Annotated in this window: 106 protein-coding genes, 5 pseudogenes and 2 other annotated features (2 of these 113 running past the window's edge); of the genes and pseudogenes, 21 read left to right on the forward strand and 90 right to left on the reverse strand. The window is 35.5% G+C overall.

Annotated elements, in window-relative coordinates; genetic code table 11:
- Positions 1 to 613 carry the end of an MATE family efflux transporter gene (locus AC4BC3_RS09955; RefSeq protein WP_206907213.1) on the forward strand. 737 nt of this gene lie to the left of the window's left edge, so the window shows 613 of its 1,350 coding nt (coding positions 738–1,350); its start codon lies off the left edge, out of view; it ends in the stop codon at positions 611 to 613.
- A gap of 603 nt (positions 614 to 1,216) precedes the next feature.
- On the opposite strand, the gene AC4BC3_RS09960 is transcribed toward AC4BC3_RS09955, so the two are convergent.
- From AC4BC3_RS09960 to AC4BC3_RS09975, 4 genes are all read right to left on the reverse strand, one after another.
- Complete coding sequence (locus AC4BC3_RS09960) at positions 1,217 to 2,527, reverse strand: C39 family peptidase (RefSeq protein ID WP_490466402.1); 1,311 nt, start codon at positions 2,525 to 2,527, stop codon at positions 1,217 to 1,219.
- A 228-nt stretch (positions 2,528 to 2,755) separates the two neighbouring features.
- Complete coding sequence (locus AC4BC3_RS09965) at positions 2,756 to 3,568, reverse strand: transporter substrate-binding domain-containing protein (protein WP_490466403.1); 813 nt, start codon at positions 3,566 to 3,568, stop codon at positions 2,756 to 2,758.
- Between the two features lie 20 nt (positions 3,569 to 3,588).
- On the reverse strand, positions 3,589 to 4,224 hold the full coding sequence (locus AC4BC3_RS09970) for an amino acid ABC transporter ATP-binding protein (protein WP_206907217.1): 636 nt from the start codon (positions 4,222 to 4,224) through the stop codon (positions 3,589 to 3,591).
- An 11-nt stretch (positions 4,225 to 4,235) separates the two neighbouring features.
- On the reverse strand, positions 4,236 to 4,877 hold the full coding sequence (locus tag AC4BC3_RS09975; protein ID WP_206907220.1) for an amino acid ABC transporter permease: 642 nt from the start codon (positions 4,875 to 4,877) through the stop codon (positions 4,236 to 4,238).
- A 156-nt stretch (positions 4,878 to 5,033) separates the two neighbouring features.
- Positions 5,034 to 5,267: a binding site (T-box leader), on the reverse strand.
- Between the two features lie 93 nt (positions 5,268 to 5,360).
- Here AC4BC3_RS09975 and AC4BC3_RS09980 point away from each other — a divergent pair.
- Complete coding sequence (locus AC4BC3_RS09980) at positions 5,361 to 5,846, forward strand: prolyl-tRNA synthetase associated domain-containing protein (protein WP_206907223.1); 486 nt, start codon at positions 5,361 to 5,363, stop codon at positions 5,844 to 5,846.
- A 340-nt stretch (positions 5,847 to 6,186) separates the two neighbouring features.
- Here AC4BC3_RS09980 and AC4BC3_RS09985 read toward each other — a convergent pair whose 3' ends face one another.
- The 3 genes from AC4BC3_RS09985 to AC4BC3_RS09995 all read right to left on the reverse strand — a co-directional run bounded on the left by AC4BC3_RS09985 (position 6,187) and on the right by AC4BC3_RS09995 (position 9,280).
- Complete coding sequence (locus AC4BC3_RS09985; protein ID WP_490466404.1) at positions 6,187 to 8,259, reverse strand: DNA topoisomerase III; 2,073 nt, start codon at positions 8,257 to 8,259, stop codon at positions 6,187 to 6,189.
- On the reverse strand, positions 8,192 to 8,569 hold the full coding sequence (locus AC4BC3_RS09990) for a DUF1033 family protein (protein ID WP_067482663.1): 378 nt from the start codon (positions 8,567 to 8,569) through the stop codon (positions 8,192 to 8,194). Before AC4BC3_RS09990 ends, AC4BC3_RS09985 begins: the two co-directional genes overlap by 68 nt.
- A gap of 129 nt (positions 8,570 to 8,698) precedes the next feature.
- On the reverse strand, positions 8,699 to 9,280 hold the full coding sequence (locus AC4BC3_RS09995) for a TetR/AcrR family transcriptional regulator (protein ID WP_071868838.1): 582 nt from the start codon (positions 9,278 to 9,280) through the stop codon (positions 8,699 to 8,701).
- A gap of 151 nt (positions 9,281 to 9,431) precedes the next feature.
- On the opposite strand from AC4BC3_RS09995, the gene AC4BC3_RS10000 reads away from it, so the two are divergent.
- A complete protein-coding gene (locus AC4BC3_RS10000; protein WP_490466405.1) occupies positions 9,432 to 10,730 on the forward strand; it encodes a multidrug efflux MFS transporter in 1,299 nt (432 codons plus the stop codon).
- 216 nt (positions 10,731 to 10,946) lie between these two features.
- Here the strand turns inward: AC4BC3_RS10000 and mnmA are convergent, their stop codons facing one another.
- The gene (gene mnmA, locus AC4BC3_RS10005; protein ID WP_067482668.1) at positions 10,947 to 12,068 is read right to left on the reverse strand and encodes a tRNA 2-thiouridine(34) synthase MnmA; all 1,122 of its coding nucleotides are present in this window, start codon (positions 12,066 to 12,068) and stop codon (positions 10,947 to 10,949) included.
- Between the two features lie 185 nt (positions 12,069 to 12,253).
- On the reverse strand, positions 12,254 to 12,865 hold the full coding sequence (locus tag AC4BC3_RS10010; protein ID WP_490466406.1) for a metallophosphoesterase family protein: 612 nt from the start codon (positions 12,863 to 12,865) through the stop codon (positions 12,254 to 12,256).
- Between the two features lie 157 nt (positions 12,866 to 13,022).
- Here AC4BC3_RS10010 and AC4BC3_RS10015 point away from each other — a divergent pair, with 157 nt between their 5' ends.
- Complete coding sequence (locus AC4BC3_RS10015) at positions 13,023 to 13,793, forward strand: hypothetical protein (protein ID WP_490467312.1); 771 nt, start codon at positions 13,023 to 13,025, stop codon at positions 13,791 to 13,793.
- A gap of 219 nt (positions 13,794 to 14,012) precedes the next feature.
- Here AC4BC3_RS10015 and AC4BC3_RS10020 read toward each other — a convergent pair whose 3' ends face one another.
- The 14 genes from AC4BC3_RS10020 to AC4BC3_RS10085 all read right to left on the reverse strand — a co-directional run bounded on the left by AC4BC3_RS10020 (position 14,013) and on the right by AC4BC3_RS10085 (position 28,086).
- The gene (locus tag AC4BC3_RS10020) at positions 14,013 to 15,020 is read right to left on the reverse strand and encodes a sugar kinase (RefSeq protein WP_206907368.1); all 1,008 of its coding nucleotides are present in this window, start codon (positions 15,018 to 15,020) and stop codon (positions 14,013 to 14,015) included.
- A gap of 10 nt (positions 15,021 to 15,030) precedes the next feature.
- On the reverse strand, positions 15,031 to 15,771 hold the full coding sequence (dagF, locus tag AC4BC3_RS10025) for a 2-dehydro-3-deoxy-phosphogluconate aldolase (protein ID WP_490466407.1): 741 nt from the start codon (positions 15,769 to 15,771) through the stop codon (positions 15,031 to 15,033).
- Positions 15,772 to 15,796: 25 nt separating this feature from the next.
- A complete protein-coding gene (locus tag AC4BC3_RS10030; RefSeq protein ID WP_206907235.1) occupies positions 15,797 to 16,891 on the reverse strand; it encodes a DgaE family pyridoxal phosphate-dependent ammonia lyase in 1,095 nt (364 codons plus the stop codon).
- Entirely contained in the window at positions 16,875 to 17,987 is a 1,113-nt protein-coding gene (locus AC4BC3_RS10035) for an amidohydrolase/deacetylase family metallohydrolase (protein ID WP_490466408.1), read from the reverse strand. The genes AC4BC3_RS10030 and AC4BC3_RS10035 overlap by 17 nt, the downstream gene beginning before the upstream one ends.
- A gap of 9 nt (positions 17,988 to 17,996) precedes the next feature.
- Positions 17,997 to 19,085 (reverse strand): DUF871 domain-containing protein, encoded by a 1,089-nt coding sequence (locus AC4BC3_RS10040; RefSeq protein ID WP_490466409.1) that lies wholly within the window; start codon positions 19,083 to 19,085, stop codon positions 17,997 to 17,999.
- A complete protein-coding gene (locus tag AC4BC3_RS10045; protein ID WP_206907241.1) occupies positions 19,082 to 19,345 on the reverse strand; it encodes a hypothetical protein in 264 nt (87 codons plus the stop codon). Before AC4BC3_RS10045 ends, AC4BC3_RS10040 begins: the two co-directional genes overlap by 4 nt.
- A 70-nt stretch (positions 19,346 to 19,415) precedes the next feature.
- Positions 19,416 to 20,759 carry a PTS sugar transporter subunit IIC gene (locus AC4BC3_RS10050; RefSeq protein WP_206907244.1) on the reverse strand — a complete coding sequence of 448 codons (1,344 nt, stop codon included), beginning with the start codon at positions 20,757 to 20,759 and terminating at the stop codon, positions 19,416 to 19,418.
- Between the two features lie 181 nt (positions 20,760 to 20,940).
- The gene (locus tag AC4BC3_RS10055; protein WP_206907245.1) at positions 20,941 to 21,642 is read right to left on the reverse strand and encodes a GntR family transcriptional regulator; all 702 of its coding nucleotides are present in this window, start codon (positions 21,640 to 21,642) and stop codon (positions 20,941 to 20,943) included.
- Between the two features lie 201 nt (positions 21,643 to 21,843).
- On the reverse strand, positions 21,844 to 23,286 hold the full coding sequence (locus AC4BC3_RS10060; protein WP_490467313.1) for a glycoside hydrolase family 1 protein: 1,443 nt from the start codon (positions 23,284 to 23,286) through the stop codon (positions 21,844 to 21,846).
- A gap of 22 nt (positions 23,287 to 23,308) precedes the next feature.
- Entirely contained in the window at positions 23,309 to 25,168 is a 1,860-nt protein-coding gene (locus AC4BC3_RS10065) for a beta-glucoside-specific PTS transporter subunit IIABC (protein ID WP_490466410.1), read from the reverse strand.
- Positions 25,169 to 25,293: 125 nt separating this feature from the next.
- A complete protein-coding gene (gene licT, locus AC4BC3_RS10070) occupies positions 25,294 to 26,142 on the reverse strand; it encodes a BglG family transcription antiterminator LicT (protein ID WP_490466411.1) in 849 nt (282 codons plus the stop codon).
- A 280-nt stretch (positions 26,143 to 26,422) separates the two neighbouring features.
- Positions 26,423 to 27,169, reverse strand: a complete 747-nt coding sequence (locus AC4BC3_RS10075) for a class A sortase (RefSeq protein ID WP_490466412.1) — start codon at positions 27,167 to 27,169, stop codon at positions 26,423 to 26,425.
- Positions 27,170 to 27,264: 95 nt separating this feature from the next.
- Positions 27,265 to 27,591, reverse strand: a complete 327-nt coding sequence (locus tag AC4BC3_RS10080; protein WP_490466413.1) for a nucleotide pyrophosphohydrolase — start codon at positions 27,589 to 27,591, stop codon at positions 27,265 to 27,267.
- Between the two features lie 36 nt (positions 27,592 to 27,627).
- Positions 27,628 to 28,086 (reverse strand): MerR family transcriptional regulator, encoded by a 459-nt coding sequence (locus AC4BC3_RS10085; protein WP_206907255.1) that lies wholly within the window; start codon positions 28,084 to 28,086, stop codon positions 27,628 to 27,630.
- Positions 28,087 to 28,160: 74 nt separating this feature from the next.
- On the opposite strand from AC4BC3_RS10085, the gene AC4BC3_RS10090 reads away from it, so the two are divergent.
- Positions 28,161 to 28,892 (forward strand): SDR family oxidoreductase, encoded by a 732-nt coding sequence (locus AC4BC3_RS10090; protein ID WP_490466414.1) that lies wholly within the window; start codon positions 28,161 to 28,163, stop codon positions 28,890 to 28,892.
- Positions 28,893 to 29,740: 848 nt separating this feature from the next.
- On the opposite strand, the gene AC4BC3_RS10095 is transcribed toward AC4BC3_RS10090, so the two are convergent.
- The 3 genes from AC4BC3_RS10095 to AC4BC3_RS10105 all read right to left on the reverse strand — a co-directional run bounded on the left by AC4BC3_RS10095 (position 29,741) and on the right by AC4BC3_RS10105 (position 31,280).
- Positions 29,741 to 30,478, reverse strand: coding sequence for an SDR family oxidoreductase (locus AC4BC3_RS10095; RefSeq protein ID WP_490466415.1), 738 nt, complete (start codon positions 30,476 to 30,478; stop codon positions 29,741 to 29,743).
- A gap of 66 nt (positions 30,479 to 30,544) precedes the next feature.
- Positions 30,545 to 31,114: a DapH/DapD/GlmU-related protein gene (locus AC4BC3_RS10100; RefSeq protein ID WP_206907261.1), complete on the reverse strand. Its 570-nt coding sequence runs from the start codon at positions 31,112 to 31,114 to the stop codon at positions 30,545 to 30,547.
- Positions 31,115 to 31,139: 25 nt separating this feature from the next.
- Positions 31,140 to 31,280 carry a hypothetical protein gene (locus AC4BC3_RS10105; RefSeq protein ID WP_490466416.1) on the reverse strand — a complete coding sequence of 47 codons (141 nt, stop codon included), beginning with the start codon at positions 31,278 to 31,280 and terminating at the stop codon, positions 31,140 to 31,142.
- 142 nt (positions 31,281 to 31,422) lie between these two features.
- Here AC4BC3_RS10105 and AC4BC3_RS10110 point away from each other — a divergent pair, with 142 nt between their 5' ends.
- Both AC4BC3_RS10110 and AC4BC3_RS10115 read left to right on the forward strand, forming a co-directional pair.
- A complete protein-coding gene (locus AC4BC3_RS10110) occupies positions 31,423 to 31,869 on the forward strand; it encodes a MerR family transcriptional regulator (protein ID WP_490466417.1) in 447 nt (148 codons plus the stop codon).
- 111 nt (positions 31,870 to 31,980) lie between these two features.
- A pseudogene (locus AC4BC3_RS10115) lies at positions 31,981 to 32,325 on the forward strand (helix-turn-helix domain-containing protein); the annotation flags it as partial.
- 71 nt (positions 32,326 to 32,396) lie between these two features.
- Here the strand turns inward: AC4BC3_RS10115 and AC4BC3_RS10120 are convergent.
- Positions 32,397 to 32,867: a hypothetical protein gene (locus tag AC4BC3_RS10120; RefSeq protein WP_242589832.1), complete on the reverse strand. Its 471-nt coding sequence runs from the start codon at positions 32,865 to 32,867 to the stop codon at positions 32,397 to 32,399.
- 15 nt (positions 32,868 to 32,882) lie between these two features.
- A complete protein-coding gene (locus AC4BC3_RS10125; protein ID WP_490466418.1) occupies positions 32,883 to 33,497 on the reverse strand; it encodes a hypothetical protein in 615 nt (204 codons plus the stop codon).
- A 382-nt stretch (positions 33,498 to 33,879) separates the two neighbouring features.
- Here AC4BC3_RS10125 and AC4BC3_RS10130 point away from each other — a divergent pair, with 382 nt between their 5' ends.
- From AC4BC3_RS10130 to AC4BC3_RS10140, 3 genes are all read left to right on the forward strand, one after another.
- Complete coding sequence (locus AC4BC3_RS10130; protein ID WP_206907268.1) at positions 33,880 to 33,975, forward strand: type I toxin-antitoxin system Fst family toxin; 96 nt, start codon at positions 33,880 to 33,882, stop codon at positions 33,973 to 33,975.
- A gap of 971 nt (positions 33,976 to 34,946) precedes the next feature.
- On the forward strand, positions 34,947 to 35,921 hold the full coding sequence (gene bsh, locus AC4BC3_RS10135) for a choloylglycine hydrolase (RefSeq protein WP_206907270.1): 975 nt from the start codon (positions 34,947 to 34,949) through the stop codon (positions 35,919 to 35,921).
- A gap of 199 nt (positions 35,922 to 36,120) precedes the next feature.
- The gene (locus AC4BC3_RS10140) at positions 36,121 to 37,182 is read left to right on the forward strand and encodes an FUSC family protein (RefSeq protein ID WP_490466419.1); all 1,062 of its coding nucleotides are present in this window, start codon (positions 36,121 to 36,123) and stop codon (positions 37,180 to 37,182) included.
- 549 nt (positions 37,183 to 37,731) lie between these two features.
- Here the strand turns inward: AC4BC3_RS10140 and AC4BC3_RS10145 are convergent.
- From AC4BC3_RS10145 to AC4BC3_RS10165, 5 genes are all read right to left on the reverse strand, one after another.
- On the reverse strand, positions 37,732 to 38,214 hold the full coding sequence (locus AC4BC3_RS10145) for an acyltransferase family protein (protein ID WP_490466420.1): 483 nt from the start codon (positions 38,212 to 38,214) through the stop codon (positions 37,732 to 37,734).
- Positions 38,214 to 38,690 (reverse strand): acyltransferase family protein, encoded by a 477-nt coding sequence (locus AC4BC3_RS10150; protein ID WP_490466421.1) that lies wholly within the window; start codon positions 38,688 to 38,690, stop codon positions 38,214 to 38,216. Before AC4BC3_RS10150 ends, AC4BC3_RS10145 begins: the two co-directional genes overlap by 1 nt.
- Positions 38,691 to 39,043: 353 nt before the next feature.
- Complete coding sequence (locus AC4BC3_RS10155; protein WP_206907275.1) at positions 39,044 to 40,441, reverse strand: glycosyltransferase family 39 protein; 1,398 nt, start codon at positions 40,439 to 40,441, stop codon at positions 39,044 to 39,046.
- A gap of 1,219 nt (positions 40,442 to 41,660) precedes the next feature.
- Positions 41,661 to 41,855 carry a hypothetical protein gene (locus AC4BC3_RS10160; protein ID WP_206907277.1) on the reverse strand — a complete coding sequence of 65 codons (195 nt, stop codon included), beginning with the start codon at positions 41,853 to 41,855 and terminating at the stop codon, positions 41,661 to 41,663.
- Positions 41,856 to 41,885: 30 nt separating this feature from the next.
- Positions 41,886 to 42,437 (reverse strand): hypothetical protein, encoded by a 552-nt coding sequence (locus tag AC4BC3_RS10165; RefSeq protein WP_490466422.1) that lies wholly within the window; start codon positions 42,435 to 42,437, stop codon positions 41,886 to 41,888.
- Between the two features lie 142 nt (positions 42,438 to 42,579).
- Here AC4BC3_RS10165 and AC4BC3_RS10170 point away from each other — a divergent pair.
- Positions 42,580 to 42,939: pseudogene (locus AC4BC3_RS10170) on the forward strand (hypothetical protein); the annotation flags it as partial.
- Here AC4BC3_RS10170 and AC4BC3_RS10175 read toward each other — a convergent pair.
- Positions 42,871 to 43,199 (reverse strand): annotated as a pseudogene (locus AC4BC3_RS10175) (nucleotidyl transferase AbiEii/AbiGii toxin family protein); the annotation flags it as partial. The pseudogenes AC4BC3_RS10170 and AC4BC3_RS10175 sit on opposite strands and share 69 nt — an antisense overlap.
- A 433-nt stretch (positions 43,200 to 43,632) precedes the next feature.
- Between AC4BC3_RS10175 and AC4BC3_RS10180 the strand changes: the two are divergent.
- The gene (locus tag AC4BC3_RS10180; protein ID WP_490466423.1) at positions 43,633 to 44,874 is read left to right on the forward strand and encodes an MFS transporter; all 1,242 of its coding nucleotides are present in this window, start codon (positions 43,633 to 43,635) and stop codon (positions 44,872 to 44,874) included.
- 343 nt (positions 44,875 to 45,217) lie between these two features.
- On the opposite strand, the gene AC4BC3_RS10185 is transcribed toward AC4BC3_RS10180, so the two are convergent.
- From AC4BC3_RS10185 to AC4BC3_RS10205, 5 genes are read right to left on the reverse strand one after another with little or no spacing between them, the layout of a single operon-like run.
- Positions 45,218 to 45,976, reverse strand: coding sequence for a hypothetical protein (locus AC4BC3_RS10185; RefSeq protein WP_490466424.1), 759 nt, complete (start codon positions 45,974 to 45,976; stop codon positions 45,218 to 45,220).
- A complete protein-coding gene (locus AC4BC3_RS10190) occupies positions 45,963 to 48,428 on the reverse strand; it encodes a hypothetical protein (protein WP_490466425.1) in 2,466 nt (821 codons plus the stop codon). The genes AC4BC3_RS10185 and AC4BC3_RS10190 overlap by 14 nt, the downstream gene beginning before the upstream one ends.
- A 5-nt stretch (positions 48,429 to 48,433) precedes the next feature.
- A complete protein-coding gene (locus AC4BC3_RS10195) occupies positions 48,434 to 48,691 on the reverse strand; it encodes a DUF2087 domain-containing protein (RefSeq protein ID WP_490466426.1) in 258 nt (85 codons plus the stop codon).
- Between the two features lie 2 nt (positions 48,692 to 48,693).
- Entirely contained in the window at positions 48,694 to 49,872 is a 1,179-nt protein-coding gene (locus AC4BC3_RS10200) for an MFS transporter (RefSeq protein WP_490466427.1), read from the reverse strand.
- Positions 49,873 to 49,891: 19 nt separating this feature from the next.
- A complete protein-coding gene (locus AC4BC3_RS10205) occupies positions 49,892 to 51,625 on the reverse strand; it encodes a YcaO-like family protein (RefSeq protein WP_490466428.1) in 1,734 nt (577 codons plus the stop codon).
- A 541-nt stretch (positions 51,626 to 52,166) separates the two neighbouring features.
- On the opposite strand from AC4BC3_RS10205, the pseudogene AC4BC3_RS10210 reads away from it, so the two are divergent.
- Positions 52,167 to 52,331, forward strand: a pseudogene (locus AC4BC3_RS10210) (PTS sugar transporter subunit IIB); the annotation flags it as partial.
- An 85-nt stretch (positions 52,332 to 52,416) separates the two neighbouring features.
- On the opposite strand, the gene AC4BC3_RS10215 reads toward AC4BC3_RS10210, so the two are convergent.
- From AC4BC3_RS10215 to gnd, 10 genes are all read right to left on the reverse strand, one after another.
- Entirely contained in the window at positions 52,417 to 53,136 is a 720-nt protein-coding gene (locus AC4BC3_RS10215; RefSeq protein ID WP_490466429.1) for an HAD family hydrolase, read from the reverse strand.
- Between the two features lie 216 nt (positions 53,137 to 53,352).
- Entirely contained in the window at positions 53,353 to 54,012 is a 660-nt protein-coding gene (locus AC4BC3_RS10220) for a bifunctional 4-hydroxy-2-oxoglutarate aldolase/2-dehydro-3-deoxy-phosphogluconate aldolase (protein ID WP_206907290.1), read from the reverse strand.
- A gap of 30 nt (positions 54,013 to 54,042) precedes the next feature.
- Positions 54,043 to 55,107, reverse strand: a complete 1,065-nt coding sequence (gene uxuA / locus AC4BC3_RS10225; RefSeq protein WP_490466430.1) for a mannonate dehydratase — start codon at positions 55,105 to 55,107, stop codon at positions 54,043 to 54,045.
- Between the two features lie 17 nt (positions 55,108 to 55,124).
- Positions 55,125 to 55,568, reverse strand: coding sequence for a PTS sugar transporter subunit IIA (locus AC4BC3_RS10230; RefSeq protein ID WP_490466431.1), 444 nt, complete (start codon positions 55,566 to 55,568; stop codon positions 55,125 to 55,127).
- Complete coding sequence (locus AC4BC3_RS10235; protein WP_490466432.1) at positions 55,562 to 56,488, reverse strand: hypothetical protein; 927 nt, start codon at positions 56,486 to 56,488, stop codon at positions 55,562 to 55,564. The genes AC4BC3_RS10230 and AC4BC3_RS10235 overlap by 7 nt, the downstream gene beginning before the upstream one ends.
- 85 nt (positions 56,489 to 56,573) lie before the next feature.
- Complete coding sequence (locus AC4BC3_RS10240) at positions 56,574 to 57,080, reverse strand: PTS sugar transporter subunit IIB (protein WP_490466433.1); 507 nt, start codon at positions 57,078 to 57,080, stop codon at positions 56,574 to 56,576.
- 21 nt (positions 57,081 to 57,101) lie between these two features.
- Positions 57,102 to 57,968 carry a PTS system mannose/fructose/sorbose family transporter subunit IID gene (locus AC4BC3_RS10245; protein WP_206907298.1) on the reverse strand — a complete coding sequence of 289 codons (867 nt, stop codon included), beginning with the start codon at positions 57,966 to 57,968 and terminating at the stop codon, positions 57,102 to 57,104.
- Between the two features lie 21 nt (positions 57,969 to 57,989).
- Positions 57,990 to 58,832 (reverse strand): PTS mannose/fructose/sorbose/N-acetylgalactosamine transporter subunit IIC, encoded by an 843-nt coding sequence (locus AC4BC3_RS10250; protein ID WP_490466434.1) that lies wholly within the window; start codon positions 58,830 to 58,832, stop codon positions 57,990 to 57,992.
- A 77-nt stretch (positions 58,833 to 58,909) separates the two neighbouring features.
- A complete protein-coding gene (locus AC4BC3_RS10255) occupies positions 58,910 to 59,908 on the reverse strand; it encodes a D-isomer specific 2-hydroxyacid dehydrogenase family protein (RefSeq protein WP_206907302.1) in 999 nt (332 codons plus the stop codon).
- Between the two features lie 13 nt (positions 59,909 to 59,921).
- Entirely contained in the window at positions 59,922 to 60,833 is a 912-nt protein-coding gene (gene gnd, locus AC4BC3_RS10260; protein ID WP_490466435.1) for a phosphogluconate dehydrogenase (NAD(+)-dependent, decarboxylating), read from the reverse strand.
- 135 nt (positions 60,834 to 60,968) lie between these two features.
- On the opposite strand from gnd, the gene AC4BC3_RS10265 reads away from it, so the two are divergent.
- Positions 60,969 to 61,817 carry a MurR/RpiR family transcriptional regulator gene (locus AC4BC3_RS10265; protein WP_206907313.1) on the forward strand — a complete coding sequence of 283 codons (849 nt, stop codon included), beginning with the start codon at positions 60,969 to 60,971 and terminating at the stop codon, positions 61,815 to 61,817.
- Positions 61,818 to 62,025: 208 nt separating this feature from the next.
- Here the strand turns inward: AC4BC3_RS10265 and AC4BC3_RS10270 are convergent, their stop codons facing one another.
- From AC4BC3_RS10270 to AC4BC3_RS10335, 14 genes are all read right to left on the reverse strand, one after another.
- Positions 62,026 to 62,253: a hypothetical protein gene (locus AC4BC3_RS10270; protein ID WP_206907315.1), complete on the reverse strand. Its 228-nt coding sequence runs from the start codon at positions 62,251 to 62,253 to the stop codon at positions 62,026 to 62,028.
- 221 nt (positions 62,254 to 62,474) lie between these two features.
- Positions 62,475 to 63,311 (reverse strand): MBL fold metallo-hydrolase, encoded by an 837-nt coding sequence (locus AC4BC3_RS10275; protein ID WP_490466436.1) that lies wholly within the window; start codon positions 63,309 to 63,311, stop codon positions 62,475 to 62,477.
- A gap of 11 nt (positions 63,312 to 63,322) precedes the next feature.
- Complete coding sequence (locus tag AC4BC3_RS10280) at positions 63,323 to 64,450, reverse strand: glycoside hydrolase family 88 protein (RefSeq protein WP_490466437.1); 1,128 nt, start codon at positions 64,448 to 64,450, stop codon at positions 63,323 to 63,325.
- A gap of 13 nt (positions 64,451 to 64,463) precedes the next feature.
- The gene (locus AC4BC3_RS10285; RefSeq protein ID WP_490466438.1) at positions 64,464 to 66,419 is read right to left on the reverse strand and encodes an alginate lyase family protein; all 1,956 of its coding nucleotides are present in this window, start codon (positions 66,417 to 66,419) and stop codon (positions 64,464 to 64,466) included.
- An 11-nt stretch (positions 66,420 to 66,430) separates the two neighbouring features.
- The gene (locus AC4BC3_RS10290) at positions 66,431 to 68,197 is read right to left on the reverse strand and encodes a glycoside hydrolase family 35 protein (RefSeq protein WP_490466439.1); all 1,767 of its coding nucleotides are present in this window, start codon (positions 68,195 to 68,197) and stop codon (positions 66,431 to 66,433) included.
- Positions 68,198 to 68,219: 22 nt separating this feature from the next.
- Entirely contained in the window at positions 68,220 to 69,044 is an 825-nt protein-coding gene (locus tag AC4BC3_RS10295) for a carbohydrate ABC transporter permease (protein WP_206907324.1), read from the reverse strand.
- Positions 69,034 to 69,924 (reverse strand): carbohydrate ABC transporter permease, encoded by an 891-nt coding sequence (locus AC4BC3_RS10300; protein WP_206907327.1) that lies wholly within the window; start codon positions 69,922 to 69,924, stop codon positions 69,034 to 69,036. The genes AC4BC3_RS10295 and AC4BC3_RS10300 overlap by 11 nt, the downstream gene beginning before the upstream one ends.
- A gap of 75 nt (positions 69,925 to 69,999) precedes the next feature.
- Positions 70,000 to 71,340, reverse strand: coding sequence for an ABC transporter substrate-binding protein (locus AC4BC3_RS10305; RefSeq protein ID WP_206907329.1), 1,341 nt, complete (start codon positions 71,338 to 71,340; stop codon positions 70,000 to 70,002).
- A gap of 221 nt (positions 71,341 to 71,561) precedes the next feature.
- The gene (locus tag AC4BC3_RS10310; protein WP_206907330.1) at positions 71,562 to 72,563 is read right to left on the reverse strand and encodes a LacI family DNA-binding transcriptional regulator; all 1,002 of its coding nucleotides are present in this window, start codon (positions 72,561 to 72,563) and stop codon (positions 71,562 to 71,564) included.
- Between the two features lie 9 nt (positions 72,564 to 72,572).
- Positions 72,573 to 73,190, reverse strand: coding sequence for a YitT family protein (locus tag AC4BC3_RS10315; protein WP_490466440.1), 618 nt, complete (start codon positions 73,188 to 73,190; stop codon positions 72,573 to 72,575).
- A 410-nt stretch (positions 73,191 to 73,600) separates the two neighbouring features.
- Positions 73,601 to 76,624, reverse strand: a complete 3,024-nt coding sequence (gene hylB / locus AC4BC3_RS10320; RefSeq protein ID WP_490466441.1) for a hyaluronate lyase HylB — start codon at positions 76,622 to 76,624, stop codon at positions 73,601 to 73,603.
- Between the two features lie 264 nt (positions 76,625 to 76,888).
- Complete coding sequence (locus AC4BC3_RS10325; RefSeq protein WP_206907336.1) at positions 76,889 to 77,341, reverse strand: MarR family winged helix-turn-helix transcriptional regulator; 453 nt, start codon at positions 77,339 to 77,341, stop codon at positions 76,889 to 76,891.
- 3 nt (positions 77,342 to 77,344) lie between these two features.
- Positions 77,345 to 77,818, reverse strand: a complete 474-nt coding sequence (locus tag AC4BC3_RS10330; protein WP_206907338.1) for a YbaK/EbsC family protein — start codon at positions 77,816 to 77,818, stop codon at positions 77,345 to 77,347.
- Positions 77,819 to 78,019: 201 nt separating this feature from the next.
- Entirely contained in the window at positions 78,020 to 78,697 is a 678-nt protein-coding gene (locus AC4BC3_RS10335; RefSeq protein WP_490466442.1) for a DUF4767 domain-containing protein, read from the reverse strand.
- Positions 78,698 to 78,978: 281 nt separating this feature from the next.
- Here AC4BC3_RS10335 and AC4BC3_RS10340 point away from each other — a divergent pair, with 281 nt between their 5' ends.
- The 3 genes from AC4BC3_RS10340 to AC4BC3_RS10350 all read left to right on the forward strand — a co-directional run bounded on the left by AC4BC3_RS10340 (position 78,979) and on the right by AC4BC3_RS10350 (position 80,438).
- Positions 78,979 to 79,185, forward strand: a complete 207-nt coding sequence (locus tag AC4BC3_RS10340; RefSeq protein WP_490466443.1) for a hypothetical protein — start codon at positions 78,979 to 78,981, stop codon at positions 79,183 to 79,185.
- A 33-nt stretch (positions 79,186 to 79,218) separates the two neighbouring features.
- The gene (locus AC4BC3_RS10345; protein ID WP_206907341.1) at positions 79,219 to 79,383 is read left to right on the forward strand and encodes a hypothetical protein; all 165 of its coding nucleotides are present in this window, start codon (positions 79,219 to 79,221) and stop codon (positions 79,381 to 79,383) included.
- Positions 79,384 to 79,457: 74 nt separating this feature from the next.
- Positions 79,458 to 80,438, forward strand: a complete 981-nt coding sequence (locus AC4BC3_RS10350) for a S41 family peptidase (RefSeq protein WP_490466444.1) — start codon at positions 79,458 to 79,460, stop codon at positions 80,436 to 80,438.
- 1,629 nt (positions 80,439 to 82,067) lie between these two features.
- Here AC4BC3_RS10350 and AC4BC3_RS10355 read toward each other — a convergent pair.
- From AC4BC3_RS10355 to AC4BC3_RS10425, 15 genes are all read right to left on the reverse strand, one after another.
- Positions 82,068 to 82,529: a DUF5085 family protein gene (locus tag AC4BC3_RS10355; protein WP_490466445.1), complete on the reverse strand. Its 462-nt coding sequence runs from the start codon at positions 82,527 to 82,529 to the stop codon at positions 82,068 to 82,070.
- A gap of 9 nt (positions 82,530 to 82,538) precedes the next feature.
- Positions 82,539 to 82,967: a hypothetical protein gene (locus tag AC4BC3_RS10360; protein WP_490466446.1), complete on the reverse strand. Its 429-nt coding sequence runs from the start codon at positions 82,965 to 82,967 to the stop codon at positions 82,539 to 82,541.
- Positions 82,964 to 83,674 (reverse strand): hypothetical protein, encoded by a 711-nt coding sequence (locus tag AC4BC3_RS10365; RefSeq protein ID WP_490466447.1) that lies wholly within the window; start codon positions 83,672 to 83,674, stop codon positions 82,964 to 82,966. The genes AC4BC3_RS10360 and AC4BC3_RS10365 overlap by 4 nt, the downstream gene beginning before the upstream one ends.
- On the reverse strand, positions 83,671 to 85,206 hold the full coding sequence (locus tag AC4BC3_RS10370; protein WP_490466448.1) for a T7SS effector LXG polymorphic toxin: 1,536 nt from the start codon (positions 85,204 to 85,206) through the stop codon (positions 83,671 to 83,673). The genes AC4BC3_RS10365 and AC4BC3_RS10370 overlap by 4 nt, the downstream gene beginning before the upstream one ends.
- Positions 85,193 to 85,879 carry a DUF4176 domain-containing protein gene (locus AC4BC3_RS10375; RefSeq protein WP_490466449.1) on the reverse strand — a complete coding sequence of 229 codons (687 nt, stop codon included), beginning with the start codon at positions 85,877 to 85,879 and terminating at the stop codon, positions 85,193 to 85,195. The genes AC4BC3_RS10370 and AC4BC3_RS10375 overlap by 14 nt, the downstream gene beginning before the upstream one ends.
- A 7-nt stretch (positions 85,880 to 85,886) precedes the next feature.
- Positions 85,887 to 86,165, reverse strand: a complete 279-nt coding sequence (locus tag AC4BC3_RS10380) for a TIGR04197 family type VII secretion effector (protein ID WP_490466450.1) — start codon at positions 86,163 to 86,165, stop codon at positions 85,887 to 85,889.
- A 15-nt stretch (positions 86,166 to 86,180) separates the two neighbouring features.
- Positions 86,181 to 86,624: a YwqH-like family protein gene (locus tag AC4BC3_RS10385; RefSeq protein WP_490466451.1), complete on the reverse strand. Its 444-nt coding sequence runs from the start codon at positions 86,622 to 86,624 to the stop codon at positions 86,181 to 86,183.
- A gap of 22 nt (positions 86,625 to 86,646) precedes the next feature.
- Positions 86,647 to 87,531, reverse strand: a complete 885-nt coding sequence (locus tag AC4BC3_RS10390; RefSeq protein WP_490466452.1) for a hypothetical protein — start codon at positions 87,529 to 87,531, stop codon at positions 86,647 to 86,649.
- Positions 87,532 to 87,559: 28 nt separating this feature from the next.
- On the reverse strand, positions 87,560 to 92,017 hold the full coding sequence (essC, locus tag AC4BC3_RS10395) for a type VII secretion protein EssC (RefSeq protein WP_490466453.1): 4,458 nt from the start codon (positions 92,015 to 92,017) through the stop codon (positions 87,560 to 87,562).
- Positions 91,998 to 93,167: a type VII secretion protein EssB gene (gene essB, locus AC4BC3_RS10400; protein ID WP_490466454.1), complete on the reverse strand. Its 1,170-nt coding sequence runs from the start codon at positions 93,165 to 93,167 to the stop codon at positions 91,998 to 92,000. The genes essC and essB overlap by 20 nt, the downstream gene beginning before the upstream one ends.
- Positions 93,167 to 93,427, reverse strand: coding sequence for an EsaB/YukD family protein (locus AC4BC3_RS10405; RefSeq protein ID WP_490466455.1), 261 nt, complete (start codon positions 93,425 to 93,427; stop codon positions 93,167 to 93,169). The genes essB and AC4BC3_RS10405 overlap by 1 nt, the downstream gene beginning before the upstream one ends.
- 11 nt (positions 93,428 to 93,438) lie before the next feature.
- Entirely contained in the window at positions 93,439 to 93,921 is a 483-nt protein-coding gene (gene essA / locus AC4BC3_RS10410; protein WP_490466456.1) for a type VII secretion protein EssA, read from the reverse strand.
- Positions 93,914 to 97,288, reverse strand: coding sequence for a type VII secretion protein EsaA (esaA, locus tag AC4BC3_RS10415; protein WP_490466457.1), 3,375 nt, complete (start codon positions 97,286 to 97,288; stop codon positions 93,914 to 93,916). Before esaA ends, essA begins: the two co-directional genes overlap by 8 nt.
- Positions 97,289 to 97,346: 58 nt before the next feature.
- Positions 97,347 to 97,643 carry a WXG100 family type VII secretion target gene (locus AC4BC3_RS10420; protein WP_490466458.1) on the reverse strand — a complete coding sequence of 99 codons (297 nt, stop codon included), beginning with the start codon at positions 97,641 to 97,643 and terminating at the stop codon, positions 97,347 to 97,349.
- Positions 97,644 to 98,012: 369 nt separating this feature from the next.
- Positions 98,013 to 98,897, reverse strand: coding sequence for an Rgg family transcriptional regulator (locus tag AC4BC3_RS10425; RefSeq protein WP_490466459.1), 885 nt, complete (start codon positions 98,895 to 98,897; stop codon positions 98,013 to 98,015).
- 833 nt (positions 98,898 to 99,730) lie between these two features.
- On the opposite strand from AC4BC3_RS10425, the gene AC4BC3_RS10430 reads away from it, so the two are divergent.
- Both AC4BC3_RS10430 and AC4BC3_RS10435 read left to right on the forward strand, forming a co-directional pair.
- Entirely contained in the window at positions 99,731 to 100,195 is a 465-nt protein-coding gene (locus AC4BC3_RS10430; RefSeq protein ID WP_490466460.1) for a hypothetical protein, read from the forward strand.
- A 209-nt stretch (positions 100,196 to 100,404) separates the two neighbouring features.
- Positions 100,405 to 101,553: pseudogene (locus AC4BC3_RS10435) on the forward strand (site-specific integrase).
- A 91-nt stretch (positions 101,554 to 101,644) separates the two neighbouring features.
- Here AC4BC3_RS10435 and sufB read toward each other — a convergent pair.
- The 12 genes from sufB to AC4BC3_RS10495 form a co-directional block, all read right to left on the reverse strand.
- On the reverse strand, positions 101,645 to 103,036 hold the full coding sequence (gene sufB / locus AC4BC3_RS10440) for a Fe-S cluster assembly protein SufB (RefSeq protein WP_206897550.1): 1,392 nt from the start codon (positions 103,034 to 103,036) through the stop codon (positions 101,645 to 101,647).
- Positions 103,037 to 103,040: 4 nt separating this feature from the next.
- On the reverse strand, positions 103,041 to 103,511 hold the full coding sequence (gene sufU, locus AC4BC3_RS10445; protein ID WP_490466461.1) for a Fe-S cluster assembly sulfur transfer protein SufU: 471 nt from the start codon (positions 103,509 to 103,511) through the stop codon (positions 103,041 to 103,043).
- A complete protein-coding gene (locus AC4BC3_RS10450) occupies positions 103,498 to 104,730 on the reverse strand; it encodes a cysteine desulfurase (RefSeq protein ID WP_490466462.1) in 1,233 nt (410 codons plus the stop codon). The genes sufU and AC4BC3_RS10450 overlap by 14 nt, the downstream gene beginning before the upstream one ends.
- A complete protein-coding gene (gene sufD / locus AC4BC3_RS10455; RefSeq protein ID WP_490466463.1) occupies positions 104,727 to 106,016 on the reverse strand; it encodes a Fe-S cluster assembly protein SufD in 1,290 nt (429 codons plus the stop codon). Before sufD ends, AC4BC3_RS10450 begins: the two co-directional genes overlap by 4 nt.
- Before the next feature lie 12 nt (positions 106,017 to 106,028).
- A complete protein-coding gene (sufC, locus tag AC4BC3_RS10460) occupies positions 106,029 to 106,802 on the reverse strand; it encodes a Fe-S cluster assembly ATPase SufC (protein ID WP_206897554.1) in 774 nt (257 codons plus the stop codon).
- A gap of 348 nt (positions 106,803 to 107,150) precedes the next feature.
- A complete protein-coding gene (locus AC4BC3_RS10465) occupies positions 107,151 to 107,996 on the reverse strand; it encodes a MetQ/NlpA family ABC transporter substrate-binding protein (protein WP_206907348.1) in 846 nt (281 codons plus the stop codon).
- Between the two features lie 25 nt (positions 107,997 to 108,021).
- Complete coding sequence (locus AC4BC3_RS10470; protein ID WP_206897556.1) at positions 108,022 to 108,708, reverse strand: methionine ABC transporter permease; 687 nt, start codon at positions 108,706 to 108,708, stop codon at positions 108,022 to 108,024.
- Positions 108,701 to 109,735, reverse strand: a complete 1,035-nt coding sequence (locus AC4BC3_RS10475; protein ID WP_206907349.1) for a methionine ABC transporter ATP-binding protein — start codon at positions 109,733 to 109,735, stop codon at positions 108,701 to 108,703. The genes AC4BC3_RS10470 and AC4BC3_RS10475 overlap by 8 nt, the downstream gene beginning before the upstream one ends.
- 71 nt (positions 109,736 to 109,806) lie before the next feature.
- Positions 109,807 to 110,059, reverse strand: a binding site (T-box leader).
- Positions 110,060 to 110,137: 78 nt separating this feature from the next.
- Positions 110,138 to 110,476: a glycine cleavage system H family protein gene (locus AC4BC3_RS10480; protein ID WP_206907350.1), complete on the reverse strand. Its 339-nt coding sequence runs from the start codon at positions 110,474 to 110,476 to the stop codon at positions 110,138 to 110,140.
- A 1-nt stretch (position 110,477) separates the two neighbouring features.
- On the reverse strand, positions 110,478 to 110,834 hold the full coding sequence (locus AC4BC3_RS10485; RefSeq protein ID WP_490466464.1) for an arsenate reductase family protein: 357 nt from the start codon (positions 110,832 to 110,834) through the stop codon (positions 110,478 to 110,480).
- A gap of 4 nt (positions 110,835 to 110,838) precedes the next feature.
- Positions 110,839 to 112,026 carry an FtsW/RodA/SpoVE family cell cycle protein gene (locus AC4BC3_RS10490; protein WP_490466465.1) on the reverse strand — a complete coding sequence of 396 codons (1,188 nt, stop codon included), beginning with the start codon at positions 112,024 to 112,026 and terminating at the stop codon, positions 110,839 to 110,841.
- A 140-nt stretch (positions 112,027 to 112,166) separates the two neighbouring features.
- Positions 112,167 to 112,988 carry a LysR substrate-binding domain-containing protein gene (locus tag AC4BC3_RS10495; protein ID WP_490466466.1) on the reverse strand — a complete coding sequence of 274 codons (822 nt, stop codon included), beginning with the start codon at positions 112,986 to 112,988 and terminating at the stop codon, positions 112,167 to 112,169.
- Between the two features lie 305 nt (positions 112,989 to 113,293).
- Between AC4BC3_RS10495 and AC4BC3_RS10500 the strand changes: the two genes are divergently transcribed.
- A complete protein-coding gene (locus tag AC4BC3_RS10500; RefSeq protein ID WP_490466467.1) occupies positions 113,294 to 114,259 on the forward strand; it encodes a TDT family transporter in 966 nt (321 codons plus the stop codon).
- Between the two features lie 178 nt (positions 114,260 to 114,437).
- Positions 114,438 to 115,343, forward strand: partial view of a YeiH family protein gene (locus AC4BC3_RS10505; RefSeq protein ID WP_490466468.1) — the 5' portion only. Its footprint extends 138 nt past the window's final position; 906 of the gene's 1,044 nt are visible here — the first part of the coding sequence; it begins with the start codon at positions 114,438 to 114,440; its stop codon lies off the right edge, out of view.

Genomic DNA, 115,343 nt, shown 5'->3' on the forward strand with positions numbered 1-115,343 from the left:
AATCGGAGTTTCTGAATTAATGAATTCTGGTTTTATGATTATTTCAACATTATTATTAAATGTGTATGCTGTCCATTATGGTGATGATATTGTGGCTGGCTTTGGAATTGCGACGCGCTTAGTTCAAGTTCCACAATTTTTGGTAATGGGGATTTTCTTTGGAGTGATTCCTTTATTTGCTTACAACTATTCAAGTAAAAACAAAAAACGTTTAAATGCTAGTTTCAAAACAGCTTGTGCGTTTATTGCCTTGATTGTCTTCGTATTTGTATCCTTGACTTATCTTCTCCGTTATCCGATTTTGGGATTGTTCACGGACAGTCCAAGTCTAATCAAAGTAGGAGAATATATTTTGATAGCATCACTTGTAACCACAGTTTTTAATGGATTTACAGGATTGATTTTAGGTTTGTTCCAAGGTACTGGTAAAGGTCTACCTACAATTATTATTTCCATCATCCAAAGTTTATTGATTATTCCAATCATCCTTTATATGAATGCCAACTTTGGTTTGCATGGGCTTGTTTGGGCTTCTACAGTAACTGAATTCATCGCTTTTTGCATTGGTATTGGCTGTTACTTCTATTATCGCAAAGACTTTCACGCTGCTTGAATAGACTCAACTCAGTGGAGGGACTTATTGATTAGCTACTCAAAAAGTTTTAGAATGCTCTTCAACGTATCCTAAAGTAGGAGTCTGCTAGTCATCATTAACTATACGAAAAAACCTCTAAAGTGTTCTCTTTAGAGGTCATCTATATATATTATTACTTTTGACAGCAAAGGGTGGTCTATCTAATTGAAATTTAAGTAGTGATTATGCTCGCACTTCTGAAATCTGATGAAAGATAATACCATTTATCCATGTACGCGATAATTCAAACTCTTCTCATTTTTAGTATGTTTTCCCTTGCTTTGATTTATCTGATTGTGAATATTCTTAAAAAGAAATACGCGTCTACTTTAAGAAGAAATTTTCACAGCAGTCGTTTCGATACTTCCAATTTATCGTCGTCTTTAACGATATGTCTAAGAGGACATAGTGACACTTTCCTCTTTTCATCTTCATTAGGACACGTTGTTTGACAATCAGAAGGGAAGTTCATCAAATTTATATCCATTTGCCACATAAACTCCGCGAACTATTTTTAGTTGGAATCTACTCCTGAATGAATTTGTTCTCAAAGTCCAGAAAAAACTAATCTTTTCTGGACTTTTATCTTACAACTACCGCGTATTTTCTTGCATTGTAAATATTCTCAAATGTTGTTCGGTTTAACCAATATGAACCACTGATTGGATCAGAAACATGAACTTGATTACTGCCTTTATTGTATCCGTCGAGAGTTACTGCATGATTATTATTGGCAGCTAGACCAAAGTTCCAATTTCCCCAGCGAATTGGTTGAAAATTGATTGTTACCCAAGCAACTACTGGGTTACCGATTTTCACTTCATTTAAAAGAGTATTCATCGAACTTCCAGAAATATTTTGTACATTACCATACTTTTGTCCCCAAGTTGTTAATGGTGCAGGATAGATTGCGGAATAGGTCCAAGAATTTTCCACAAAGGGGCTACCAACAAAACCTGTATTTGGATTTCCATTTGTGGATTTAGGAATCGTATTTAAAAATTGAGTTAACCCCCAGTTAGTGATTTTCCCTTTGTATTGTAAAGCTTGCAGTAGTGAAGCACCTTCACAACCACTGGGTGCGCCTAAAGCATATTGGTTGTAATTTTTTACACCAAGAAGCTTATAGTCATCATTCGTTGGTTGGCCATTTCCTACCGCGTACCAGCCTACACCTTCATATGCCCAACCTTGTTTGCTAATCACATTTTTCTCATTTTCGTCTAGCGTGTAGTGATGCCAATTGACTCGTTTACTATACAGACGACTAACAGGAATCCCATTTGCACCTGTGTAAGAATACCAGCCAATGCCTTCATATTTCCAACCATACTTCGTGATATTATCGCGTTCTTTTGCATTTAACGTGTAAAAATGTTCCCCGTTGTAACGGTTATACAAACGATAGACAGGTGCACCCGTTGTTGGCGCTTGCCAACCAATTCCTTCATAATTCCAACCAATTTTTCTCAGTTTATCACGCTCACCAGTATCTCTTGTGTAGAAATGCTCACCACTATAGGGATTGAACAAACGATACATTGGAAATGTTTTAACTGAACTACGTGCATAAAGACTTGGTCCACCTTCTTGCAGCTCTTCTTTGGGTGCCTCCGTTTTCTCCGCCTCAGATTGACCTTCTTTGACTGGTGGTTCAACAGTTACTTGTTCTCCATTGACAATGGTTGTCTGCAATTCTTCATCCAGTGGGTCATTCTCTGTAACTGTACTACTTGTCGCCTGTTCCTCCACATAAGTAGACATTACCGTCTGCTCATCTGTTCCTGTATTCATTGTCGTATCAATTGTTTCTTCAGCAAAAACACTTGTCGTTGCTAGCATCATTGTCGACAATAATGTCACACATGCGAAATACCCTACACTCTTTTTCATTAAACCGTTCCTCCGTAAAAGATATGTTTCATTTATGATAACATTCTTTTTTATATTTATAAAAAAAGACATAAGTGACTCAAACAGGCATGTATCTATCACATCTTCCTAGGTGAATATATTCTAGTCACTTTATATAGTGAAAACTTGTCTTTCTTTTATTTACTTAAATATAAAAATAGCTTAAGAAACCCACCTTCCTGATTTCTTAAGCTATCCTTCATTTAGTCATTTTGGCGTCACATCTTCCCCAAACCATCGCTTCGACAGTTTTTGAAATTCACCTGACGCTTCCAACTGGTCAAAAGCCTGATTTATTTTGGTCACTAATGTCCGATCTGCCTTTCTTGCACCTACAGCAAAGTCCTCACTTGCATAATTCCCAGTTAAAATGTGATAGTCTTGCAATTGATTTTTTTGTTTCAAATAATAATTTGCATACACGCGATCCATCAATAGCCCATCAATTCGACCGCTTCTTAAATCAATCAATGCTTCATTAAAGCTATCATATAGCACAGCTTCCTGGTCTTTTACATAATCTTTTAAAACTTCTGGTTGTTTCGTAAAGACATCATAACCTGATGAACCATTCTGAGCACCTAAGATTTTCCCCTTCATATCTGCAAAGCTTGCGATTTCAAAACTTTTAGGGGTTATCAAGACTTGCGTATTTTCCATGTATGGCTGCGTGAACTGCACTTTTTTTTCACGTGCTGGGGTTTTCGAATAGCCATTCCAAATCAGATCAATCGTTCCATTGGTCAACTCAAATTCCTTCATTGACCAGTCAATCGGCTGAAAGTTGACTTTGATGCCATATTCTTTGAATACAGCTTTAGCTAACTCAATATCAAAACCAGTTAACTTACCCTCTTTATCACGAAACCCCATAGGGACAAACGTATCATCTAAACCGATTGTGATTTCTTTTTCTCGATCAATCGTTGTCCAACTATCTTCTGTTGGCTTTCTTCCACAACCAGAAAGTCCGAGTAAAATAAAAAGAACTAAAAATAATGCCCGAGTAATTTTTTTCATCTATTTTTTCTCCCTTTCTTTTACTGGTTTGGTGTTACCTTTAATAACTGATCACTCACATTTTCTGCAAAAACTAAATCATGGGTCACGATAATTTGAGTCACGCCTTCTTCTTTCAAAGATACAATCAGTTTTTCAACTTGTTGACGCAACTCGGGATCAAGTGCACTAGTTGGTTCATCGTAAGCCAAAACTCTTGGATTCATAGCTAACGCACGGGCAATTGCCACACGTTGTTTTTGTCCACCTGATAATTGGAAAGGATAACTATCTAATAAATCACTGATACCTAAAGATTTTGCCAGCTCTTTTGCCTTTTTGGTATACACTTCTTTCGACTGCTTTAATACATTCTTAGGTGCTAAAGTGATGTTATCAAAAATACTTAAGTGTGGAAATAATTGAAAGTCTTGAAACACCACCCCCACTACTTGCTCTCGATTTTTTAGTTCTGCTGGGTTAAATGGTTCGTGATCTAAATAAAACTCACCACTATCTGCTTTTTCAAGACCAGCTAATACGCGAAGAAGCGTTGTCTTCCCACCACCTGAAGGACCAACGATAGCGAGTGTCTTACCATCAGGAATGACTAAATCTAACTCTTTGATTACTTGCTTTTTACCAAATGTTTTACTTACTTTTTTTAACTCGATCATCTTTTTTCCTCCTAGCGATAATAGTTCAACTTCTCTTCCACTTGTTTCATCACCAAAGTCAAGATTCCAGTTAGCGCAAGATAAATTCCTGCTACACCAAGTAATGGGAATAAACTAGCATCACGTTCCATAGCAATCTTCCCTGCACGCATAACGTCTCCCAAACCTAGAATATAAACTAACGAAGAATCTTTCACCAAGTTGATAATTTCATTTCCTACTGAAGGAAGAACAATTTTTATTACCTGTGGAATAACGATTTTCGTTACTGTTTGAAAAGGACTAAACTGTAAAACTTGTGCTGCTTCATACTGGCCTTGCGGAATAGATTGGATCCCACCGCGAAAGATTTCGGCAAAGTACGCCGCGTAATTCAATACGAAAGCGAGTAAAGCTGCCTCAAAACGATCAAAAACAATTCCAATCGTCGGTAATCCATAAAATACAAAAATCAATTGTAAAAGTAAAGGTGTTCCTCGCATAACCCAGACATAAGTTTGAAGAAGATAACGAACTGGCTTAAAGTTGAGTGATAACCCTAACGCTAAAATCAATCCGAGTGGTAGCGAACCGACCAATGTTAAACAAAATAATTTCAAGGTTGTCAGTGCGCCCACTAATAATTGCGGCATAACTTCAATTAAATCTTTCATTGTTTTTCCTCCTTTAAATAAAAAAGTCCTCTTGGCTTAATGCCAAGAGGACGTTCACACGTGATTCCACCTCTGTTTGCTTTTTCCTTGCAGAAAAAACCTCCAGCGGTCATGTTCGCAGAAAATAGTGAAAAAAAAAGCCTTTGGTCATTATGACCAAAGGACGAATAATCGTGGTTCCACCTTTTTTTGTCAGCGCTTCACAGTCAGCCAACCTCATCTGGTCATCAAACAATGACCGCAGCTATAACGGGCTACCCGGGTTTTCCTACTTCTCGATTTCAGAAAACCGACTCCAAGATGTGTTTCACAATTAGTCGCTATCTCTTCGCACCAACCAGAGACTCTCTAAAAACTGCTAATGGCTACTCTTCTTTTCGATGTCATTTCATTTACTTACGTGTAATTTACAGGATTTATTTTCATTTGTCAAATTTTTTTTACCTGTTAAAATAAAAAGAAATGAAGGAGGTCGAATAAACCATGCCCCAAGCAACTGAACAAGAAGCATATGATTTACTTTCTCATCTCGAAATTTCTTATCAAAAAGTTGACCATCCAGCAATTACCTCTGTCAAAAATTTAACATTTGATTTGCCTGGTCCTCAAGTCAAGAATCTATTACTGAAATCAAAAAAAGGCAAGCAAATTTATCTTGTTATCTTGCCTGATGAAAAACAGGCTGATTTAAAAAAATTAGCCGAGGAATTATCTGAAAAACGACTTTCTTTTTTATCGGAAGAACAAATGAATCAATTATTAGGGGTTCCTGCCGGCACACTCACTCCTTTAGCGCTCATGCATGATACCGAAAATCAGATTCAAGTAGTGATTGATGCAGAAATCGACCAAAAAAACACCGTTGGTTTTCATCCAAATGTGAACACAACGACACTAATCATTGACTTTGTGGATTTCCAGAAAATTTTGAAGTATTTAAATCATCCGCCAATTTTTGAAAATTTATAGAAATTTGAAATTAAGTAAATAGTCTGATTTAACTTTTCTGTCTCGATCCTAAATAACCTGCTATCACATGACAGAAACTTCCATAAAAAAAGCCACGCAATCTCTCGTGCAGAAAATTGCGTGGCTTTTTCGTTTTTTTTGTTCTTCAGTTGTTTAAATGATTTTTTAGAAAAAGCATTCTTACTTGTTCGAAGCTAACCTTTTGCACTACAACCTTTTTCCTCGGTGTTCAAGAAGTAACTCCTTCAAAATAAAACTAAATTACTCAAAAATTTGGGAAGCAATTTCTGGGAATTCATTCTTGTTTATTGGCGCTAAGCACTTCTCGCACACCCTTTTACTACTCTTTCATCGCAGCTCTTAAAGCAGCTGCTAATGGACTTTCTTCTGGCTCTTCCGCCTGCGAATATTTCTTCATCAGACGACGTTCCTCGTGCTTTGTCATCTTTTTCTTTTGCTCTTTTTTTCCTAACATTTTTTCTGTCGTTCCATCATATTTACAACGGAAATAAGCACCATTTTTTCCTTCAATGATTTCCATTTTCCGATGACATTGTGGACAGCGATGGTTAGACACCTTAGGATCTTTTCGTCGACGGTAACTACAGTCCACATTCGTGCATACATAGATTTTACCATCACGTGTATTTTTTTCTCGTAAATTTGATCCACATTCAGGGCATTTCTTTTGCGTAATTGAAAAATCTTGATAAGATTGCTTGCTTGTTTTGATTTCTTGCACTAAACGTTTCGTTTCTTTTTCAATTCCTTGAAGAAATTGATTGGACTGTTTTTTTCCAGCAGCAATGGCTTCTAAATCTTTTTCCCAACTTTCAGTCAATTCCGGTGTAACTAATGAAGGATTGACTAATTCAAGTAATTGCTTGCCTTTTGGCGAAACTTGTAATCCCACTGGTGTACGTTCCATCAATTCTGATTTGATCAATTTCTCAATAATTTCTGCGCGAGTCGCTGGTGTACCCAAGCTGTATTTCTCCATAAATCCAAGTAAACTTGCTTCAGTCAATGGTTTTGGTGGTGCTGACAGTTCTTTTTTAACTGTAAAGTTTGGTGCAATGCGCTGTCCTTTTTTCCACTCAACTTCGTTCACTGCTTCTTCAGTTGATTGTTTCCAACCAGCTTGAACTACTCGATTTTGACGAAAAACAAAGATTTCTGTTCCAAAACTTACGATAATTTTTGTCTGGCTCACTTTATATGGTTCCGCAAATAACATTAGAAAACGTGTGACGATCATTTGATAAATTTTCTGTTCTTCGTTACTCAATTTTTCATAACGTGGACGGTTTTCCGTTGGTAACAACGCATGGTGATCTGTTACTTTGTTATCTTGAAATACTTTTGTTTGTTTCACTACTGCGCCATTTTTCAAGTAAAGTTTTACTTCTGGTGCAAAATCACTAACAGCTTGTAAACGTTCTTTCATCGTACTTTTCATATCATTTGTCAAATACTTACTATCTGTACGTGGATAAGTCACGATTTTGTGTGTTTCATACAAACTTTGAACTAAACTTAATGTTTTTTTTGCTGAATAACCATATCGTTGGTTGGCTTCACGTTGGATTTCTGTCAAATCATAAGGAAGCGGGGCAGGCTCGGTTTTTAACTTCTCTTGAATCTCTGTTACCGTTCCATTCGACTGACTTAATGTTTTCACCAGTGCTTGTGCTTCTTCTATTTTTTTCAATGCAAATTGATTCTTTTGAACCATTTTCGCTTGTTCGTTGGCCACAGCTAAATGAATCGTAAAATAAGTTTGTGGTCGAAATTGTTCGATTTTCTTTTCTTGATCACGTACTAAAGCTAAAGTTGGTGTCTGCACCCGACCCGCAGATAAATTATCTTGATATTTAACTGTCAATGCACGTGTCACATTTAATCCAACTAACCAGTCTGCTTTTGCTCTTGCCAAAGCAGAAGCATAGAGTGCATCGTATTCTTTGGCTGGCTTGAGGTGTTTAAACCCATCTTTGATTGCTTTGTCTGTTTGAGAAGAAATCCATAAACGTTTCACTGGTTTATTAAAATGTACATATTCTAAAATCCAGCGAGCAACTAACTCGCCTTCTCTTCCAGCATCGGTCGCAATGACAACTTCCCCCACATCTTTTCGGGTTGCTAATTGCTTAATTGCCTTTAATTGATGCCCAGTTTTTGGTAGGGGTTTGATTCCTAGATTTTTAGGAATCATTGGCAATGTTTCCATCTGCCAACTCTGCCATTCTTTGTTTAAGTCTTCTGGCATTTTCAAACTCAATAAATGACCAAGGGCCCAAGTCACGATCACCTTGGGTCCTTCGTAGTAGTTTTTATGTTTTTGATTAGCTCCAAGCACCTTGCTTAGGTCTTTGGCAACGCTTGGTTTTTCCGCTAGAATTAGTTGTTTCATAAAATTCCTTTCCACTTTCTACGCTGAGTGGTTGATTCTCTTTTAATAAAGCTAACCCTTTATATTGTTGGAGATCATCATCACATTCTTCACACCAGCGCTCTTCTCCTTCATTCCAAAAGGCACTTAGAAAGTTGCTCTTCGCATTGATATATTCATATTTTTGATGGATTGCGATCCATTGTTTTTCATACTCAGCTTTGGCTTCTTCAAAAGAATCGAAGATCTTCTCATCTTGAATATCTTCTTCCCAATTTTCGAAAAACCACCATGGCTCATTATCACCAAACATGGTTATTACTTGATACATATTTGCGTTACCTCTCTTCAACTTAAATGTAAGCATTTTGTTCTGCTCGTTTCACAATAGCTACATCTTAGTCACTTTTCAAGAAAGTTGCAAGAAATCACTCTTACGAAAATCTAGCTAATTTTATTTTCATTTATCCAAACCTTTTTTAGATGACAATGTCGCAATAAAATCTTCAATCATCCAGCGGTAGCTTTCTTCTGGATCCACTTGTGGTTCACGCGTAAAATAGCCTAAAAAACGTAAAGATAAATAACCATGGATCAGACTTCTTAGCTCACGGCTGCGATGAACTTTTTCTTCATTTGTTAATTCGAACACTTCAAAAATCTGCAAGATAATTTGATTCGTTTCATGAATTCCATCAAGTAAAATTTCTTCATTTGTGTGAGGAATACTAATCAATAATTCATAGACTGCACGATTGGCAAAAGCAAATTCTTGATACGTTTTTGCATATATTCGGAGTGCTTCAGCACCACTTTTTCCAACTAAAGCTCGTAATAATTGGTCATTTAGTTCACGTAATAGCTGCGCCGTCAACGCCGTTTTCACCTCACGAATATTTTTAAAATAATTATAGAGTGAGGGCGATTTGATGTCTAAACGTTTTGCTAAATGTTGAAAAGTAAGTTGTTGCACATCCATTTCTTCTGCTAACTCACGAAAACAGTCGATGATTTTTTCTTGAGACAGATTTCTCTTTTTCATTTCTTTAATCTCCTCATAAGTAAAAAAATCCTTAACATTCATAGTTTAACATGAAAATCTAGGATAAAAAAGGGAGTTTTGTTGATAAACTACAGTCTGTAGTTTATAATAATCGACTGTAGATGAAAATTTTCAGAAAGAAGGATTTTGTTTGACTACACAAATAAAAAGAAAATTATTTAGAAAAAGAGAAGTTTGGGAACGTAATCTACTTGTTTTATGGTTTGGTACTTTTATGGCTGGTATTGGGTTTAGTCTGGTCATGCCATTTATGTCACTTTACATAGACACGTTAGGTCATTACAGTACCGCTCAGTTGAATTTTTGGAGTGGCTTGACCTTTTCTTCTACTTTTTTGGTAACGACAATCATCTCCCCATGGTGGGGAAAACTTGCCGATCAAAAAGGACGAAAATTGATGCTGCTACGTGCTTCTCTTGGCATGGCGGTCGTGATTGCACTGATGGGTTGTGTCAGCAATGTTTATCAACTTGTCGGCTTACGTCTCTTACAAGGTATTTTTTCAGGCTATATCAGTAACGCCACAGCGCTCGTTGCGACAGGGACGCCTAAAGAAAAAAGTGGTCAAGTTCTCGGAACACTGGCAACTGGATCAGTTACTGGAACATTGCTTGGTCCACTGTTAGGTGGGATTTCTGCTTCAACATTTGGTTATCGCCCAACATTTTTTATTACTGGAATCATTTTATTTTTAGTTTTTCTACTTAGTTTATTTTTTGTTCATGAAGAATTTGTGCCTGTTAAAAAAGAAAACATGGTCTCTGCCAAACAAATCTTTCGAGAGCTTAAGTATCCTCAGGTTGTTTTAGGAATGTTCATCACAACGATGATCATCCAAGCATCTAATAATTCAATTAGCCCAATCATTAGTTTATATATCCGCCAGTTATTGAATGGACACGGAAATGTGACCTTAGTTAGTGGAATCATCGCATCCATTCCTGGGGTAGCAACTTTGATTGCTGCACCCCGATTTGGAAGGCTTGGTGATCGAATCGGTAGTGAACGAATTTTAGCAATTGGTTTAGGTTTTGCTGTTTTAGTTTATATCCCAATGGCATTTGTCACCAATGTTTGGCAGCTTGCTGGTTTACGTTTTTTAGTTGGGATCTCAGATGCGTGTCTTCTTCCGGCAGTTCAAGCATTGATTACTAAATATTCACCACATCATGCTGCAGGTAGAATTTTTAGTTACAATCAATCCTTTCAAGCAACAGGGAATGTGATTGGTCCAATGATTGGTTCAAGCGTTTCGAGTGCTTTTGGTTATCGAGGTGTATTCCTCTCAACTTCATTACTGGTCATGGTTAATTTTGTGTTAGTCCGTCATAATACACAAGCTATCCACGAAACAGTTACCGAAAAAGCAACATCTTTAGATGATTCAGCATTAACAGACCATTCTTTGAAAGAAAAACAGTTGCATTAAATAAAAAAATGAAAAGATTCATTGATAGTGATATCAATGAATCTTTTCTCACATCTATCTTCTTTTCTGTTAGTGGACAACAAAAATAGCTACTCCTAAGTTAGGAGTAGCTATTTTTTCTTTTTTATGACCTAGCGTACTCATGATTGCTTGCTCAAAACGATGTATACTGTTCTTCCTTATCGTCTCGGAGCTGGACGATTTGCGCCGCAACCTTTAGATATATTGCAACACTTTCGCTTCTTGGAAAGCATTATCAATTAAACCGCCACCCAAACATTCCATTCCATCATAAAAGACAACTGCTTGCCCCGGCGTGATTGCACGCACTGGTTCATCAAAAATGACTTCAGCACGATTTCCAGGAAGTAAACGAACCGTTACAGGGACATCTTGTTGACGATAACGGAATTTCGCTGTGCATTTGAATTCTTTTGGCATTTCATTGTTGGTTGTGAAATGAATTTCACTTGCTTCAAGGCTTGTTGCATACAATGCTGGATGATTAAATCCTTGTCCAACATATAACGTATTTGTTGTTAGATCTTTTCCTACAACAAACCATGGTTCTTGTGTCTTTCCACCGCCACCAATTCCTAATCCTTGGCGTTGACCGATTGTATAATACATTAAACCAGCATGTTGTCCCATGACTTCACCATCAAGAGTTACCATATTTCCTTTTTTCGCTGGTAAGTAGTTGCTCAAAAATTGTTTGAAATTCTTTTCTCCAATAAAACAGATTCCTGTTGAATCTTTTTTCTTTGCTGTCGCTAAGCCAGCACGTTCAGCAATAGCACGTACTTCTGACTTTTCCATGCCACCTAGTGGGAACATTGTTTTTGCTAATTGTTCTTGTGACAATTGGCTCAAGAAATAGGTTTGATCCTTGTTGTTGTCCACGCCACGAAGCATGTGAACGACACCATTTTCATCACGAGATACCTGTGCATAATGTCCAGTTGCTACATATTCTGCCCCTAAATCCATTGCATAATCTAAAAATGCTTTAAACTTGATTTCTTTATTACACATTACATCTGGATTCGGTGTTCGCCCTGCACGATATTCTGCTAAGAAATATTCAAATACTCGATCCCAATATTCTTTTTCAAAATTTACAGAGTAATAAGGAATCCCGATTTGCGCCGCAACTTTTGCAACATCTTTGTAGTCTTCCGTTGCCGTACATACGCCGTTTTCGTCTGTATCATCCCAATTTTTCATGAAGATACCGACTACATCATACCCTTGTTCCTTTAGTAAAAGTGCTGTTACTGATGAATCGACTCCGCCGCTCATCCCTACGACAACGCGTGTTTTGCTGTTGTCTGTCATACTATCACCATCATTTCAATTAGATTTTCTGAAACATCTACGAGTTGAAGGTCGCAACTTTTCAGTGCTTTCCATTATACGTCATTTTTTTGAAAATTTCATCTCTTTGTTCTTAAGATTTCACCAAAAATAATTTCAATAACTTGTAATCAAAAAATCATCGTTTTATATAAAATAAGTTTTTCTTATACTCGGTTGATTTTTGCTAGTTCTTCTTGTTTTGCTTGAAAAATTTCATCAATATTGACTTCTGACAGCGGCGATCCAAATGGCAATGCTCTACCTAGCAGTTCTCTTTCCGGAGCATCCACACCAACATTTACATCGTTTCCAATTGGAACACTGTAATTGTGGATGTGTCCATGTAAATTACGGACTGCATCATTTTGTCCCAGCAGTAAAGGATAGTGCGTTAAATAATATTGATGATGATTAAATTTAACAATTGCGCCGACATCATGAAAGTAAAACTTCTTATCTTGATTCATCATTCCAGGATCATTTTTTTCTAAATAACGAAAAAAGGCACGGCTATCATGGTTCCCTTTAATAAAATGGATTTTTCCATTTAGTTGTTTCACTTGTTCCAGTATTTCTTGACTTCCTTTTTCATACTGGGGGTGCATAGCAAGATCACCTAAATGATAAACGGTATCGTGCTCTTTTACGATAGCATTCCAACTATCAATAAGTTGGGCATTCATTTCGTCAACTGTTTTAAATAAACGTGGAGCAAAATCATTTTGTCCTAATAGAGCCTCATGAAAAAAATGAAGATCACTAATAAAATAATTCATGTTCTCGCCTCTTTCTAAACTTCTCAAGTTCTCTTTATTTTAGCGTTCTTTTGCTAAAATCACCAAAGTTAGAGCCGAATAAAGAGAAGTTGTTTTTCATTCATGCTAAACTGAACGTAGCTATTGCCAAACTAAACAAGAGAGAAAGGTGAACATTATGACAATTTCATTCACTGGAACAATCAAAAAAGATCAAACAATTATCGAGTTAGCTGATGGACAAGGTACCTTAACAATTTCAAGTAAGAAAGTGGCACCTGCAGACAACTCTTTTGAATTGTACTTCCAAAATCGTCACTGTATTGGAATTGATTCTGCACCTAAAGAATTTGATACGCTTATTTTGGTATCACTCCCTTGGGAAATGGAAGCAAATTATTTAAGCCATTCCTTTTTCACACTTGCAGAAGAAAATAACTTAACGGTTTCAAAACCAAAAGATATTGCAAAGCAAATTCCTGCAAATGTTTTACCAAAAATTGAGGAATCACGCGAACAATTTTTACGTTTATTAACAACACTTGGTTACTCCTTCTTGCCAACAGAAATAAAGAAAAAGAAACCAGGAAAAGCACGTCATCGATGGTCAAAAGAAGTCAGTAAAATTCCTTTCACCGTTCATTTTCGTGGCAGTAAAGCCACTCTTTACTGGAAAAGCCGAAATGAAATGTTAGTTAAAAAAGGAGCAATCATGATGACAGAAGCCCCTCTCAATAAAGATGGATCGGTGAGTTACGCTGCAAAGTATGGTGACAAATTACGTGCCGATCATCAAGAAAATATTTCTGGTAATAAAACAACTGCTGATATTATTTTGAAAAGTGTCAATGAAGTCAGTTTGTTTCTTTACTTTGGGGGGACAAACAGTTGGTTGGAAATTCTAGATGAGAATGGAAAAAGTCTAGATGAATGGACTAGAGTAGATTAGTTTGCTGATACAAACACTTGAAATAAAAAACTAGCATCAACAATAGCAAAACAGGAGCTGTGACAATCCTTTTGTCACAGCTCCTGTTTTTGAATAGGTGGTGTTCACAAAACTACTCCTCGTAATAATTCACAACTGTTACAAAATATGAAAGGCTATTTTTTTCAGAGTTGTTCTTTATTTTTTCGGAGCTGATCGCTTGGCGCCACAATCTTTTTCTTAACGAATCAAGTCTGTTTCTGGATGTTCCAGTAATTGCTTGACTTGTTTTCGCGTTGTTAGCGGCACATCTCCTTGGATTGCATGAGCAAGTCGAGCATTAGCAATGGCAAATGCCACAGTTTCTTCCAAGGACCAGCCTTCAGCAAAGCCAAGTAGAATTCCCGCAGCATACGCATCGCCAGCACCAATTCGATCTAAAACTTCCAATCGTTGCTTAGGTAATTCGAATGTATCTGTCGGCGTCATCAAATAACCACTCAAAAATTTTTCATGATCAATCACTTGACGTTTTGTTCCAGCGAACCATGTAATGTCATAATGTGCTAAAAATGATTGGATAAAAGCAGGTTCACTTTCTGTAACGGAGACGCTCGATTTCCATTGCATCAACTCAACCAGATCTCGGGTCGAACCAAAAACAATCGTACAATAAGGTAATATTTTTTCGTAACGCTGCTTCATTTGTTCTTTTTTCCCTGCTTCTTGATTTAAACTGGGGCGAAAATTGAAATCAAAACAAACGATTTTTCCTGCAGCATGTGCTTCTTTTGCCAACGTAATCGCCGTTTGCGCTGTAATCTCAGTCAAACTCAGACTAATTCCGCAGATATGAACCATATCTACTTGTTCAATGAATCGCTTCACACCATACGCTTCGATTGAAGACAAACTAAACGAACTGCTTTTCCGATTTTGGTAAGTAACTTCAGTTGGCCTTGCGCCGAATCCCATCTCTGCAAAGTACGTACCAATGTGTTGATGTTGTTGAATGATATATTCTGTTTGAATACCTAAACTTTTTAAATTAGCTAATGCAGCTTTTCCTAAACGATTGTCTGGTAAAGCCGTCAACAAATAGCTTTCTATTTCAAAATGTGCTAAATTTCCAACCAGATTCACACCTGTTCCCGTATATGCCATTCGCAACGTATGTGTTTGTTCTAATTGCAAATGTTCTGGGGGCGTCAAGCGTAACATCACTTCTCCATATGCACCAATCTTCATTTTTTTCACTTTACTTCACCAGCTTCTCCATCATTTCCAATAACGTTTCAACATCTTCGACTTTTGTATCGCCTGTTTCTGGATCAATAATTGAGCTATAAACATGAGGAATAATTTTTTTCACGCCAGCATCAACGGCAATCTGCACGATCTCTTCGAAATTCGTTAAATCAATACCTCCTGTTGGTTCCAACGCAAAATCGAATGTTGCACAAGCTTTTGCGACTGCTTGATATTCTTCTTTATGCGTAAGCCCCTTCATAGGAAAATATTTAATGGATGTCCCACCCATATCTTTTAATAACTGAATAGCTGTTTCAATTGGTACTTCAGCTGCAGGTGCTTGTGCACTTAATGGCCCAGTTGCGATATTGACATAGCCTACTTTTCCAGTCGGTGACACGAGACCATTTATAACTGTTTCTTCTTGTTGTAGTAATGCTCGTGAAGCACCTACCCCCGTAAATACTTGGTTCACATGTTGTGGTTGCAAAACAGCTGATAATCTTGAAACCATTTGACTTTGGTTGGGATCACCCGCACCTAAGCCAACAGACAAAGCATTATTGGTTGCTTCTTGGTATTTCTTCATATCAGCAATCGCTGCTTCATCAGTTTCATAATTTTTCGAAAGAACGCCTAAAACAATATGACCCTTGGCTGCTTCATAACATGCTTTTGCGTTTTCGACAGAGTTTGCTAAAACGTTTAGACAAATTCGATCGGCTAAATAATTTGGACTAAGTGACATTCTTCATTCTCCTCATCAATTGGTTTTAGTTTAAAATTTCCGTTAATCGTGTAACGATTTTTAGCATCTCAGCATTAGTTACTGAACGAATATCAAATTCGATCACACCATTGTTTGCCTGATATTCCCGAGTATAGATAGCAGGATCCTTTTCCTTCAATTCAGTAATCACTTCTTTAGCTGATTTTTCACCTGAAACTTTGATGCTTGCTCGATAAATATCTCGACCAGCGCCGTCCTGTACAATTTTCGCTTCAATGCTTGGTAATTGGTTCATCGCCTCAACAAAAGGAACTAACCTTTCTTTCATTGCTTCTCCTGTTTCACTTCCTGTAAGTAAATAGTCCTCAACAGCTTGGGTGAAGCCTAGTAAGTTATCTTTACCGATTTTCATTGCTCGTCCGATTCCTTTACTTTGTAAACGAACCCACTCCACATATGTCTTCTTACCAATCACTAAGCCAGCACTAGGTCCTTCAATTGCTTTCGCGCCAGAATAAATCACTAAGTCAGCGCCCAATTGACTGTAAGTAAACAAATCTTCTTCTGCTGCTGCATCGACAATTAACGGAAGGTTATGTTGATGTGCCACCGCTACAGCTTCTTGCACACTCAGCATACTTTTTTGAACAGTATGATGGCTTTTGATATATAAAATTGCTGCTGTTTCTTCAGTAATCATCATTTCTAGATGGTCAGGTGTACACATATTGGCATAGCCTGCCTCCACAACTTGTCCACCGCCTTGTTCGACCATCACCTCAACAGGAGTACCATAATCGACATTATGGCCCTTAGGTAAAATGATTTCTCGCTTAGTAATTTTTTTAGTATATGGATGGTACACGTGATAGGTACTTCCTTGCCCAATAATGCCAGCAACTGATTGTGCAATTCCAGCTGAAGCACTCGAAACGATTTGCGTATCTTCGACTTGAAGTAACCCAGCTAAGTAGCTCCCTGTTTCTTTCACTAATTCACTCATTTCAAAAAAGTGTTCACCGCCAAAACGTTGTGCTTCTAGCACTTTTTCCGAAACCTTTGATACACCTAAGATAGTCATCTTGCCGGAAGCATTGATGACTTCTTTTAAGTGGAATTTTTCATAGCTGACAGTCATAAATTTCCCCTCCAATAATGGTTTTGACTGGTTTGATTTGACTATTCGTCGTCCGAGTAAAACCATTGGAATCTGTTAACACTTTTGGTTCTTCTAGAAATTCAAAAATCGTTAGATCTGCGTCAAACTTTTCTTTTAACTGACCTTTATTTGCTAAGTGAAAGTTTTCCGCAGGTATCTTTGTTACTTTTTCAATGATTTCTTCCCAAGAATAGCCAATGACATGTAACTTTTCCATCGTAGTTGCTAAATCATAAACTGGTCCATTTTCCCGATTACGAATATAGATATCCGTACTAATTGATGACGCTTTGATGTTTGCTTGTTGCGCGACTTCTGCCACATGAAAATTAAAGCTATCTGTCCCATGACCAATATCAAAAATGATTCCTTTCGCAAAAGCTTCTTTGGCAATCCGTTTGATTTCATTTGTTTTTGAATCAAGGATACCATTACTTTTCCCATTGAAACAGTGAGTCAAGACATCTCCTTTTTCCATTCTGGCTAAAACATCTGCTAATTCTGGTGGTGCTGAACCAATATGAACCATTAAAGGTAAATGCTGATTCTCATTTTGGATTTTTTTGGCTAAATCTAATGGAGTGATACCATTTTTTCCTACTACGGTTTTACTCATTCGCGCCTTGATCCCAACAATAAATTCAGGAAGTTCATTGATTTTGTTCTTTACTAATGCTTCTTGCACTTTACTTAAGTCAGCTAGTTCATCTTGCGTGACGATTCCCCATTTAGAGATATTCAACAACGCATAAACATTCGTTTTTGCTTGCTTAGCATACCTGTAAAACGTTGCAATATTTTCTGCACCAGTTGTTCCGGCGTCAATAACAGTCGTCACACCTTTTTCAACACCGATTTTATCTGGATAGTCATAATAAAGTGTCATTTCTTCAAAACAATGTACATGATCGTCAATCCAACCAGCCGATAAATACTGCTGTGAGGTTAAGGTCAATGTTTCTTTTGACTCTCCTGTAATTTTGGGCGCAATTTGACTGATTTTTCCATTTACAACACCAATTTCAAAGGAAGGACCTTTAAGTTCTTTTGCATTTTTTATTACTAAATCAAACATGGCGACACCCTACTTTTCAATAAATTTAAATTTTGACCAAGGATGGATAAATGGCAATAAAATAAGCTCTTCCTCACGAATTGTACCTACTTTATTTTTTCTTGGATCACTATGAGGCTCTAAAACGACTTGTAGTTCATTTTTGTATTTGCCAAACTGATCATTACCAATCACAACATCCCCCACTTGGAATTCAAAACTTGCATCATGAACAGGGTTACTTTTATTTTTATATTTTTTTCGTACTTCCGTGGAACGAATCACTTGATTCGTAATATCTCCCCGACGAACATGCTGTTCATTCAATACGATTTGTCGTTCTACTTCATTAACTTCTGCTACAAATTCAATTGCAAAAACACTTTGATAACGATCAATCTTACCTAAAGCTTGTAGCTCTTCTTCTGAAGCATACGCATTTCCGATAATGACATCATCAATCAAATCTGTCGCAAATAAATGTTTTGCAGCAACTTCAACAGGTAGATGACGATGCATTTCTAATGTTGGTAACCCATCGTTGATATCCCAAGGACCAATTTCTCCAACTTGTGAAGTAATGAATGCCGCTGTGCGAATGCCTTGACGTTTAAAACGTTGGCTACATTTTTCAAAAAATTCAAATGGTAAAGCTGTGCCCTCTTGAGGATAAAAATTATGACAACCATATAAGAATGGTGTATTTGCTTGATAAGTCAAAATGTTATCTAAGTAAGCAACGTCATTACTCATATTTAATTCGATTGCTAATTCATAAGGATTATACGTTAGCATTGCTTCCTTGTTCCCATCGAAGCCCAGATCTAAACGAATGCCATCCGCACCTAATTCGTGGAAAAAGCTCAAATCATCATAAGAAATACCAAGCTGTTCAAAAATCGTTGGTACAACATCTAAAATCGTTTCATACCCAAGTGATTTGGCGAAAAAAATCAAATTTTTGAATTTTTCTTTGACAACTTCACTTTCTTCATTGATTTCTAACATACTCATAAAAATTCGACGGAAACCATAGCGATGCGCCAGTTCAATATAAGCACGATCTGTTTCACTGTCACTGTGGTCTGGATAAACTGAAATACCTAAAACTCTTTTCATACTTCTTCTCCTCGTTCCATTTTTTCAAATTTTTTTCTGTACTTATAAGCAATACTTGTGGCAAAAAGAATGGTCACAATTCCTACAAGTTGATGTAGACTAGCAAAAAGCCCACTCAAAATAATCACAGTTGAAATACCAATGATTGCAATAACTAGAAAATAACGTAATTTCATCTGCTCCATTTTTGGAGGTAATCCTCTTTTTTCCAAATAAGTATGTGCAACAATCAACACAACTATGCCAACGATCAGTTCCATTTTTTCACCACCATTTACTTTTGCTGATTCAATTGAATAAAGGGCAGGACTGCATCCCGCCCTTCGTTGTTTATTGTTCTTGCGTGATTCCAGTATTCAATACTTCTTGTGTTGCTTGTTCTTGTGCATGTTCTTCAGCTTCTCTTGCTAGCTGTTGTTTTTCAAATACTTTAAAGAATGGATAGTAGATTCCTAACGTAATGAAAAAGTTCACTACTACTAAGACTCCTGCGGCTACGCTCCAATTCGTACTCATCCAAGCAGCAATTGGGGCAGGCATCGCAAATGGTAAGCGTGCAACCATCATTGGAACAACTCCACTAATTGTTAAGACATAAGATAAAGTCGTGGTAATCAATGGTGCTACGATAAACGGGATACCTAAAACAGGATTCATCACGATTGGCGCACCGAAAATCACTGGTTCATTGATGTTAAATAACCCTGGAAGAATCGATAATCGTCCTAAACTCTTCAAATATTTTGATTTTGAGAACATGAATAACACGACTAAAGCAAGGGTTGTGCCAGCGCCACCAATCCAAATGAACCATTGTAAAAATTGCTCTGTGAAAATATTTGGCATGTTTTGTGCACTTGCTCCAGCATTGAATGCATCAATGTTTTCAGCAATTGAAATATCCCAAAATGGACGGATAACTGGTCCCATGATTGCTGGACCATGAATCCCTAAAACCCAGAAGAAACAGATTAAGAAAACAGTTAGTAAACCACCAAACAAGCTATTGCCAGCTAGAATCCCTTTTAAAGGCATCAAAATTTGACTCAAGAAGCCATTCAAATCAAATCCTAACATATGACGAATGACCCAGAAGAAAATCAAGATCACCGCACCTGGGATCAAAGCGACAAATGAATTGGTTACTTCAGGTGGCACACCATCTGGCATTTTGATGGTAATTTTCTTTTCAATAAAGAAACGATAAATTTCTACAGAAATAATTGCAGTTACGATTGCACCAAATAATGAACCTGAGCCTAAATTAGCAATATTGATATAACGTCCTGCACCAATCACGCTATCTACATCTTCAAACACACGTGTTGGCGGTGCTGCAACAATCAAAAATGACATTAGTGCTAAAATTCCAGCTGTTAATGAATCGACTTTGTAGCTTTTTGCTAATGATGAAGCAATCCCAAAAGTTGCATATAATGCTAAGATCCCCACAGTATAGCGAAATGGAATGTCTAAAATTTCTCGGTATGGTTCGATCATTGCAGCAACTGATTCGATTGGAATATTTAACAAAATAGTGAAAAATGAACCAACAATCGTTAATGGCATTGTTGCGATGATTCCCTTTCTGATTGCAGTCATGTGTCGTTGTGTTCCAATTCGATTGGCTACTGGCATAATTTTTTGCTCAATGATGCCTACAAATTTATCCATGTTGCTCCCCCTCTAGTCCCTTTTGTTGTTATAACATTATAATGTTTACACAAAGAGAATAACACATCTCGTTTGCAATGTAAACGCTTTTTAAAATTCAAAAAAAGAAAAAGTGAAACGATTGACGTTCCACTTTTTCTTTTTTGGGGATAACATCCCTTGCTTTTTTGCTTCAACACACTTATGTTTCGTAGTCGATATGATAAGGATGTAAAGCCGTGTGATAGATAGCTTCTGAGTACTCAACTAGCTGTCCTTCTTCTGTCAATGAACGCCTAATGCGTTTCATTCCCAGCGGTTCATTTGTTTTCAAGATTGCTTGTTCTTCTTCACTTAAAAATACCGCAGAGAAATCATCTGAAAATTGGTCAATTGCATAACCTTTTTGAGTTAACAAACGATATAAAGACTCTTGATGGAACATTTTTTCGTCTAGCTCAGTGACTGTTTTTGGTAAATAATGCACAAAATAAATATATGGTTTTTCATTGAGGTAATACAATCGTTTGAAGCGTACCGCATGATTTCCAAAAGAAGAAAATAGCGGATCTTCCTCAGCTAGATCAATTGAAGTAAGCTCTAATGTTTCTTTGCGTACCTCGTGTTGTGAATTTTCTAAAATTTGTGTAAAACTTGCTGCTTTCGATAAACGATTATAGGGACGATTACTTAAAACTGTTGTACCACGTCCACTTTTCTTTTCCACATATTCATCAGAAGCTAGCAATTCGATTGCCTTGCGCACAGTGATTTTACTTACCTGAAACATTTCTTCTAGTTCATTTTCTGTCGGTAGCATGGAACCTACAGGATACCTTCCAGAGAAAATATCTGCTTTGATTTTGTCTGCAACTTCTAAGTATAATACCCGCGTTCTCTTCATAGTTTCACCCTTTATTTTACTCTTAGTAAAAGAATAGCATATAAAAAATAAAATACAAAAAGAAGAACATAAAAGTCTGGGATCTAGTAGATTTCCCAGACTTCTTTATTGTATAGAAAGTAGTGATTTTGTTTTTCTTTTAAGTGTCTGCTCGCTATCTTTTCAGAGCTAAGCGTTTTACACCACAACCTTTTCACAGCTTTATACTCTTTCACCATTCGTTCTAATAACTTCCTTATACCAATCAAATGATTTTTTCTTCGAACGATTCAGCGTACCAACACCATTATCATCAAGATCAACATAGATAAATCCATAACGCTTGCTCATTTCACCAGTAGAAGCACTCACCAAATCAATACAGCCCCATGGGGTATAGCCCATCAAATCAACACCATCTGCCACCGCATCCGCCATTGCATCAATATGTCGACGTAAATAATCAATTCGATAATCATCATCAATCGTTCCATCGGGATTGACTTCATCAATTGCACCTAAGCCATTTTCTACGATAAACAATGGCTTTTCATAACGATTATATAACTCGTTCAATGCAATTCGAAGACCATCTGGATCAATTTGCCATCCCCACTCACTTGCTTCCAAGAATGGATTTTTGACTCCACCTAATAAATTACCAATTGATGTGTCTGCTTCTGGACTAACTTCATCAACTGCACTAGACATATAGTAGCTAAAGCCAATATAATCGACAGGATATTGTTTCAACAACTCAAAGTCTTCCACTGTTTGTTCTAAAAGGCTAGCATCAACACCATATTTTGCATAAGTTCGAGAGGTATATGCAGGATATTCTCCACGAACTTGCACATCCGTACAAAAGAAATTAAATTCTTGATTTTGGATCATTGTTGCCACCTGGTTCACTGGGTTCGAATCAATACTATAAGTAGTAGCATAAATAATCATGCACCCAACTTCAATGTCTGAACGTAATTCATGAGCAAGCTTAACTGCTTTACTGCTAGCAACAAATTGATTGTGCCACGCTTGGAAAATATTTTGATAATCTGCTGCCCCATTACTTTTAACAAGTCCTTGGCTTAAAGCAGGAAAGTGAAAAGCTGAATTGATTTCATTGAACGTCATCCAGTATTTTACTTTTTCATGGTAACGAGTCAAGACTGTTTCTGCAAATCGTTCGTAAAAAGTAATCAATTCGCGATTTTTCCAACCACCATATTTTTTGGCTAAGTTCAACGGCATTTCATAATGAGAAATCGTGATTACAGGCTCAATACCATACTTCAAACATTCATCAATCAACTGATCATAAAAACGTAACCCGGCTTCATTTGGCGTCAACTCGTCTCCTTGAGGGAAAATTCGTGACCAAGCAATCGAGAAACGATAACATTTGAAATTCATTTCTGCAAATAAAGCAATATCTTCTTTAAAATGATCGTAATGTTCGATTCCTCGATGATTTGGGTAAATATATTTTTCTTCATCCATCGTCCAATCAAAGTCTTCACTACCAATAATCGCAAATCTTTGCTTTCCGCCCGGCATTGCATCAGCAACGGATAAGCCCTTGCCATCACGATCAAAAGCACCTTCTAATTGATTCGCAGCTGTTGCGCCGCCCCATAAAAATTCTTTTGGAAAACGTGTTGTCATCATTTGTATCCCCCTAATATCTTTATTTTACAATTGCTAAAAAATCTTCAGTTGAGATAATTTCTTCTTGATCCAGTTCCAAAACATCAGTAAATTGATCGGTATTCGTAATCACAATTGGTGTTACGGTACTGTAACCCGCAGCACGAATCGCGTCAATATCAAATTTTACTAATAAGTCCCCCGCTTTCACTTGGTCTCCTTGCTTCACAAACGTTTCAAAACCAGCACCATTTAATTCCACTGTATCCATTCCAATATGCATCAATATTTCAATACCATCAGTCGTTGTCAAGCCAACCGCATGACCAGTTGGAAAAATCGTAGTGATTTCACCATCTGCTGGCGCAAGAAGTTCTCCTTTTTCTGGTTCAATCGCGATTCCTTTTCCCATCGCACCGGTTGAAAAGACCTGATCAGCTACCTCACTTAATGGTAACACTTTTCCTGTCAATGGGCTCTTTAGATTATGACGACCAGAAGAAAGTGTTTCTCCGGCTGTCGCTTCCATTTTCTTTGTTTCTTCTGCAGGATCTTCAAATCCAACCAACAAAGTTCCTAAAAATGCAAGAATGAAAGAAATTCCTGTTGCAATGATTGCCATCGTTACATTGGATTCTACACCATCAATCGTACTAATGAATGACGGAATCGTTAATAAGCTGACTAAGCCACTAGCAAAAGATTTTACACCTGCAAAACCAATCAATGCCCCACCAATACCTCCAGAGACACAAGCGACGATAAATGGTTTTTTCAATGGTAAGGTTACACCATATACAGTGGGTTCTGTAATCCCAAACAACGCAGTGATTGTTGATGAAATACCTAGTGAACGTAATTTACTATCTTTTGAGCGAACCGCCACAGCTAATGCGGCACCACCTTGTGCCAAAACAGCTGGCAATAACATCGGCATCAAAATATCATAACCAAATTGATCAATATTCAAGAACATGATTGGTACAAATCCCCAATGCATCCCAAACATAACAAAGACTTGCCAAAAACTTCCCATAATCAAACCAGCCACAATCGGACTAAAACCATAAATCGAATTGAATAGACTACCCAGTGCATTCCCAGCAACTGTTCCAATCGGCCCTAAAGCTAAGAAAGTCAAAGGAACCATAACTAACAAAATGATTAAAGGAACTAAAATCATTTGCAAAAATTGGGGAATGATTTTTTTCACAAGTGGTTCAAATTTACTTTGCACCCAAACAGCCAAGATAATTGGGATAACAGAAGAGGTATAACCAGAGGGAGATAAAATAACCGAAATTCCAAAGAAATCTAATGCTGTTCCTGCACCAGCTGCCGCCGTGATTGCTGGATACACCAATGCCATCGCAATAGCTACTGCTAAAAACTGATTTGTTTTGAATTTTTTAGCCGCTGTAAAAGCCAGCATTACTGGTAAAAACGTGAAGACGCCATCTGCAGCTGCAAATAAAATCTGATAAGCTCCACTCTCTGCAGCTAACCAGCCGAGAACGGTTGCCAAAGATAGAAATCCTTTTAAAACCCCTGCTGCTGCCATCGCACCTAAAAACGGTGTAAAAATACTTGAAATAATATCAATAAACTTACTTAAAATATTCCCAGATTTTTCTTCTTTTGCTACCTGATCCGCTAAACCTTCTTCATCCACAATTGCTTGATAGACATCAGCTACATTACTGCCAATCACAACTTGGTACTGACCACCACTTTGAACAACTTGGATCACATCCGGGTCACCCTTTAATTTTTCTGTGTCTGCAATCGATTCATCTTTCAATTTAAAACGTAATCGTGTGGCACAGTGGACCAGACTATTGACGTTTTTTTGCCCCCCGACTGCTTCCCATACACGTTTGCCAACTGCTTTGTTATCCATCTTTTCTTCCTTCTTTCTACTAAATTTTGATAAAATAAAAAACCTAGATTGAAAAAACGGTCACGAATTGCTTGCTCGTGTCCATATTTTCAATCTAGGTTTTGCCTGCCTGACAGTAACAACCCTTATGATTGGATCTGTTTTTCATTCACTACACGTTGGATATGAATCGTCAAATAGATTTGCTCTGCAACTTCCATTTCTTGTTGTTGCGTATGAACCAAATAATCATTGATTCGTTGCACACAACGGAAGGCTTGGGGATATTTTCCCTGAACTAATGCATAAAGAAACTCATCTTTTTCGTCAGAATTTTCACCTTTTAGATAACGCTGTGCAAAAAATTGTAGATGTGTAATGATTCGTTGATAGTTCAATGATTCTTCATCAAAAACAACACCAAAAAATTTACTAATAATGCTTAAGATATCACGTACCATGGTTGTCGCAGTCATCGTCACTTGCATATCACCATTTCCTTGCTGGCTATTCACAAAATGAAAAGCGATAAATCCCGCTTCATCTTCAGGAAATTCAATACCAGTTTTTTCTTCAAGAAAATACAAGGCTTCTTTAGCAACCTGATACTCTTTAGGATAAAACTTTTTTGTTTCAAATAATAACGGATTTGGTAATTGGACTTTTTCTTTTGCCCGCCCCATCGCGTAATGAACATGATCCGTTAGTGTTAAATAAATATTCGATGAAAAGTTCACAGCCAATTTTTCCTCTGCTAAGTCAACTATTTGTTTGACTAATTCGACTTCTTCAGAAGGAATGTCAGCCATTAGCTGTTGAAACTGGCTTCTGGAAAAAGAATCTTTGAGTACAAACTCTTTTTGGATTGCTTCAGATGAAATCGAATCGCCAGGCTTCTTTTGAAATGCCAATCCTTTGCCCATATAGACTATTTCTTCACCTAATTCATTTTTCGAAATGACGACATTATTATTCAGTACTTTTTCAATAATCATCTCGTCTTCTCCTTTCCAAAAAATAAAAAAAACCTAGAATTCGCCTGTCAATCCACAGCTGAATTCTGGTTTTGCCTGCCGAGCAGTAACAATCCATTCCTTAACTGAATTTATGATAACACTTTCTCCTCCTCTTTGCAATCCCTTTCAATTTTTTATTTTGACTTTCTTCTATTGTTAAACGTTGACAACGATTAAACAAAAAAACCGAGAACATGCGCTCTCAGTTTTTAAACTTTTCTATTTTCCTTCAACGCACACACTTTGAGTAGATTTTGTACTAAAAAGTTTTTGTTTCTAAATGAAAAGCTTGTTCCATTTCATCCGTTGCATCTTTCATTGGCGTTACTTTTTCCAATGCTCCTTGTACAACTAAACGAGTTACTGCATTGTTATCCCCACAAGTAATCAAGGTCACGATTTCTTTACCATCCACTACATCTAATAACTCGGTTTGTGTTGGTGCCACTTTTTCTTTGAAAAAAGCTTTATACGTGTACACATTTTCTAAATCAGTCAAATAGATCGTTGCACCCATTGAAAGATTTTCTAAAGGAGTGAACAACAACTCTGGATTCGTGGAGCGATGACTAGCCAATGCATAATTTCCTTTTCCCATTTGTTGATCAGGTGATAAAGTTCCTGCACCATACAATAATGCTGTGTTTGAAAGGCCCTTAAAAATCGGCAAGTTAATTGACACAGATGGAACTGCCACACTAGCAATCACTGGCAGGTCCTTACTTTCTGAGCTGGCCTCTGCCCGGATCACTCGTTCAGAACTCATTGGTTCAACTGCATCAAAGTCAAAGGTTGTTTCTCGCTCATTATTTTTTTGTAAATCTTCTTTCGTTACATTGGCTATCGCGTATTGATCCCCAGTATTCTTCACAAAAAAGTCTTTGATTTGTTCATTAAAAATCAGAGCAATTCCTACTAGCAAGAGTAACAACAAAAGCAAATTCATCAGCCATCGTCTCACTCGGTTGCCCTTTTTCTCTTTATTCGTGTTTTTGTCAGTCGTCATTTTACGACCTCCTCTTCCCACACCATATTTTCTTCATTTTAATGGATATACCTACTTCTGTCTATCATTCAATCATAGATTATTGTCCATTTTCTTTATAGTTCCGTGTATTTTTCGCGCTTGCCTACACTCTTTTCGACAGGATATTTGATATTATTTTTGATTAACTTTTCTTCAATGATCTCCTCCAAATCAAAATCGAGATTGTCTGCTAGCATGTACGAATAGATCAAGACATCTGCTAGTTCTTCTTTGATTCGTTCCACTTGATTTGCTGTGACTTCCTCAGGTTGCTTCCATTGAAAAAGTTCCAATAGTTCTGAAGCTTCCAAAGAAATCGAAATCGCTAAATCTTTTTCGTTATGAAATTGTCGCCAATTCCGATCATCACGAAATTTATTTACTTTTTCCATACTGTTCATCTGTCAAACCTGCTTTCTTTTTATCACTAAGTTTATTTAGTAGACAGTCTTTGATAATTGATCTTCATATTCTTGATGCCATTTTTCGCTGACTTGTCTTGTTCCTGGTTCAAAAAAAATTGTTTCTGTTCCAACTTCATTTGCTTTTTGATAATACCATTTCTTCCAACGCAAAAAGGCCAAATTAGCTTCTAATACTTGGATTTTTGCTTCTAAAATCGTCTCTTGTTCGACAATGAAGGCGTAACGATCAGGTAGAGTTCCATCGCCTTGCATACACCACTCCATAAATGTTGCGATATCCTTTACTGGAATAGCCGATTTTTTTAAGCACTCAATGACATTCAAGTATCCTAAATCATCTTCGGTAAATACACGTCTCCCCGCGGAATTTTTCTTCACGAATGGTAACAAACCTTCTTTATCATAATAGCGTAAGGTATCTGTTGATAATTGATACTTTTCTGCAATTTCACCAATTGTATAAGTTTTCATTTTTCCTCCTTGACTTGGAGCTAACTCCAAGTTGTATACTACGTTTATCTTAACAGAAGAAAGTAGGAAATGAAATGAATAAACCTTTAATCGTGATTACTGGAGCAAGTTCAGGTTTTGGAGCAGAAATCGCTAAACTATTTAATAAAGAAAACTATCCCATGTTATTATTAGGTCGCCGTACAGAAAAAATTTATGCTTTACCGCTTGATTTTGATCAAATCCTTGTCGACTCTGTCGATGTAACCGATGCGCAAGCTTTCAAAGCCAGTATTGCCTTAGCAGAAGAAAAATTTGGAAAGACTGATTTATTAGTAAATAACGCTGGTGTGATGTTATTAGGAAATGTTCAGTCACAGTCTCCATTGGAATGGAAAACGATGATGGACACAAATGTTTTAGGGGTGTTAAATGGTATGCAAGCTGTATTAGCAGATATGGTTGAAAGAAAACACGGTACGATCATCAATATGTCTTCCTTAGCTGGACGTAAAACTTTTATAAACCATGCCGCTTATGTTGCCTCAAAATTTGGTGTCCATGGTTTAAGCGAAACCATTCGCGAAGAAGTTTCAAAAGATAATGTTCGTGTAAGTTTGGTTGCCCCTGGTGCTGCTGAAACAGAGTTATTAACTCATGTTACAGATACTAATGCTTTGTCAGATTATCAAGCATGGAAAGAAACAATGGGAGGAATTACCCTTGACCCTGCCCATGTCGCAGAAGTAGTTAAATTTATTTATGATATGCCTCAAGAAGTGAATATTAGAGAAATTGACATTGCGGCAACACGCCAAGATGGCTAATCATTCTGATACTAAAAAAGTCGGAACCATTTGGGAACTGATCTAAAGTTGTGAGACAGTAATAAAAAAACATTTTCCTAGGTTGCTGATTTCCGATAGTCAATCGGTGATTGGTAGCCTAGTTTTTGTTGAATACGAGAGCATAGTTCCTATGATGAACTGTTAAAAAGACAGTGACTTTGATATAAATAAACGTTTAACTATCTACGCGCCGGTCAAAGTGCCAGATGGTTATTTTTTAGCTCTTATAGTCGATTCATGTCTCTTTTGTCTTCATATAATTTTTTTATCATTTGTAATATATGGCTGAAAAAACTCAGTTAAATGACTTCTCTATGTAGATTGCAGAGGAGTTTTTTACAATACCAAAAATATTTTAGTAGTGAAATAACTTTATTAATTACAGACCCCCTTATTCCTTTAGTCAACGAGCTTTGCTCGGTTATTTCACTCTTTAACACTGCCACTCGATAGCCCCATTTTTGTGAACGTCTGCTGTAAATCATGTGAGTTAGGAATTTTTCAGTTCGTTGTTGCTCTTTATAGTTGAAAATGTCTTCTTCCGTAATTTGATACTCAAACATTAATTTGGGGAATTTGGCTAACGTACTCATCGATTCTTCATCATTTGCATCCGTAAGTAGTATTGATCTTATCTTTTTTTCATTTATACGTTCCTCCTTTCTTTACAAGCTATATTGTTTATAATTCGCATTCCTAACATCATTTGACAATGAGCCATAAAAAACCTTGAATGGAGAAGAATATTCTTCATTCAAGGCTTAAATTGATGGTCATTTGAATAACTATTTAACAAGTAATTCTCTCTGAAGATCATCCGTTATGGATTATACTTCTTGTGTCGTCGGACGGATAATCATGTTGCTGACGGACATCCGGTCTGGCGTTTCTATCGCAAATGCTACAGCAGAAGCTATATCTTTGGCTGTCAATCCCCATTCTTTTTGTGCTTCATGAAGTTCAAGAGCAGCCTTTTTGTCGCTAATGGTTTGATATAATTCAGTTTGAACAGCTCCTGGAGAGATAATCGTAGATTTGATGTTATTTTGCCGTTGCTCTTGACGTAATCCTTCCATGATTGCACGGACAGCAAATTTTGTCCCACAATAAACAGCGGAATCAGGATAAACAACATGTCCTGCCACAGAATCAGTTGAAATGATATGCCCAGATTTTTGTTTTTCCATGATTGGAAGTACGGCGGAAATTCCATTTAACACACCCATGATGTTGATATCAAGCATATTTTGCCATTCATCACGGTGGCCTTCAACTAATGGAGCGGTTGGCATGATTCCTGCATTATTGTACAATACATCGATTCGACCGAACTTTTCCATCGCTAAATCGATAACTGCTTGGACTTGTGCAAAATCTCTTACATCTGCTGCTTGAATATATAGCTCTGCATCTGGTAAAGATTCTTTTATTGCTTTTAAACGATCTTCTCGGCGTGCAGCTATAACTAGTTTAGCTCCTTTTTCTGCTAACAGCTTCGTTGTTGCTTCACCGATTCCGCTTGAAGCGCCCATGATGATAATCACTTTTTCTGATAAATCATTCATTCTATTCTCCTCCTGTTTTGAAAAATCTTTTGCTTATACTCACTATCCTTTATTTCATCTTACTGTTCAAATAATCCGTTCGACAGATTTGACGATTTTGGCAGGGATTCCTGCAACGATGGTATTGTCTGGGACATCTTTCGTAACAGTTGCATTTGCTGCAACAATGGCATTCTCGCCAATTGTTACGCCTGGCAAAACAGTTGCTCCTGCTCCGATCCAAGCATTTTTCTTGATGTGGATTGGCTTTACTGACAAGCCTCTTCGTTCTGTTGGATCAGTTAGATGGTTTACCGTGATGAGATTGACACGAGGACCAATCAATACTGAATCTTCTAAACAGATACCACCCAAGTCGACGATCATCGCTTGACGATTGATAAAGACATTTTTTCCTATACTAATATGTTTGCCGAAGTCTGTATAAAAAGGCAACAGAACAGTCACCGTATCATCTACTTTATCACTAATGATTTTTTCTAGCCGTTTGCGGATATCTGCTGGTTCATGGTACCCAGTATTCAGCGCTGCTAAAGGCTCTTCGTTTTCCGCTTGAATCTGATGGATCACTTCAAAAAGTGGATCTGTCACTCGAATCTCTTTATTAACGATTTGTTTTTCGATGGCACTTGTCATTTTGCTCCCTCCTTTTATCTTTACTTTATGCACTTGCTGTATCTAATAAACGATAACCAGTTTTAATAGCCTCAAAGACAGAATTCTCACATTCTTTTAAATCACTAACTCGGTAAACACCAAAACCTAATTCAGGAATGTTCACACCATTATTCCATTCGTACATTTCCGTTACTATAATCTCCCTCTCAATTATTTATCAAGTCCTTTCTATGGCTTAATTGGTTCAAAAATATTTTTATGTTACTATACTAATACCTCAAGTTAGCTTCAGGTCAAGCAAAAAGATATAAGAAAGGAAATGAGTTATGTATACTATTGGAGAAGTATCAAGAATGTTCCATTTACCTATTTCTACCTTACGATACTATGATAAAGAAGGATTTTTTCCTGATCTTCAAAGAATTTCAGGAATACGTAAGTTTTCAGATAATGAATTAGAGATCTTACGAGTGATCGAATGTCTCAAAAAATCTGGTTTAGAAATTAAAGAAATGAAACAATTTTTTGTATGGTGCAAACAAGGAAGTAAAACGTATCAAATACGCAAAGAATTATTTGAAAAGCAAGAAAAAATTATTGAAGAAAAAATTACTGATCTCAATAAAATATTAAACATGGTCAAATACAAGCAATGGTATTATGACGAAGCGATTAAAACAGGATCTGAGGATTTAGTCGAACAACAAGTTCCTGAAAAATTACCTAAAAAAATAAAAAGATATTATGAAAATTCACATACATTCTCTATTTGAATTATGTATGAAATAACTTTATAAACTATGAAAATCAATATAGATTCCTTAGTAAAAGGTATTTTACTATTAAGTGATAAATTTTTACCATTTAAAAAGAAAAAGGTGTAGCTAATCATCACAAGTTTACCAATCATGGCTGAAGCAATTGGTAATCCACTACTAGATAAATTCATTAAAGATTTAATCATTCAAATCTTGTCTATGATTGCTGAACAAGAGCGTACCGAATCTAAACGACGTCAGGCACAAGGCATTAAGCTTGCGAAAGCCAACGGTGTTTACAAGGGACGTCCTAAGTTATATAGTGCAAACACAAAAAATCCTCAACGACGCTTAGTTTATGAAAACATCGTTAAGGATTTAAATGAAGGAATTGCGATTTCAAGAATTGCGAAAGATTACAATGTTACTAGACAGACAGTTTATCGAATAAAACAGGATATTGTAATTTAATAGTTATCTATACCACACTGAATTTTTAACTTGATTTTTATTAAAAATAATAAAAAAACTATCAATATGAATTAAGTTAAATCACATTTCTGCTCAAAAGCAGAAATGTAATCTTTAAAAATTAAATCTTCTTTTTCAACATTCTTTTTGGAAATACCCGTAAGTATTCTAACATCTAAAGCTAAAAGACTACTATTCGTTTCAAGAATGCCCACCGATTCATCATAAAAAACATATATTCTCTCGTCTTTCAATAATGGATCTGTGACACTTTGAATAAAGTATGGATGTTGGTAATATTTTTTACTCTTTTCATTGTGAATCACAAATAACAATTTTACTGAAGTCTTATTTGATTCATCAAAATATATTGAATTTACTATATTTTCTTCTAATAACTTAATCCGTTTTTGCGAAAGAAAGTCAATTGATTTTTCTTCTACGTCAACAAGTTTTTTCAAAATATCACTTGTTTTTTCTCGCTTATCAGTATATATAAATGCATCTTGGTACTTTTTTAGTAACTCGGAAAAATTTCTCAAAGCTTTCTCCTCTCACTAATTAATAACTACAGTTCCATTATTAATTATACCTGATCTCCATCCATAGCTAAGGTAATAAGCTTGTAAGTTTGTTGCATAAACTTTAGCTTTAGTTTCACCAGTAGGAATGGACATCGTTCCTACATAGCTAGTTCCAACTGGACTAGCAGTTGTTGTCTTATAATAGTTATTCATATTTAGATATGTTACTGGACCGATCAAATTCAGATTCGTCGCTTTTATATTATTCGCACGCCAAATATTGATTGAATCTGTTCCAGCCCAAGAAATATATAATTGGCAGGTTGTTCCACTCATACGAATAATGTTGGCTCCAACAACAGTTGTTCCTCTTAATGATCGATCATCGTTTTGAGAATCTAAAATACCTGTTTCTACAGTCCTACTATTTTGTTTAGTTATATTTTCCAGTGTTTTTTCTATGGGAACATTAGAAGGTAAATCTTCTTTATTTAATATTTTTGTATCTAATGTAAGAGGTTCTTGAACATCTGCTTTTGCTACCATTGTAGGATAAAACAATAACGACAATGTACCTATCATTAGTAACAAATACCAAAGCCACACATTTTTATAGCGATTACTTTCGTTAAGTGAGTTATTCATCATTAAGATTTTCTTTTTATTTATTTGTAATATACATATTTACACACATAGATTATTTTGTATACATTTATTTTCATAAATAGTTATTTTATAAACATAAGTGCATTGCTTTACTAACAACTATTCTCCTTTTAATACCTAGCTCAAAAGACCGACCTGCAATTCGTTTAAATCTCAGGTAGAGTTAAAGTTCAACAGAGTATATCCTGTTGAACTTTTTTATCTGCATTATTTTTTTAGGTTTCATCTAATTTATTGATTACAAATTTTAACCGATCTAGAGCATAAGTGTAAGTTAAAAGTAATTCTCTGAGTTTCTTTTATACCAGACTTTTTTAATGGTATAATTTTTTTGGCAATTTGCCCCTGATTGGGGGTGTTTTTCGTGAAAAAGCTTATCTCATTGGTTATCGCACCAATTTTTGTTGGACTGGTCAGCGAACTGGTTTCTCACTGGCTAGACGAGAAAGACGATAACTAAAGCAAGTTGTCTCTAACCCACATGTTCGGAGTCGCAACGAACATAAAGAAAGCCAATCCTACTCGCAATAGGGTTGGCTTTTGTGCTATTCGTGTATAGCTTATCTCATTTCGTAACTATAATATAGCATCAATAATTTAAATGCTCAACTTAAATGTCCATATACAATTAGTAATCTATATTCAATTTGTCTTTTGATCATCCAAGTATACTCTGTTGTCTCCAAGAGTATATGACTTTCTGACCTAATTAATTGAGCCCCTGAAAGTGCTGTGAAGTGAAGAATAAAAAAAGGATCAAAAACTTTTAAGTTTCTGACACACCCGAATAATTATGCCGGATAAAAAACGTTTAATATTTAAATCAAACAAAAGAATAATTATGATTCCAAAGTAAAAGTTTTATGAAAAAAATATATACCACTAAACATTATGAGTAATTAGATACTTCCTATATGACATTAAGCTCTCTTTTAGTTTTTCAATTTTTCCATTTCTTTTTCGTCATATTTATCTATTTCATGCAACAAATGTTTGATCTCGTGTATTGATTTTTTTCTTCAATCCATTTTTTTGAAATAATATTTCTTGTCTTTATCTTCATTAAGTATGTTCGGAAGGGGGATCGTATATCCAAAAATTGAAGAAATAGTATCAAGATATCAATTAGATGAAAATGAAGTTGTATTTATAGCGATAATTTATGGTTTATTAGATCAAAATTTTCATAACTATCAGTATTTAATTATTGATTATAGAGTTCTTAGAAAAAATATCGTATATAGCTGTTTCAGGTAACTATATTATTGGAGAAATAATGACTGTATTACAGAATACTGTCATCGTTTCAAATGGAATTGAAGCAGAAATCATAAGAAAAAAAGATTTACAAGAAACATCTTTACTATCAAATATTTTTATATTAAAAATATAAGAGTAATCAGAAAAAAATCTATTTTAGGAGGAACTTATATGTGTACATCGATTACTTATACTACTAAGGATCACTATTTTGGAAGAAACTTTGATTATGAAATATCTTATGATGAAGTAGTTACTATCACTCCAAGAAACTATAGTTTAGATTTTCGAAAAGTAAAGAACTTAGATACTCACTATGCAATGATTGGAATTGCAGCTGGAATTGCAGACTATCCACTTTATTATGATGCCACAAACGAAAAGGGTTTAAGTATGGCAGGATTGAATTTTTCTGGTTATGCAGAGTATAAAGAGATACAATCAGAAAAAGATAATGTGTCTCCATTTGAATTTATTCCTTGGATTTTAGGACAATGTTCAACTGTAAATGAAGCGAAAAAGTTATTAGAAACAATCAATTTAGCGGCTATTAACTTTAGTGAAGATCTCCCATTGTCGCCTTTACATTGGTTATTGGCAGATAAAGAAAAATCAATCGTTATCGAAAGTATGAAAGACGGACTTCATATCCACGACAATCCTGTAGGCGTTTTAACCAATAGCCCTTCATTTGACTATCAATTATTTAATTTAAATAATTATCGTGTATTATCTAATAAAACGCCTAAAAATAATTTTTCAAATAAAGTTGTTTTGAATGCTTATAGTCGTGGTATGGGTGGAATAGGATTACCTGGAGATTTATCGTCTACCTCTCGATTTGTTAAAGCAACATTCACTAAACTTAATTCGGTATCAGGTGACTCAGAATCTGAGAGTATTAGTCAATTTTTCCATATTCTGGGATCCGTTGAACAACAAAAGGGATTATGTGATGTTGGTGGCGGAAAATATGAATATACAATTTATTCGTCATGTTGTAATGTAGATAAAGGCATTTATTATTATCGCACGTATGAGGATAGCCAAATTACAGCGGTAGACATGAATAAAGAAAATTTAGATAGTGATAAGTTAATCAGCTATCAAATAGTTGAAAAACAACAAATTAACTATATCAATTAGATTTTAAGCAAAAAATACTATATTTTCAAAGGAATATAGTATTTTTTTGCTCTTTGTTAATAAGGAATTGAAGTAGATATATACTTCAATTGGTTCTTTTTTATATCAACTATAACCAAATTAAATGAAAAAGATTATAAGTATTTATCATTGTTAGATTTAGCTAAGTAATAGTAATATCAGTAAGGAGATATGAAGAATGACTTTTTATCAGTTACTACAATTGGATCCTTTAATACTTAAGCAAAAAATAAAAAATACAAAATCAAGTAGTAAGCGGAGAAAATATTTTTTATCCTTAGTATTAAGATCTTTATTAATTGTTGGATCTGCTATTTGTGTGATTGTTACATCTACGAAGTTTTTTGGTGAATCCAATAAGCCATATGCTATTGTTTTTTTCTGTATGATGCTTAGTCTAAGATTTGTCGACTTCGGATATAAATTTACTCAATCAATTTTAGGATTGGGCATTGTCCTGGGTGCGTTGTTTGTTGCACCATTTGTCCACTTATTACCGTATTTTATTTTGCAAGTATTGTTGCATTTCTTTTTACTGGGAGGGATACTAATTGCTACTCTAAGTGATCCCAAAATGGGAAATCCGTCATTATATGGATTTTCCTATATATTTGTTGTTTATTCAACAATAACAGAACATCTAACGAAACAATTACTGAATGGTCGCCTTCTTTTCTTTGGTCTCTTTTATCTAATATTTTTGTGGATAATTTATCACAATCATCGAAATAAACATAAAGAAAAGACAATGTTCAAGGCTTTGAAAGAAAAGAGTGATTCATTGAAAATCTGGTTGTGTTCCTATGTAATTTTCATTAGCTTATTATTAGCTATTAGCCAGTATCTATCTTTTGAACGATTTATGTGGTTTGGATTTGCCTTTTCTTCTTTATTTGCGAGTTATGGATTTTCAATAATTGATTTAAACACACGTGCAACCGACCGTTTATTAGGCACAATTATTGGTATGTTTTCTTTTATTCTATTAAGTATGTATTTCCCCATTGAGATACTTAGTTTATTAGGTGGTATTTGTTTAGGATTTTGTTCAAGTTACCGTTATAAGACGGTTTTTAATTGTATTGGTGCGTTAACGATAGCTAGTCAAATGTATGGAATTCCACAAACATTAGTAATGCGGTTTACTTATAACTTGTTAGGCGTAAGCTTAGCTGTTTTAGGAATTTTATTTGTAAAAATGTTGATAAATCATAGAGACATTATAAAAGAGACCAATTGATAAAAGAGCTTGTTCATATCATATAGTAAGTATAATAACTATTCGAATAAAAATAAGAATAGAAAATAAATTGACATTATTATCTTGTTTGTCAATCAGATTGGTTGATACAGAAACAGTCTTATTCTAAAGAATAAGGCTGTTTCTGTATGAGAGATAACATACAAATATATATTGTTTGAACAATTGTCACTTTTCTTTATAATTGGCAAAAACTAATGATCATTTGTCTTTCTATTTTTATCCTCCATTTTGTCTAAATAACGATAAATCGTTATCGATGGCTATTTCTAATACAGGCCGATTTTATGAACACTTTTTGGTCACATTTACGGGGTTTATGGTGACGTGATTGGATTAGGACAAATTGACAACTGCAACTCCACTGACAAAGAAATTCAGGAAGCTATCAAAAAATTGCTTTATTGGGGTACTGCTATTCCAAGAAATGAAGCAACAAAATAATTTTGAAGAAAAAGAGAATATACAATAGTTCTTTCTGAGAAAGAACTATTGTATATTCTCTTTTTGTTTTTCTTGTACAAAATCTTATTTACTAGTTTTTCTTACCTTCCAGAAGAAATCATTTAATTCTTTCCACAAATAAGATATTACTAAGCTAATTATTAACACAACTAATGCATTAAACGGGAAAAGGCGATACATTTGGCTACGATTAAACACTTGAATAATTACAAGATGTAAAAAAAATATAGAAAATGAACAATCGCCTATATATTTCAAAACATCAATTTTTATTTTCTTTTTACATTTAATAACCTTACTTATCATCATCAAAAATACCATGCTAGCTAATACAGAACTTAACTTCAAGGCAGATACTCCAACTTCGGGAGAATATTGGAAAAGCAAATATCCTTCAAAAAATGAAAGAAATAATAAAATCACATACAAAAGAATCATTTTTTTCTCTTTCTTTTTCTTCATATAAATTTTATTATTCCCTACAAGATAGCCTAAATAAAAAAAAGAAAACCAAGGTAAACAACTGTTTATTCTAATATTCGCCATTAAATTTGAAAATGATAACCAGAAAATGTTGGAATAATTCTACTAAAGAATGTTTCTATTGGTGATATCAACAAAAATATACTTTTATAACGAGAGCTTCCCATCTTATCAATAATTGGAATCAATAGAGTAAGCTGAATATATACAGGAATAAAATACATGCCTGAAGCAGAATTAAATGTAACTAAACTTAAAAAAAACTTTCTGAACAATTGTGGTTCTCCATAATTATATAACAATGTATAAATCAAACTCCAAATGATATAGGAAAAAACGACTTTTTTTACTCTTTTTTTGGGTTTGTAATTCTCCATACTAGAATTAATTCCGCTTAAATAAAGAAATAAAGGAACAGCATGATTTAAAAATGAACGTATGAAAATTGAATCAACACTTTGAGGAAGACAGTGAATCATTACTACACAACAAATAGCGAATCCTCTCAGTACTTGAATTGTATAATTTTTATTCGACACTCTTTCTATACTCCTGTTACATTAACTTTGTGATTGAAATCCTTAATGATTAATAACAACATAATTATCTAATTTCTTTTATTATCCTTTTTCAAATGAAATATTCGTTTATAACTGTAACTTCTTATTTACTTGTTTTTCTTATCGTAAATGGACGTTTACGATTTGTTTGTTGATTTTTCTCAGAAGTTACAATACTTTTTTCCTTTGATATAGTGATATAGTCTGTTTTTTTGAAGCCTTTCGCAGCTTTTTTCAAAAAAAATGGTTTAAATTTTGATTGGATAAAAGATACTTCTTTGTTCAATTCTGTTGGTTTATCGAACGGCTTAAAATTTCGTTTTTTATTTTTTCTACTTACTCACTATAAAAACCCTTGCGATAGGTCTCTGGCTAGGAATTGATTCTTTATATTCACAATGATAACCTTTTATAGAAACAGGGTTATCCATACCAGTTATCAATACATAATCCCCTTTTTTGTTTTGAAAAAATTCTTTTATATTTTTGTGATTATACGGATTTCCTTGTTCACTTGCACGCGTATACACTACTTTATCCTGAATATACCATGATAAAACTAATGCGAATTGATCATTTGCAAATTTATCAATAATATAACCATCATAAGAAGAATATTTTTGAATAAAATGAGTGTCTACTAATTGATTTTCAGGGGAATGAACCCTTCGATAGAAAGTGAAAAAATTACCAAAAAACAAGATTATCATACAACATATTATTAGAGTCGACTTCATTTTTTTCTGTTTACCACAAATAATTGCTAGAAAAAGTACATATAAAGGAAAGCATGGAATTAAATATTTAATAATAAATATTGGTTGAATAACAATGGATAGAAAAATACCAATTAAGAAAGTTCCTAACGGCACTAACAAGCAGAAGATTGCTTTAAAATTATTTTTTTGTTGATACACGCAACAAATAACTAGAATAGAAATAATGATAAACACAAAATATGCCAAAATATTATTACTAAATTCACCAGCTATAACTGTATAGATCATCTTTATCAAACTAAATCCAGTTATTTGAGGAATCCAAAAATCATTAGAAACATCTTTTGCTTGTAAAATGAAAATTTTTATCCAAGGCATGTATCCAATAAATAGTATAAATACAGAAAGAACATACTTGTAGACATTACGTTTAGATTTGATTATACATAATAGTAGGATTCCATAAATAATCATTATAGAAATTAAAGCAAAATAATGGGTGTACATTGCACATAAACTATAAATAGACAACTTTATACAGTTAGCATAATTATAATTGACAAAAAAATCATAAGCAGATATAGCTGAAAAAAATACAAAACACGCTGCTAAAGAATACATTCTTATTTCAACAGCGTATCTTAACAAAAAAGGCGAGCAAACAAAAAATAAGGCAAATAGAGTTGCTATTTTTTCTCCTAATGTCCTTTTAACCAAAATTGTTCCATTTACCAACACTACTAGATAAGGCAAGATAGAAAAGATTTTTGACCACAACAATTTATTATGAAAAAAAGTAAGGAAAATTTTTAGTAGTATATAATACAATGGCGGATGTACATCTTCTGAAGTTATTTTTATTATGTCTTTAAAAGTATTATTAACTACTCCTAAAGTGTATGCTTCATCACCCCAAATATTATTTCCTAAAAGACTCACATACATAATAATACCAAAAAAATATATTAAGTATCTCACCCATTCCATACTTATATGAAAACCTTTTTTCAAAATTAAAACACCCTCCAAAAAAAATTATGACATAGCTTTTAACTACTATTCCCCTTAATTTATATATGATTGTATCAACTAATATTTTTTATTTTTAAATACCTTGGTTGAAAATAAAAAGCTTTGGCATTCATACAACACAAAAAAGCCCACTTTATTGCAATAAAGTGGGCTTTTTTGTTACTCATATAAAACTAAATTCTCAACTACATCATCCTTGTATAATATTTTACATGCAGTTTTACTTTAATTTTTTTGCTTTCAAATTAAAGTTTAAAAATGGTTTAAACTATTTTCTTGTTATATTTATATCATCCATAACACTTTAATTTTTTTATCATTTTTTCACAAAGTCATCAAATAATTTATTTGGTGACTTCTCTCTTTTGTTAGCTAAAATAGCACATCCTATACCGTTCATGACAACGATTCCTCCAATTAAAGTCATCCATCTTCCAAAATATAAGACAAAACAACAATATAGCTACAAAATCAATATATTTATGTTATTTACTCCAGCATGGCGAATAATCATTTCGTCCACAAACAACACTAGAAATAGTGGAATAAGTTTATTCATTACAAATCCCTTCTTTTTTAGTTAACGAGCCTTGCTCACTTATTTCACACATTTCCACTTTTCAGTATAAATAATTATCTATCATTTTCTACATTGAGTTGTTCCTCTACGCCCTAAACAAAATAGCCCAAATAAATTTATTCAAGTCTTGATAAATTTATTTTAAAGAAATACCTAGTTAGAAAACGTTCACACTTTTTTAGATAAAGGGTGGACGTTCGTTGATTTTACAGTTTTTTGCAATTTCATAGATTACGTCAACTGTTACTGACTGTCGTGCAGTTTGCTGAACCTGACAATACGAAACCGTCCACAATTGCTTCATGGGTTACTAGAGAAAAAAGTGTCAAAAGCTTGCCTGCTGTATTCATCTATTCTTTATCATTATCAACAGGAAAAGATATGTCTGAAATATATAATGATTTACTAGCTATTCAGACCAAAAAATGGTGTTCGATGCAAAGAAAACACCACAAAAAAGAGAGAGTAGACTCGTAACCTCTCTTTTTATTGTTCGCTATGTAGTCTATTGATCAACCAAACGTGACTATCGTTATTCGAGGTTAGCTTGAAAATTGGCCATTCCCCATGTCGAAATAGTTCGTATTTTTTAACTGCTAGTAGTTACTTTACAATCAATTATTCTTTATTTTTAGTATGACTTTTTTTAAATAAATAACTTACAATTGTTTCATATCCCCAAGCAATAATCACTAGTAATATAATACGTATATAGATAGGAAGCTGATTAATAATAAATGTATTCACCAATTCAAAAATCACCATTAGTACTAAGAAATAAAGAACTTGTCCTATCTTAGATAAATTTTTCAAGTAATATTCCTCCAATCAAAATCAGCAATTTTATTGACTGCGTACACCTATAATTACCAAACGATCTATATTTGATCCCCATTTCCAACCAGGCTGTTTATTTATGCGAACAATGATCCCTTTACTCGTATTGATATTCGCTGCAATTGAACCTGTCACAGCTTGTGCTAGCCAGCCTAGTCCTACATAATGGACTACTGCAGTAAACCCAAGTGTTTTTGCTGTAGTAGCTATATAAAAATTAATATAGACATCCTTAGTTTCATTATTAACATTCAATACTGTATTTCTGCCTGCTCTTAACATTTCTTGACTTCTAGCTGAGGCTATTTCCTGAGCAGTAAAAACTGTAGATGGGTCAACGCCGTGTTGCTTTAACATAGTAATAAGATCATCAATTGTCAAACTAGCTAATTGATTAAACCCTTCAGTAAGTTCTTGCTCAGTGATATTTTCATTTATTGGTTGGCTTAAAGTAACTTCTGTGTTTTCATTAGCAAACACAGGTGTGCCAGCTGTAAATAATAAAGAACTGGAGATTAATAAAATTGAAGATGTTAAGAAAATTTTTCTTTTAATCATAAAATTCACCTCTACTTTAATATTAGTCCTTTGAAGACCTTTTAATTATATCGTCAATAACCAACCAAAAAAAAATTTGCAAAAAAAGGTAGCCTAACCTCAAAAACGTTAACTAACGTTGACTCTTTGTCAATAAAGACTAATCATGGCTGAAGCAATCAGAAATCCACTCATGGACAAATTCATTAAAGATTTGATCATTCAAATTTTGGCCATGATTACTGAACAAGAACGTACCTAATCTAAACGACGCTAGGCATAAAGGATTTAAATTGCTAAAGCGAATAGCGTTTACAAAGGACGTCCGAAGCTTTATATTATAGACGCAAAAGATCCCCAACGTCGCCTTGTTTATAAAAGCATTGTTGAGGATCTTAAAAATGGAGTTGGCATTTCAAAGATTGTAAATGATTATAACAATACCAGACAAGTGGTCTACTTCAGGACAAATCGAATCTCCTATTGTCACATCCATTTTAAACGGCACACGTGCTTTCTCTAAATTAGCCATCAATTTAATTTTTCTTCAGTTAATTTCCTATTTCTAAATGTCGGATTGCTATCAATTGTTGTTCTTCTATCGCTTCCATATTTTGATCCTAATAAAAAGCCGCCTTTTAAAATGAAGTCATTTTTATACTTTGATTCAGAAATTTGTTCAATTAAACCATCCATCATAAAATGCCTTTGCACTAACTGTACATTTAATCCTGTACTCTTTGCTAAATTTCTGGTTTTTGCTCCAAATTGTGTCGGTGTCATTTTTTCCTCCATCAACATAAGCTTTGCATATGGTATTTCATTTCGGGTTCACTTTCATCTCTCGGATTCCAAATTTCACAAAGTGTACGTTCTTTGTTTTCATTCAGTTCTAAAGCGACTTTTCAATAGCTTTTCAGAAAATAAATGGTCGGATTTTTTTCCATTGTCTTACTCTCCTCCAAAAAAGATACGTCCAAATACTAGCACCTTCTACTAACTTTTCAGAGCAAAAAAATTTTTACAAGGACTATAAATTGGCAATCAGTGTCTTAAATGAAAATTTTCTAATGTCCCAATGAAATGATTTTTTTTGCGTACTTACGCAAATGTTACCAAATAGTATCTATTGCACTAAAAAGTAGGTACTTTCTACTTTCGTAAATAAGGTCTATATTTTCTATTCGTCAGGTAACAAACTTTTAGGAGGACAAAAATGAAAAATAAAATCTCACCCACGTTTACGTTGATGGCATTGGTTATCAATGCCTTTGCAATTGGTTCAACTGAATTTATCAGTGTTGGTCTCATGCCTTTAATTGTTGAGAGCTTTCACGTTAGTTTGGCACAAGCAGGACTGACAGTTTCCCTTTACGCAATTGGCGTTACTGTTGGTGCACCAGTCTTAACTATTTTAACTGGAAAATGGAATCGAAAATCTTTAATGATGATGATTATGTCTTTATTCATTATTGGAAATCTATTTGCTGCGTTTGCTGCAAGTTTTACCATGTTACTAATTGGTCGTGTTATTTCTGCCCTTGCACACGGTATCTTTATGTCAGTTTCAAGTGTCATTGCAGCAGATGTTGTTGCACCACATAAACGTGCCAGCGCAATCGCTATTATGTTTACTGGCTTAACTGTCGCTACTGTAACAGGCGTTCCATTAGGTACATTTATAGGGCAACAGACGAGTTGGCACATGACATTCATTTTTATTGCAGTTGTCGGTGCTATAGGGTTACTTGCCAATTTATTCTTGATCCCAAGTGGTTTACCCGTCCCAGGATCGATAGATTTAAAAGGTATTCTACGAATTTTTAAAAATAAATTTTTAGTTGGTTCCTTTTTGGTTACTGCTCTCGGCTATGGCGGAACTTTCGCTGCGTATACTTATCTCACACCAATTTTACAAGATAAAATTGGTTACTCTGCACATGCTGTCGTTATCTTATTAGTTATTTATGGGCTAATGGTAGCCATTGGAAATACGATTGGTGGGCATTATTCTAATCAACAACCTTTGAAAGCTCTAGGTATTATGTTTGGTTTGCTAGTACTTTCTCTTCTATTTCTATTTTTTACGATTTTAAGCGGAAATAAATTATTAGCAACAGTCGCCACTCTCGTCTTGGGACTCTTCTCATTCATGAATGTACCCGGATTACAATTTTATGTTGTCCAACTGGCGGAAAACTATACACCAAAAGATATTACCCTAGCCTCAGCATTTAATATTTCTGCATTCAATATTGGAATTGCATTCGGCTCATTTATTGGGGGACAGGTAACTAAAACCGTTGGTGTTAGCTACACACCAATTTTTGGAGCAATCATCGTCTTATTGGCTGTTTTTTTAGTTTTAAAATTGATTGCTGAAAATAAAAAAATAGAACCACTATCTTTAACTGCCAAGGAAATGAATCCTGAAAATTCAATTGGTCGCACAAAATAAAGAAACCGAAAAGAAAGGAATCTTTTCGGTTTCTTTTATTTCTTCTAACGCAATTTTATACATAATATTTGGTCTTAATAATTTATAAAAAGACAGTTTAGTTCTCTAATCCAATTTATTTGTCTCCAATTTTTTGATAGACTTTTCATGACATTTAGAATATCAATACTAAACTCTGAAAGGTCTATTCTCTTTTTACTATCGCAAATAAAATTTAAAATAAAGGATTGGATAAATATATATGAGCCTGAATAGAATGGATAACTAAAAATCTCTGGTATCTCTTTCCAGTTAGCATTTTTTATTAATTCAATATTTATTCCATTTTTTATTGCAATAGTGTTCAATAGCCTCTGCACTTCATCTTCATCAATTTTTTTTTATATAAATGATATAAAAAATCTGTATATATCACATTGTTAGTTAATTTCTGATGTAAAACACTTTTATATGACAATAAATCCTTATCCATTCCCATTTTGAGATAATGATAGTTATAGTAAAAGTAAAATTCAAATATATGGGCAAAAAGTTCATCAAGCTCAATGGGAACATAGTAACTATTATCATATTTAAAACTATTATAAATAGCGTGCCCTATTTCATGAAAAAGGTAAATAGATTCTTCAAAAGAAACCCGCTCCTTTTTTCTACCCATTAAAATAACGCTTTTTTTAGAATATGGTAGCTCTACACATTTATATTCATTACTTGAACAATATTCAAAGTGGATATCTAACTTAATCTTTTTTTTGATTTCTGATACCAAATTACTATTAGTAAAAAACATTAGAAGATCATTAACATTCAATTTTTCGATTTGGACTGTAGTTATCTGTCTATTACTTAGATGGTGATTTGAAATCAGGTCGTCTATTTCTGGATAATTATTTCTTTTTCTCCAGTCGTAATAATCGATTTTACTTCCCACATCCATTTCAGGTAAGTGTTCAAACGGCATGTTCTCATTCTTAATCTTATCCGAAGCATGAATTCTTTCAATTTGAAATATATATTTACTATCTACATTTATATTATAATTATTTAAGAATTTTAAATTTTCGATTTCTTCTAGAATACACCACGCTTTATAAAATTCCATTTTTATAAATCGTCTCCTTAAAACTAAGTAATATTTCTTTATATATTTCTCTTTCAAGCTTTGTATTTGTTCCGATAATTCGATTATTACTAATGTGTATTAAAGACTGAATTTCTTGAATAGGTACAACTGATAATTTCTCTCTAGATATTATTTCTTGAAGCTTCATTAATTTTTTTTCATATATTTTATTTTTATTTTTTTGGACATATGCTTTCAATTCATTGTTTCGTTTTATTGTGTGATACTTTTCTAATACCTTCACTTTACTAATTAATGAGTCGTCATAAAATGCTGCTAACCACGTGTTAGTATTTATAATAATATTAGAGATTTCATCATAAAATGCTTTTGCTATATTATCATAAAAATACGAATCATAAATAGAAAACTTTTTAAACACCCTATTACCTATATTGTAGTATCTATACGATTCATAGTAATACCTTTCTATTTTTATGTGTACACCGCTTTTTCGTATATTTTCAAATTCTAACAATAGTTTCGGAATGTAATCCGCTTTAACTCTTAGTCTTACCTCTAGATTTCCTCTAGTATTTTTATAGTTTATCCAAAAGTAATGTTTTATACTTACTTTTTTTATTAATTCATCTTTTATTCTATGCAGATCTTTATTGGAATGATATTCATCAGCGATAAGTTTAATAGTATAAAACAATTCTTCATTATACTGATTATCATTATTTAGTAAATTTCTACTAATATACTTACTCTTTGTAATTTCCCTAGGCGGAAATGAAATAATGCATTGATTAGCGTGAGTTAGATTATTGATATATATTGGTGAGTATTCTTGCAAGTTTTCTTTGAGTATTACTTCTTTTCCTTTTTTCACTTGAGAATAAAGGAATTTTAAATCTTCAATTATTTTTAGATTGTACAAGCTTTGTATGTCTTCATTCATTAATACTACCTCAGTAGATATCAAATTGTTACCTATCAGTTGTTCAATAAATAAAGTAAATTTTTCAAAACTGCTAACATTATATTTTAAACTAGAAAAGTTCCATGTTTTTTTATTCAATATCATATTGTTTATTCTAACTTCTGGAGAAAAAAAACTATCTTTTAGCAAAAATTTATTCCTGATGTTACAGGTCAAATTATTTTTATTAGAACAGATTAGTAATAGTTGGAAAGGTATCGGATAAAGATTTAAGTTAAGATTATTTTTTGCAATTAAATTTACTGGACACCTTTTTACACTATCGTAAACAAAGAATTCGTTATTTTCAGCAACACCTATAAAATAACGAGAAAATCCTTCTGATATTATCTTTTCCTCATTACTTTTGTTTTTTCTTGTAAGATACCAAATAGTATCGTCAAAAAAATTATATTCAATAATATCACTCTCTGTTTTAAAAAAAGAATGTGATTTTCCAGAATTAAATATATTATGTCCTGTATCAATATCAATTATTTTTTTTTCGTTTTTTAAATATAAATGAAAGAACAAATCAAATCCTTGATCACTTTCATTTTTCTCTGATAAAACGTGTTTTTTCAATTCCTTCCAGTTTACATTTATAACTTGTTTGTTTAACAATATTGCTTCTTGCTGCTTTTCTTTTATAAATGTAATAAATGTGCTATTAGGAGCTACTTCAGATTTTATAGTTAGAATATTTTTTATAAATTCAGGATCCTTAATCAATACTTCTAGTGGAACCAAGTTTTCTCCATACTTTTCTACGAAATTATTTACTGATGTAGAATAACCTTCATAATATACACCAGATAGAAGTGCTCTCATAACTGATTCTGTATAGGCTATCATAGAGTCATCTAATTTAACTTCGCTTAAGCTAGATATACTTTTGTCTATAAACCCATTTTTACGACCAAATTTTTTCAATGTTCTATTCTGCATCAATAAAAACTCATTATTGATTAAATCATCTACACTTTCTCGTACTATTTCCTCAGATAAAGATAATTGCTTACATAATATACTTATTAAATTATTATAGGTATACTTTTGTTTATTTAATAAACTATTTATTGATTGTGTAAAAAAGTTAGACTCAATTTTTTTTATGGAACTCTTACTGGTAAAAACGAGAAAAATATTATCCGTATATTTATAGATGAAAGGGTTTAACTCTAACTTAACATCAGTATTATGTTTATTTGAAATGTACTGTTTTTCGATTTTTTTATTTTGATTAATTTGATTTTTTTGATAAGGACTGTTCATCAAAAATTCATCCACCATGTCATCAAATTGAGTTGTTCTATACGATGCTCGTAAATAGTATTTTAATTTTTTAGCGTAATAACTAGTTGATATATCACTAAAGGAATAAGAAACTGCATCTTTATAACTTAGATCAATTAGCTTATTAACAGTAGAAATTTTGTTATGTTTAACTAAACTATTTATACACAGAGGTAATATAGGAGAACGTACGATAATAGGACTATTCATATCTATTACCGCTCTTTCAATATTTTTGTATATATGGATCCGTCATTTTCCCTAAGGAGGTATCCATAATCAATAAGATATCTCCTTAGAATAGCGAAGTCAGGATAAATATTTTTTAAAATAGCGTTAATTTCACTTTCAGTATATTCTCTATCGAATTCAAATTTTTCATGTAAATAATCAAATAGTAATAACTTATATTTTTCTTTTTTAGGAATTTGTCTAAGCTCTCCTTCAAAAAAAAATTTTTCTATATTATCCATATTTATATCTCCCTTTTTCTATTTAGTGAAAGTACGATTAAAAGAACCATTGAAAATATTACAAAAATTAACCATGAGGTTTTAATTCCATAGATATCTGATAGTTTTCCATTTATAAGCAACATGAAACTGACCACAAAAGAAACCAGTGTATAATATACCGAAATAATACTCGCCCTTAATTCGTTTGAAACAATTAATTCATCATGAATATATGTCACTATCAATGTTGAACATATTCCAAATATGAAAACGTGACCTAAAAAGAAAAAATAATTTAAGATATCAAGAGAAACTAATGTAATAATAGTGCCGTCTATGATAATTAAAGAGTACATAAGTTTTTTGGTATTTGAACTTGATTTGATAAATTTTGATATAAATAGATTGGATAAGATTGTTGCCATTCCTATAAGAATCCAAAAATAACCAGTTACAATATCATTATTTTTATTAGTTATAATCATTTGCCATTGATTAGACGGTCCAACATCTAGAATAGAAGGTATAATAAATAACATAATATAAAACCAAAACCCATTGGTATTAGATATAATAGTAAAAATTTCACGAATATTCTCTTTGTATATATGTGTAAATTCTTTGATAGTCAGTTTTTTTATAATTCTAGGTTCATCTATAAAAAATAGTGCTAAGATGGCTATTAGAAAAAAAGAAACCATTGATATAAAAAAAGGTATTTGAATGTTTATTTTCGCAAAATATTGGGCTCCAATAAATCCAGATGCTATTCCTATAATTGGTGAAATAGTTCTTACTCGAGAAAAAATATTTCTCATAGAGATATTTTTATCTTCTCCTTTGACTTCGTTCGTTATCCATGTATCTAAAGTCCCGGAAGACAGTGCTTCTGCTACTCCAGTGAATATTCCCGATAGGATAAGAATTTTAATATTATAGGAAAATAAAAGGGTCATCAATCCTATAGCTCTAGTACAATAACTCAAAATGAGAGTTTTTCTGGTTCCAATTGTATCTACAAATGTCCCCGATGGAATTTCCATAACTGTACTTACAAACCAAAAAATAGAAAGATACAAATTAATTTCCAGAAAGGAATATCCTTTTTGATTCAAAAATATATAAGAAATTGCTCCAAATAATTGTAATGCGAATACTACTAAACCATTGAAAATATAATATATCGATATTTTTGACATAACTTTTCTCCAAACATCGTCAAGTAAATAGTATTTTTTTATTTAGCTGCTTTATGTTAATTAAATTTTTAGTAAGCTTATTCATTTCGTTATCAATATCTTGCATTTCGGGGATAATAACTCTAACTGTTTTTAGTGGCACATCTTTTCTAGATAAATCATAAAAAAATACTTCATACCCATTTTGATTTAACGCAGAATTCAGTTCATCAATGCTTATATTTTTTGTACTAAGAACCTCATCACAATATAGTATTTTTTTTCTTTCTTGTTTGTTTAAAAAAATAGAATAATAGTCTTGCTTACCATTTCCCCATTCTTTATATGCTTTATAATCGGTTTCCAGTATTTCTCCAGTGTTTTTTAATATAATTTGAGAAGTTCTTAACTGAAAAGCTTCGCAAACTGCTCTTCTTATAGCTATATCTAAGCTAAGTGCTGCCCCAGAGCCATGGGTAGCTTTAGGAAATTCTGTTTTATTTTCTAATACACAATGAACAACATACACCCCATATTTTTTCGATAACAGCGTTAAATTTAGATTGAAATTCTGATATATAGATTTTAACCATGGTATATTTAAAATTTCTATACTGGGCAAATCTATATCAATAATTTTTTTATTAATATCATTATTTCTGAATAATATAGAATAATAGTTTCTCTCTATAATTTCTAAAATTCCTTGTAGAATAGCTTCCTTTAAAGTTGTTCCTGATGCTAACCCTGTAGTAGATTGTGAAGTAAAATGTAAACTTTTATTTTTTACATATGGAAAAAAAATCACATTTGCAGGAATTAGAGTATCAATATTATCCTTTAAGTTTTTTCCACGAACCCATTCAATTCTTTTTTTTGATGAATAGTTGAGCTCTTTTAACGGAAATAAACGAGTAGGAGAAAGATATTCTAAATTTGAATTGACAATCCATTCCTCTGATTCTAAAATAGTTTCTTCATCCCCAAATACTCGAGCACTGTATCTCTCTATGCTTTCCCCTATGGCACTTTCTTTTGCTTGTTCATTATTAATCCCTTTTCCACCATGATAAGTATATTTTTTTTCTTCTATCTTCGATGCTGATACTGCCCCATAAACTGGATAATAAAAACGATCTTGTTGTGATAGATTTTCATATTCAACAACTGGGGATAATCTGCCAGTGAAGCTTTCTAAATTTAAAATTTTATTTTCTCTATGACTAGTTCCATTATTTTTGTAGTTATTCAAGCTATCAATAATAGGAGGCACAAAATTTTTACATCTCGGAAAACAAATTATTTGCGTAGGGTAATTTAATTTTGTTTTCCTATCGTATATTCCTATTTTAAATTTTTTTAGTTTCTCCATTACTTGCTTCAAAAAAAATGTACTGTTTTCAAAGAGAAAAACAGTGTCTTCTAACGTATTAGCTAGTTCATAAATGTCATTATTACATCCTTCAACATATCTTTCTATTAGACAATCTATACACACATTCACATTTTTAGAAATAAACAGAATCAAATCAAAAAAAACTAAAAACTTATCGTTTCCATCATTTAAATCTATTTGTGTTCTGAAATCTGCCATATTTTTAATAATATAAACATCAAAATGATTAATAGAAATTTTTTTGTTGTCTCTATTTTCTAACTCATTAAATAATGGAAACTCTGCCTTGATTTGCTCTTCAATTGCAATTTGTTCTTCAGCTTCGAAAAAGAAGTACCTATTATCCTTCAAATAGATTAACTTTTCTCTTTGAATCATTAGTAAATTATTCATAAGATTTTATTGAAACTAGAAAGGCGTAGAAACAACTACGCCTTCAAAGATTAGTTACCTGTATAGCTAGATTTTGATTGTGATGCAACAGGTTTCTTAATTTTTACTTCTTTAATTTTAACTAGTTTCATTTTTCTACCTCCTAACAGATTTAAAAAAACGAATATTCAGAATATTCAATAATATTTGATTTTTCAAAATAATCTTACAATAAAAATTGAAAATATTCTTTTTATTTCATAAATACTTGTTTTTAGAGCATAAGTGTCACTTTCACCATATTTTCACGTATACATCTGACTAGATTAAACATTACGTTGAAGATGACTTGATTAGCTATTCTTACTAGTATTAACATAGAAAAACTAGATATCATTGTTCTCTAATAAAAATAACTAATGTATGTAGCAGTCAGTTGAGCACTTCATTCATTAATTATGTGTAAGATTTTTATTATTATATTTTACTTGAATTTCTATTCCAAAATAGCAAGTTTAACGCTAAAAAAGGTGTACATAAATAAATTCTGCGTGTTTCTGTCACCGATGGTCAGCTTGTCAATAAACAAGTTATCCAAGAACTAGGTGCTACAGCTGTTTTTGAAGTCAAAGGTGGTATTCAAGCCGTTTTTGGTGGTAAAGCAGATCTTTTGAGTCAAGAGATCAATCAAATTTTAAATAAAGATAATTAACAGTTTACAACTTGTTGCTTGCATAAAAAAAGAAGCTCAGCTGCCTCACAATCAGCAGTTGAGCTTCTTTCAATTTACTAAACGCTTATAAAAACAACTCTTTTTTCGCCAAAAAATTTCTAGCTTGCAGCAAGTCATGAAATTGATAGTCTGCTGGTGCAGGACGTTCACGTAAACGTGAAAGGTCTTTTTTCAGCGGGTAGCGCCCTTTTCTAACTGGCAAATCTGTAATATCATCTTCAACTAAAACAGAACGAATTCCTGCACGACGTGCTGCTTCGATCCCCACTCTTGAATCTTCAAAGACAAGAGCATGAGTTGGATCGATACCAGCTTTTTGACTTGCTTTTAAAAAAATCTCTGGATTTGGTTTCCCTGCTTCAACCTCGTCTCCTGCCAATATCACATCAAAATAGTCAGTGATTCCTTCCATCTCTAAGTAAGCCAAGACTTTTTCTCGCTTTGATGACGAAGCAACAGCGATTTTAACTCCTTGTTCTTTGGCAAAATCTAGCAACGGCACCAAGCCATATTTTTTATGAACTGTTTTTTCTTTCGCCAGTAGTTCATTTTTAAACACATTCATTGAATCACGCCATTCATTGTAAGGAACGTCCTCACCGTAGAGTTCTTTCATCCCCAAACGAATATCAGAATCTGTTTTTCCTGTCAAATAATAATAAACATTATGATTCAATTCATAATCATGTTTTTCTGCAGAATTGAAGTAGCCTCGATAACTAAGACGACCTGTATCAAACATAAGTCCATCCATATCAAAAATAAATAATTCGATTTTATTCATAATAGCCTCCAATAACTTGAGTTGATTCATTCTACCCCAAAAGGAAAAGAAAGGACAGCAGTAAGCGATGAAGGAAACAGCTAATGAAAAAGTAAAATAGGTTGTTAATTTCCCTTGCCTAATTCATCAAGTAGTCATTCTCGTCAAAAAGGTGGGCAAAACGCCTAGTCGTTTTGTCCCACCCATTTTCTTACCTCTTGGATCCATTCCACAACCTTATCCACTTATCCTAAAAGATTGTCCCTTGACTGTTTCTATTAATTCGTTCAGGTGCTGACTGGCAGTTACTCCATCATCTTGTTTCAAACTTGTTTCTGAAAGAATAAATGACCCGCCAACTGCTATTACCTGAGAATGGTTCAAGTAATCGAGAACATTGGTCTCATCAATACCACCGGTGGGCAAAAATTTCACGTCATAAAAGGGCCCACTCAACGCCTTGATTGCCTTTAGCCCACCATAGATATCTGCTGGAAAAAATTTGACAATATGAATGCCATAATCCACTGCCTGTTGGATTTCACTAGGGGTTGCTGTTCCAGGGAATACAGGGATATCTTGAGTTAAACTATATTCGATAACTTCTGGGATCACAGCTGGTGACACAATAAATTTCGCACCATTTTTAATTGCTGCCTTTGCCTGTGTCAATGTTCGCACAGTGCCCGCGCCCACCAACAGTTTTCCAGATTTTGCTAATTTTTTGATGGCTGCTTCTGCCAATTCACTACGAAATGTGACTTCAACTAACGGTAACTGATTTGCTAACAGAATTTCTTCCAAGCGATCCAGATAGTCAAGATTCGTTGCAGTATAAAGCGGCAATAACTTTGCTTCCTCTATTTTTTGATAAACTTCGCTTTGAACTGTCTGCATTTTCAAACTCGCTCCCTCACAAAACGTGATCTATTTTTTTGCTTTTGTGATTGCTTCGTGTAACCCTTGCATATAAGTGATTCCCATCGCTCGGTCATATAGACCATAACCTGGCATCGCTACTTCGCCCCAGATCGTTCGGCCATGGTCAGGGCGAATCACGCCATCAAAACCAACATCCACTAAGGCTTGCATCAATGCATACATATCTAGTGAACCTTCTGTTGACAAATGTGCTGTTTCTTTAAATTTTCTTTCTCCCATAAAGCCAACATTTCTAAAGTGAACAAAGTTGATTCGTTCCCCAACCTCATGAATGATTTCAACCAAGTCATTTGCTGGATCTGCTCCCAATGAACCAGTGCATAACGTGATTCCGTTGTAAGGAGAATCAACAATTGATAAAATTCGTTTTAAGTCTGCTAGGTTTTTTGTAATGCGTGGAAAGCCAAAGATTTCCCAAGGTGGATCATCCGGATGAATCGCCATTTTCACATCCATTTCTTCACAAACCGGAATAATTTTTTGCAAGAAATAGGTTAAATTGTCAAATAGAATTTCTTCCGTTACACCTTCATAAATTTCTACCAATCGATTGAATTTATCTAGACGTTCTTTCTCCCAGCCAGGTAAACGAAATCCTTTTGATTGGCTATGGATCAATGTATACATTTCACTTGGTTGCATGTCATCCACAACAGACTGATCATAAACTAATGAAAAGCTGCCATCTGCATTTTCATAAAACAAATTGGTCTTTGCCCAACCAAAAATTGGCTTAAAGCTATAACAAATCAAATGCACGCCACACTTCGACAAATTTTTGATTGTCTGGATATAATTATCAATGTAATGATCTCTCTCATCAGTTCCTGCTTTGATTGCATCATGGATGGCTACACTTTCAATCCCCAATAATTCTAAGTTACCAGCTTCAACAGAATCTTTTAGTTTCTGAATTTCATCAACTGCCCAGACATCACCGGGTAGCTTTTCCAACAAAGTACCTACGATTCCATTGATACCCGGAATTTGGCCTACATTTTCCAGCGGAATCGAGTCTCCTTGACCATACCATCTAAATCCCCACTTCATCTTGGCTTACGCCTCCTTTAAAAGTCATCTTCTTCATCATTTTCTTCAGTCATTGATGTATGCCATGCTTGTAAACTATCTTCTCCTTGTGCAAGAATTGCCGGAGCAACTTGTTCTAAAGGCGTTTCAATCAATTGATGATTGATCGTTTCCAATAGCATAGGTAGGTTAACACCACCGATGACATACACTTGTTCTTGAAGTGTTGGTTCTAATTGACTAACAGCTAGTACTGACTGATTATAAGGACTAGCACTTACTAAATCTGTTAACACAATGACGCCATTCTTTTGATTGACTTCGTGAATTGCTTCTCCAATTTTTTTGCCCAACAGTTGCACATCATCTGCTTGGTTCAAACTAACAGTTGCTGTATTATTCGTTGCCCCAATAATCACTGTGGCAGCATCTTTTAATCCCTCACTCAATGTACCATGTGTTGCAATCACGATCCCTAACATGCTGTTTCCTCCTCGACAGACAATTTTGATTCATTTTTTTTGAAAAAAGTCATCACTTTTGCGATATTTTCCATATTAAGTTCTTTTTGATCGAGCACCGCTCGACTTAAATAAAAGTCAGTTGTTTCTGCTTGATTTTCACCACTAAATAAATACATCGGCTGTTTTTCTAACAATCCTTCGGACACAACCTCAATACCGACTTTTTTAGCAACTTCACTGGTTTTCTTAGGCGCACCTAGTACTCTCAATGGTGCCTTTGCCCCAACACTATCCAATACGTACACTTCACAATTTTTCTTGATGACACTTTGTAATACAGCAACTCCTTGCTCACCGAAACATCCTTCATCAAGCAATGCGTAGGCTGTTTTTTCATCTGGTTCTTCCATCATTGCTAGCAGCGTCAAGATAGATGACGTATTCCGAACAAGATTTTTACGATTCGATAACCCTTGAGTGACCTTGCCTAAAAAATAAAAATAACTGGCAAAGACAGCAATTACGAGCCAAGAACTCAAAGTAGTCACATCAAAAGTCAATGTTTGTTTCATTAAGTAAAGAATCGTCGCTATTAAGCCGATAAAAATCAAACTAACTGTGCCTAATAAAATAAATTTAGTCGTAGCTTTCGCTTGTTCTTTTCGTTGAAACAAAGCATATGCCCCAACATGTCTAGGCGGGGTGTCATAATACGTGCAAATCACTCGCTCGGCATTTTCAACATCGCCAACGTAAATATTTCTGGAAGAAGTTCTTTTTTGTTGGTTATATTCAATGACTTGTACGTCTTCTCGCATCGGTAAAATATCTGCAATGACTGCTGAGATAAATCTTGTTTTTTGTTTGTGTGTGCGCCGTAAGCGATAGATATATTGGTAACGAAACAACCAATCTTGAAAACGTTCCTTTTTTTGCATCGTACTCCCACCTAACCTTGCTCGTTTATTTTAGGAGTCTGGCGTTCAAATCCCAGACTCCATTTGCTGATCTTTCTACGTGATCTCACAAATCAAATTTGCTTAAAATATCTTTTAACGTTGACTTTGGTGCAGATGGTGTTGCTTGGAAATAAATGTTTTCAACTCCATAATCTTCGTTCAATTCTTTTAGTTTTTGCGCATCTTCTTTATTTAAATAAACAGATTTAGTTACTAATAAATCTTTTTCTGGATCCTTTTGAGCAATCCCGCCAATATTTAGTTCTTTCATTGGCACACCATGTTTGACTAAGTCATAGATCACACTTACTGTTTTAGCAATCAAGATACAGTTATATTCTTTAAATTCATATTCATCCCAGTAAAATTTCGCTTTATCACTTGTGATAACAATCGTTTTTTGACCTGTGCGACTTCCCGCGTTTTTATAAAGGTCGCGCATGAATTTATCTTTTGCTACAACGTCATCCACTACAAAAATGGAATTGACACCACTCTTTTGTGACAAAGTCACCATTACTTGACCATGGATCAAACGTTCATCTACACGTGCTAAGTTTATTTTTCCCATCAAAAACACTTCCTTTAATTTTTATAAAATTCCGATACCTGCTAAGACAATCAAAATCAAGGTTAGCCAGAGTAATGCTTGGGTTACCTTCAATCCCTTTTTGGTGTAGAACCAATACACACCCATCACGACTGCCAATGGCAACAAGCCTGGAACAATTTGGTCCAAGATGTCTTGAATGACGAAATCTTTACCAGAAATAACAAACTTCAAGGTTGATTCGACTTTGACATAATTACCAGCTAGGACGCCCATCATGAATAGCCCTAAAACAGATAATGTTTCAATTGCTGTTTGAATACCGGTACTTTGCATCAAACCAGTAGCATTTCGCCCCATTGCAAAAGCTTGTCTTGCAAAGAATACGCCTAAAATCGCTTGATACGTAGCAAAACAGATGAATGGGAACAACGCACCTAATGGGCTCCCTTGTTGGGCCCATGGAACTGCGATTGCGATAAAGATATATTGAACAGTTCCTGAGTCAATTGCATCCCCGATTCCTGCCAACGCCCCCATCAAACCAGCTTTTGTGTTGTACATCAAATCATCTTGCATCAAAACTTCGCTGTCAGTATATTCTTCCTCTGCGCGTTGTTGTTCCATCGAAGACATCAAACCAGTGATTACGCCACCACCCCAACTCAACTGGGTATTGAAAAATAATAATTGCCGCTTATAAGCAGCTCTTCTAGCATCGTCATCTTTATACAATTTTTTTAAAATCGGCATCATTCCATACAGTAACGATGGTGCCAAATAGCGTTCAAACGAGTGCGGAATTTCATTCGCAAAATGCCAACGTAAATAGGCTTTCGTCACATCTTTTTTGGTAATTTCTTCTGGTGCTTGACTGTTTACTTGTGTTTTTTCAATTGCTTCTGTCATCATTCTTCCTCCTTACTTCACTTAGAATCCATCATCGTAGTCATCGTCATCATCATCAAATGTTGTTGTCGCTGCAGTACCATTATCAGTAGCTGCTCGGACATGTTTTCCTTGTTGCGACTTCACGAAAATCAAAGCAATCAATACACCAAAGATTGCGTAAGTTACCATCGTGATTTCTAATGATTTGAAGACAACACTTAAGAAATAAGCCAAGAAGAAGAACACCATGTAATCTTTTCGACCAATAACATACACTGTCGTAGCAATCCCGATTGCCGCTAAACCACCACCAACGACCTCTAAAATATGGATGACGACAGTTCCTTCTAAAGCAGTGATCACATCGGCAATAATTGGTGCCCCTAAGTAAAGCGCAATAAATACTAATGGTACGAATAACAGAAATGAAGCCAAGGTTGGATATAAGATAATCGAACGTTTGATTGCTTTATCATTCAAATCTTCAACAGCTTTATCCGTGTACTTCCCTAAAAATGTGTTGATAAAAAAACGTAATTGATATAAATAACTTCCTAATAATCCTACTGGAACCGCTACTGCAATCGCTGCTTCAGGTGAAAGATCTCCTAGAAGTGCTACTGGAACGGCAACTGCTGCTGCAATAGATGGTTCAGCTGGCATTGAACCTCCAGGTGAAAAGACACCCATATAAATCATTTGTAATGATGCCGTGATAATCATTGCTTGTGCCACATTTCCCATGATGACTCCGACAACTAATCCTGTCATCAATGGTGAGAATCGAAGTGTTAATGTTGCTCCTCCACCAAGCCATCTTGACATGATAGCTGCAACCCATAAGGCGATCAATAAGCTTTGTATGATACTTAAATTTTCCATAAGTCCTCCCCTAAACCTTCGTTCATTTTTTTGACCTAACGATCTTTATTCCACAAATTGATTTTATCAACTGATTTTTATACTAAATAATAGCTCTGACTTTGGACCGATCGTTCAGGTAACCGACCAGCAACAATTCGCTCGACATCTTCAACACATTTTTTCCCCATCTCTTCTAAGCATTCCCTTGTATAAGCAGAGGTGTGTGGGGTCATTACAACATTTTCAAATGATAGATAAGGATGATCTTTTCTTCCTGGTTCTTCCTCCAAGACATCTGTAGCAAAACCAGCGATTTTTCCTGATCTTAGCCCTGCAACCAATGCTTCCTCATCGATCAAAGCACCTCTAGCACTATTTGATAGATAAACTTGATCCTTCATTTTTTTGATTTCAGCCGTTGAAATCATATGATAATTTTCTTCTGTGAGATTCGCACATAAACAGATAATATCGGCTGAAGCAAGTAATTCACTCAATTCGACTTTTTTTGCACCAAAGCTTTGTAAATACAAATCTGATTTATAAGGATCATATGCCAGAACTTCGCAACGAAAACCATTTCGTAAAATTTCGACCACACAGCTCCCTGTGTTTCCAACTCCGATTACGCCAACTGTTTTGTTGAAGAGTGCCCGACCAACAAATTGTGCACGATTTTCCCAGTGATCCTTTTTCACACTGGCATCTGCTTCAACTGTACATCTTAAAATAGCTAACAAGTTTGTGATATTGTTTTCGGCTACAGCATCGCGCTCAACCAATGCTGGAATGATCGAAACGATCGTTCCTTTTTCTTTTGCTGCTTCGAGGTCGATGTTGTTATATCCAATACCATGGCGAGAAATCAAACGTAATTCATCTTTGTACTCAAAAAATTCTTTCGTAAAAAATGGGGTAACACTAGCAATAATCACATTGTAGCCATGCAACACTTCTGCCAGTTCTTTCCCAGATATCTCACCATCTACAGTAAAATGTTTGACAGTTCCTAACGCTTCCAAGCGTCGTAAATGTTCAGGAAATATTTTGCCAAAGCTACTCGAATTCACAATTGCGATTTGATACTTAGACATTTCCTTACTCCTCTCATTCTTTTTTGATAACTTCATGACCTCCAAAACCATTTCGCAAAGCAGAAACAACTTTTGCGGAAAAACTATCTTCTTCCTGTGATAGATTTCTCATGAATAAACTCATGGCAATCACTGGAACGGGGACATCCATTGCTAGCGCTGTTTCTACTGTCCACTTTGCCTCACCAGAAGCAGCTACGATTCCGCGATAATCTGCCAATTTAGGACTTTGTCGAAATTGTTCTTCTGCGATTTCCATTAACCAGCCTCGAATAACGGAACCATGATTCCAAACACGAGCTACTTTTGCCAAATCGAAATCATAGTCACTTTGTTCGACTAATTGGAAGCCTTCACCAATTGCTTGCATCATGCCATATTCGATTCCATTATGGACCATTTTCAAAAAGTGACCACTTCCGGCTGGGCCCGCATATAAGTAACCGTTTTCAATTGCAAGGTCTTTAAATAATTGCTCGATCGATAAAAAAATTGCTTTGTTTCCGCCAATCATCAGACACGCATTATTTCTTGCACCAGAAATTCCACCTGATGTTCCACAATCGAAATAATAAATACCACGTTCTTCAAAAATAGCTGATCGCCGAACTGAATCTTGATAATTTGAGTTTCCACCTTCAATCACAATATCTTTTGGTGCTAACAGTGGTAACAATTGCTCTAACACTCGATCAGTTGGTTCTCCTGCGGGTAACATCAACCAAATGATTTTTTGTTCTAGCTTCTCTTCTTGATAAGAAGCTAGCAAGTCTTCGACTGTTTGAAACGTTTTGATCCCTTCATGTTTTGCAATATTCAATGTTTCTTCAGATAGGTCTGTCCCCTTTACGTCATAGCCGCGCTCTTTCAAATTGATTGCTAAGTTCATCCCCATCTTGCCTAATCCAACAAAACTCACTTCCATGATAGCGCCTCCATTTCTATATCTCCATTATACAAAAAAATATTTTTTTGTAAATACAAAAAATAAAAATTTTTTCGTTTGATTTTTTTTACAAAACATTATATCCTTTATTTAGAGAGTAAAGGGGGAACACATATGTCTGTATCCATTCGCTTACAAATAAGAACGATGTACAATGATTTCAGTCCAAAGGAGCAAGCCATTGCAGATTACGTGCTAGAAAATTCAAGTAAAGTAGCTCACAGTTCCATTAGTGATTTAGCGAATGAACTTGGAATCGCTGACTCCACTTTTTTTCAATTTACGAAAAAACTTGGTTACAATGGATTCAAAGATTTCAAAATGGCGATGCTCATTCAAGAAAATGATTTTTCTGCGATTGCGATCCATGAAAATATTGATCAAAATGATACAGAACTGACTATGGCACAAAAAGTGTTTGATTCAAATATCACTACTTTGAATGATACACAAATATTATTACGACAAGAAGATTTAAAAAAAGCGGTTGATTTGATCAACAATTCTGATCGGCTATTCTTCTTTGGTGTAGGTGGGTCTGAAATTGTTGCAACTGATGCTTATCACAAATTTTTGCGTTCGCCAATCTCAGTTTTTCACAGCACAGATTACCATATCCAATTAATGGAAGCTTCTCTTTTGACACCTACTGATTGTGCAATCTTGATTTCCCATACAGGTCAATCGAAAGAAACGATTCGTTTAGCAGAGACAGTCAAAGCTACTGGAGCCAAAGTAATCGTCGTCACGAGCCAAGCTCATTCCCCTTTGGCTAAACTTGGTGATGTGGTCTTTATTTCCATTGCAGAAGAGACAGAATTTCGTTCGGAAGCTTTAGCTTCGCGGATTTCTCAACTAAGTATCATGGACTCGCTTTACGTTATTTTGATGTTTTATAATCAAGAAGAAGCGCGTGACTCGATTTCCAAAGTTCGTCGAGTCATTGCTCGTAGCAAACAATAAAAAATTCCACCCACCATTAGTCGATTACCAATGGTGGGTGGAATTTTTGTTTAGATGCTGGAGGTAGAGTGTTTGTTGTTTCAATCAAAAAAGAAAAAATAAACCATTCCTACATCATAGAAAATAGCACTCATCCACAAAAAAACAGGCAACTAAGTTTCCCCTACCATTCTTCACTAGTTTGTCTGTTTTTTTGAATTATGTTTACTTAATCAATCACTTGCTTCACCTTAAACTCTTTTGTCTGCTCCGATTTTTCTTCTCGGCTCGCTAATTCAAACAAAATATGTTCTCCACTCGATTCGTCTTCCACAATGACCAATTTTCCCAATGGCTGGCGTTGATCTTTCACGATTTGTGCTTCACGAATCAATTCTTTTGGATCACGTTTTGCTGCTAACGCATTTCCTAAATTAAAAAAAACTGTTTCTTCCATCCTGATCCCTCCCATTTCCACCGATGTTTGGCTTGTTCTCAAAGCTTGAACTCTTTACGCGTTGGAGACTGTCTGCTGAAAATTCTATAGTGTTATTATACCATGCGTCAGAAAAACAATGTGCTTTGGACATACTCATCCATAAAAAAATAAATTGATTCTAAAAGTAGAAAAAATGGAGCAAAACATTCGCACGTTTTGCTCCACTCTTCTCTTCATCCTTAGATTTCAATCTTCATCCCGTCATAAGCTGTCAACATTTGATGTTCATCTGCTAATTCTTTCATTTCCTGATGTGTCAAACCGCCATTATGAGAGAAATGACTGAGAACATAGGTCGTCTTTTCATCACATAAACCTCGTTCGGATAACGTTTGAATCAGTCGTAAATTTTCGCCTAAATTCATGTGAATCCCACCAACATATGTCATGTTTTGTCCTGTACAATCCAAGGATATCGCATCTAGTTTCAATTGATTCCCTTCTAAATAATCCAAAACTTCATTGGTTGGAAAACCTGTATCATGTGTATAAAATAATCGCTTTCCTCCGCGTTCGATCACATAAATGAAGCAATCCCCATTTTTTTGACCATGTACAGCTGGTAATGTATGAACTTGGTACTCCCCAATTTGATACTTTTTAAATGACGCTAATTCTTGAAACTCAATACGTTCAGGTTCAATCATTTTTTCCAGTTCAAATGCGCGATCAAAGAAGCGATGAACAGTTGCATTTCCATAGACAGTTAGCTTTTTGTCCAAATCATTAGCATAAGAACTCATTCGAAAAGCTAAATCTTCTGCATATAAATGATCACTATGCCAATGTGTGATCAGTAAATGTTCGATCTCATTGAAATTCAGTTGATGTTCCCGTAAATGAAAATAGCTATCTCCAGGAAAATCAATCAATAGATCACCATCATCTATCAAGGTTTGCGTTTGAGTTCGTAAATCTTTTCCACCATGTTCTCGTGCATAGCGACAAATACGACAGTTACAAAAAATGCCAGGAACTCTTTCCGCGGCTGCCGTGCCTAAATAATGAATTTTCATGTTGTTTCCTCCTACCAATAAGTTGCCCAACTTCGATATAAACGTGTCAGTGCCTCAAAATAAAAATAATCTCCCCACGTAGTACATTCATTAATTCCTGTTCCACCTGGCTTAGAGTATACGCCTTGAACTAACAGACCATTTGATTCTGGAACATTTTTTGTCGTGTAATTCATCAGATTAACCATGATTTTTTGCGCAGCTTCTTCATATTCTTGACGTCGTGGATCCATTAATGGTAACTGTTTTGCCAACTCCAACAAGCCACAAACCGTAATTGCTGATGCAGATGTATCTCTTTCTTCCTCGCCATCCACAAAAAACAGATCCCAATAAGCAATTTTATCTTCCGGCAAATGAGCTAAGTAGTAATCTGCTAAATGACAAGCAGACTCTAGTAACGTTGCATCTCCTATATGAGTAAAACTGATTGGAAAACCATAGATTCCCCACGCTTGGCCTCTTGACCAACAGGAATCGTCTGCGTAACCTTGCGCTGTCGCACCAAAACGAGGGTTTCCTGTCTCAATATCCATATAATATGTGTGAAAAGTTGAATAATCTTCACGAATCAAATACTTCTGCGCCAATTTCACGTGATTTTTAGCTGCTTCTCGATAACGTGAGTCACCCGTTTCATCTGAAGCAAAATACAGTAAAGGCAAATTCATATTGCAGTCAATAATCATTCGACCTTGTTGTTCTTTATCAGATAGATCACCCCAAGCTTGGAAAATCTTCGCTGTTTCGTTATAACGTCGCATCAGAACATCTGCTGCTTGGAGTGCCATTTTTCGTGAAGAAGCTGTATTGTTTTCGCGATAGTCAGCAACTGCTGCTAAGGAATATAAAAAGCCAATATCATGATGGTTCAAAACGATTTCTTCGTCTAGTCGTTGCTGAAATACTTCTAGCTGTTTGGTAATCACTTGCTGGATTCGCTCGTCTGGGCGATAACCTTGAGCCAGATGCAGCATACCAATCCAAAAACCATCTGTCCAATCTGCATTTTCAACAGCCGGATAACGATAATTTTTAGAAACTGCTGCTGGTACTAAGGTTTCAAATGTTGACAGATTATCAATGATTTTTTGATAAACAAATTCAAGTTCTTGTGCGACTTTTTCTTTTGTTAGCATATTGCCCTCCAATTTAATACAAAACGATTTTTTCTTGGTCGGTAGCTACGACCACTCGACCATAATAGTATGCTCCTTCAACACAATACGCTCTTCGTCCATGGACAGGTTCTTGATGTTGGATCAAAATTAATTTTTGCGTGCGATCTTTCAACTGAATTTTGATTGCTTCCACTATTTCATCTGATTGTTGCTCTGCTTCTGAGTAAACGGGTAGTTTCTCAACTTTTGTAATCAGTCCCCGTGGGTTTAAAAGATAAGTGGTTGCAGCTGTTCCTTGGATATTTTTCTTTAAGACAGCACAAGTGATTTTTCGTAATTCATTGTAGGTTGGTGCGCTATTTTTTTCGTAGCATTTCCAACGTGTTTCTTTCGCCAAACATGAAATCTCATAGCCTAATTCTGGGAAAATCAGTGTCTTTTGTTTTTGCTGGACTACTGATGAATCAACATGAAAAAACGTTTCAATTTCATGGTTTCCACGACAAAGATAGTTGTCACTAACGAGGCTGAATCCTTCCGGAAAATGAATCACTTTACGATCAACGTACACTGGATCAGCTAATGTCAAGTAACCTAAATGACCACCTTCAAAAAACTGGACACCTGACTTTTCGCTGGCTTTTTGATTGATTGGCGTCGCAACTTTGATGCTGTCCCACGCATCTGTATGTTGATTAAAGTTTTTTTGATCCACCACGATGGTATTATGCGCTGTTGCTTCTTTGAAAGCCAGTCGATGTTTGCTTAATTCATAGCTGTATCGACCTGAATCAATCAAAATGTCTTTTCCTTGATAAACTAAGTCAATATGGAGTAAATCATCATGTCCATGTCCGCCGCCCAGAGGTCCGCACTTAAACAAATGATACGTCAGCGGACTTTTGGCAATCATGATGCCGGCTTGCTCAAAATGATGAAAAGCTTCTTCCAATAAAAAGTGATTCGTAATCGGAAATTGACCTCTTCCTAAAGACATTTTTGCAAAAAAGGTTAAGTCTGCTTGATTTTTTTTTATTTGTCCATCTGGATTAGTTAAAATAACTTCTGCATATTGCAATAATCCAGTCATATCTTCTTGGTCGCTATCGCCATACATCGGTTGCTGACCGTTTGGTTTCACAAACAAGCTGGCTGCTCTTGCCAATTGTTTCGCATAGTCAACAATTTTTTCTGGCACATCCGTTTCTGCCCTTTGCGCGAGTTGTAAAATTTCCAATAAACAAAGCAAAACTTCATTGTGATACATAAAAGATTGTTCTCGTTGCATGCCATCTGCTTCTACCTGTAAAGCTAATGAGTGCGTTAAATAAAAGAGACTTTCTACTCGCCATAAAGCTGCCTTCTCGAACGTGGGAAAAGCTAGACTTAAACTATACAACCCGGCAATTTCTAACACCTGCCAGTTGCTCTGGCCTCTTTCAATCGATAAATTTTCGTAGAGATACGTTCCTTGGCTCTCGAGAATTGCTTCCAACTCCTGCTTCAATTCGTCCGAGAAAAGTGGCAAGAAGCGATTCATTTCAATTAATTTCAACCAATTAACCACACGTAGCCCCACATCAATTGTTCGCCAGCTAGACTGTTTCGTTGTTTGATTTAGTGGGTTATGCTGAAGAAATGCATGTAAAAAACATTCAAGATATTCTTGATACTTTGGCTCTTCTGTTAACAAATAAGCCAATCCTACATCAACTAAAAAGCGATGGCGATGCAACATATAAAGCCATTCCATATCCCCATTTGGACTAGTTGACCACTCAATGTCTGCTATTTGCCAAAAAACAGGTTCGTGCGTTCTTTCCATATCCCACGCGTTATCAAAAAGATATTCTCCAGAAACAAATCGTTGACTTCTTACAAGTAGTTCTTCGCACCCATTTTCATCATTTTTCAGCAATTCTTCTCTAAATGCAATGAATTCTTCTTGACTTGTACAATTGAAAAAACCTTTAAAATTTTTCTGCATGTCACTGACTCCTATGCCATGATCGGTGTTTCAGAAAAATGGATCTCATGGATTGGCACACCCTCTGTTTCAAAAATGATGACTTCATTTATCCCTTTTTTCCAAAAGAAATCAGGAATAAATAAAGAGTGTACCGGTCCTTCTTGCCAATATCGTCCCATATTTTCCCCATTCACAAAGACAACACCTTTACCAAAAGTACTACAATCTAAAAATGCATTTCCGACTTCCTCTAGCAATAGCTCAATCTTATAAAAACTTGGTGTTTTTGCGATTGCCGCCTTGGTAAAATCAATTTTTGCTAACTGATCTGGCTGTAATTCTAATGGATAATGTTCCCAATCAGAGATGTAATGGATATCCTCCATCACCCCACTCCGAATACCTTTTCGTTGACTATCCGCAACGAGCTTAGGTCCATAATTATTTCGACCCATGTTTTCAACTAACAAACTCAATTCATTTTTTTCTTGGGTCAAGTCACATGAAAATTCTTGTCCTAATTCTGCCTGATACTGAGTTGCAATCAACTGTTGATTCATGAAAAATTGAACACGATCCAAGCCATCAACGACTTTCATTTTGGCAATGTGTCGTTTGTTCAATAATTGGCTACGATACAGGATATATCCAAAATTTTGACCAATTTTTTCCATAGGCAAAGTATAGTCATTGATTATGGGCTCACTGATTTCTTCCAAAACAGAAAACAAACTGACACTTTCCTTCACTGCATAAGAACCTAAGCAAGTTGTTTTTGGATAGACAGGTTTTGAAGTTTTAGCTGTTGGCACTTCTTCTTGAATCACTTTTTGAATAGCAAAATATTTTTCCGTTGGCATACCCCATTCTGTTAACGGCGCATCATAATCATAAGAGGTGATTTGTGGCTCATTCGTTGCTCCTGCATCTGAACAACCATTATAAAATCCAAAGTTCGTGCCACCTTGAAACATATAGAAATTAATACTCCCTTTTTTTAACACTTGGCGTACTTCTTCTGCTGTTTCTTGTGGATTGCGACGAATAATTGGTTTTCCCCAAGAGTTGAACCACCCATCCCAAAACTCCATGCACATGTAAGGTTCATTCAACCCATTTTTTTCTTGGTAATTCTGTAACCACTTGAAGTTTTCATTTGCACCAGATCCAAAATTTGCTGTCGCTAAAATTCCTTCTTGTGGTAAAGTTCCAGCTTCTAAAACCTCTTCCCAACCACCATCTGAGGTTACTAAAGGAACATCCAAGTAGTGTTGCAGTTCTTCTGCTAAAAATTTCAAATACGTTTTATCTTCGCCATAAGAACCATATTCATTTTCTACCTGAATGAGTAACAAACTTCCCCCGTGTGTCACTTGATATGGCGCTAATTTTGGCAATAACACTTGATAATATTCCTTCACTGCCTGCAAATAACCTGGATGTTGACTACGAATGCGCATGCTTGGATCTGCCAATAACCAAGCTGGCAACCCACCAAAATCCCACTCTGCACAAATATACGGACTTGGTCGGACAATGATATACAACCCTAATTCTTCCGCTATATCTAAGAACTTCGTTACATCTGCAATTCCAGTAAAATCAAACGTTCCTTTTTTCGGTTCATGTAAATTCCAAGGAATGTACGTTTCCACACAGTTACAGCCCATCGCCTGCAAGTTTTGTAACGTTTGACGCCAATGTGTCGGGGCAATTCTAAAATAATGAACGGCACCAGAGATCAGCTTGATTGGCTGCCCATCCACATAAAACTCTTCTTTGATTTCGAAATTCATCCTGCAGTTCCTCCTAGAATTCTTATTTGATTGCAGAGTCTAGACCATTTGATTTGAATTTTGATTGCAAAAACATATAAAGCAAGACAATCGGAATAACTGAGGTCGCTAAAACGGCCATCAGTGCACCATAATTCAAAGGATCGTAGTTGTTTTGTGTCATGTTTTGAATAATCAATGGGACAGTGAATTTTTTTGAGTCGGATAAAACGATCAACGGAATCAAATAAGAGTTCCAATAACCCATAAACGTCAATAACGCTGTCGTGATAATACTTGGAGTCAACACTGGAACAGCAATTTTCCAAAAAATCGTCCATTCACTAGCACCGTCGATCCGGGAAGCTTCCATCAATTCATTGGGAAACTGCTGTGCATATTGACGCATCATAAACACGGAAGTTGTCGAAGCAACGCTCGGAATGATTACCCCGGCAAATGTGTTTGTTAAACCAAATTTACTTAAAATATAGAAAGTTGGAATCAATGTCGCAAAACTTGGAATCATTCGAGAAATCATCACTAAATTAAAAATAAGATTGCTACCTTTGAAACGATATTTTGCCATGACATACCCAGCTAACGTGGTAACAATCGTAGAAAGTGCTGTCCCTACCAATGTGATGACAGCTGAATTGAACAACACTCGAATGTAATTATATTTTTCTTGTATCTCACCAAGGTTTTTCAAAAAGTGTGGCCCAATTGTAAAATTGATTTTTTCCCCTAATATCACATCGTTCGATTGAGTTGAAGCAATGAGCATATAAACATAAGGTAAAGCAAAGATTACTAAACCAATCAGTAAAACGAAATAAATAAGTAATGGGTTCAATTTACGCTTCATTGTTTTTTCCTCCTACAATAAACTGAATAATGGATAGGATTGCTGCAATGATCACCATCGTCCAAGCAATCGCAGAAGCTTTCCCGAAATCAACCATTTCAAAACTTGTTTTATACAAATTCACACCAACTGTTACTGCAGAAGATTCTGGTCCAAATCCATTTTTGAATAAAATGTTTGGTACTTCAAAGGCACCTAATCCATTGATTGTCGAAAGAATCATTCCCATCAACACAACTGGTTTCAACAAAGGGATCGTGATTTTAAAGAATTTTTGAAAACTATTGGCTCCATCGATATCTGCGCTCTCATAAATTTCTGACGAGATATTTTGCAATCCGGCTAAAAACAAAACTGTGTAATACCCAACATTCAACCAGATCGAGATAATGATAATCGATACTCGTGCCCAAAATGGATCCGTTAGCCAAGGAATCGGTTCCATTCCAAAGGTTGTTAACACCGTATTGAATAAACCTGTTGGATTATAAAAAGTTAAGAACACTGATGACACTGCAACGATCGATGTGATTGCCGGTAAATAGTACACTGTCCGAAAAAAACCTTTTCCTTTAATCGTTGGCTTATTTAACAAAACAGCAAAAATCAAAGCAAAGAAAATCGTGATCGGAATTGAAAAAATCATAAAAATAAACACATTGAAATACGATTTAAAAAACAATGGATCTTTAAAAATAGCTGTAAAATTATCTAAACCGATAAAATCAATCGATGTCGATACTTTTGAAAAACTAAATCCCAATGACATCACTGCCGGAATCAATAAAGTAATGATGAAAAATGCTAAAAATGGCAACAACATGATATAAGCTGTTCGGGAATAATTAGTAATGGCTTTTTTCTTTTTTGGAAATTCCATATCCAGATGCTCCTTTTCTGTTCTAAAAATAGGTTAGGACAGTATGGCAGCCCTCACTATCCTAACCCGTTTGATTTACTCGTTTATTTCTACGTTATACTTCGAAGAAAAATCTTCTGCTTGTTTCTTCAATGCTTTATCAACAGACATACCCTTATTCTTGATGTCATAGCTTGCGGCCTCAATATAATTGTCTAAATCTGCCGAGTAAGGGAACGCATAACCCTTGATACTATTTTGACTGATTTCATCTAGTGTCAATAAAATCTTTTGGTTTCCGTAGTAAGGAAACTCTTTTTGAGCAACTTCGCTTTGATAAGCAGTCACATTTGCAGGCAAACCACTTAGTTCCATGTACGCATCCAACGCATCTTTATCCGTTAGTGCAAAGGTGATGAATTGTAACGCTGCTAACGCATTATCTGATTTTTTAGGTACATAATAACTAGATCCACCACTCATTGGTGAAAAGTTTTTTGATTCGTCTACCGCAGGAATCGCACTGATTCGCCAGTTTCCTGCATCATCTGGATAATCCGTTGCTTGATAAGAAGCTAACCAGCCACCAGCAAAGATTACGCCACATTCTTGTCCAATCACTGTATAATCTTTTGAATTACCATAGGCTACTAAATCTTCATCTTGAAGTTTTTGAATGATGTCGTATGATTTTTTAACCGCGTCATCCAATAAATTTAATTTTCCATTTTTATCAAATAAAGACACACCTTGTTGTTCCGTCAAATATTTAACAAGATCCAATTCTCCTGTATCACGCATAAATAATAGCTTTTTACCTGTTTTTTCTTTTAATTTCTTCCCTGCATCAATCAATTCATCCCAATTTTTAATGGTTGTTACATCGATCCCAGCTTCTTTAAAAGCGGTTTCATTATAGAACATGCATGCATTTCCCCAGTCATTAGGAAAACCAAATACTTTTTTCGATGGTGCAATATTCCCCAACATGTTCATCTTTGCATCATAAAAATCTTTGCCGTACTCTTTTACAAAGCCAAAGTCTTCAGACGAGTAAAATAAATCTTCAAACTTATCAAAAACTGAACCAGCATTACTATCTTGCAAGAAAATCAAATCTGGCATTTTTTCATTTGCAACTAATTTTGGTGTTACCTTTTGAACCATCGGAATAGCGGGAGCTACATCCACCGGATTCAATTCTAATTCTGTATCATATTTCTGATTATAAAGCTCAATGGATTTTTGTAAGTAATCGGTATTCTTCCCTTTGGGAACATACACCTCAATACTTGCTTTTTTCACGCGTTCTTCTTTTGCCAAATCCTTAGCAGAATCTGCTCCTGCTTCTGCTTTTGAATCACCACCACCACAGGCTGCCAAACTAACTACTGCCAATAATCCTAAAGCACCGCTCAACAATTTTTTGTACTTCATAAAGTACCTCCTAAATTTTTGTAAACGCTTTATTCATTCGTAGAATACACGAAAGCTAGGCAAAGGTCAATAAGTTTAGTGAACTTTTTTATTTTATTCACTAAACTTATTTCACCTAATTTTTATACGGTTTTTTCACAAAAAAAGAGAGAGATGACAAAAACTTGTCATCCCCTCTTTTTCAAATAGACAGCGAAACAATCATCAACCACTAGTCGGATTTAATCGCCTGTGCTCCCACGCAGACTGAGTTCCGTCGCAATAATTAATTTTTTAGCCACTTGTCTTCCAGTTTCTAATTTCTCCAACAGTAACTCCACACTTGCTTCGCCCATCAGTTCTGTATGTATTCTCACTGAACTCAACGTTGGAAAAATATGTTTAGCAACACTCGTATCATTGAACCCAATTAACGATACTCTTTCAGGTACCTTGATTCCTGCTTCCAGCAACGCTCTTAGTGCACCAACCGCTAAAGGATCATTTGCAATAAAAAATGCGGTTGGCAAATGTTGCCCTAACGTAGCGATTGCTTGTTTCATCATCTCATAACCACTTTCGACATCAAAACCACTTTGGAATACATTTTCCTCTCGGTAGACGTCACGGAAACTTGTGTATTTTTCAAAAGCAATGGTTCGTTTGTCTTTTCCAACAGGATGGTTAGGCAATGTTTTACCGTAGTCCAAGCCACCGATAAATCCAATATTCTTATGACCGCGCGCACAGAAAAAGTCAATCACACTATTCACAGCCTGATCAAAATCTAGGGACACAGAATCATATTTTGTTGAAAGAATATCCATTCCAACAAAAACTAGGTTATCTGTAAAATCAATTAATGATTGTTGCTGCTCTGGTGTACATTCGCCAATCGAAATAATCCCAATTACCTCTTCATCAAATATACGTGTATCGTTATAAAAATAGCGCACAATCTCATAACCTTCATCCAAAATCTTCTTTTCAGCACTCATTCTTAGCGAAAGATAATATACATCATCGAGCTCATCTTTTTCCGTCATCCATTGAACGATCGCGATTTTTCCTTTATCAATGACGCGGTTCCGTTTATATTTGGTATATTCTAGTTTCTCTGCCGCTTCAAAAATTCGTTTTTTTGTCTCATCACTCACTGATAACGTTTGATCAAAATTCAATACTCGAGAAACAGTTGTCTTAGAAACACTTGCTAAATCTGCAATGTCTTTAATTGTTGCCATGTTAGCACCTCATTCTTCAATCCTTCGTTTTAATAAAAAATCTAAAATATACGAGTTCAGTAAACTGAACAAAATACCTATCACTACTGATTTTACCCCATAAGTCAAAAATCCCAAAGCTAGTACCATCACATTTATGTAACGGATTCCTCTGGCAATACTAAATTCTGGATGTTTTTTATTGATTGCTAAAGCAATGACATCCATTCCTACCGTAGAAGCATTCGCAGAAATACAGCAATAATACCCAATCGCGATAAAAACACAGGCAAAAAGAAAATCAACGACCAAATTGATTTGCACATTGAGTTTAAGTAGATAAAACATCGTAAAGAACAGGTTATAGCAAATACTGCTAACAATTGATTTGAGAAAATTCCCTTTTCCTAGAAAGAACCAACAAAAAATCAATAATAAGACTGTTACACCAGAAGTTAAATAAAAAATTGGTATTTGCGAGATTTTTTCTAAAATCATCGCCACACTCGTTACCCCACCATTGATAATATTATTCGGTTTCATCCAATTTGCGTAAGCAAATCCTAAAAAAATATTTCCAACAATGATTTTTAGAATATTTTTTTGTTCTGTTGTCGTTATTTTACTTTGAATCACAGCTTTTCGCATTCCTACTCTCTCCTAACAAAGCGCTTTCATTTCATTCTAGTAGAACTATACCATTGATTCACCTATTTTTTCAAATAGTTTAGTGAAAATTCAGTAAAACATTTTAGACGTTTGTTTAAACTTCTAATTTTACACAGAAAAAGAAGAACGAGTACAAACCAGCTCGTCCTTCTTTTTTTCAACTTTCATTTACAGTGTTCACCATTCAAAACAAGTCTAAATGCCACAAAAATTTGAGAAGTAATTTCTGAAAATGCATTCTTATTTATTGGAGCTGGGCATTTCTTTCACGACTTTATCTTCGTCCCAAAACAACTCCTCCCTATAGCTTTTCATTTCAACATATGAAGAACTATTTTGAATGCTTGCTCGCTATTTTGTCGAAGCTGAATGTTTTGCGCCGTAACCTTTTATTCCCACTCAACTTCCAACTGACTAGATTCACCTGTCATACCTGCCGTTTGAACTTGTGCACTTCTTCCATCTTCACTGATTGTTATATTTTCATCTGCATGAATAACTGTTTTCACTGCTTTTGAAAAATTCAGCGTCAGTGTTGCATTCGTTTGTAAAGGATTAGCGACTGTTACTTTCGCCTGATTTGATTCCTCTTTCACCAAAACTGAGGCTGGTTGATCCACTGTAATACCTGCCACTGTTTGATTGGCTACCCAAAGATTTGCTGCTGTTATTCCAGTGACTGTATCTTTGACACTTTGATTTTCCTTTTTGTTGGATAAAATTTCGATTCGATTTTGTTTTGCATAATCTTCAAGACTTTGCGTTGTTGCATTTGGCAAAAGAATATACGCATACTTTTCATCAATTGGTTTTTGACCATGGTTAAGTAAAACTTTTTGATAGTTTTCGGTATACACTTGATTGTTCGGGAAACCTTCATTGATATCGCTGTATTTTCCAGTACGCTGTTCCTTAACTAAAGTAATTGTTTCTTCTTGAGGGAAGTAATATCCAATACTCTGATTTTTTTGTGAAGATGACAAGAGGAGCCAGTCATTTGCTTGCATGGTTTGTTCGCCATTACTGGAAACCTCACCTTGATTTGTCATCAACTGGTACGTACTGTTGGAATCAAGCATTCGGTTTTCAATCACTGTTTCAATCGAAGCTGATGTCGTTCCTTGAATACCTGAGCCTAATGCAACAATTTGGCCATCAAATACAAACCAAGATTTCTGCGCTTTAAGATCCATTGGTAAAACCATACCGTTATTTTTCGTTCCCTCTTTGTTTAGCGCCATGCCAATAGCAGCATTTTTTCCGTCTGTTGCACCACCTACTTGTTTTTCTGAAGAACGCACTGTCGTAAATGAGCTCACTTCATCTGCTAATTTGACTGTATCAACTGTCGTGCCAGGCAATCGGTATGGATCAACCGTCGGCCAATAACCTTCCCCGTATTGCTGATCTTGATTGAATACATACAACATACCATCGGATGTATGCCAGCCACGTTTGTTCTCTTTGTTACCTGCCTCGAATGAAGAAATTCGGTTCGAGTACATGCTAAGTCCCACACTAAAATCACCACTAGCATAAACATAGCGATCCATTGCACCATACAATTTACTTCCTAGAAACGGTTTTTCTTTTCCAAGAATCGTTTCATCACTCATCACCTGTTTCGTTAACAATAAATCTTTGAAATCACGTGCATTGGTATAGTAATAAGCTGGATTCTCCTTCAACCAATATTTGACACTTTCTTTTAACTGACTGTTTGCTGACGGGTCTGCAAATTCTGATACTAGCAATAAATTATACATTGTTGGTGAACCAAAACCAGTTGTTTTTGTCGAAGTTGCTCGCGAAATGGAACGACCATTCACCATTGGCATCATTTCGCCCTTCTCGATTAATGGAATAAAGGCGTTATTCACATTGGTCACAAAAGAATCTGTTACTTCTTTAGGTAAATTCCATTTGGAATTGGCTAAAATTCCTAAAATCTTGCTTGTTCCTTTCACCAAAACATTTCCATATGAACCCGTGTATGGAATATCACCATGTTGAATAAACGAACCATCTTTATAGAATCCGTCTCCTTTTGTCACAAGTGCAAAAACTTCTTTGATACTTTCGCCGGAAACACTTAATTTATCTCCACTTTTTTGTAAAATACCCAACCCCATGACCGTTAACGCTAAATCCGTGCGATTCGCTCCTGTCGTTTGGAAATTGGGAATAAAATGCAAATCAACAAAGGTTCCTTGTGGCTTACCGTACAATTGTTTATAAGGATCTGGAACATACAGCGAAATGACTTGCGTGTATTTTGACAATTGCTCCGTTGTCAGCTCGTCTTTCATAATCATCAGAATATCAATAAATTTTTGTGGCACACCAATCTGCCAATCCCACCAGTTACCATGATATTTTTTACCATCGTATTTTCGAACATCTATCATAAAATCAAGTGCCTCAACAATGTCCGTTCTTGCCTGTTGATCTCGATAAAGGGTCGTTCCTTTTGTTCCATAAGCTCGAGCCAAAACAGAAAGATTCGCAAATTGGGTTGTTATATCTGCAGAGGCTGTGTCTGATGCAATCTTTTCCCACAAATACGTGCGATTGGATTCTTTATTTAGTTTCCCATATAATTCATTGGCTTGTTTTGAAAGCTTTTGCGTATACGCAATAATATCTGGATCATTTAATAATTCAGGATTTTTTTCAAAATCACCAACAAGATTCGTTTTCCATTTTTGTTGCAACTCTTTGGCTTCTGCCTCAGTTGGATCATTTGATTCTTCTGGATCTAAAGGAATCGAACCAATCTCCCCATTTTTTAGCGCCACTACCTTCAACGTTATCCGATCACCAAAAAGACGAAGTCCAATTTTGCCTTGCCATTCTCCATCAATACTTCCATTACCATTAGGATAGTTGACTTCTTGATTTTCATATAACAAATGCCCATTTAAATAAGTAACAATTTTTTTCCCTTCATAGCGTACCAACAAACGATATGTTTTTCCCTTGACCAACGGTGAACCTTTAATTGTGGTGATCCACTTTCCACCCGGTTGTCCTAGCTGCCAATCTCCATCTCCATTGTAAGCAAAGGACTGCCAAGTCGTTGAATCAGTCTCACTTCCTCTAAAAATCACCCCAAAGTTTTTTTGTCCTTCATAAAGAAAAGTCATCTCAACTTCTCCAGTTTTCTTTAACGGTGCATCTTGTAACACACTCACAGATTCAATCGAAGATCCTTGTGTTGTATTACTAATAACTAATTGATTCTCACGAAGACTAGTCTTAGAAGTCCCTTTGATATCTAACCAATTCCCCTTTTCTTGACTAAAATCAGTTTCAAAAATTTCCGTTGCTCTTACTGTTACACTCTGAAACATACCGATAGCAATGATAGTTCCCACAAAAAATACCCACTGAATCATCTTCCCTTTTTTCATCTGATACCTCCTAGATAGCTTGCCTTCAGCACCTGTCTATAATCCAATTGTGACACAACTAAATAAAGCGTTTTCACAAAGCATGATAGCATAGACTTTATTTTTAGTAAACATATAAGATAATTCACTAAACTAAGCGTTTTGATTAAGTGGTCTTCAACAAAATATGTCTTTTAAACTGTTTTGTCCCTGTCTCCAACAAGTATTACAGACAAAAAGCCAAACAGAATATACTTCTGTTTGGCTTTTTATTGTTAGAAAAACCTAATAGATTCGTCTATTGCCGTTTTTTACAAACAGCCACTCTTCATCGACATTTTTGCTAACCTTTTTCAATAAATTTAACAAGGTTTCTTTTTCTTTTACGGAAAGTCCAAGCAATGCAGCCTTTTCCGAATAAGCTTCTTCACGCTTTAAATAGTCATAAAGTGCTTCTGCTTTTTCAGTCGTATATAATCGACGAATTTTTTTATTCTCAGCATCGATTTCTTTACGAACTAAACCAGCGTTTACAAGTTTTTGAACAGATTTCGATACAGTTGTTCGGTCTTGTTTGACTAACTCTGCTATCGCGTCATTGATAATCCCCGGGTTCTCATAGATTCTTGTTAAGTATAGATATTGTTCTTTGTTTAGCTCTAATTCCTTGAACTCAACATTACTAATATATGATAACGAACGGGAAATGATTCCAATTTCTCTTAAAATCTCAGACATTTTTTACTCCTCTACAGGTAATAGATAGGTTTCCAAATTAAGCGTTTCAATTATTCTATCCAAATCTGCTACTTTCACCACCATTGTTTGATCTGGACGTCCTGGTGCGAATACTAATTTTTCATGTGTTAATAATTCTTCGTCAATAATCATTGGAACATGTGCTTCGTAGCCAAAAGGAGAAACTGCGCCAGACTTTTGTCCCGTCTGCTCTTCCATCACTTCTGCAGAAACGACGGATACTCTTTTGCCAATCAACTTACTTAATCGTTTAAAATCACTCTTTTTCGTCGTAAAAGTCAGAAAAATATAGTTATTTTTTTGCTTATCTTTTAAGTATAAACTTTTGGTCTCGGTGCCGGTAAAACCTTGCTCTGCTTTGACCACTAACGCATCTTCATTTGTGTAAATCGCGCGATGATCATATAGTTCGAAATCAATTCCAGCTTGACTAAATGTTTCTTCTAAATTAATCAAAATGATTCACTCCTCAAAATTGTAGAAAACTCTACATTAGCTAGCTATAAACTTACCGCTTTTTTGTTGAAAAATCAACATTTTTCTGTTGGTAGATCGGTGCTTTTTTTCATCTATGTTTCTAAAGAGCATAAAAAAAGGCTTGTTAGAGGTACTAACAAGCCTTTTTAGTTCTTCAGTCAAAAATTTTAAACTCTCTTTTTATATGTTTCCTACAATTTCAGTGAATCCATCTTTCAATTGCTGATTCTCAGTTTCTTTGAAGTATAAATAATTGTCAGGATTTCCTTGATTCTGACTCGTCACCAAGACCTTAGGAACACCTGCATCAATCGTAAAGAAATAAACATGCTTAGCCAACGATGCTTGCGTCTCCGCATCAGAATAGACCGCTACTAACGCATAATTAGCAGCTTCACCATTTTCCGACCAAGTTAAAGTGATTGGCACATTATTAACTGTCGCTTGCCAGCCATTTGTGTTAGCAAGAACTGTATCAGGAAGCTGTAAACCATATAAATTAACGTTATTTCCGGGACCATATTCTTTATAACTTTGTTTCATGGTTTCTCCCCAGCTAGCCATAAATGTGTTTAATTGTTGCGCTTTAGCCTTACTCCACAAAACATTCACCGCTTGACTTTCTCTAACTGAAGAACTATTGCTTTCCATAGTCATCTGCTGATTACTTGAAGTTGTAGAGACAGAACTTTTGCTTGTGCTCATTTCCGTTGTAACAGTTGAATGTTCTGTAGAAGCTACCGTTGTTTCTTGACTAATTTTGGTAGAGGCGGACATGGAACTAACCTCTTTATTTTGTTGACAAGCAGTCAACAATAATGTTGTAAACAATAAACTGATGATCGACACTTTTTTCATTTTATAACCCCTCATAAAATAACTTTAATTTAATATTTAAAAGTTATTATAACGAACTATAACTATTACTACAATCACTTGAAAAAATAATCAGATTCGAAAAATATTTATAGCGTGACTACAATGATGCTATTTACATTTGTATCTTCCTCATGTCACTGTTACCACACATGCTTCTCTCTTCATCGCTCCTTCAAGATCAGAAATATGCCTTTCAAGATACTCTTACCTTTTTTCTCAAAAATATGTTAGCGTTTACTTATTGAAGGAGGTGACTTTCTATGAAAAATGTGAAAAAATTAAGTCAACAGAACTTAAACAAAATTTTAGGGCGTGGTTACCAAGGATTCACCCCTACTGGACCAAAACCGAGTGATTGGGAAATGGCTCTTGGAGGTACGACATTTCCGGTACAAGGAGCTTGCCCTTCTGGGTCAAACACAATAGGATATATTGGTGGTGGTCAGCATTTATGTAAAAAATATTAAGCGCCATTTTCTTCGTGGAAGGAGCGATTACGAATGAATTTATTTGATTTCTGGTCCCTCACTTTTGGCGGAACGACTCGTGATTCTTATGAAAAGAAAAATGGACAATTAAACCTCTTGCCCAGTTTCTTTTGGATTCTTTTTGTCGTTGCTGGTATGTTATTCCTTCACTTCCTCATTGGTTATTTTTGGAAGTAAAAAAATGAGAGAGATTCAACTAGTGAAACCGCCGACCAATTCCTAGTTGGATCTCTTTTACTTAAGGTGATTGTATGAAAAGATTATTTGATCAGTTATTTTTAAACTTCTTTTCCTTTTTCTTAATAGGTATGTTTTTCTTACTTCCTTTCTACTTATCCAAAAGTGATGTACGCGATTATGAAGCTTTCACACTTTTGCATACGCAAGGTATTATCGAAGATCGTGGTTCTTGGCAGAAAGTTACTCAAACTATTCGGTCAAAGAAAAATATACCTACTATTGAACAAGTAAACTATGCCGTACAACTAGCAAATCATCATAATTTTGCTATGGCGCTCAATACAGCAGCTCAACAACCCACAGTAGAAATCCTACCCAGTAGACATGATTTTCTGGAATTTTCTGTGATCACTATTCCATCAATCTACAGCAATCATAATGTGTTTATAAAAAATTATGTCAATACCTTATCAAAACTGATTGAAACTGCGGAGAAAAATATTGTACTGGATTTAACAAATAACACTGGCGGATCTAGGGAACCTATGATTCTTGGTGTACGCTCACTGATACCAGATGGGCAATTGTTCGATGAAGTTGATAAGTGGAAAAATCACTATCCTTTAATTTTGAAAAACACCCTCTTACTAGGTGGGATTTCTGGTAGTACATGGAATGGGTTCAATCATCTGACATTTAATCCCACACCAAAAAGTTTAAACAAAAAAGTCGCCGTAGTTGTCAATCACAAAACGGCAAGTGCTGCAGAAAATGTATTAATCGCCCTAAAAAATAATCACAAGGTTAAAGTATTTGGACAACAAACAGCTGGACTAACCACTTTAAACGCAGCCAAATACTTAACCACTCGTCATAATAACATTCCATGGCTCATCAATTATTCCATTGGCTATATACAAAGTACAGCCAACGGTAATCAAAATCCAGCTTCTTATCCAAACGGCATTTTGCCAGATACGAAGTCTGATTTTACCTACTTGAATCAAGAAAACAAGCAATTAGTTCAGCAACTGCGCTCTTGGTTTAAGTAAAATCGAGGCTTTTCCTGTTAGATTTGACCAGTCGTAGTTGTTTTGAAGTATTACATTAAAAAAAATCAACTCATATAGCCTAAGCCAACAAAAAGCTCTTTTAATTACTTTCTCAATGTTCGATGCAATAAAAATAAATAAAATATTTTTATTTCTCGAATACTTCTACTCAGTATTCGAGAAATTTTATTATCAAAGACACGATGTTACAGTATCTATGTAAAGGATAATCAGTGAGAACTAGTTGTCGTTATGAAAATAATACAAGAATCGACTCATAAAAAGTCATTGATTAAAGGGTAAAGGACTACTGAGTCCCGAAGCAAAAACTACTTATTTAATGAATAAGGTCAATCTTCACGTGTATTCCAATTGCTTTTTGATGGTAAGTTACGTTTACTTGAGTATCAAAAAGAAGATTGGTGGAAAGAATATCAATCACAATAAAAATTTTATTAAGCCCTCCTAAATTCTCTCCTAGAGTGATTCTATTTTAAGATTTTTCAGGAGATAATTTATAAAATCGAAAACAAACAAGGAAAAACTTACCATTTAATCAAAAACTTTGCTCCTATGAATATATTAGATTGGTCAAAAAAGTGGACCAATACAGTTAGTCCTCTTTTTGTTATTTTGATGTTCTAAATCATTTTTTTGAATTATTCCCTTGTTCGATATAGACTCAAATCACTAGGTATCAAACTGAGTCATACGAAAACAAAAACATGAAATTTAATCTGTTAAATAATCATTGAATAACATTTAAAATCAATAAAACGGAATCAGACATGGAGTCAAAAACGCTGAGAGTAAAAAAATATATAGTCCCATAGGTAAAGTGCCACAGGGCTGTATATTTTTTATTTCAGATTACCTGAAATGATTCCATTTACTTTTCGTCTTATTTTTCCTACTAGTTAGTATCGAATACTCTCCTATTTTCTCAATAAACTATTTTTGGCTACATGGCATCTGAGACAACTAAAAGCTTGATGTTACAGTAAAAAATCACGTTATTTCCATTTCAGATACATTTCACTTAAGCGGATTCCAAAAAAACAAAAGAAAAAGGAGCCCCTAGTTAGCCTATGCTTTCTAAAAGTTCCTCTTGAGACACGGTCATATAACAATGGGGTAGGGTAAATGAATGGAAAAGATGGAAGAATCATTATCATATCAAAAAAAAGATTGATAATTAGTCACAGATTTATCATTTAAAATCATATGATATAAAAGTTTTCGGTGTAAGTTTCGATGTAAAAAATAGGGGCACATAGGAAAAGAAATTAATTCGAGAGTGTAATACAAACCGAGTAAGTAACCATTAAATCCAAGGCAGGTGGTTGCTTGTTTTTTCTTTTTCAAGCTCTTTTGCCTTCTTATGTTCTTTACCTATATGTTTTTAAACACTTTATCCTAGAAAATAGTCGATACTTCTGGGGAAGTGTAACTCACCCCCTTTTACTCTTTATTCTCAATCAAATAATTCTTTCCAAAAAAATTTCACTTTATATTCACCAGGCCTCATCAATATAGAATTGAGTTTTGGCGATAGATAGATAAGTGCGCACCATAAGACGAATTAGTATTTCTAAGTTAATGACACAGAGCCATATCATTTCGTTTCTCTTATTTGCTTTCACGAACACTAATCATCAAATCTGTATAAACGACTTCATTCACAACCTGTGGGCAATAAAAAATTGGCGATGTTACTTCAAGTTTAGCTTCCACTACATAGCCGAGTAATTCCCCCAAAGCTTCCGAAAACCTTTTTGAACTATCGCCCTTCACTCTTGTAGCAAGCAAATTATTCACTTGAAAATAGGTTTGAAACCGATACTCTTCTGGCAAATTGTTTTGGTTTGGTTCATTCACAGGAAGAAGAACTTGAATCAGTAACTCCTCCTCATCTCGAATATCCGAATTGGTTGAATAGAAAAAGTTTTCCGCTAACGAATAACCTGCATCAAAAATAGTTTGCAAGGCATCTTCAAAGCATTGACCTGTTTCCTCTGAACTTGTTATATAATATCGACTGACGACATTTTCAAATTGAAGTGTTTGATTATATCCTATCGTTCTTTTCATTTTTTCCACCTACTCTGTCACAGGAATCATTAAATCAACCCAGTATTCACCATAAACCGGAGTCATAACCATGATCAACTTGTCTTCATACTTCACTTCATTCTCCTGAAGCACTGATTTCATCGACTCTAAAGCAACATCAATTCCATCATCGAATGGAACACGTTCACGGACCATCTGCTCAAACTTTAACTCCTCTATCAGCTGTGAACTGCCATTTTCTACAGGTTCATTCACTGGAATATAGAATTTGTACGTCTGTTCCTCTTGCTCAAATTCTGTAGGCTTTACTTCGATCATTGTTGGACCATTTTTGTAATAGCCATCCTCAAACAGTAACTCTTCAGACTCAAAAACCAATCCTAAAAAATTATCTGGAACTGTTTTGACCTCTGTGTACACAAGATTATTCATTTCTAATGAGACGACATCCATCATTTTGATTTTCCTCTTTTCATCATTTTAGTTGTATTGCCATATACAGATACATCTTTCTTCGGTTCATCTTTTCGCCAGTATGGGAGGATTCTGGGGAAGTTGAAGGTGAGGACGATCAATAGACCACCAACAATCATAGAAACACCTAATAAAAGAAAGAATTCTTTGTCTGAATATGAATAAAAAAACATACAGACTATCGCAAATCCTGAAACAACATTAGTATAATAGTCCCCATACTTATCACGAAATTTCATCGATCCTCTCTTCAAAGAAATACTTACTACTGCTATATGAGCAAGTACCCCAATTATCCAAACTAGAAAAATTAAAATGCCTGCATTAGTATTGTACTTAGTTGGCTCTCTTGTTAAACAGGCAGAAAAAGCTACCGTTGATAATAAGAAAAGAATACCGCTGATATAAGATATTACTACAGCATATTTTTTAAGTTTAGTTATATTAAAAATTATCAAACCAAAAATGTTAAATACAATCATAATTGCCAGTGGAGCCCTTAATGATTTCAAATAATTATTAATCACTTTACCTGCTCCAGCAGACCATATACACAGCAAAACAAAACAAAGCAAAAATACAAATCCAAAAATTCCCATTGTAAATGATTTAATAGAAAACGGTCGTTTTGAAAAAGGCTTATATCTATTTGTAACGAAATTTTCTAATATTATTTTCATTCGAATCACTTTGAAGCCCCCTTTATTAACGAATTAACACCACTTTTCAATTTCTTGTCTACTCCGATTTTTTCTATCATCTTATCTGCTACTATGGAAGTTATTACACCCGCACCAGCAATAGCCAAAACTGGCGCACCAACACTAGCTGCAATAGCTGTAGCTGTTCCAACAGCCGCTGTAGTCGCACCAACTTTCAGAGCATCTACCGCTACACCACCCACTTTACTTGCAGTAATTTGGTTTCCTTTTAGCCCTTCTTTTCTTGCTTGTTTTTCGCTTTTGCTAACCCCTTGTCCAACTTCTATAGCACCCGCTATCAAGTTCAGTCCAGGCATCACTTTTCCAATACCTTTTGCATTTTTTAATCCTTTAATGTCATCTAAAATACCTGTAACACCAAATGATGCTTTTTTAATAGCTGTTTTTGCAGTTACCTTTCCAGCCGCTTTTAAATTGGATTTTGTGATTTCTTTAATTCTACCACTTGCTGACTTAAAAATTGATGCTTCATCAAAGAGTTGAATTTCTTTTAAAGCTGCCTTTCCAGATTTTGTTAATTTTTTAAGCCCTCCACTTGATGAAAGTCTTGAAAAATTTTTTCCATCCTTTACCCAATCATCAATTCCTGTTAATTTATCTAATTTTTTTGTAAATTTTTTAGAGCCTTTTACAATTAAAGTTCCATCAGATAATTTAGATAACCTTCTCCCTATATATATCCTCTTACCATATTTAGCATACTTATTCCCATCTTTGACAAAAGTTAAAGATAAACTATTAATCTTTTTATCAATTCGATCTAAATCAGCAGCTGTCATGTTCCCATTCATCGCAGCCAATACGGGATGATCTCTTTTAAATTGCTCTTTCTCAAACTTCTTGACATCCTTATGCTCTTTACTAACTTTATTCTTAAAGTCCTTATCTTGATAAATCTTCAGAGCTTTCGACGAAGTATAGCTCATCCCTAATGTCCCGGATAACTTGCCCAACTGAGAATTTTGACGTGAAAGTCCATCGGCAATAGAACTCTTCTTTCCTTTAAAGTTACCCATTGCAGTATTTGTATCTGATAATACTTTTTTAGCTTTTTTCAACCCGCTACTAAATTCACTTGAGCTAACCGTAGATAAAGCAACTATCCCCGATGCATAAGAATATGCATCTGTAAATTCTTTATCAATCTTTTCTATTCCTTCTTCTTTAGGAGAAATTTTTTCGATCATTTGAGTTAAGACGTCTGTATCAATTATCGCGCTATCACTGCCCTCTTTTACATTTGATTTAAATGAGGAAATTAAACTATCAAATTCACTACTTAATTGAGAAACAGCATTATAGTAACCATCTAATAACGGAATCTGATAATTCGATATTTCTGCATTGATAGCTGTTTTTGTTTTCCCAGAAAGTTCTCCGCTTGATACAACACCCTTTAACGAACTTTTAGCCGTCTCAATTTTTCCCTGTAGTGTAATTTTAGAAGATGCAATAGACTCCTTTGCCTTGATTACCTCCACCATATCAATCTTTACCAACAATAATCCCCCCATCGGATGTTAGTTTTGCTTCTCTTGTATAAAAAGAAGATAGTGCCCCACGTTCTAACAATTGTTTTCTTAAAACTATCTCTGCAAAATTTTCTTCTCTTTCATTTGTCATACCTTCTGAAACGACACGCTTTATCAGAAAATTATTGAAAAACAGTGGTTCAACATCCTCTAAAATTCCAAATGGCCAGATTGTTCCAATGTAATCGATATACTCCTGTCCTTGTTCGCTGAGAAGTCTTCTTCCGTGGATGCTGACCAACAACCCTAATTCAGAACTTGAAAACATCTGTTGAATCTCATCTGATAAAAGCGTCTCATCCAATTCAACCACAGTACCAATAGGATAAATTTTACTAAACAGCAGATCAATTAACCCCATATATTTTTGAAACTGGCGAAAAGTCAATATAGCTGACTGCTCCAACTTTTTTAGCTCTACTTGTTCTTTCTCATAGTTAAATTCAAGGTGTAAAGCAGAACCTATCATCGGTTTATGGGTAAACATGGGTTCTTTTCTTAGATAAGACTGATAAATATTCTTTAACAATACCGGTTGGTTTCCTAGCAGGTTGCCCACTGTAATTAATAAGTCAGAAACTTCAACTTCTGGTTCTCCAAGATATTCTGTGGTTAGCGTTTCATTCCATAATTCTCTCATAAGCACATCAAACTCCTCTGGAAATATACATATTTCTTGCACTGCTCTTGTCTTCGTCTTTGATTTTCTCCCCAACTTGAAGCATTTTCGCAGTATCTTGCTTACTAAAGCTTTTAAATTTACTTAATGAGCTATTTACATCTGATATGAGCTCTTCAAATTGCTTAAATGGTGCTAAGTTTGTTTTGGAAAATTGAATTGTTTTTACTTTACCTAGATCACTGACTGCTGAACCAGCCTTATTGACTCTTTGTCCCCATGAATTTCCTAAACCGATCCTTACCATCTGTTTTCACCTCATTTAGCTTTCTAATTGTGTAGCGGCTGATTCCAACGAACTGATCCGAATATCTAGCGTACCAATCGTCATACTTACCCGTTGTTGATCTTCTTTTAAATTTTTTAGCTTTTCTTCAATTTTTGTTTTATTCTCCTTATGAGATGCTTTATATTTTTTTAACTTGCTAGTTGCATTTTCTAACTCCTCAATATATTTATCCTTGCGATTTCCTTTGAATGAGCCGCCTCCCGAATCCTTTAAAGTTGATAAACTCGAACGAAAGTTTGATAAGCTAGATAACGCTGTTGTTACTTTTTGTTTGGCTTTTTCCAACTGTTCAATCTTTTTTTCTAACTCTGCTTTCTTTCCTTGAGCAATAGTCCGTTCACCTTTTAAACGTTGTGCTTGTTGTCTTTTCTGCGCTGCCTGCATTCTTTTTCGCTGTTTTGCCTCATCATCACTCATCTTCTTACCTCCTTAACAATTTTTATGCTATCCCTAGAACAACCGAAACAATCTGAGCTAACACACCACTTGCTGTATTGATAAATAACTCTGAACGAAAGATTGATTTGTTTTCTTTGATGACAGTTTCAAAAGCTACTTTATCCTGACGTTCAGCAGCGACTAAAGCCTTCTCACTAGCTTCTTTTACTGGGGAGTCAATTTTTATTTGTGAAATGACTGTTTGTAATTCTTTTTTAACAAGCTCCCAATCAACTTCATTATTACTCTTAACTTGTTGCTGATTTTTGTTTCCAAAGGTTGAAGAATTAATCGTACTGTCTCTGATATCACCTATAGTTGTCGAAGTGCTGTTGTCATTGGCATTATAGCTATTAGAATTGTGCGAATGGATATCATTATCCTTTTGAATACCCATATTGAAATTCGCGTAGTCTCCATGAGCAATGTTCTCATGATGATCTCCATTAAAAATCTTTTGTTCTGCAATATTTACTGTTGCAGAGGTGTTTTTACTGAAGGACTTCTCCAGAACCATTCTGACCTGTTCCATAAACTCACCATCTTTAAAGTTGATTAAGTAATTGTAGCCAGAGTTAAGATTGATTATCAGAAATTGTTTGTTATTGCTGTACTTTTGAAAAATCATATACAGATAAAAGCCTGAAAATGCCATCCCTACTAAACCAACCACTGGTTGTAAACTTACCACTAATAGAGAAATGACAAACACAACGATTACTGGGATAGGTAGACTTAGTTTTCTATTCCCTGTATAGATTCTTGAAATATTACTTAATTGAATAGAGATACGATCAAAATGCAATACATTATCTTTGATCGAAAATAGATCAGTGACAATCTCTTCCTCGTTTGAATCAAATAAACTTGTTAAATCTTTCCCCATAATTTATCTCCCTGTTTTTGTTTTATTTTCACTCACTAACCAATTTCACCCGACAAGCATTTCTCCCCACAAAGAAGTGGCTTTCATCCAGCTCAACGGTCGGCTCATTGTAACTACTCTTCACATTGACGAAGCTTTGATCGATTAAGCGAGTCCCTGCCATCCCAGCTGGAATATTAGCCCGCAGAATTTTATTTACATCGTCGAAGCTGTTTTCGATTTGCTTTTGGTTTCCTTGCAGGATGAAATAGATGCCAACCTTTGGTCCTTTCTTCAGATAGCGGGTGAAGTTCTCACTGGTAATAAAGGACTTATCGCTAAAGGCCTGGACATCCGGGATGTAGACAAACATCGGTTCATGAATACCACTGGCTTCCCGTTCGTTGATTTCACTGATCAAATCATTGGTAAAGGTACTATAATCACCTTCAGAAACGAGCATATTGGCACTATCTGAATAGCCTTCGAAACGATCTCCGCTATTAAAGATGACACGTTGTACTTGCCCGGCCATTCGTTTGAAGTTTTCCATAATGACTCGTTCGATGGATTCGGTCTGTTGCGAAGTATCATCTCCAATGACAAAGTACCCGTGTTCATGCGGATCGAATCCGATGACTGCAGTGGTTTCCTTGTCGAGAGCGATCGGCAGCTTCTGCTGATTTAGCATGGACTGCGTTTCTTTGTTTGCATAGAATTCTTCCATGCTGATAACGTTTGATAGCATTGGAATCTTTGTTGGTCGATCGCCTTGCCATGCTTGATCAAGTTCTACAATCTCAGCTTCTAGATGGTTTAGACGATCAATGTCATTTTCACCTTTTGCTGGTAAGTAGATTTGTATTTCTTGTGGCATTTCTAGCTTGATTTGTGCGCGGCCAATAATTTCTTGCGGAATCAACGCCTCGCGGCCAACGACATCACGGATCGCTCCTTCTTCAACTAGGAACAAACCAATATGTGAAGGAATATTACTCGACATGCTCATCTTGAAACTGTTGGTTCGTAAGACTGCCATCACTGCGTAAAGGCCTAGGCTGGCACCTTCTCGTAATAATTGATTCAAGATTGATTCAATCGATTCTTCTAAAGGACATTCTTTGATCGCATCAAAACCATCGACAACTGTGACGATGACAGGTAATGATACGCCTGCTTTCTTTTCATACTGCGACAGACTGGCAACCCCGTAGTCAGTAAAGGCTTCTTTTCTTCGTTGAATCTCGGTACGAATCTGTTTCAAGAATTTTAAGAGCTTTTCTTCTTCCTCCAAACGAACATGATCCACTACGTGTGGTAGATCCTTTAATGGTAGTAACCCATTAGTTCCGAAATCAAAGAGGTTGAATTGAACCTGCTCAGGCGTATTTTGTCGTGCTAAATTCATCAATAAGGTCTGCAGCAGGGTGGATTTACCAAAACCTGGCGACCCATAAATCGCGGTATGGCTAAAAGTTTCCAAGTCAAAATCAAAATTCACTTGCTCTTGTCGCGTCGGGGTATCCATCAGACCTAACGGTACAGCCAAGCGGCGCTCCTTCTTCCATTCTGCTAAATCGATCACTGGTGTATCGATGACTTCTTCTAATGGTGGCAACCAAGGCTTGTCAGGTAAAACGGCTTTTGACTTTTCTACATATTCTGCAATGGCTTCGACAACTGCGTCCAACTGGGTTTGCTCCTCTTCCGTTTTAACGACTGCGACTTCGTCCTCCGAAAGATCCATCGTCAACAGCTCGTATTGACCTAAGTTGTTGATCCACCAGATTCGTTCATCAATTTTTTCCTCATGCATTGCGTTTGGATCATAGGTTGCTCCGCTCCAGGCAGACTGGAATAATTCATAAATTTCATTGTTTCCGACTTGCAGATACGCCCGTCCTGGTTGAGTAATACTTGCCGCATCTGGTGTTTTGATGATTTCATTTGAATCAGCGGGATCAGCGACCTTTAACGCTAATTTAAAACGAGAATTTGACCAGATCTGATCGTCCACGACACCGTTCGGTTTTTGTGTCGCTAAAATCAAATGAACCCCCAACGAACGACCAATCCGCGCTGTCGACACCAACTCGGCCATGAAATCTGGTTCATTGGCTTTCAACTCCGCAAACTCGTCACTGATTAAGAACAGATGCGGTAAGGGATCACTTGGATATTTTCTCTTTTCAATGGGATCAGTAATCTCTTTTCCTTGCTTATAAAGCTTGGTGTAGCCATTAATATGATTGACGCCAAACTCGCCAAATTTTCGTTGGCGCTTTTGGAGCTCTGCACGGATACTTTGCAATGCACGGGCTGAGCTTGCTCCATCCAGATTGGTAATGGAGCCTAATAAATGCGGCAATTTGGCAAATAAGTTCGCCATTCCACCACCCTTAAAGTCAATCGGTAAGAAGCCGACGTCTTCCGGTGCGAAGTTAACTGCCAAAGACAAAATATAGCTCTGGACGATTTCAGATTTCCCAGAACCAGTCGTTCCGGCAACCAAACCGTGCGGACCATGTGCTCGTTCATGCAAATTCAATGAGACAATGTCGTCTTTACCACGTAACCCTAATGGTACGGCTAAAGATTTTGAGGTATTGGCTTTTTGCCAACGTTTGGGAATCTGTAGCTCCTCGGTTCGTTTAACTTCATACATTCCTAAAAAATCAATGGATTCAGGAATCGCATTTTTTTCAACTTCCACGTGATTCAAATTCGCCAATCGTTGGATCGCTTCTGAAACAGTAAATTCCTTTGGCAAATGGACTGGTCGGAAAAATTGATTCACATAGACATGCTTTTCATTGACTAAAGTAGCCGATTCGCTGCTTTGATACTCGATCAATGTCGTCGTTGTTTCCGGCAGCATGTTCGCGGTTTCTTTCCCCCAAATAACAGTGACGCCATATTGACTCATGTCTTCAGCTAAATATTCGTTCAAGCCATGACCAGACAACCAGCTCTCGTCTAAAATTGTCAGCACATAATGAGGCGAGAATTGAATTTTTTCATTCTTCTCGGATTCTTTTAACTGTTGCCGTCGCTTGGAAATCAATTGATAAAAGGAGTTCAAGCCCATATCTCGACTTTGGGCATTATGAATCAAGCCTCTTAAATTCAATTCTTGTAATTGAAAATGAGGCAGCCAGCGCCAGTCATGCCATTTTTTTTCGTAATCCTCTTCTCCAAGTAAAGCAATGAATTGAACGTCACGATACGAATGAAAGACTGATATCTGGAATAGAATCGTCTGAACTGCAGAATGAATATTCTCCGGTGTACCAGCTAAACCAAGCGTCTGATCAAGTAAGGTGGTAGTAATCGGCGCATCCTTTAATAGTTGATGCGGTCGGACAACTTTTTCTTCGGCAAATTCAGCTAACGGATCGGGTTCATTCTCATTCTTACGAAACTCTACTTTGAAACTAGTGGGAATTTCTCCAGTTCCTAAACGAAACTGAAGAAAATCTGCATTCATCACTGTTCGTTCGTAGATTCGTGGATGGTATTCCTTCGTCATCTGAGCCAAGTTCTCCATCCCAGGGTTTTGATAGTCTAAAGCCGTGCGTTGCTCAACAGATAGCTGTTCTAATTCTTTTTTCTGTTGAATCATGTAACGCTGATATGTTTCATCACGCAGCTTATTTTTTCGCTTTGTTTCTTTTTTATTTGTAAAATAGCTAGAAACTGAAAAACCGGCAGTTAATAAACTTGCCCCACCCATACTGAGCATCATGACCGGATTTCCTCCACTCAATACGCTGGAGGCGCCACTTAGAACAACCATCCCTAACGGCGGAACGATTGATCGCAGAATCTCACTTTTCCCTTCAGCTGTTTTCGTGCTTGGCGGTGTCACCGTTTGCTCCTTTTTCGGTGGCTTTAGATGAATACGCGGACTACGGCGGAAGTCGGGAAAGCTGGATGGATATTCATTTTTTTCTGCTTCTGGCATCACCTTGTGGAAATCCAATTGAATATTCTGTTTTATACAAGTGATCTTAAGTTGCTTTTCCCGCCGTTCGATCATAGCGCCGCTGATAATCGCTCGATCACCAACATGAAAAGTCGTATCTACCTGCTCTACTCGTCTATCATTCCAATAGACTTTCTCACCATTTGCTTCTATTGTTAAATTCAAGTCTTTCATTTCTTCTTTAATAGAAAGGACACTAATGGCTTCACTCATTAAACAAATTTCCGAACCTGGTCTTTTTGAGAGCAACCATTTTTCTTTTGGCAGAGTGGTGTTAAATACATTCAGCTCATTATGTGGCAGTACGACAACTTCTTTTTCAGGCTCAAGAGAATTTTTAAAGAAGAGTTCCCCATTCACGCAGTTGATTACCGATCCGTGAAAGAGAACCGTTTGCCCTTCTGATAGTTCAATATGGTCGAATTTCTCATCAAAGAGAAAAACATCAAAAAGAATGTCGGCTTTTTCTATGATTTGATCGTCGATTGAAGGGCAAGGTTGATTATTGAGCTTGGTCATCATTTGCTTGTCCTCCTAGCAGCTTCACATAGTTATTGATTTGTTCTTCATATTCCTTTAACAGCTCCTGCTTTTTCTCGCCATCCATTCGCGTGTTGGCCTTTGTGGCATCATAAAGTTTGGTATAGGCATGAAGAACATATTGATTGTCCCCAATGTTTTTAGCTAAGCTTAAGGCCTTTTCAAAATCTCCCCGACCAAGATAAATCCAAAAAAGTAAGGTATTCTCACTGGATTTTTGAGAAATCGTATTTAAAACAGCTTCCTTCTGTTCATTGGTCAAACTGTCTAATTGAATGTAGCTAACCGCTAAAATATATTGTGCTGAGGTCGGTAACTTTTCTGCCTCATCCTGCTTTAATTCTGTCGTAGCACCGGAATAATCATTGAAAATAAATTTTGATTCAGCCTCGATCACCCGCTCTTGCAAGGGAACTACCCGTCCTGCATAAAAAGATAGACTGATCCCTAAACCAATCGCAACCAGCAGCATACCGATGCTTCCCCACTTAAATAGACAATAATGCTGCTTTTTGACCAGCTTTTTCTCACGTCGATTTTTTTCACGCAAAATTGTAATCGATTCTGAAAGGTGCTGATCGATCTCCTCCGGTATCGCTGCAATGTATATTTTTTCTACCAAAGCATGCTTCACAGCACCCAGGCCATCTACTAATCCTGAAAAATCAAGCTTCGGCTGTAAAATAAAGCAGACCAGTGCTTTATATTGTTTAAAAAACAGTTCCTCAGTCGGTTGAAATGGCGCGATGATTTCCAACAGTCCTCGATGCGCTAGCCGAACCGTATCCCCAACGATAAATAAGTTTTGTGGATGAATAAAAGGGTTAGTCAACCGTTGGTGTTGCTTCAGCAAGAACCGCATTTTTTGTGCTAGCTCTAACCGCTCCAGCTCATTTGATCGTTCAGCCAGCTTTTCTACCGTTTCGCCAAATTTAGGAATTCCATACTCAATGACTAACTCTTCTTCAGTATGTTGAAGGATCATTCCTTGTAAGCAATCCTCCGTTTGTTCAAGAAGTGATTGATACTGTGTGATCATCTTTCCCTTAAACTGATTTGCAGTCAGACGCGTGGTTAGTGTTTCTTGATTTAATACTTGTTCTATCGTTGTTGACCCGTCATTTCGTTCCATTATTTTCCTTCTTTCGTTCTTACAAGTAATTGATCGCCATCACTAATCGGATAGTTCGCAAGCGGCAGCTGTTGATTGATCCTGATTGGCTTATTGATTAGTTCTAAAGAGAAGTTATCCGGCAGAGTTACATTCATAATTGCCAAGGCTTCTTGCAGCAAAGTAGCCAAGCGCGCCAATGTTACTCGATTTGGGATACGCAAATCAATCACCTGTTTATTAAAATGCAGCCCAATATTGATTGCTGTTTTACCTTCCAAAATTGTTCCTCCTAATTTTTTTTAACAAAAACTGTTGAGAATCTACGACCAAGTAAAATCCCGACAACAAGCATACCTATGATCAATCCACCTGCAAAAATGTAGACCAAAGATTTGGAAAGCGAATTAGATTGTTGCATTCCTTGATTATTGTGTTCGGTAGCACCTTCGTAGTTCTCCAGAAATAATTTTTTTTCAAAGGCCCTGGTTTCTTTACCAGTTTCAGGTAATTGCTTTGAAATGAATACTTTCTCTTTCGCTTGCTGTGAGATCTTTTCTCGAGTATTCAAGTTCTGCTGATCAGCGTTCGTTTTATTTTCCAAAAATAAATCCGGTGCGATCAGATACTCTATCGAATCCTCTTTTTCTTTATTTTTCTCGTAAATCACTTGATTATTGATGGTTAGCTTGCCATTTTCAGCCACTGCTTCACTACCAAATAGGCTCGCTCCTATCAGAAGTACGATTAGCCCAATGAGTTTTCGTTTACCCATGATCAATCACCTGGCCTAACGGTTCACCCATGCTATCTTTTTGCGCATTCACTAAGAAATTCAATCCGAAAGCAATCAGCACTAAAAGAATTAAGATTAAATAGGTCAGCCAACCAATCGACATGCCATTGATTAATGCACTATAGCCATTCTCAATATTCTGCAAAGGTGACACTCTAAAGATTAGGCGAACAATACTTCCTGGTGTTGTCGTCATCCCCAATAACGGAGTCATCATTAAGTAAAAACCAAAAAGTATTCCAATCACAAACAGGCTAGTTCGTCTAAATTGCCGCGCGAACGATGTTGCGAATAATAAACACATCAAGAACACCAAAAATGTATAGGTAAACCAACCACCGGCTGATCTCACCGTAACCATTGACAGGGTAATCCCACTAACGAAGCCAGCAATGATACTACTGATAAGTAGTGTTCTCAGTGCATTTGGTGTATTTTTCCAAATGCGACTTTGGGTGACAAAGAAATCATGCTTACGGAGCTGTCTTTCAAAGAGACTAGTAGAAAGTCCATAACCAATAAAAATGGCCACAAGCGTTCCAATGAATGTTAAGTAATATGGAACAACAGAAATTGTTCGATTTTCGCCAAATTCACCAAGGGTATTCATCGGACTGGCTAAGAAATTAAAGACCTTCTGATTGTCTGCCCCCCCTTGTCGAGTATTCGCGAGCACTTTGTCAAAATTTTTGCTGTAAATATCATTCGTTGTATCCTTTTTATTCGCCTCTTCAACAACCTTATCCAAGTTACCTAGGACTTTATCCGCATTTCCTTGAACCTCTTTTGTTGTCTTCGTTAAGTCTTCTATTTTAGAGCCTACATCTTCTACTTCAGCAGCTGATTTGCTAGTTGATTCAGCCGATTGCCTCGCTGTTTCTACTAACTGTTTCATTGAATCTATGATAGACGTGGTTGCTTCTGCGATTGGTTCGGTATCTCCAGATTCAGGATGAGGATTTTCATCATTGATAATAGACTCTGCCTGAATTTTGTCCGCCTCTTTCCAACTACCATAGGTTGCCGCGATTTGTTTATTCGCTTCATCAAACCATTGGTTCAATTTCAGTACTTCATTCGTTAACATCTCTGGCGTCAGCATAAAATGCAATGTGCTATACAACGTATTTTTTTCATTTGCCGCATTGTCTTTTGTTCCAATTGTTTGAAGTAACGCATTGATTTGCGCATCTGTTTGGCGGTAAAGCTTATCGCCGCCATTTTTATATTCCTTTACTAAAGAATTTTGAATAAGATTTCTTTTCGCCTCATCCGTGATATTGTCATAGGAATTATAAATCGATTCACTTGTCGCAAAATCTGCTAATTTCAATCCAACATTTATCGGATCGTTAATTGTCGCAAGATAGCTTGCAACATTTGATTGCTGATTTGGATCAGCAAAAAGCGTCATTACTTGTTGTGCACAGGCTCCCAAAGTTTCAAATTGTGCTAGAATTTGAGGTAAATCTGTGACAATCGGACTTTTCTTATCAGCAAAGCCCGCATAGTAACCAGAAACTTGTTCAGAACCATTTACACACCAGCTATATAAAAGATTGACGAAGGACTCTTTCGATTCTGTATCTGATAGCGTCCATTGAATCGTTGGTTGGACGGTCACTCCTAGTTGTTTCGGCAAATCAGTGGGTGGTGTTCCACCTGATTTTAATGTGGTAGTAATGCTTAAACTTCGTGAAGAAGCAGGTGTCACTGTTGCTTCATAATCATAGGCACTTAATTGACTATCAAGTGTCGTTTTAATTTGTGTCGCAAGAAGTGCGATATCCTTAATTTCTACGTTAGAACCTGAATCTAAATCAAGGGTTGTCGATACATCGGGTTCGATTACAAATGTCCGAGACTGAACAATATCAACCGGGTTTGTATGAGGTGCATTGTTACTAGATAAGTAGGTAAAAACTGGATTCGGATTAAACGCAACGCCATAATCAAGGGCATACCTTTCGACAACTCTCAGTTCCTGTTTGTATTGATCCGCCTGCGGAGGTGTAATTTTCCCTTCGCTAACTAGGAGATCCAACAATGTTTCCATTTCTCCACTATTTAGTGTATTTATTTTGTCATTCAATACTTGCAGATATTGATCCTTTAGCTTTGATGAATTTTGACTGTCAGTAAGGTCTGTCAAATTTAATATCGCCTGTTTCGCATCTTCTTCTGTCGAATTGTCGGCTGTTTTTTCTCCATCGGCATAATAGGTTTCAGCGATTGTTTTTCGTAACGTCTTTAATGTTTCTACCTGTTCAGTCAATTGACTAATTTCATTTTCTATTTCCGCTTTACGCGCTTCTTGGCTTTCTTTGAAATAGGCTGCCTGTCCGTAGAAATCCGCCAAGACACCAGTATTCTTCGATGAGCTTGAATCTGTTTGGTAAAATTGATTCATTTGCTGCAGCAAAGAATGATTCAATCCGTCAAATTGACCTTGATAATTCGTCAGATTGCTTTCCCATTGCAAGTCCAATTGTTTTTTTTGAAGCTCTACTTGTTCATTGAATTGTTTGATTGCTTCTTCTACTTTTTTATTTATATCCTCCGTAAATTGATCCACCGTCTCTTTATTCTTTTCTACCGATTCACTGGAGCTGTTCAATCCTTCATTATTCGAATCCAATAATTGATTGACAGAATCGACAAATCCCTTTTGTTCAGCAATAAATCGTTTATTATCCTCATCCAAAATACTAGAAACATCCAATACGGATGAAAAGCTTTCGGGTAACTCTTTAAATGGACTATGGATATTTGCGGACAACTCCGTATGAGTCTCTTTATCTCCTTGAACGATCGTATTGACATTTCTCTGAGCCTCAGAAAGATTCCCAACGATACTGGAAAAATACATTTGAACAATTCGTTGATTAAATTCCTTTAAAATACTATCGACTTTCATTTGAATAGCCTGATTGGTTAATTCATTCTGTCCTTCGCTTACCTGATAATCTATTACTGCTTGATCAGGTGCACTACTTTGCAAATCTAATAAACGCTCCGAAAAATTTTGCGGAATGTAGATAACCGCATCAAACTGACCATCAGAAATTCCTGCATCAGCAACACTTCTTGTTGTGGTCTGCCAATTATGCTCTAAATCATTGTTGATCAAGGTGACAAAATCTCTGCCTAATATGTATTGTTTATTTTCAAACTTTGCCCCCTTATCCTCATTCACTAATACATAAGTAACTTGAGAGGTCTGATCCTCAGCGGCCTTTCTGAGATTGTCATCTTTTAAGGCGAAAAAAAGCAATAACGTGACGAATGCTATTCCTCCAATTGTTAAACTTACTAAAGAAAGTGTAGTATTTATCTTCTTTTTCATATTATTCCCCTCAAAAAAACGTCAGCACGGCTGTTGTGCTGACGTTTTCCGATCTAGTTTAATTTAATCCAAATGAACCAGCATCTTGACGGTCACGTTCTGCCACTGTATCCGCATATTTGTTCAACTGTCCGTGAATACTTTCTAACAATTCTTCCATTTGATTCACATTGCCTTCCAACTGGTTATATTGTTCTAAATAGGCCCGGAATGCTTCCCCTTGCCATTGTTGTGAGATCGTTTGGTTCATTGAGTTGACTTTTCGAATCGCATCCTCGATTTGCGCTGATGCTTGTTGGTATACTTTTGCTTGTGATTTCAGCTGTTCTGGTGTGACTGTAATTGCTCCTGCCATTTAATAATTCCTCCTTAAAAAAGTTACCATTAGAATAAGCCATTTAAGGATTCACAAAATAAAATTCACCAAATATAGAAAAAATTTGCGTATACGATGAAAAAACGCCTTTTTTAGATGTCGAGAATCCGATTCTATTTACTTACAAAAAACTGCCACTTGAATTTGCTAACAATAATATAAAAAGTTCAAAAGATTACGTTTATCATCTTTTGAACTTATAAATCAGTATATTTATGTACCTACTTTATTTATTATCTCATTTCAAATTCATACTTTTATAAAAACATAAATATCTTATTAGATTAAGGGATTTTGTAAATAAACGGACTAGCACATGCCTTGCTTCATTTTCTTAACTGTCAAAAACTATCCAAATGCATCTTCATCTAATTCAAAATTAATATCGAACATTTCTTCTATATACTTCAATAACTCATAATTCATTCGTTGATATTGTTTAGAAGAAAGGTATTCGCATACCTTTAGGGATTGTTTCACTTTCACTTTTCCGTCTTCATCGCCTCTGATTGCATCCCAAATACCATTTAAAAATAATCGTAAATTAGCCTCAAAATACATGTCTTCATCTATATGAAACTCATCTAACTTTTCAAGATATTTCCAAGCAAAACTGCGTTTATTATTTTGAATGAAATAAACAATAGCGTTTGAAAGCATGCGAAAACTTTCGCTCCGACCATTCTTGCTGTCTTTATACATAGATAAACTTAACAAAGACCTTTCAAGAATCAATTCTACGAATTTAGGTGTAAAAGCAAACATACAATTATTAAACAAAACAAGTTCATAATGAGTCCAGGTTTGGGCATTAATTAAGTACTGATAAATATTCGATTTTTTTACATTTACTTTTTCTCCTTGTAAACGAGCAATCAATAGTTCACACAAACTAATCATATTCTGCTCTCGCGTAGTAATCTGATCATCTTGGAGTTTGCAAAATTCAGCAATTCGTAATAACTCATCCACATCTTTGCATAAAAAAGCTGTTTGTATCTCTTTCATTATGCGCCCAATATCATTTACATTTTCAGGGTAATTAAATATTTTCAGTTCATCATAATCAAGATTAATTCTATTTAATAAATACGTCAATTTACTAACAGTGGTATCCGCCTCATTTTTTACAAACCTATCATAAACAGATCGACTAACTTCAGTTCCGCAAATTTCAGATATGCTTATTCCTTTTTGCTTTCTTACTCTTTCAACAATTTCCCATACTTCCATTTTTCAACTGCTCTCTCCTTGTTCCATTTCGTCGTAAACGATCAAAAATTACTATATAAGAAGAATAATGATTTAGTTCCACTTTTTGCAATTATCATCAAATCGAATTAATTGTAAAAAGGAGGGATAAACAATCATGTGGTGGTGGATTATAATTATTTTATAGTTACTCTTTTCAATTTTGGCAAATAATCATGGATACCTCTTTTCTTCTTACTTATGATAATAACATAAAAATACTATTTATAGATATTATCATTTAGGAAAGAAACTAAAAAAATTTTTACTAGACTATTTTATATCGAAAGTCTGAACTGATTCTGATTGAATAAATTTTTAGACGATGAACAGCAAAGTACCATGGTTAAATATAAGCTCAGTTCACTAGTATTTTAACCATGGTATTAAAATCAGCTGTTCCCCACTAGTAAATAATTACTATTAATCATTCTATTTTAATATTATATATATATATTGTCTACTGAACATTCAAGAATCGTTGAATTTATAAGGCAAAGCTCATTCATTGGACGTAATTAGAAAAATTTATTCATTCTCTCAAATTTGTAACGATAGTTTCTTAATTCTTTCGCATTCACAGTCAGCACACCTTTTTAAATAACATTTTAGTATTTCTTGGAGAGCAATAATAGTTTATCGAACCCTTGTCATGACTCACTTTAAATTTTTATGCGACTTCTAAATCCAAAGAAGTCGCACAAGCACTTCTCATTATTGAAACCAGCTATGTCAATGTTTATTATGGTTTTTTTATTTCGTTATTTTAATTTTACCTCCCCTATTAGATATTGAGGGGTACGCGATTTGGGACATTGAAAGAAATCGCAGTTTCAGATGTTCCAGTTGTGCTAGATAGAATTGATGAATACGATGAAAACGTACGGAATGTCTTTCAAGCGGAGAAAACATTAAAAAATATCGGTGACTCACTTGATACGCTTGTCGAAAAAACAGAATACCTTGATTACTTTTTCTTCAAGCAGCATCATGCGACAAATAAAGATGGATCAACCGTTGTAGATAAGAATGGAGACTTTGTTTTTTTTAATCCTTACTACAAATCAATTCCTTTTGATTCTATCGATGGTATTTATGAAAAAATTGATACCATAGAACGATTTTGTTTCCCCATGGTTCAATATTACGAAGGATATCCTGTTTTTGATGACAAACATGATGTGCTTACTTCAAACACAATGGAGAAAATACCTTATGATAAAATCGATGATACTTATAACAAAATTAGATTTATTCTCGAAAATAAAGAAAACATTTAAAATGTCAATTCTGATATTACACCCAACCAGCAGATTGGCTTTTTACCATAATTATGAAAATTATCAAATATATCAAAATAGAGAAAAATATCCTTACATTCTGTTTTTTCTGAATAAAATACCTTGAATAAGTAGTAAACAAGCATTGAATTAAGAAGCAATTTAATTTCTTTTCCTATGTGCCCCACACATTAAGGAGAGAAAAAGAAATGGCAATGTTTCGTGAATATGAAACTAGAAAAGGTAAATTTGGGGAATTAAGAGCATATCTCGGTCAAAGTGAGGAGAGCAAAGAAGTTCGAATTACTCGAAGAGGTTTCAAAACTAAAAAAGCTGCACAAAAAGAATTAAATCAACTACAGGTAGAATTTGATAATAACGGTTTACAACATAAACAATCCATGATGTTTCAACAGTTATACGATTTATGGTTAGAGCAATATCGACTATCTGTAAAACCATTCTCGGTTGCAACCGCAAAACGTTATTGTGAACTTCACGTACTCCCTGCTTTTGGGAAAATGAAATTAGACAAAATCACAATTTACTATTGTCAAAAAGTAGTTAACAAATGGCATTCAAAATACAAGCAATATAGCTATTTGAAAAAAGAAGCTCAAAAAATCATGAAATTTGGCGTAGCTATGGAAGTTATGAAATCTAATCCAATGCAGAAAATTATAATGCCTAGAAAAAAAGAAGTTGAACAATTTGTTAAGTTTTTTACCAAAGAAGAATTACAACTTTTTTTCAAGCATTTAGAGAGTATGAGAACGATCAAATTAGAAACTTTCTTTCGTATAATTGCATTTACTGGAATGAGAAAATCTGAAGTGCTTGCTTTGCAATGGAAAGACATAAATTTTTCAAAAAAGATCTTATCAATTGGAAAAACAATTGCGTTAGATGAATATACAAAAATCATTATTCAAGAACCCAAAACAGCTAACTCAATATGATCAATCAAATTGGATAATATTACTGTTCATAAGCTACGAACTTGGCAATTTGCTCAACGTGAAACTTATCTAAAGATGGGTTTTAATACTTTTGACCAAGATCAATTCATTTTTACTAATAAACAAAATAAACTTTACTATCCACAAGTCATTAGTGATTGGCTGAAATGGATTTATGAAAAGGCTGAGAAAAATGGAGTAGATCTTAAAATAATAACTCCACATGGTTTTCGCTTTATCCATTGTAGTCTTCTATTCGAGGCAGGTGCATCTATCAAAGAAGTGCAGTCTCGATTGGGCCATAAGGATGTTCAAACTACAATGAACATCTACGCTCAAGTAACACCTCAGATGATTGAGGATACAGGAGAAAAATTTGCTAATTATATTGGTTTCTAGACGGTGTAAATTGCGGTGTAATAAATCAAAATGTGAAAACAAAAAAAGCTAGAAACCTCATACATCAAGGTTTCTAGCATATAAACAAGTATTACCCTACTGACCCTTCCATCTCATAACTGATCAAACGGTTGAGTTCAACTGCGTATTCCATTGGAAGTTCTTTGGTGAATGGCTCAACAAAGCCCATCACGATCATTTCTGTCGCTTCTGATTCAGTCAAGCCACGGCTCATCAAATAGTAGAGCTGCTCTTCAGAAATTTTTGAGACTTTCGCTTCGTGTTCCAAAGAAACTTGGCTATTATGAATCTCATTGAATGGAATCGTATCTGATTTTGATAGTTCATCCATGATAATCGTGTCACATTCAATGTGGGAAATAGAACCTGCACTGTCTTTAGCAAAGGTTACTTGTCCACGATAATTGACTTCGCCACCGTCCTTTGAAATTGATTTTGAGACGATAGAGCTTGAAGTGTTTGGTGCATTGTGAATCATTTTAGCACCGGTATCTTGGATTTGGTTTGCACCAGCAAAAGCGATTGATAGCATTGTGCCTCGAGCACCTTTTCCGTCTAAGTAAACACTTGGGTATTTCATCGTTGTTTTCGCACCAAGGTTTCCGTCAATCCATTCAACTGTTGCGCCTTCGTAAGCTTTTGCCCGTTTCGTTACTAAGTTATAGACATTGTCAGACCAGTTTTGGATTGTTGTATAGCGACAATAAGCATCTTTTCTGGTATAAATTTCAACAATCGCCGCATGTAAACTATTACTTGAATAAGTTGGTGCTGTACAGCCTTCCACATAGTGAACACTAGCACCTTCATCAACAATAATTAATGTTCGTTCAAATTGTCCAGTATTTTCTGCATTGATTCGGAAGTAGGTCTGTAAAGGAACATCTACTCGAACACCTTTTGGTACATAGATGAACGTACCTCCTGACCAAACGGCAGAGTTCAGTGCAGCCAATTTGTTGTCAGTTGGTGGCACTAATTTAGCAAAATATTCCTTGAATAATTCTGGATATTCTTTCAACGCAGAGTCTGTGTCAGTAAAAATGATCCCTAATTTTTCAAATTCCTCTTTCATGTTGTGGTAAACCACTTCTGATTCGTATTGAGCTGACGCTCCCGCTAAATAAGCACGTTCGGCTTCAGGAATTCCGATTTTTTCAAAGGTTTCTTTGATTTTTTCTGGCACATCTTCCCAGTCACGCGCAGGTTTATCACTTGGTTTTTGATAATATTTGATGGCTTCAAAGTCAATATCAGACAAGTCGGGGCCCCAAGTTTGCATTGGCATTTTGTTAAATGTCTCTAATGACTTCAAACGAAAATCGAGCATCCACTCTGGTTCTTCTTTTATTCGTGACATTTCACGAATGACTTCTTCGGTTAGCCCTTCTCCGGTACTGAAAACAGGTTGCACATCATCGTGAAACCCAAATTTATATTCTTCTAATTCTGGTACGCCCATATTCTCACTCCTCTTCTTTATGGTAATGGTGGGCTGTCGCCGTGCCATTTTCGGTCACTGCTTGACTTAACGCTTTCCAAGCAAGTGTGGCACACTTGATTCTGGCTGGAAACTTCGCAACACCACTTAACATGGCTGCATCACCTAATTTTTCTTCATCAGTGACTTCGTTTCCTTGAACAAGTTGTAAAAATTCAACTGTTAAGTGTTGTGCTTCAGCAACGGTTTTACCAATTACGGCATCCGTCATCATTGAAGCACTGGCTGTACTGATTGAGCAGCCACTCCCATCAAATGCGATATTTTCAATCACACCATGTTTAACATCTACTTGTAATTCGATTACATCACCACAAGTTGGATTGTTTAGTTCAATTTTATTCGTTGATTCGGTCAAACTTCCACGGTGGTGTGGATGGGAAGAATGATCTAGAATCACTTGACGATAAAGATTGTCTAATTTAGATAGTCCCATGTTGGAAAAACTCCTTTGTTGCGAGAATTGCTTCAACTAATCGATCGGCGTCTTGCTTAGTATTGTAGAAATAAAAACTTGCTCGAGCTGTTGCAGGTACCTGTAAATAATTCAATAATGGTTGCGCGCAATGATGTCCTGCTCGAACTGCTACACCTTCCATGTCAAGAGCTGTTGCCACATCATGTGGATGTAAGTTTTCTAAATTAAACGCAATCACTCCGGTACGTATTTCTGGCTCTTGTGGGCCATAAATCGTCAATCCTTCAATTGCTTGAAGTTTAGGCAACACATAGGCTACAATTTCTTCTTCATAACGATGGATTTCTGCTAATCCAATCGTTTCCAAATAATCAATCGCATGTCCCAGTGCAATGGCGCCAGCAATGTTTGGTGTTCCGGCTTCAAATTTCCAAGGCAATTCTTTCCATGTGCTATCGTAAAGTTCAACGAAGTCAATCATTTCGCCACCGAACTCAACGGGTTCCATTTGTTCGAGCCAAGTTCTTTTGCCATATAAAACACCAATTCCAGTTGGGCCACACATTTTATGACCACTAAAAGCATAAAAATCACAATCAAGTTCTTGAACGTTGATTGGCATATGTGGTGCAGCTTGCGCCCCGTCAATCACAATTATGCCACCTTTTTCGTGAACCAATTCTGCTAATTCTTTCACTGGATTTTTGACGCCTAAAACATTGGAAACATGGGCGATTGCAAGAATTTTTGTTTTTGCTGTAATTTTTTCTTTGGCATCAGCCATATCCAGTAATCCTTCCGGTGTTAACTCGATATACTTTAAGGTTGCGCCTTTTCGTTTAGCTAACTGTTGCCATGGAATAATATTGGAGTGATGTTCCATATAAGAAAGAACGATTTCGTCTCCTTCATGAATGAACTCTCCAAAACTTCGTGCAACCCAATTCAAACTTGTCGTCGTCCCACGCGTGAATAGAACCTCTGCTGTTTCATTTGCATGGATAAACCGACGAACTTTTTCTCGAGCAGCTTCGTATTCATGGGTCGCACGTTCAGCTAAAGTATGCACGCCACGATGCACATTTGCATTATCTTTTTCATAATATCTGGTTAGTGCATCTAACACTTGCTTTGGTTTTTGAGTCGTTGCAGCATTATCCAAATACACCAGAGCTTCATCATTCACTTCTTGAAATAAGATAGGAAAATCAGCGCGTAATTTTTCTGCATGAATCATGCATTCAACTTCCCTTCAATAACTTCAATCAATTCTTTTTGCACTTCTTCAACGGGGATAGCCGTTAATACCGAACCAAGGAACCCACGAATAACTAAGCGTTCAGCTTCTTCCTTGTGTAATCCACGGCTCATCAAATAATACATTTCTTCTGGATCGACACGACCAACACTCGCCGCATGGCCAGCAGTTACTTCGTTTTCGTCAATCAAAAGAATTGGATTGGCATCGCCTCGTGCTTTATCTGAAAGCATCAAGACACGACTTTCTTGCTGTGCATCTGCGCCTTTTGCGCCTTTTAATATGTGTCCGATTCCGTTGAATGTTAACACACCTCGCTCACGAATCACGCCATGTTGTAAAATATGACCAATCGTATGTGGTGATTTATTCGTCACACGTGTATCAATTCCTTGCGTCTGTTTGCCGCCACTAATAGCCACGATCTTCACTTCAGAATGACCACCTTCGCCAACTAAATCAGAATCAAAGTCAGCAACAATATTGCCATCATTCATCACACCAATTGCCCAATCTACAGAAGCATCACGTAAAATATGCCCACGGCGATTCATATAAGCTGTCACATTTTCACCTAACTGATCAACTGCGGAAAACTTCACTTTTGATCCAGCTTTCGCAATGACTTCTACCACGATGTTTCCAGAAACTTTTGCTAGTTGTTCGCCAGTTGTTTGGAAACGTTCAAGGTAAGAAAATTCACTATGTTCATCCGCAACAATCAAGATATGTTTAAAGAAATGTTGATCAATTGCACCATCTTGAATAAATAAGGATTCAATTGGTTCTTCAATCACAACATTTTTTGGTACATAAAGAAATAAACCGCTATTCATAAATGCTGCATGTAAGGCAGTTAACTGATCTTCATCCATATTGACAGCTTTTGTCATATAGTATTCTTGTACTAGTTCAGGATACTCTTGCATTGCAGTAAAAATGTCAGTGAAAATCACACCTTTTTCTGCTAATTCTGTCGATAATTGTTCAAAAACAGTCCAAGTTCCTTGTTGTACCAGTACTGGATTGTCTTTCATTGCATCAAACGCAGCAACATTCCCTGTATCTGTCACAACATCTGCCATTTGTTTGATCTCAAATAATGGCCAACGAGCAAATTTTACTCGTTCAATTTTTGGTAAAGTCAACTCATTTGCTTTTGCTAATGCTTGTTGACGAAGCTCTGTCATCCAAGCAGGCTCTCCTTTACTCAAAGAAAAGTCGTTGACCGCGTCAAGATAGCCGAGCCAGTTTTTCTCTTTCATTCCTGCTCCTCCTTACGCTTCTTCTTCTTTGTAGTCGATTCCTAATTCTTTACTAATTCCAGCATAGCCTTCTGCTTCCAAACGTTTTGCTAGATCAGCATTTCCAGTCATTACAACGCGACCTTCCATCATGATATGAACCACGTCAGGAGTAATATAATTCAACAAACGTTGATAGTGCGTGATGATTAATGCTCCAAAGTTTTCACCGCGCATTTCATTCACACCTTTTGCTACTACTTTCAACGCATCAATGTCTAAGCCTGAGTCGATTTCATCTAAAATAGCAAATGTTGGTTCAAGCATCAGCAATTGTAAAATTTCATTACGTTTCTTTTCACCACCAGAAAAACCTTCATTCAGATAACGTTCAGCCATTTCTTCAGGCATATTTAATAAATCCATTTTTGCATCTAATTTTTTCAAGAAAGTCATAACAGACATCTTGTCATCTTCATCACGTTTTGCATTGATAGCTGCACGCATAAATTCTGCATTAGTGATTCCTGGAATCTCACTTGGATATTGCATTGCTAAAAATAACCCTAGTCGTGCACGTTCATCCACTTCTAAGTCTAAAATATTTTTCCCATCGAATAAGACTTCGCCTTCGGTTACTTCATAATTAGGGTTCCCCATGATGGCAGCAGATAAAGTTGATTTACCTGTTCCATTTGGTCCCATGATTGCGTGGATTTCGCCCGTTTTCATTACTAAATTAACGCCTTTAAGGATTTCTTTATCCTCGATAGATACATGTAAATTTTTTACTTCTAAGACAGACATGCCAGTTTCCCTCCAAATTCTCTTTCGTTCTCACCCATTTTAGACTAATTGAGAATGAAGCGCAATGATCTAACAAGCTGAAATTAGAATAACTTTCACTTATTCTAAAAAAAGCTTTATTTTTACATTGTAATTTGTATAAAAAGAAAGAGTCAGCGAACAAGTTTTTGTTTGCTGACTCTTTTATGAAATACCTGTAGTTGTGTGTAGTGAAGTTTGTCGTAGACTTTATTCTGGTTTTCTTCAAAATAATCTCAAGTTTCCCAAAAATATGAGTAGCTATTTTTGAAAAAATTCCTTATTTTTCGGAGCTAAACGTTTTGCGCCACAACCTTTTTTCACGATTTTTTATTTTGCATCCGCTGAAACTGGCTTCACAGAACCACCCCATTTTTCAGTGATCCATTTTTGAACATCCTCACGATGTAATACTTCGATCAAAGCTTTAATCTTTTTGCTATCTTTATCTTTCGAACGTGTCGCAATGATATTTACGTAAGGCGAATTGTCTTTTTCTAATAGTACTGCATCTTCTAATGGATTCAAACCTGCACCATAAGCAAAGTTCGCATTGATGGCCACTAAGTCACCTTCACTGTTTTGGTAAGTCGACGCAAGTAAAGAAGGATCAATTGTATGATTGAATTTTAAATTTTTAGGATTTTCTGCAATGTCATCAAATGTCGCTGTTTCAAGATCCACACCATCTTTGACTTTCACTAAATCAGCATCTTGTAAGATTGTGATGATTCGTCCCCAGTCAGATTCTGAGTTTGAAGTAATGATTGTTGCACCATCTTTTAATTCAGAGATATCCTTGATTGATTGAGAGTACAAGCCCATTGGTTCAATGTGGATCGCACCTGCATTCGCAAAGTCATATCCTTTTTCTTTGATTTCTTTGTTTAAATAAGGAATATGTTGGAAATAGTTTGCATCAATGTCGCCTTCTTCAAGCGCTTGGTTTGGTAACACATAGTCATCGAACTTAACGATTTCAAGGTTGATGCCTTCTTCTTTCAATAATGGTTGTACGTGCTCAAGAATTTCTGCATGTGGTGTTGGTGATGCACCAACTTTTAATGTTGTTTCATCCGAGCTATCTTTTGCACTGTCCTTTCCGCTGTTCCCACAAGCTGCCAAACCTACTGTTAATAAAAGTGCTGCTGCTAATCCAAAAATTTTCTTTTTCATCCTAATATCCCCCTACTATTTATTCTTATCTTCTATCTGTTTTCTTCGTTAAGAAATCTCCAATTCCCTGAACAACGAATACAATAGCTAAAATAATCAATGTTGCAACAAATGTCACTGTCAAATTACCACGTTGGTAGCCCTCTTGCCAAGCCAAACCACCTAGTCCACCAGCACCAATCGCTCCTGCCATTGCGGTGAAACCAATCATTGAGATCGTCGTTACCGTTAATCCTGAAATCAACGCAGGTACACTTTCAGGAATCAACACTTTCCAAATGACTTCCCAATAACTTGCGCCCATTGCATCTGCGGCTTCAAGAACGCCCGGACTTACTTCACGAAAAGCAATTTCAACTAATCGTGCATAAAATGGTGCTGCAGATAAGACCAGTGCTGGAATCGCTGCCTGTGCGCCAAGCATTGTACCAACGATTGCTTTTGTAAATGGAATAATCAATACCATCAAGATCATAAATGGTGTGGAACGGAAAATATTACTAATAATCGAAACGATACCATATACGATACGTGCGTAAGGTTTCTTTTTTCTACCAATCGAATAAAGGACTAAACCTAAAACCAATCCGATAACTGTAACTAAAACCATCGAAATCAATGTCATGTATAAAGTATCAACAATTGCTTGTTTCATTGTATCTGCATTGATTTGGCTAAAATCTAAATATGTTTCTGAAAAGCTTTTATCCATGGTGGATCACCTCTACTTCTACGCCTTGTTCGGTAAAGAATACTTCTGCTTGATCTAATTCTTTTTCTACACCTGTCATCAAAATCGTTAGGGAACCAAACGAACCTTCTTTTGCTTGTTTGATTTTGCCATAAACAACATTGATATCCACGTTGTAACGACGAACTGCCTGAGATATCACTGGTTCATTCGCATTATTTTCGTCAAACGTTAGCGTAACTAGGCGACCATTGGGATTTTCCTTGATCAATTCAGCTAATAACTCAGTAGAGTCAGCTTCTGGTTCAATATCTTGTTGAACAAAACGTTTGGTTACTTCTTGTTTTGGATGACGGAAAACATTGAGAACTTCGCCTTCTTCAACTACTTTTCCAAGTTCCATTACAGCAACCTTATTACAAATCTTACGGATAACATTCATTTCATGTGTAATCAAAACAATTGTTAAGTTTAATTTTTTGTTGATTGCCAATAATAAGTCTAACACTTCTTCCGTTGTTTGTGGATCGAGTGCACTAGTAGCTTCATCACATAATAAAATTTCTGGGTCATTCGCCAATGCACGCGCGATACCAACCCTTTGCTTTTGACCACCAGATAGTTGTGCAGGATACGCATCTCCTCTACCTTCCAACCCAACAAGTCCCAATAATTCTTCCGCTCGTTGTCGACGTTGGGTTTTTGGTATACCTGCAAGTTCGAGCGGTAACTGGATATTTTCTAATACTGTACGTGACCATAAAAGATTGAAATGTTGGAAAATCATCCCGATTTTTTTACGAAAAGTACGTAACTCTTTATTTTTTAATTTTGTGATATCTTGATTATTTACAATTACCTCGCCACTGCTAGGTAGCTCAAGTCCATTCAACAAGCGGACTAACGTACTTTTCCCGGCGCCCGAGTACCCAACGATTCCATAAATATCTCCCTTTTCGATACTTAAAGACACATCGTTGACAGCATGAATTGCTCCGTTTTTCCCACCAAAAGTCTTTTCGACATTGGTCAATTGGATTAGTGCCATATTTTTCCCATCTTTCTTCTCAAAATTTTCTTGGATAAACAAAAAAGCTTCCGCCCATTTGCTCTATTAAGCAAAAGGACGAAAGCATAAACTTCCGTGTTACCACCTTGATTCGTTAATGCTTTGCAGCAATAACCTCTTTACAGTACTTGAATGATCAATCGTATACTGCCGTGCTATAACGGGCACTCCCGTAGTAAGTTCGCTTGCGCTCACTCACTCTGCTCTAAGACCATCTTCCATCCCATGTTCGTTACCCATTTTCAGCAAACAGGGCTCTCTTCAAACGTCTGTGAAATGTACTCTTCTTTTCAAAGCTTTCATGTAATTGCTTTTGATTATAGCAAGTAGAAATTCCAGTGTCAACAATTTTTAAAATGAACACAATGAAATGAACTGTGATTACAAACGATCAAAATCTTGAGAATCAACCTCTTTAAAACTTAAAATCCAAGCATTCATCTCATCTTCATCATTTAAAATATTGATGTCAGCATCAATTTTTTCATTTACAGAAGAAATCGTTCCTGTAATTGGGCTGGCAATTTCACTAACCGCTTTTTCTGCTTCAACTTCAAGCAATGGTTCCCCTTTTTGATACGTCTTACCAACTTTTGGTAAATTGATAAAGGTCACTTGTCCCAATTCTTCTTGTGCCTCATTCGTTAACCCAATGCAGTATTCTTTTCCGTTAAATAAAATCCAAAGATTTTCAGTTTTCTTCAAATGTTTGCCTGCCATGTTAAACTAATGCTCCTTCATAAGTTTTTTCATTATAACCAACTATTACTACTTGATCTTCTTTCACTAAGAGTGGACGTTTGATCAACATTCCATCAGTTGCAAGTAACTTGCTTGCTTCTTGAATCGAAAAACCATCGATTTTTGATTTCAAACCTAGTTCACGATATTTCATCCCGCTCGTATTGAATAAACGACGCATCGGTAAATCAGTATTTGTGAACCACGTTTCAATCGTTTGAGCTGTGGGTGTTTCTTGAATCATATCTACTGCTTGATAAACGATTTGATGTTCATCTAACCACGCTTTTGCTTTTTTGCAAGTCGAACATTTTGGATACCAATAAAATGTGTACAACCTTTTACCTCCTAGATGTTTTGTCAGGCACCTCATTTTGGAAACGCATAGACAGGATCAGACCAATCCCAATCAAATTTCCTAGAATAGACGAACCACCTTGACTAATAAATGGTAGGGGAATCCCCGTTAGCGGTAATAAACCAATATTTGCGCCAATGTTTTCAAAAACATGGAACAACAACATCATGATTAAGCCACTAGCGATATACGCATAAAATTCATTATTTGTATCAAAACAAACGCGAATCATTCGATAAATCAAAATAAAATATAAAAAGATCACGAACGCACCACCAATGAAGCCAAAGTTTTCACCAATCACCGTAAAAATCATATCTGACTCACGAACAGGCACATATACATCGCTAGTATTGAATCCTTTACCTAGTAAACCACCAGAACCAATGGCTAGTAATCCTTGGGCTGGTTGGTAACTCATCCCCGACGTATCATGGAAAGGATCTAACCAAGAATCGATTCGAGCAAATTGATAAGATTTAAAACCAACTTTGTATAATAAATCTCTTCCGCCTTCTGTTGTTACTAAGTAGATCAGTCCTGCACCAACAACTAAAGCAACCACTACGACAGGTATAACAATTTTCCAAGAAATCCCCGACATCAAGAAAATTCCACCGAAAATAGCCAAGAAAACTAACATCGTTCCAAAATCATCTTGTGCCATGACTAAAGCTAAAACAGGTAATGTTACAAGCAACATTTTAGCAATCAGCCATAAATCATTTTGAGTCGTTCGTTCTTTCAACTGACTATTGTGCTTGGTCACAATCAACGCCATCATCAAAATATACGCAATTTTCATCAATTCCGCTGGTTGAAAAGTGAAAGAACCAAAACTAAACCAGTTTTTTGATCCAGTTACTAACGCGAGCTGTTTATCATAAAATTTGAGTAACAACCCCATAACAACTAACCCCAGACCGTATAAATAGGGTGTTAACTTCCAAATCCACTTGGAATTCAGGTGCATAATAACAATAATTGCTACAGCTCCAACCATGTACCACACGGTCTGCATCACTACTCCCCGAAGAACAGATGGATTATTCGGATCATGACTAAGTGCTACGTATAAAGAAAGTAATCCAATTAAACATAAAAGGAACACTGGTAAAATGACACCATAGTCAATCCGATTATCATTTGACGCTCTTTTTTTCTTTTCCATGTTTCATCCCTTTTCTAAAAACCATACTGCTATTCATTATAGCGGTCTGATTCTATAATTGAAAGTCTCAGCGAATGAGATTTGGGAAAAAATTAACTTTCCCTTTTGCCCTGAAAAATTACTAACCACAATATCTTTGTCTAACTATTTTTATACTGTTCATTATAGATCAAAATTGCTTTTGCAATGTCTAATAAGCGCTCCGAAACTAAATTTGTTCGCTGAATCAGATAAAACTTACGTTGATAATCTAATGACGTTGAAGGCACATTTTCTGGTACCGCACGTTTTGAAAGAATCGAGCGACCGATACCTTCTTTCAATAATGCAGCAATCACTTCATTGCTTTTTACTAACATTTTTCTCCCATGAATATTCTTTTCTTCAAAATACCGTTGCGTATAATGAAACACTCCTGAAGTTGATTCTCTGACTAGCCAGAGATCACTCTCTGGATTCCCCGCCACAACTAATTCATCTGACATGAGTGAATTTCTTTGGACACCAGAAGTTTCGAGTGGTTTTTCGATAAAACCAAAATCCGCTTCATGTTTTGCTACTTGATTCAAAGCATCATGTGAATTAGCAAATGCAATCACAAAATTCACCTTGGGAAATTTTGGAATCAAATATTTCATCACTTTTGGCAATAAATAAACAGAAAAAGTATGTGAAGCAACAATTCGACAAATCTCTTCTTCATTCTGTTCATCTAATAATTGTTGTTTTGTTTCATCCCACTCTTCTAATAAAACTAACGTACGCTCATAGAGAAGATCTGCTTGTTTCGTTGGCATCATTTCTTTGCGCCCATTTCGTTGAAATAAGGTCACTCCTAGATCTCTTTCTAATTGTTTGACCTGACTTGAAACAGCTGGTTGTGACAGAAATAAAAGTTCTGCTGTTCGAGAAAAGTTTCGAGTTTCGTACGCGACCCGAAATGTAGCTAACAATTTAAACATACTCCCACTCCTATAACTTTTTATTATAGTAACTATAAAAACTATTTGATTTAAATATACAATAAAATCACTATAATAGGAAATGTAAAAACTTCAACATTTTTTACAGTAAACGTTCTTCTCAAAAAGGAGACACTTGATGACAACTTTCTATTCACCACGTAAAGGAACTTAAGGCATCTCTTTCTGACCCAGTTTTATAAAAGAGTACCATCCAACTCTCTATTTTATGTAGAATTCCTTTTTGAGAAGTCCTAGTTGGTTTTTGATCAATAAACGATAAATACAATAAAAGGAGAATATAAATGAAGAATTTTTTAAAAATCGTTCCTGTTCCTATTTGTGGATTGATTCTTGGTTTAGCTTCTTTAGGTAACTTATTCAAAGAGTATCATTTGGTTCCTTTAGGTAATTTGTTAGGTATCATTAGCATGGCATTGATGTTACTAATTTTAGGGAAGCTATTTCTATTGTTTGATCACACAAAGCAAAGTTTACATGATCCAATCATCGGTTCAGTTTCACCAACATTCACGATGGCACTTCTAGTGTTGTGTACATACTTTGTTTCTTTTCAAAGTATTGCACCCATCGTCAAACTGATTTGGTTGGCTGCTGTGATTTTTCAAGTTGTACTGGTCTTATACTTCACCTATCGCCATGTAGTGAAAGCTGATCTTTCCATTGAAGTGATTTACCCAAGTTGGTTCATTATTTATGTTGGTTTTGGCGTAATCACGGTTACAGCTGGAAACTTTTTCCCGCTTGTTGGAAAAATATTCTTCTGGTTATCACTTGCCTGCTATATATTCTTACTACCAATCATCCTTCGAAGAGTCTTTTTCGTAAAGAATATGGCACAACCGACGTTACCATTGATCACTATTGTTGCAGCTCCAGGTTCTCTATGCTTGACTGGTTATTTGAAAAATTTTGAGCACCCAAACCTTTACTTGGTACTTGCATTATTCTTAGTATCACAGATTTTGTATTTCATTGTGCTTTCTATGTTGCCACGCTTGTTGAAACTCCATTTCTATCCAAGCTACGCAGCTTTCACTTTCCCATTAGTCATTTCAGCAACAGCTTTGTTTTCTGCCGTACATTATTTGGAACTACACGGCTTACCTGTTGGTCTTTTAAATGTTTTAAAAGTGGTAGAATGTGCAATTGCAACAAGTATGGTCGTATATGTACTTGGCCATTACCTGCTCTTCTTACTAAAAGAGCATAGAAAACAAAAAAATTTCACTGTAAACGAATGGGTCTAGTTTTCTTTCATTTCTAGCTTTTTAACTTTTAACTTTTGTCTTTCTCAACTTTTGTTTTCAATTGTTGATTAAGGCAGAAGTATTTTTGCGTTTTTGTCAGAAATTTCAATTAATGCTACGATAATCAAGGTATTTTTTATTCAAGGATTATTTTATTTATGAAAGGAAACACATACGCATGAAATCTCAGCTCTTTTATTTAAAAATGATAAAAAAATTAGGAGGACGCAAGATTCTTCCAGGATTATTACTGGCTGTCTCAGTAGCCGCTGTTAGCAAGATTCTTGCTTTATTCTTACCTCAACTTGGTGCAGCAACTTTAGCCATATTATTAGGTATTTTACTAGGTAATACTTTTTTCAAGCAACCAAGTCTTGCAATAGGAACAAAATTTGCTGAAAGCAAATTACTAGAATGTTCTGTTTTCCTACTTGGTGCAACTGTTACTGCTCAAACAATTGCAAACATTGGAACAAAAGGTGTGGTGTTTGTCTTATTGCAAATGAGCGTTACAATCATTGGTGCTTACCTGATTGGAAGAAAGCTTCAGTTTAGTGAGACTTCTTCACTCTTGATGGCTGGCGGGAACGCCGTCTGTGGATCATCTGCAATTGCTTCGATCGCACCAGTGATCTATGCGGATGAAGAAGAAAAAGGACAGATCATCACACTGGTTAATCTTTTAGGAACTGTTATGATGTTAACCCTTCCGTTTCTGGGTTTACATTTGTTTGGTGACAACCTGATTGAAAAAAGTGCTCTTTTAGGTGGTACACTTCAATCTGTTGGACAAGTTGTTGCAGGTGCGAGTTTATTAGATGCATCAGTCGTTCAATTTGCTATGCTGTTTAAAATTTTACGTATCATGATGCTAGTTGTTGTTGTGTTTCTATTTGAAAAATTTATGCAGAAAAAAAATCCCAAAATTGCAACAGATCAAAAAAGAACAGGAACAAAACGAAAATTACCTTTGCCTTGGTACGTCTTGGGCTTCGTCCTTTTTTGTATCGTCAATAGCTTATTCAAACTTCCAGCAATTATTGGTCAATCTGCACACTTTATTAGCAATTGGTTCGAAATCACT

Source organism: Enterococcus sp. AAFC-DPL-6103 (genome assembly GCF_058216595.1).

Excerpts from the sequence above, each read along its gene's own strand:
- AC4BC3_RS09960 (WP_490466402.1), bottom strand. The coding sequence starts at position 2,527 with ATGAAAAAGAGTGTAGGGTATTTCGCATGTGTGACATTATTGTCGACA.
- AC4BC3_RS09965 (WP_490466403.1), bottom strand. The coding sequence starts at position 3,568 with ATGAAAAAAATTACTCGGGCATTATTTTTAGTTCTTTTTATTTTACTC.
- AC4BC3_RS09970 (WP_206907217.1), bottom strand. The coding sequence starts at position 4,224 with ATGATCGAGTTAAAAAAAGTAAGTAAAACATTTGGTAAAAAGCAAGTA.
- AC4BC3_RS09975 (WP_206907220.1), bottom strand. The coding sequence starts at position 4,877 with ATGAAAGATTTAATTGAAGTTATGCCGCAATTATTAGTGGGCGCACTG.
- AC4BC3_RS09980 (WP_206907223.1), top strand. The coding sequence starts at position 5,361 with ATGCCCCAAGCAACTGAACAAGAAGCATATGATTTACTTTCTCATCTC.
- AC4BC3_RS09985 (WP_490466404.1), bottom strand. The coding sequence starts at position 8,259 with ATGAAACAACTAATTCTAGCGGAAAAACCAAGCGTTGCCAAAGACCTA.
- AC4BC3_RS09990 (WP_067482663.1), bottom strand. The coding sequence starts at position 8,569 with ATGTATCAAGTAATAACCATGTTTGGTGATAATGAGCCATGGTGGTTT.
- AC4BC3_RS09995 (WP_071868838.1), bottom strand. The coding sequence starts at position 9,280 with ATGAAAAAGAGAAATCTGTCTCAAGAAAAAATCATCGACTGTTTTCGT.
- mnmA (WP_067482668.1), bottom strand. The coding sequence starts at position 12,068 with ATGACAGACAACAGCAAAACACGCGTTGTCGTAGGGATGAGCGGCGGA.
- AC4BC3_RS10010 (WP_490466406.1), bottom strand. The coding sequence starts at position 12,865 with ATGAATTATTTTATTAGTGATCTTCATTTTTTTCATGAGGCTCTATTA.
- AC4BC3_RS10015 (WP_490467312.1), top strand. The coding sequence starts at position 13,023 with ATGACAATTTCATTCACTGGAACAATCAAAAAAGATCAAACAATTATC.
- AC4BC3_RS10020 (WP_206907368.1), bottom strand. The coding sequence starts at position 15,020 with ATGAAGATTGGTGCATATGGAGAAGTGATGTTACGCTTGACGCCCCCA.
- dagF (WP_490466407.1), bottom strand. The coding sequence starts at position 15,771 with ATGTCACTTAGTCCAAATTATTTAGCCGATCGAATTTGTCTAAACGTT.
- AC4BC3_RS10030 (WP_206907235.1), bottom strand. The coding sequence starts at position 16,891 with ATGACTGTCAGCTATGAAAAATTCCACTTAAAAGAAGTCATCAATGCT.
- AC4BC3_RS10035 (WP_490466408.1), bottom strand. The coding sequence starts at position 17,987 with ATGTTTGATTTAGTAATAAAAAATGCAAAAGAACTTAAAGGTCCTTCC.
- AC4BC3_RS10040 (WP_490466409.1), bottom strand. The coding sequence starts at position 19,085 with ATGAAAAGAGTTTTAGGTATTTCAGTTTATCCAGACCACAGTGACAGT.
- AC4BC3_RS10045 (WP_206907241.1), bottom strand. The coding sequence starts at position 19,345 with ATGGAACTGATCGTTGGCATAGTTGTGTTGATTGTTGCACATACTTAT.
- AC4BC3_RS10050 (WP_206907244.1), bottom strand. The coding sequence starts at position 20,759 with ATGGATAAATTTGTAGGCATCATTGAGCAAAAAATTATGCCAGTAGCC.
- AC4BC3_RS10055 (WP_206907245.1), bottom strand. The coding sequence starts at position 21,642 with ATGAAGAGAACGCGGGTATTATACTTAGAAGTTGCAGACAAAATCAAA.
- AC4BC3_RS10060 (WP_490467313.1), bottom strand. The coding sequence starts at position 23,286 with ATGACAACACGTTTTCCAAAAGAATTTTTATGGGGCGGCGCAACAGCT.
- AC4BC3_RS10065 (WP_490466410.1), bottom strand. The coding sequence starts at position 25,168 with ATGGATAACAAAGCAGTTGGCAAACGTGTATGGGAAGCAGTCGGGGGG.
- licT (WP_490466411.1), bottom strand. The coding sequence starts at position 26,142 with ATGATTATTGAAAAAGTACTGAATAATAATGTCGTCATTTCGAAAAAT.
- AC4BC3_RS10075 (WP_490466412.1), bottom strand. The coding sequence starts at position 27,169 with ATGACGACTGACAAAAACACGAATAAAGAGAAAAAGGGCAACCGAGTG.
- AC4BC3_RS10080 (WP_490466413.1), bottom strand. The coding sequence starts at position 27,591 with ATGAACAGTATGGAAAAAGTAAATAAATTTCGTGATGATCGGAATTGG.
- AC4BC3_RS10085 (WP_206907255.1), bottom strand. The coding sequence starts at position 28,086 with ATGAAAACTTATACAATTGGTGAAATTGCAGAAAAGTATCAATTATCA.
- AC4BC3_RS10090 (WP_490466414.1), top strand. The coding sequence starts at position 28,161 with ATGAATAAACCTTTAATCGTGATTACTGGAGCAAGTTCAGGTTTTGGA.
- AC4BC3_RS10095 (WP_490466415.1), bottom strand. The coding sequence starts at position 30,478 with ATGAATGATTTATCAGAAAAAGTGATTATCATCATGGGCGCTTCAAGC.
- AC4BC3_RS10100 (WP_206907261.1), bottom strand. The coding sequence starts at position 31,114 with ATGACAAGTGCCATCGAAAAACAAATCGTTAATAAAGAGATTCGAGTG.
- AC4BC3_RS10105 (WP_490466416.1), bottom strand. The coding sequence starts at position 31,280 with ATGTACGAATGGAATAATGGTGTGAACATTCCTGAATTAGGTTTTGGT.
- AC4BC3_RS10110 (WP_490466417.1), top strand. The coding sequence starts at position 31,423 with ATGTATACTATTGGAGAAGTATCAAGAATGTTCCATTTACCTATTTCT.
- AC4BC3_RS10125 (WP_490466418.1), bottom strand. The coding sequence starts at position 33,497 with ATGATGAATAACTCACTTAACGAAAGTAATCGCTATAAAAATGTGTGG.
- bsh (WP_206907270.1), top strand. The coding sequence starts at position 34,947 with ATGTGTACATCGATTACTTATACTACTAAGGATCACTATTTTGGAAGA.
- AC4BC3_RS10140 (WP_490466419.1), top strand. The coding sequence starts at position 36,121 with ATGACTTTTTATCAGTTACTACAATTGGATCCTTTAATACTTAAGCAA.
- AC4BC3_RS10145 (WP_490466420.1), bottom strand. The coding sequence starts at position 38,214 with ATGGCGAATATTAGAATAAACAGTTGTTTACCTTGGTTTTCTTTTTTT.
- AC4BC3_RS10165 (WP_490466422.1), bottom strand. The coding sequence starts at position 42,437 with ATGATTAAAAGAAAAATTTTCTTAACATCTTCAATTTTATTAATCTCC.
- AC4BC3_RS10180 (WP_490466423.1), top strand. The coding sequence starts at position 43,633 with ATGAAAAATAAAATCTCACCCACGTTTACGTTGATGGCATTGGTTATC.
- AC4BC3_RS10185 (WP_490466424.1), bottom strand. The coding sequence starts at position 45,976 with ATGGAATTTTATAAAGCGTGGTGTATTCTAGAAGAAATCGAAAATTTA.
- AC4BC3_RS10190 (WP_490466425.1), bottom strand. The coding sequence starts at position 48,428 with ATGAATAGTCCTATTATCGTACGTTCTCCTATATTACCTCTGTGTATA.
- AC4BC3_RS10195 (WP_490466426.1), bottom strand. The coding sequence starts at position 48,691 with ATGGATAATATAGAAAAATTTTTTTTTGAAGGAGAGCTTAGACAAATT.
- AC4BC3_RS10200 (WP_490466427.1), bottom strand. The coding sequence starts at position 49,872 with ATGTCAAAAATATCGATATATTATATTTTCAATGGTTTAGTAGTATTC.
- AC4BC3_RS10205 (WP_490466428.1), bottom strand. The coding sequence starts at position 51,625 with ATGATTCAAAGAGAAAAGTTAATCTATTTGAAGGATAATAGGTACTTC.
- AC4BC3_RS10215 (WP_490466429.1), bottom strand. The coding sequence starts at position 53,136 with ATGAATAAAATCGAATTATTTATTTTTGATATGGATGGACTTATGTTT.
- AC4BC3_RS10220 (WP_206907290.1), bottom strand. The coding sequence starts at position 54,012 with ATGCAGACAGTTCAAAGCGAAGTTTATCAAAAAATAGAGGAAGCAAAG.
- uxuA (WP_490466430.1), bottom strand. The coding sequence starts at position 55,107 with ATGAAGTGGGGATTTAGATGGTATGGTCAAGGAGACTCGATTCCGCTG.
- AC4BC3_RS10230 (WP_490466431.1), bottom strand. The coding sequence starts at position 55,568 with ATGTTAGGGATCGTGATTGCAACACATGGTACATTGAGTGAGGGATTA.
- AC4BC3_RS10235 (WP_490466432.1), bottom strand. The coding sequence starts at position 56,488 with ATGCAAAAAAAGGAACGTTTTCAAGATTGGTTGTTTCGTTACCAATAT.
- AC4BC3_RS10240 (WP_490466433.1), bottom strand. The coding sequence starts at position 57,080 with ATGGGAAAAATAAACTTAGCACGTGTAGATGAACGTTTGATCCATGGT.
- AC4BC3_RS10245 (WP_206907298.1), bottom strand. The coding sequence starts at position 57,968 with ATGACAGAAGCAATTGAAAAAACACAAGTAAACAGTCAAGCACCAGAA.
- AC4BC3_RS10250 (WP_490466434.1), bottom strand. The coding sequence starts at position 58,832 with ATGGAAAATTTAAGTATCATACAAAGCTTATTGATCGCCTTATGGGTT.
- AC4BC3_RS10255 (WP_206907302.1), bottom strand. The coding sequence starts at position 59,908 with ATGTCTAAGTATCAAATCGCAATTGTGAATTCGAGTAGCTTTGGCAAA.
- gnd (WP_490466435.1), bottom strand. The coding sequence starts at position 60,833 with ATGGAAGTGAGTTTTGTTGGATTAGGCAAGATGGGGATGAACTTAGCA.
- AC4BC3_RS10265 (WP_206907313.1), top strand. The coding sequence starts at position 60,969 with ATGTCTGTATCCATTCGCTTACAAATAAGAACGATGTACAATGATTTC.
- AC4BC3_RS10270 (WP_206907315.1), bottom strand. The coding sequence starts at position 62,253 with ATGGAAGAAACAGTTTTTTTTAATTTAGGAAATGCGTTAGCAGCAAAA.
- AC4BC3_RS10275 (WP_490466436.1), bottom strand. The coding sequence starts at position 63,311 with ATGAAAATTCATTATTTAGGCACGGCAGCCGCGGAAAGAGTTCCTGGC.
- AC4BC3_RS10280 (WP_490466437.1), bottom strand. The coding sequence starts at position 64,450 with ATGCTAACAAAAGAAAAAGTCGCACAAGAACTTGAATTTGTTTATCAA.
- AC4BC3_RS10285 (WP_490466438.1), bottom strand. The coding sequence starts at position 66,419 with ATGCAGAAAAATTTTAAAGGTTTTTTCAATTGTACAAGTCAAGAAGAA.
- AC4BC3_RS10290 (WP_490466439.1), bottom strand. The coding sequence starts at position 68,197 with ATGAATTTCGAAATCAAAGAAGAGTTTTATGTGGATGGGCAGCCAATC.
- AC4BC3_RS10295 (WP_206907324.1), bottom strand. The coding sequence starts at position 69,044 with ATGAAGCGTAAATTGAACCCATTACTTATTTATTTCGTTTTACTGATT.
- AC4BC3_RS10300 (WP_206907327.1), bottom strand. The coding sequence starts at position 69,924 with ATGGAATTTCCAAAAAAGAAAAAAGCCATTACTAATTATTCCCGAACA.
- AC4BC3_RS10305 (WP_206907329.1), bottom strand. The coding sequence starts at position 71,340 with ATGAAGTACAAAAAATTGTTGAGCGGTGCTTTAGGATTATTGGCAGTA.
- AC4BC3_RS10310 (WP_206907330.1), bottom strand. The coding sequence starts at position 72,563 with ATGGCAACAATTAAAGACATTGCAGATTTAGCAAGTGTTTCTAAGACA.
- AC4BC3_RS10315 (WP_490466440.1), bottom strand. The coding sequence starts at position 73,190 with ATGCGAAAAGCTGTGATTCAAAGTAAAATAACGACAACAGAACAAAAA.
- hylB (WP_490466441.1), bottom strand. The coding sequence starts at position 76,624 with ATGAAAAAAGGGAAGATGATTCAGTGGGTATTTTTTGTGGGAACTATC.
- AC4BC3_RS10325 (WP_206907336.1), bottom strand. The coding sequence starts at position 77,341 with ATGTCTGAGATTTTAAGAGAAATTGGAATCATTTCCCGTTCGTTATCA.
- AC4BC3_RS10335 (WP_490466442.1), bottom strand. The coding sequence starts at position 78,697 with ATGAAAAAAGTGTCGATCATCAGTTTATTGTTTACAACATTATTGTTG.
- AC4BC3_RS10340 (WP_490466443.1), top strand. The coding sequence starts at position 78,979 with ATGAAAAATGTGAAAAAATTAAGTCAACAGAACTTAAACAAAATTTTA.
- AC4BC3_RS10345 (WP_206907341.1), top strand. The coding sequence starts at position 79,219 with ATGAATTTATTTGATTTCTGGTCCCTCACTTTTGGCGGAACGACTCGT.
- AC4BC3_RS10350 (WP_490466444.1), top strand. The coding sequence starts at position 79,458 with ATGAAAAGATTATTTGATCAGTTATTTTTAAACTTCTTTTCCTTTTTC.
- AC4BC3_RS10355 (WP_490466445.1), bottom strand. The coding sequence starts at position 82,529 with ATGAAAAGAACGATAGGATATAATCAAACACTTCAATTTGAAAATGTC.
- AC4BC3_RS10360 (WP_490466446.1), bottom strand. The coding sequence starts at position 82,967 with ATGATGGATGTCGTCTCATTAGAAATGAATAATCTTGTGTACACAGAG.
- AC4BC3_RS10375 (WP_490466449.1), bottom strand. The coding sequence starts at position 85,879 with ATGAGAGAATTATGGAATGAAACGCTAACCACAGAATATCTTGGAGAA.
- AC4BC3_RS10380 (WP_490466450.1), bottom strand. The coding sequence starts at position 86,165 with ATGGTAAGGATCGGTTTAGGAAATTCATGGGGACAAAGAGTCAATAAG.
- AC4BC3_RS10385 (WP_490466451.1), bottom strand. The coding sequence starts at position 86,624 with ATGAGTGATGATGAGGCAAAACAGCGAAAAAGAATGCAGGCAGCGCAG.
- AC4BC3_RS10390 (WP_490466452.1), bottom strand. The coding sequence starts at position 87,531 with ATGGGGAAAGATTTAACAAGTTTATTTGATTCAAACGAGGAAGAGATT.
- essC (WP_490466453.1), bottom strand. The coding sequence starts at position 92,017 with ATGATGACCAAGCTCAATAATCAACCTTGCCCTTCAATCGACGATCAA.
- essB (WP_490466454.1), bottom strand. The coding sequence starts at position 93,167 with ATGGAACGAAATGACGGGTCAACAACGATAGAACAAGTATTAAATCAA.
- essA (WP_490466456.1), bottom strand. The coding sequence starts at position 93,921 with ATGGGTAAACGAAAACTCATTGGGCTAATCGTACTTCTGATAGGAGCG.
- esaA (WP_490466457.1), bottom strand. The coding sequence starts at position 97,288 with ATGAAAAAGAAGATAAATACTACACTTTCTTTAGTAAGTTTAACAATT.
- AC4BC3_RS10420 (WP_490466458.1), bottom strand. The coding sequence starts at position 97,643 with ATGGCAGGAGCAATTACAGTCACACCAGAACAGCTGAAATCACAAGCA.
- AC4BC3_RS10425 (WP_490466459.1), bottom strand. The coding sequence starts at position 98,897 with ATGGAAGTATGGGAAATTGTTGAAAGAGTAAGAAAGCAAAAAGGAATA.
- sufB (WP_206897550.1), bottom strand. The coding sequence starts at position 103,036 with ATGGGCGTACCAGAATTAGAAGAATATAAATTTGGGTTTCACGATGAT.
- sufU (WP_490466461.1), bottom strand. The coding sequence starts at position 103,511 with ATGGGACTATCTAAATTAGACAATCTTTATCGTCAAGTGATTCTAGAT.
- AC4BC3_RS10450 (WP_490466462.1), bottom strand. The coding sequence starts at position 104,730 with ATGATTCATGCAGAAAAATTACGCGCTGATTTTCCTATCTTATTTCAA.
- sufD (WP_490466463.1), bottom strand. The coding sequence starts at position 106,016 with ATGAAAGAGAAAAACTGGCTCGGCTATCTTGACGCGGTCAACGACTTT.
- sufC (WP_206897554.1), bottom strand. The coding sequence starts at position 106,802 with ATGTCTGTCTTAGAAGTAAAAAATTTACATGTATCTATCGAGGATAAA.
- AC4BC3_RS10465 (WP_206907348.1), bottom strand. The coding sequence starts at position 107,996 with ATGAAAAAGAAAATTTTTGGATTAGCAGCAGCACTTTTATTAACAGTA.
- AC4BC3_RS10470 (WP_206897556.1), bottom strand. The coding sequence starts at position 108,708 with ATGGATAAAAGCTTTTCAGAAACATATTTAGATTTTAGCCAAATCAAT.
- AC4BC3_RS10475 (WP_206907349.1), bottom strand. The coding sequence starts at position 109,735 with ATGGCACTAATCCAATTGACCAATGTCGAAAAGACTTTTGGTGGGAAA.
- AC4BC3_RS10480 (WP_206907350.1), bottom strand. The coding sequence starts at position 110,476 with ATGGCAGGCAAACATTTGAAGAAAACTGAAAATCTTTGGATTTTATTT.
- AC4BC3_RS10490 (WP_490466465.1), bottom strand. The coding sequence starts at position 112,026 with ATGGAAAAGAAAAAAAGAGCGTCAAATGATAATCGGATTGACTATGGT.
- AC4BC3_RS10495 (WP_490466466.1), bottom strand. The coding sequence starts at position 112,988 with ATGTTTAAATTGTTAGCTACATTTCGGGTCGCGTACGAAACTCGAAAC.
- AC4BC3_RS10500 (WP_490466467.1), top strand. The coding sequence starts at position 113,294 with ATGAAGAATTTTTTAAAAATCGTTCCTGTTCCTATTTGTGGATTGATT.